General features: G+C 41.3%; 109 protein-coding genes, 1 tRNA gene, 1 riboswitch and 2 other annotated features (1 of these 113 only partly in view). Of the genes, 25 read left to right on the plus strand and 85 right to left on the minus strand.

Translation table 11 applies throughout. From position 1 onward, the window contains the following. The 3 genes from ACNO7B_RS12790 to ACNO7B_RS12800 all read left to right on the plus strand — a co-directional run. The coding region (locus ACNO7B_RS12790) for a hypothetical protein (RefSeq protein WP_417901582.1) at nucleotides 1-307 on the plus strand (307 nt) is incomplete at its 5' end. A 16-nt stretch (nucleotides 308-323) separates the two neighbouring features. Next, nucleotides 324-761, plus strand: a complete 438-nt coding sequence (locus ACNO7B_RS12795) for a hypothetical protein (RefSeq protein WP_417901583.1) — start codon at nucleotides 324-326, stop codon at nucleotides 759-761. 293 nt (nucleotides 762-1,054) lie between these two features. After that, complete coding sequence (locus tag ACNO7B_RS12800; protein WP_417901584.1) at nucleotides 1,055-1,444, plus strand: immunity 50 family protein; 390 nt, start codon at nucleotides 1,055-1,057, stop codon at nucleotides 1,442-1,444. 210 nt (nucleotides 1,445-1,654) lie between these two features. Here ACNO7B_RS12800 and ACNO7B_RS12805 read toward each other — a convergent pair whose 3' ends face one another. The 3 genes from ACNO7B_RS12805 to hsdR form a co-directional block, all read right to left on the minus strand. Then, nucleotides 1,655-3,124, minus strand: a complete 1,470-nt coding sequence (locus tag ACNO7B_RS12805) for a restriction endonuclease subunit S (protein ID WP_417901585.1) — start codon at nucleotides 3,122-3,124, stop codon at nucleotides 1,655-1,657. After that, nucleotides 3,121-4,551, minus strand: a complete 1,431-nt coding sequence (locus ACNO7B_RS12810) for an N-6 DNA methylase (protein WP_268358279.1) — start codon at nucleotides 4,549-4,551, stop codon at nucleotides 3,121-3,123. The genes ACNO7B_RS12805 and ACNO7B_RS12810 overlap by 4 nt, the downstream gene beginning before the upstream one ends. Nucleotides 4,552-4,665: 114 nt before the next feature. Beyond that, nucleotides 4,666-7,872 (minus strand): type I restriction-modification system endonuclease, encoded by a 3,207-nt coding sequence (gene hsdR, locus ACNO7B_RS12815; RefSeq protein ID WP_417901586.1) that lies wholly within the window; start codon nucleotides 7,870-7,872, stop codon nucleotides 4,666-4,668. 564 nt (nucleotides 7,873-8,436) lie between these two features. Between hsdR and ACNO7B_RS12820 the strand changes: the two genes are divergently transcribed. After that, nucleotides 8,437-9,999, plus strand: a complete 1,563-nt coding sequence (locus ACNO7B_RS12820) for a T7SS effector LXG polymorphic toxin (RefSeq protein WP_417901587.1) — start codon at nucleotides 8,437-8,439, stop codon at nucleotides 9,997-9,999. Between the two features lie 16 nt (nucleotides 10,000-10,015). Then, on the plus strand, nucleotides 10,016-10,354 hold the full coding sequence (locus ACNO7B_RS12825) for a hypothetical protein (protein ID WP_017367747.1): 339 nt from the start codon (nucleotides 10,016-10,018) through the stop codon (nucleotides 10,352-10,354). Between the two features lie 336 nt (nucleotides 10,355-10,690). Here ACNO7B_RS12825 and ACNO7B_RS12830 read toward each other — a convergent pair. The 10 genes from ACNO7B_RS12830 to ACNO7B_RS12875 all read right to left on the minus strand — a co-directional run bounded on the left by ACNO7B_RS12830 (nucleotide 10,691) and on the right by ACNO7B_RS12875 (nucleotide 18,259). After that, nucleotides 10,691-10,764 (minus strand) — tRNA-Arg (locus tag ACNO7B_RS12830). Between the two features lie 120 nt (nucleotides 10,765-10,884). After that, entirely contained in the window at nucleotides 10,885-11,409 is a 525-nt protein-coding gene (locus ACNO7B_RS12835; protein ID WP_417901588.1) for a YfcE family phosphodiesterase, read from the minus strand. Between the two features lie 14 nt (nucleotides 11,410-11,423). Further along, the gene (locus ACNO7B_RS12840) at nucleotides 11,424-12,026 is read right to left on the minus strand and encodes an XTP/dITP diphosphatase (RefSeq protein ID WP_212046995.1); all 603 of its coding nucleotides are present in this window, start codon (nucleotides 12,024-12,026) and stop codon (nucleotides 11,424-11,426) included. A gap of 10 nt (nucleotides 12,027-12,036) precedes the next feature. Next, on the minus strand, nucleotides 12,037-12,765 hold the full coding sequence (gene rph, locus ACNO7B_RS12845) for a ribonuclease PH (protein ID WP_007501599.1): 729 nt from the start codon (nucleotides 12,763-12,765) through the stop codon (nucleotides 12,037-12,039). A gap of 151 nt (nucleotides 12,766-12,916) precedes the next feature. Further along, nucleotides 12,917-13,978: a GerMN domain-containing protein gene (locus tag ACNO7B_RS12850; RefSeq protein WP_048003339.1), complete on the minus strand. Its 1,062-nt coding sequence runs from the start codon at nucleotides 13,976-13,978 to the stop codon at nucleotides 12,917-12,919. Nucleotides 13,979-14,079: 101 nt separating this feature from the next. Then, complete coding sequence (gene racE / locus ACNO7B_RS12855; protein WP_417901589.1) at nucleotides 14,080-14,898, minus strand: glutamate racemase; 819 nt, start codon at nucleotides 14,896-14,898, stop codon at nucleotides 14,080-14,082. 7 nt (nucleotides 14,899-14,905) lie between these two features. Beyond that, nucleotides 14,906-15,346, minus strand: a complete 441-nt coding sequence (locus tag ACNO7B_RS12860) for a MarR family winged helix-turn-helix transcriptional regulator (RefSeq protein WP_007501606.1) — start codon at nucleotides 15,344-15,346, stop codon at nucleotides 14,906-14,908. A gap of 149 nt (nucleotides 15,347-15,495) precedes the next feature. Continuing rightward, on the minus strand, nucleotides 15,496-15,720 hold the full coding sequence (gene gerE, locus ACNO7B_RS12865) for a spore germination transcription factor GerE (RefSeq protein WP_003184172.1): 225 nt from the start codon (nucleotides 15,718-15,720) through the stop codon (nucleotides 15,496-15,498). Nucleotides 15,721-15,926: 206 nt separating this feature from the next. Further along, nucleotides 15,927-17,243, minus strand: coding sequence for a CitMHS family transporter (locus ACNO7B_RS12870; RefSeq protein ID WP_024718630.1), 1,317 nt, complete (start codon nucleotides 17,241-17,243; stop codon nucleotides 15,927-15,929). A 155-nt stretch (nucleotides 17,244-17,398) separates the two neighbouring features. Further along, nucleotides 17,399-18,259 carry a LysR family transcriptional regulator gene (locus ACNO7B_RS12875; RefSeq protein ID WP_007501609.1) on the minus strand — a complete coding sequence of 287 codons (861 nt, stop codon included), beginning with the start codon at nucleotides 18,257-18,259 and terminating at the stop codon, nucleotides 17,399-17,401. Nucleotides 18,260-18,394: 135 nt separating this feature from the next. Here ACNO7B_RS12875 and ACNO7B_RS12880 point away from each other — a divergent pair, with 135 nt between their 5' ends. Beyond that, entirely contained in the window at nucleotides 18,395-19,525 is a 1,131-nt protein-coding gene (locus ACNO7B_RS12880) for a 2-methylaconitate cis-trans isomerase PrpF family protein (protein ID WP_417901590.1), read from the plus strand. A 142-nt stretch (nucleotides 19,526-19,667) separates the two neighbouring features. On the opposite strand, the gene ACNO7B_RS12885 is transcribed toward ACNO7B_RS12880, so the two are convergent. The 5 genes from ACNO7B_RS12885 to ACNO7B_RS12905 form a co-directional block, all read right to left on the minus strand. After that, nucleotides 19,668-20,384 carry a biotin--[acetyl-CoA-carboxylase] ligase gene (locus ACNO7B_RS12885; protein ID WP_417901591.1) on the minus strand — a complete coding sequence of 239 codons (717 nt, stop codon included), beginning with the start codon at nucleotides 20,382-20,384 and terminating at the stop codon, nucleotides 19,668-19,670. Between the two features lie 72 nt (nucleotides 20,385-20,456). After that, the gene (locus ACNO7B_RS12890; protein WP_007501614.1) at nucleotides 20,457-20,915 is read right to left on the minus strand and encodes an acyl-CoA thioesterase; all 459 of its coding nucleotides are present in this window, start codon (nucleotides 20,913-20,915) and stop codon (nucleotides 20,457-20,459) included. A gap of 122 nt (nucleotides 20,916-21,037) precedes the next feature. Next, nucleotides 21,038-21,802, minus strand: a complete 765-nt coding sequence (sdhB, locus tag ACNO7B_RS12895) for a succinate dehydrogenase iron-sulfur subunit (RefSeq protein ID WP_008345969.1) — start codon at nucleotides 21,800-21,802, stop codon at nucleotides 21,038-21,040. Nucleotide 21,803: 1 nt separating this feature from the next. Next, a complete protein-coding gene (gene sdhA / locus ACNO7B_RS12900) occupies nucleotides 21,804-23,564 on the minus strand; it encodes a succinate dehydrogenase flavoprotein subunit (RefSeq protein ID WP_008345971.1) in 1,761 nt (586 codons plus the stop codon). A 37-nt stretch (nucleotides 23,565-23,601) separates the two neighbouring features. Then, the gene (locus ACNO7B_RS12905; RefSeq protein WP_007501622.1) at nucleotides 23,602-24,210 is read right to left on the minus strand and encodes a succinate dehydrogenase cytochrome b558 subunit; all 609 of its coding nucleotides are present in this window, start codon (nucleotides 24,208-24,210) and stop codon (nucleotides 23,602-23,604) included. A 283-nt stretch (nucleotides 24,211-24,493) separates the two neighbouring features. Between ACNO7B_RS12905 and ACNO7B_RS12910 the strand changes: the two genes are divergently transcribed. Beyond that, nucleotides 24,494-24,937: a YslB family protein gene (locus ACNO7B_RS12910; RefSeq protein ID WP_008345974.1), complete on the plus strand. Its 444-nt coding sequence runs from the start codon at nucleotides 24,494-24,496 to the stop codon at nucleotides 24,935-24,937. A 374-nt stretch (nucleotides 24,938-25,311) separates the two neighbouring features. On the opposite strand, the gene ACNO7B_RS12915 is transcribed toward ACNO7B_RS12910, so the two are convergent. From ACNO7B_RS12915 to zapA, 15 genes are all read right to left on the minus strand, one after another. After that, nucleotides 25,312-26,547 carry an aspartate kinase gene (locus ACNO7B_RS12915; RefSeq protein ID WP_047945317.1) on the minus strand — a complete coding sequence of 412 codons (1,236 nt, stop codon included), beginning with the start codon at nucleotides 26,545-26,547 and terminating at the stop codon, nucleotides 25,312-25,314. 128 nt (nucleotides 26,548-26,675) lie between these two features. Continuing rightward, nucleotides 26,676-26,853, minus strand: a riboswitch (Lysine riboswitch). Nucleotides 26,854-26,914: 61 nt separating this feature from the next. Continuing rightward, nucleotides 26,915-28,687, minus strand: a complete 1,773-nt coding sequence (gene uvrC, locus ACNO7B_RS12920) for an excinuclease ABC subunit UvrC (protein WP_007501627.1) — start codon at nucleotides 28,685-28,687, stop codon at nucleotides 26,915-26,917. 140 nt (nucleotides 28,688-28,827) lie between these two features. After that, the gene (trxA, locus tag ACNO7B_RS12925) at nucleotides 28,828-29,142 is read right to left on the minus strand and encodes a thioredoxin (RefSeq protein ID WP_007501629.1); all 315 of its coding nucleotides are present in this window, start codon (nucleotides 29,140-29,142) and stop codon (nucleotides 28,828-28,830) included. A gap of 246 nt (nucleotides 29,143-29,388) precedes the next feature. Then, entirely contained in the window at nucleotides 29,389-30,867 is a 1,479-nt protein-coding gene (locus tag ACNO7B_RS12930; RefSeq protein WP_212046998.1) for an alpha-N-arabinofuranosidase, read from the minus strand. A gap of 75 nt (nucleotides 30,868-30,942) precedes the next feature. Next, a complete protein-coding gene (locus ACNO7B_RS12935) occupies nucleotides 30,943-31,920 on the minus strand; it encodes an electron transfer flavoprotein subunit alpha/FixB family protein (RefSeq protein WP_007501631.1) in 978 nt (325 codons plus the stop codon). Nucleotides 31,921-31,964: 44 nt separating this feature from the next. Then, nucleotides 31,965-32,738 (minus strand): electron transfer flavoprotein subunit beta/FixA family protein, encoded by a 774-nt coding sequence (locus ACNO7B_RS12940; protein WP_417901592.1) that lies wholly within the window; start codon nucleotides 32,736-32,738, stop codon nucleotides 31,965-31,967. Between the two features lie 31 nt (nucleotides 32,739-32,769). Further along, nucleotides 32,770-33,549 (minus strand): enoyl-CoA hydratase, encoded by a 780-nt coding sequence (locus ACNO7B_RS12945; protein WP_017358245.1) that lies wholly within the window; start codon nucleotides 33,547-33,549, stop codon nucleotides 32,770-32,772. A gap of 25 nt (nucleotides 33,550-33,574) precedes the next feature. After that, nucleotides 33,575-34,159: a TetR/AcrR family transcriptional regulator gene (locus ACNO7B_RS12950; RefSeq protein WP_017367816.1), complete on the minus strand. Its 585-nt coding sequence runs from the start codon at nucleotides 34,157-34,159 to the stop codon at nucleotides 33,575-33,577. A gap of 174 nt (nucleotides 34,160-34,333) precedes the next feature. Further along, the gene (locus tag ACNO7B_RS12955) at nucleotides 34,334-36,043 is read right to left on the minus strand and encodes an AMP-binding protein (protein ID WP_417901593.1); all 1,710 of its coding nucleotides are present in this window, start codon (nucleotides 36,041-36,043) and stop codon (nucleotides 34,334-34,336) included. 100 nt (nucleotides 36,044-36,143) lie between these two features. Then, nucleotides 36,144-36,599, minus strand: coding sequence for an Imm63 family immunity protein (locus ACNO7B_RS12960; protein WP_138826230.1), 456 nt, complete (start codon nucleotides 36,597-36,599; stop codon nucleotides 36,144-36,146). A 162-nt stretch (nucleotides 36,600-36,761) separates the two neighbouring features. Then, complete coding sequence (locus tag ACNO7B_RS12965) at nucleotides 36,762-37,166, minus strand: DUF350 domain-containing protein (RefSeq protein WP_007501637.1); 405 nt, start codon at nucleotides 37,164-37,166, stop codon at nucleotides 36,762-36,764. Between the two features lie 14 nt (nucleotides 37,167-37,180). Continuing rightward, the gene (locus ACNO7B_RS12970) at nucleotides 37,181-39,538 is read right to left on the minus strand and encodes an endonuclease MutS2 (protein ID WP_138826853.1); all 2,358 of its coding nucleotides are present in this window, start codon (nucleotides 39,536-39,538) and stop codon (nucleotides 37,181-37,183) included. 21 nt (nucleotides 39,539-39,559) lie between these two features. Then, the gene (polX, locus tag ACNO7B_RS12975; RefSeq protein ID WP_268448788.1) at nucleotides 39,560-41,272 is read right to left on the minus strand and encodes a DNA polymerase/3'-5' exonuclease PolX; all 1,713 of its coding nucleotides are present in this window, start codon (nucleotides 41,270-41,272) and stop codon (nucleotides 39,560-39,562) included. Nucleotides 41,273-41,386: 114 nt separating this feature from the next. Further along, nucleotides 41,387-41,920 carry a CvpA family protein gene (locus ACNO7B_RS12980; protein ID WP_417901594.1) on the minus strand — a complete coding sequence of 178 codons (534 nt, stop codon included), beginning with the start codon at nucleotides 41,918-41,920 and terminating at the stop codon, nucleotides 41,387-41,389. Between the two features lie 7 nt (nucleotides 41,921-41,927). Further along, nucleotides 41,928-42,185: a cell division protein ZapA gene (zapA, locus tag ACNO7B_RS12985; protein ID WP_008345998.1), complete on the minus strand. Its 258-nt coding sequence runs from the start codon at nucleotides 42,183-42,185 to the stop codon at nucleotides 41,928-41,930. Between the two features lie 134 nt (nucleotides 42,186-42,319). Here zapA and rnhC point away from each other — a divergent pair, with 134 nt between their 5' ends. Further along, complete coding sequence (gene rnhC / locus ACNO7B_RS12990; protein ID WP_035391180.1) at nucleotides 42,320-43,243, plus strand: ribonuclease HIII; 924 nt, start codon at nucleotides 42,320-42,322, stop codon at nucleotides 43,241-43,243. A 246-nt stretch (nucleotides 43,244-43,489) separates the two neighbouring features. Here the strand turns inward: rnhC and pheT are convergent, their stop codons facing one another. The 3 genes from pheT to ACNO7B_RS13005 all read right to left on the minus strand — a co-directional run bounded on the left by pheT (nucleotide 43,490) and on the right by ACNO7B_RS13005 (nucleotide 48,074). Beyond that, on the minus strand, nucleotides 43,490-45,904 hold the full coding sequence (gene pheT / locus ACNO7B_RS12995) for a phenylalanine--tRNA ligase subunit beta (protein WP_417901595.1): 2,415 nt from the start codon (nucleotides 45,902-45,904) through the stop codon (nucleotides 43,490-43,492). A 15-nt stretch (nucleotides 45,905-45,919) separates the two neighbouring features. Further along, on the minus strand, nucleotides 45,920-46,954 hold the full coding sequence (gene pheS / locus ACNO7B_RS13000) for a phenylalanine--tRNA ligase subunit alpha (protein WP_099496663.1): 1,035 nt from the start codon (nucleotides 46,952-46,954) through the stop codon (nucleotides 45,920-45,922). Between the two features lie 376 nt (nucleotides 46,955-47,330). Beyond that, complete coding sequence (locus ACNO7B_RS13005) at nucleotides 47,331-48,074, minus strand: TrmH family RNA methyltransferase (protein ID WP_007501648.1); 744 nt, start codon at nucleotides 48,072-48,074, stop codon at nucleotides 47,331-47,333. A gap of 113 nt (nucleotides 48,075-48,187) precedes the next feature. Here ACNO7B_RS13005 and sspI point away from each other — a divergent pair, with 113 nt between their 5' ends. Continuing rightward, nucleotides 48,188-48,409: a small acid-soluble spore protein SspI gene (gene sspI, locus ACNO7B_RS13010; protein ID WP_008346010.1), complete on the plus strand. Its 222-nt coding sequence runs from the start codon at nucleotides 48,188-48,190 to the stop codon at nucleotides 48,407-48,409. Between the two features lie 45 nt (nucleotides 48,410-48,454). Here the strand turns inward: sspI and cstA are convergent, their stop codons facing one another. Together cstA and ACNO7B_RS13020 are read right to left on the minus strand one after the other, a co-directional pair. Further along, a complete protein-coding gene (gene cstA / locus ACNO7B_RS13015; protein WP_008346013.1) occupies nucleotides 48,455-50,251 on the minus strand; it encodes a carbon starvation protein CstA in 1,797 nt (598 codons plus the stop codon). Nucleotides 50,252-50,601: 350 nt separating this feature from the next. Then, complete coding sequence (locus ACNO7B_RS13020) at nucleotides 50,602-51,690, minus strand: M42 family metallopeptidase (RefSeq protein WP_417901596.1); 1,089 nt, start codon at nucleotides 51,688-51,690, stop codon at nucleotides 50,602-50,604. A gap of 178 nt (nucleotides 51,691-51,868) precedes the next feature. On the opposite strand from ACNO7B_RS13020, the gene ACNO7B_RS13025 reads away from it, so the two are divergent. After that, nucleotides 51,869-52,273 carry a hypothetical protein gene (locus ACNO7B_RS13025; protein ID WP_008346017.1) on the plus strand — a complete coding sequence of 135 codons (405 nt, stop codon included), beginning with the start codon at nucleotides 51,869-51,871 and terminating at the stop codon, nucleotides 52,271-52,273. 16 nt (nucleotides 52,274-52,289) lie between these two features. Here the strand turns inward: ACNO7B_RS13025 and ACNO7B_RS13030 are convergent, their stop codons facing one another. From ACNO7B_RS13030 to infC, 4 genes are all read right to left on the minus strand, one after another. Next, complete coding sequence (locus ACNO7B_RS13030; RefSeq protein WP_017358256.1) at nucleotides 52,290-52,556, minus strand: DUF1294 domain-containing protein; 267 nt, start codon at nucleotides 52,554-52,556, stop codon at nucleotides 52,290-52,292. A gap of 63 nt (nucleotides 52,557-52,619) precedes the next feature. Continuing rightward, entirely contained in the window at nucleotides 52,620-52,979 is a 360-nt protein-coding gene (gene rplT, locus ACNO7B_RS13035; RefSeq protein WP_007501659.1) for a 50S ribosomal protein L20, read from the minus strand. Nucleotides 52,980-53,010: 31 nt separating this feature from the next. Further along, a complete protein-coding gene (gene rpmI, locus ACNO7B_RS13040; RefSeq protein WP_003216324.1) occupies nucleotides 53,011-53,211 on the minus strand; it encodes a 50S ribosomal protein L35 in 201 nt (66 codons plus the stop codon). Nucleotides 53,212-53,236: 25 nt separating this feature from the next. Next, complete coding sequence (infC, locus tag ACNO7B_RS13045) at nucleotides 53,237-53,752, minus strand: translation initiation factor IF-3 (protein WP_024718649.1); 516 nt, start codon at nucleotides 53,750-53,752, stop codon at nucleotides 53,237-53,239. A 71-nt stretch (nucleotides 53,753-53,823) separates the two neighbouring features. Beyond that, nucleotides 53,824-53,955 (minus strand) — a sequence feature (ribosomal protein L20 leader region). A gap of 336 nt (nucleotides 53,956-54,291) precedes the next feature. Here infC and ACNO7B_RS13050 point away from each other — a divergent pair. Continuing rightward, nucleotides 54,292-54,867 (plus strand): DUF4352 domain-containing protein, encoded by a 576-nt coding sequence (locus tag ACNO7B_RS13050; protein WP_017358258.1) that lies wholly within the window; start codon nucleotides 54,292-54,294, stop codon nucleotides 54,865-54,867. Nucleotides 54,868-55,003: 136 nt separating this feature from the next. Then, nucleotides 55,004-55,783, plus strand: coding sequence for an HAD family hydrolase (locus tag ACNO7B_RS13055; protein WP_017358259.1), 780 nt, complete (start codon nucleotides 55,004-55,006; stop codon nucleotides 55,781-55,783). A gap of 55 nt (nucleotides 55,784-55,838) precedes the next feature. Here ACNO7B_RS13055 and ACNO7B_RS13060 read toward each other — a convergent pair whose 3' ends face one another. The 20 genes from ACNO7B_RS13060 to ACNO7B_RS13155 all read right to left on the minus strand — a co-directional run bounded on the left by ACNO7B_RS13060 (nucleotide 55,839) and on the right by ACNO7B_RS13155 (nucleotide 78,308). After that, nucleotides 55,839-56,759, minus strand: a complete 921-nt coding sequence (locus ACNO7B_RS13060) for a methyl-accepting chemotaxis protein (protein WP_008346027.1) — start codon at nucleotides 56,757-56,759, stop codon at nucleotides 55,839-55,841. 171 nt (nucleotides 56,760-56,930) lie between these two features. Continuing rightward, nucleotides 56,931-58,871: a threonine--tRNA ligase gene (gene thrS, locus ACNO7B_RS13065; protein ID WP_007501674.1), complete on the minus strand. Its 1,941-nt coding sequence runs from the start codon at nucleotides 58,869-58,871 to the stop codon at nucleotides 56,931-56,933. 45 nt (nucleotides 58,872-58,916) lie between these two features. Beyond that, nucleotides 58,917-59,164: a binding site (T-box leader), on the minus strand. A gap of 43 nt (nucleotides 59,165-59,207) precedes the next feature. Continuing rightward, on the minus strand, nucleotides 59,208-60,077 hold the full coding sequence (gene ytxC, locus ACNO7B_RS13070; protein WP_008346029.1) for a putative sporulation protein YtxC: 870 nt from the start codon (nucleotides 60,075-60,077) through the stop codon (nucleotides 59,208-59,210). Nucleotides 60,078-60,137: 60 nt separating this feature from the next. Continuing rightward, nucleotides 60,138-60,776, minus strand: coding sequence for a TVP38/TMEM64 family protein (locus ACNO7B_RS13075; protein ID WP_007501676.1), 639 nt, complete (start codon nucleotides 60,774-60,776; stop codon nucleotides 60,138-60,140). A 32-nt stretch (nucleotides 60,777-60,808) separates the two neighbouring features. Further along, complete coding sequence (gene dnaI / locus ACNO7B_RS13080) at nucleotides 60,809-61,738, minus strand: primosomal protein DnaI (protein ID WP_008346034.1); 930 nt, start codon at nucleotides 61,736-61,738, stop codon at nucleotides 60,809-60,811. A gap of 17 nt (nucleotides 61,739-61,755) precedes the next feature. Continuing rightward, on the minus strand, nucleotides 61,756-63,177 hold the full coding sequence (locus ACNO7B_RS13085) for a replication initiation and membrane attachment family protein (RefSeq protein WP_250026752.1): 1,422 nt from the start codon (nucleotides 63,175-63,177) through the stop codon (nucleotides 61,756-61,758). 99 nt (nucleotides 63,178-63,276) lie between these two features. Next, nucleotides 63,277-63,735 (minus strand): transcriptional regulator NrdR, encoded by a 459-nt coding sequence (nrdR, locus tag ACNO7B_RS13090; RefSeq protein WP_003216720.1) that lies wholly within the window; start codon nucleotides 63,733-63,735, stop codon nucleotides 63,277-63,279. A 4-nt stretch (nucleotides 63,736-63,739) separates the two neighbouring features. Next, the gene (locus ACNO7B_RS13095; protein ID WP_008346039.1) at nucleotides 63,740-64,126 is read right to left on the minus strand and encodes a hypothetical protein; all 387 of its coding nucleotides are present in this window, start codon (nucleotides 64,124-64,126) and stop codon (nucleotides 63,740-63,742) included. Between the two features lie 185 nt (nucleotides 64,127-64,311). After that, nucleotides 64,312-64,692: an adenosylmethionine decarboxylase gene (gene speD / locus ACNO7B_RS13100; protein WP_003216492.1), complete on the minus strand. Its 381-nt coding sequence runs from the start codon at nucleotides 64,690-64,692 to the stop codon at nucleotides 64,312-64,314. Between the two features lie 235 nt (nucleotides 64,693-64,927). Next, nucleotides 64,928-65,950 carry a glyceraldehyde-3-phosphate dehydrogenase gene (locus ACNO7B_RS13105; protein ID WP_224563898.1) on the minus strand — a complete coding sequence of 341 codons (1,023 nt, stop codon included), beginning with the start codon at nucleotides 65,948-65,950 and terminating at the stop codon, nucleotides 64,928-64,930. Nucleotides 65,951-66,122: 172 nt separating this feature from the next. Further along, nucleotides 66,123-66,728 carry a dephospho-CoA kinase gene (gene coaE, locus ACNO7B_RS13110; RefSeq protein ID WP_224563900.1) on the minus strand — a complete coding sequence of 202 codons (606 nt, stop codon included), beginning with the start codon at nucleotides 66,726-66,728 and terminating at the stop codon, nucleotides 66,123-66,125. 13 nt (nucleotides 66,729-66,741) lie between these two features. After that, nucleotides 66,742-67,374, minus strand: a complete 633-nt coding sequence (ytaF, locus tag ACNO7B_RS13115; RefSeq protein WP_007501684.1) for a sporulation membrane protein YtaF — start codon at nucleotides 67,372-67,374, stop codon at nucleotides 66,742-66,744. A gap of 174 nt (nucleotides 67,375-67,548) precedes the next feature. Continuing rightward, on the minus strand, nucleotides 67,549-68,382 hold the full coding sequence (mutM, locus tag ACNO7B_RS13120; RefSeq protein ID WP_417901597.1) for a DNA-formamidopyrimidine glycosylase: 834 nt from the start codon (nucleotides 68,380-68,382) through the stop codon (nucleotides 67,549-67,551). A 31-nt stretch (nucleotides 68,383-68,413) separates the two neighbouring features. Next, nucleotides 68,414-71,053: a DNA polymerase I gene (polA, locus tag ACNO7B_RS13125; protein ID WP_035701972.1), complete on the minus strand. Its 2,640-nt coding sequence runs from the start codon at nucleotides 71,051-71,053 to the stop codon at nucleotides 68,414-68,416. Between the two features lie 254 nt (nucleotides 71,054-71,307). Then, nucleotides 71,308-73,050, minus strand: a complete 1,743-nt coding sequence (gene pnpS / locus ACNO7B_RS13130) for a two-component system histidine kinase PnpS (RefSeq protein ID WP_191218941.1) — start codon at nucleotides 73,048-73,050, stop codon at nucleotides 71,308-71,310. Next, a complete protein-coding gene (locus ACNO7B_RS13135; protein ID WP_035391157.1) occupies nucleotides 73,043-73,771 on the minus strand; it encodes a response regulator transcription factor in 729 nt (242 codons plus the stop codon). The genes pnpS and ACNO7B_RS13135 overlap by 8 nt, the downstream gene beginning before the upstream one ends. 187 nt (nucleotides 73,772-73,958) lie before the next feature. Next, nucleotides 73,959-74,897, minus strand: coding sequence for a malate dehydrogenase (gene mdh / locus ACNO7B_RS13140; RefSeq protein WP_007501693.1), 939 nt, complete (start codon nucleotides 74,895-74,897; stop codon nucleotides 73,959-73,961). A 34-nt stretch (nucleotides 74,898-74,931) separates the two neighbouring features. Beyond that, the gene (icd, locus tag ACNO7B_RS13145) at nucleotides 74,932-76,203 is read right to left on the minus strand and encodes an NADP-dependent isocitrate dehydrogenase (RefSeq protein ID WP_008346060.1); all 1,272 of its coding nucleotides are present in this window, start codon (nucleotides 76,201-76,203) and stop codon (nucleotides 74,932-74,934) included. 146 nt (nucleotides 76,204-76,349) lie between these two features. Continuing rightward, complete coding sequence (gene citZ, locus ACNO7B_RS13150) at nucleotides 76,350-77,468, minus strand: citrate synthase (protein WP_008346063.1); 1,119 nt, start codon at nucleotides 77,466-77,468, stop codon at nucleotides 76,350-76,352. A gap of 375 nt (nucleotides 77,469-77,843) precedes the next feature. Further along, nucleotides 77,844-78,308 (minus strand): DUF441 domain-containing protein, encoded by a 465-nt coding sequence (locus ACNO7B_RS13155; RefSeq protein WP_079920398.1) that lies wholly within the window; start codon nucleotides 78,306-78,308, stop codon nucleotides 77,844-77,846. A 100-nt stretch (nucleotides 78,309-78,408) separates the two neighbouring features. Between ACNO7B_RS13155 and ytvI the strand changes: the two genes are divergently transcribed. Next, nucleotides 78,409-79,527: a sporulation integral membrane protein YtvI gene (ytvI, locus tag ACNO7B_RS13160; RefSeq protein ID WP_417901598.1), complete on the plus strand. Its 1,119-nt coding sequence runs from the start codon at nucleotides 78,409-78,411 to the stop codon at nucleotides 79,525-79,527. A 24-nt stretch (nucleotides 79,528-79,551) separates the two neighbouring features. Here the strand turns inward: ytvI and ACNO7B_RS13165 are convergent, their stop codons facing one another. The 7 genes from ACNO7B_RS13165 to dnaE all read right to left on the minus strand — a co-directional run bounded on the left by ACNO7B_RS13165 (nucleotide 79,552) and on the right by dnaE (nucleotide 89,982). Then, the gene (locus ACNO7B_RS13165; RefSeq protein ID WP_007501703.1) at nucleotides 79,552-79,941 is read right to left on the minus strand and encodes an FxsA family protein; all 390 of its coding nucleotides are present in this window, start codon (nucleotides 79,939-79,941) and stop codon (nucleotides 79,552-79,554) included. A gap of 100 nt (nucleotides 79,942-80,041) precedes the next feature. Beyond that, on the minus strand, nucleotides 80,042-81,802 hold the full coding sequence (gene pyk / locus ACNO7B_RS13170) for a pyruvate kinase (RefSeq protein WP_008346071.1): 1,761 nt from the start codon (nucleotides 81,800-81,802) through the stop codon (nucleotides 80,042-80,044). Nucleotides 81,803-81,829: 27 nt separating this feature from the next. Then, on the minus strand, nucleotides 81,830-82,789 hold the full coding sequence (gene pfkA, locus ACNO7B_RS13175) for a 6-phosphofructokinase (protein WP_017358271.1): 960 nt from the start codon (nucleotides 82,787-82,789) through the stop codon (nucleotides 81,830-81,832). 339 nt (nucleotides 82,790-83,128) lie between these two features. After that, nucleotides 83,129-84,106: an acetyl-CoA carboxylase carboxyl transferase subunit alpha gene (accA, locus tag ACNO7B_RS13180; protein ID WP_017358272.1), complete on the minus strand. Its 978-nt coding sequence runs from the start codon at nucleotides 84,104-84,106 to the stop codon at nucleotides 83,129-83,131. Next, nucleotides 84,091-84,966, minus strand: a complete 876-nt coding sequence (gene accD, locus ACNO7B_RS13185; protein WP_008346077.1) for an acetyl-CoA carboxylase, carboxyltransferase subunit beta — start codon at nucleotides 84,964-84,966, stop codon at nucleotides 84,091-84,093. Before accD ends, accA begins: the two co-directional genes overlap by 16 nt. Nucleotides 84,967-85,272: 306 nt before the next feature. Then, nucleotides 85,273-86,505 carry an NAD(P)-dependent malic enzyme gene (locus ACNO7B_RS13190; protein ID WP_007501712.1) on the minus strand — a complete coding sequence of 411 codons (1,233 nt, stop codon included), beginning with the start codon at nucleotides 86,503-86,505 and terminating at the stop codon, nucleotides 85,273-85,275. 141 nt (nucleotides 86,506-86,646) lie between these two features. Then, a complete protein-coding gene (gene dnaE, locus ACNO7B_RS13195; RefSeq protein ID WP_417901599.1) occupies nucleotides 86,647-89,982 on the minus strand; it encodes a DNA polymerase III subunit alpha in 3,336 nt (1,111 codons plus the stop codon). Between the two features lie 137 nt (nucleotides 89,983-90,119). On the opposite strand from dnaE, the gene ACNO7B_RS13200 reads away from it, so the two are divergent. The 3 genes from ACNO7B_RS13200 to ACNO7B_RS13210 all read left to right on the plus strand — a co-directional run bounded on the left by ACNO7B_RS13200 (nucleotide 90,120) and on the right by ACNO7B_RS13210 (nucleotide 91,256). Next, nucleotides 90,120-90,461: a YtrH family sporulation protein gene (locus ACNO7B_RS13200; RefSeq protein ID WP_007501717.1), complete on the plus strand. Its 342-nt coding sequence runs from the start codon at nucleotides 90,120-90,122 to the stop codon at nucleotides 90,459-90,461. Further along, the gene (gene ytrI, locus ACNO7B_RS13205; RefSeq protein WP_007501718.1) at nucleotides 90,458-90,961 is read left to right on the plus strand and encodes a sporulation membrane protein YtrI; all 504 of its coding nucleotides are present in this window, start codon (nucleotides 90,458-90,460) and stop codon (nucleotides 90,959-90,961) included. The genes ACNO7B_RS13200 and ytrI overlap by 4 nt, the downstream gene beginning before the upstream one ends. A 109-nt stretch (nucleotides 90,962-91,070) precedes the next feature. After that, nucleotides 91,071-91,256, plus strand: coding sequence for a hypothetical protein (locus ACNO7B_RS13210; RefSeq protein WP_008346082.1), 186 nt, complete (start codon nucleotides 91,071-91,073; stop codon nucleotides 91,254-91,256). A gap of 48 nt (nucleotides 91,257-91,304) precedes the next feature. Here the strand turns inward: ACNO7B_RS13210 and ACNO7B_RS13215 are convergent, their stop codons facing one another. Then, nucleotides 91,305-92,246: a DHH family phosphoesterase gene (locus ACNO7B_RS13215; protein ID WP_007501719.1), complete on the minus strand. Its 942-nt coding sequence runs from the start codon at nucleotides 92,244-92,246 to the stop codon at nucleotides 91,305-91,307. A gap of 147 nt (nucleotides 92,247-92,393) precedes the next feature. Here ACNO7B_RS13215 and ACNO7B_RS13220 point away from each other — a divergent pair, with 147 nt between their 5' ends. Further along, nucleotides 92,394-92,696 carry a YtpI family protein gene (locus tag ACNO7B_RS13220; protein ID WP_008343164.1) on the plus strand — a complete coding sequence of 101 codons (303 nt, stop codon included), beginning with the start codon at nucleotides 92,394-92,396 and terminating at the stop codon, nucleotides 92,694-92,696. A gap of 201 nt (nucleotides 92,697-92,897) precedes the next feature. Here ACNO7B_RS13220 and ACNO7B_RS13225 read toward each other — a convergent pair whose 3' ends face one another. From ACNO7B_RS13225 to sppA, 14 genes are all read right to left on the minus strand, one after another. Further along, complete coding sequence (locus ACNO7B_RS13225; protein ID WP_007501721.1) at nucleotides 92,898-94,220, minus strand: CBS domain-containing protein; 1,323 nt, start codon at nucleotides 94,218-94,220, stop codon at nucleotides 92,898-92,900. Between the two features lie 144 nt (nucleotides 94,221-94,364). Further along, a complete protein-coding gene (locus tag ACNO7B_RS13230; RefSeq protein WP_417901600.1) occupies nucleotides 94,365-95,048 on the minus strand; it encodes a metal-dependent hydrolase in 684 nt (227 codons plus the stop codon). A gap of 66 nt (nucleotides 95,049-95,114) precedes the next feature. After that, the gene (locus tag ACNO7B_RS13235; protein WP_417901601.1) at nucleotides 95,115-95,870 is read right to left on the minus strand and encodes an SDR family oxidoreductase; all 756 of its coding nucleotides are present in this window, start codon (nucleotides 95,868-95,870) and stop codon (nucleotides 95,115-95,117) included. Between the two features lie 95 nt (nucleotides 95,871-95,965). Continuing rightward, nucleotides 95,966-96,871, minus strand: a complete 906-nt coding sequence (locus ACNO7B_RS13240) for a phosphotransferase (RefSeq protein ID WP_417901602.1) — start codon at nucleotides 96,869-96,871, stop codon at nucleotides 95,966-95,968. Nucleotides 96,872-96,989: 118 nt separating this feature from the next. Next, nucleotides 96,990-98,363, minus strand: a complete 1,374-nt coding sequence (gene argH / locus ACNO7B_RS13245) for an argininosuccinate lyase (RefSeq protein WP_008343150.1) — start codon at nucleotides 98,361-98,363, stop codon at nucleotides 96,990-96,992. After that, entirely contained in the window at nucleotides 98,360-99,571 is a 1,212-nt protein-coding gene (locus ACNO7B_RS13250) for an argininosuccinate synthase (RefSeq protein ID WP_008343148.1), read from the minus strand. The genes argH and ACNO7B_RS13250 overlap by 4 nt, the downstream gene beginning before the upstream one ends. Nucleotides 99,572-99,744: 173 nt before the next feature. Next, on the minus strand, nucleotides 99,745-100,260 hold the full coding sequence (locus ACNO7B_RS13255; RefSeq protein WP_046526486.1) for a MogA/MoaB family molybdenum cofactor biosynthesis protein: 516 nt from the start codon (nucleotides 100,258-100,260) through the stop codon (nucleotides 99,745-99,747). A gap of 99 nt (nucleotides 100,261-100,359) precedes the next feature. Continuing rightward, complete coding sequence (locus ACNO7B_RS13260) at nucleotides 100,360-101,544, minus strand: acetate kinase (RefSeq protein ID WP_024718669.1); 1,185 nt, start codon at nucleotides 101,542-101,544, stop codon at nucleotides 100,360-100,362. 229 nt (nucleotides 101,545-101,773) lie between these two features. Further along, nucleotides 101,774-102,748: a class I SAM-dependent methyltransferase gene (locus ACNO7B_RS13265; protein WP_007501729.1), complete on the minus strand. Its 975-nt coding sequence runs from the start codon at nucleotides 102,746-102,748 to the stop codon at nucleotides 101,774-101,776. A gap of 88 nt (nucleotides 102,749-102,836) precedes the next feature. Next, a complete protein-coding gene (tpx, locus tag ACNO7B_RS13270; RefSeq protein ID WP_417901603.1) occupies nucleotides 102,837-103,337 on the minus strand; it encodes a thiol peroxidase in 501 nt (166 codons plus the stop codon). 112 nt (nucleotides 103,338-103,449) lie between these two features. After that, complete coding sequence (ytfJ, locus tag ACNO7B_RS13275; protein ID WP_007501733.1) at nucleotides 103,450-103,902, minus strand: GerW family sporulation protein; 453 nt, start codon at nucleotides 103,900-103,902, stop codon at nucleotides 103,450-103,452. 14 nt (nucleotides 103,903-103,916) lie between these two features. Continuing rightward, a complete protein-coding gene (locus tag ACNO7B_RS13280; protein WP_008343138.1) occupies nucleotides 103,917-104,624 on the minus strand; it encodes a DUF2953 domain-containing protein in 708 nt (235 codons plus the stop codon). Between the two features lie 101 nt (nucleotides 104,625-104,725). After that, entirely contained in the window at nucleotides 104,726-105,250 is a 525-nt protein-coding gene (locus ACNO7B_RS13285; protein ID WP_008343136.1) for an RDD family protein, read from the minus strand. A 14-nt stretch (nucleotides 105,251-105,264) separates the two neighbouring features. Next, nucleotides 105,265-106,266, minus strand: a complete 1,002-nt coding sequence (gene sppA / locus ACNO7B_RS13290) for a signal peptide peptidase SppA (protein ID WP_340967825.1) — start codon at nucleotides 106,264-106,266, stop codon at nucleotides 105,265-105,267. A 447-nt stretch (nucleotides 106,267-106,713) separates the two neighbouring features. Between sppA and ACNO7B_RS13295 the strand changes: the two genes are divergently transcribed. From ACNO7B_RS13295 to ACNO7B_RS13330, 8 genes are all read left to right on the plus strand, one after another. Then, on the plus strand, nucleotides 106,714-107,517 hold the full coding sequence (locus ACNO7B_RS13295; RefSeq protein ID WP_017358281.1) for an NAD kinase: 804 nt from the start codon (nucleotides 106,714-106,716) through the stop codon (nucleotides 107,515-107,517). A 116-nt stretch (nucleotides 107,518-107,633) separates the two neighbouring features. Then, nucleotides 107,634-109,076 (plus strand): DEAD/DEAH box helicase, encoded by a 1,443-nt coding sequence (locus tag ACNO7B_RS13300; RefSeq protein ID WP_417901604.1) that lies wholly within the window; start codon nucleotides 107,634-107,636, stop codon nucleotides 109,074-109,076. Between the two features lie 189 nt (nucleotides 109,077-109,265). Beyond that, nucleotides 109,266-110,321, plus strand: a complete 1,056-nt coding sequence (locus ACNO7B_RS13305) for a fatty acid desaturase (RefSeq protein ID WP_072367439.1) — start codon at nucleotides 109,266-109,268, stop codon at nucleotides 110,319-110,321. 117 nt (nucleotides 110,322-110,438) lie between these two features. After that, entirely contained in the window at nucleotides 110,439-111,575 is a 1,137-nt protein-coding gene (locus tag ACNO7B_RS13310; protein WP_056705528.1) for a sensor histidine kinase, read from the plus strand. Then, on the plus strand, nucleotides 111,572-112,171 hold the full coding sequence (locus ACNO7B_RS13315) for a response regulator transcription factor (protein ID WP_007501749.1): 600 nt from the start codon (nucleotides 111,572-111,574) through the stop codon (nucleotides 112,169-112,171). The genes ACNO7B_RS13310 and ACNO7B_RS13315 overlap by 4 nt, the downstream gene beginning before the upstream one ends. A gap of 191 nt (nucleotides 112,172-112,362) precedes the next feature. Next, nucleotides 112,363-113,283, plus strand: a complete 921-nt coding sequence (locus tag ACNO7B_RS13320; protein ID WP_417901605.1) for an iron-hydroxamate ABC transporter substrate-binding protein — start codon at nucleotides 112,363-112,365, stop codon at nucleotides 113,281-113,283. A 109-nt stretch (nucleotides 113,284-113,392) separates the two neighbouring features. Next, nucleotides 113,393-114,082, plus strand: coding sequence for a response regulator transcription factor (locus tag ACNO7B_RS13325; RefSeq protein WP_017358287.1), 690 nt, complete (start codon nucleotides 113,393-113,395; stop codon nucleotides 114,080-114,082). Further along, a complete protein-coding gene (locus ACNO7B_RS13330; RefSeq protein ID WP_417901606.1) occupies nucleotides 114,082-115,086 on the plus strand; it encodes a sensor histidine kinase in 1,005 nt (334 codons plus the stop codon). Before ACNO7B_RS13325 ends, ACNO7B_RS13330 begins: the two co-directional genes overlap by 1 nt. Before the next feature lie 74 nt (nucleotides 115,087-115,160). Here ACNO7B_RS13330 and ACNO7B_RS13335 read toward each other — a convergent pair whose 3' ends face one another. Next, nucleotides 115,161-115,343, minus strand: partial view of an FtsW/RodA/SpoVE family cell cycle protein gene (locus tag ACNO7B_RS13335; RefSeq protein WP_417901607.1) — the end only. The gene runs 1,062 nt beyond the window's last position; 183 of the gene's 1,245 nt are visible here — the last part of the coding sequence; its start codon lies off the right edge, out of view — the gene reads right to left on this strand; its stop codon occupies nucleotides 115,161-115,163.

Genomic DNA, 115,343 nt, shown 5'->3' on the forward strand with positions numbered 1-115,343 from the left:
GAAGATAGGAATTAAAAATACTGGTAAATCTACAAAGAATACCACAACATTATGGGATATTAAAATTACAGCAGATAAAACAATAAAATACAAATTTAACGGTGATACAGTTACTGCTTACCGAGATCCAAAAACAGGTTTATGGTGGGCTAAAGATACAACTGGTCATGGAAATTCCGCTTTTAAAGTATTCAAGGAAGCAAAAGGTGGAAAAGAACTTCATTGGGTTGCTGATAGTGATAAATATGGAAATTACATGATCAATAAACATAAAAGTTCAACCGGAACTGTCATCAAAATAAAATAACAAAAGGTGATTATACATGTCTTTAACAAAAATTGAAGCTGAAAAACTATTTAAGTTAGGATTTAAAAGGCCTGAGTATGCTGATGAAGTGTACCCACAAGATATTTACGAATACAAAGATGCCACTTGGGCGATTGGCGGAAGAATTGTTCCATCAACAACTCTATTATGTAAGGAAGAAGTATTTAAAGAAGGAATATGGATTCCGTCAATGACGGATTTATTTACTTGGTTAGAAGAGATGGATTGTGAATTTCAACTATCATATGATGGGTTAAGCTATAAGGTTGAGGTTTCTACTAGCGATGAGCAGAGATTCAAAGGAAAAGGCACCTCCGTTGAAATGAGTTTATTTAAAGTTATTTGCAAAATACTTCAAACATTTGGAGGTGCACCGGTACAAAAAAATTATGAAATTATTGAAGTAGATATTATAGAGAAAGATGAACTTTAGGCTCTCATTAAGAAATATAAAAAACTTTTACAAAATCAGGGTGAAGAAATGTAGCCCCATATAGATAATATAAGAATAAAAGGATAAGATGAGCTTTCAGTAAATATTAGCTCATCTTTTTTCTATACAAATTTATTTTAAATATAAGATTTTACGAGTTGTATAAGTAAAAATAACGTATACATTTAAAATTTGACTAAAAACAATGCCCATATTGGTAAAGTTGAAGGTGTAGAAGATCATTATTATTTTGAAAGAAGAAACAATAAATAACCCAAACAAGGAGTTTCCAAATGATTAGAGAAGAAAAGTTTATGAACCCACAAGCGATGACTCAAATTTTTGGGGAGATCCCACAATTTAAAAATGCAGAGATCATGAATATTGATTTAAACAGAGATGGTCCTACCCTATTTATAAGACTAATGACAAAGGACTCCGTGAAGAATAAACCTAAACGTTGGGGGAATTTTGATGTTGTCTACGTTGAATTATCATTCATTGGTGTAACGGATTTAAAAATTAATCACTTAGGAAATAATAATATAATTGATCATTTTGAGATTAGCACAACAGAGGATCAAGGGTTATTAAAAATAAACTGTAAAAATCAAATGCAAATTGAAACCATATTTGATTGGGCAAGAATTGAACAAATTTCGCCGGGACTAATTGGTTCTTAGAGGAGATGGTGCTTGAAGAGCATTTCATATACAGCACATTTTCTATTGTTAGAAATACTTTCGTATCGTGTGTCATAATTATACTGAATACCATATTACTAATCTTTCTAAACTGATAATCATTCATATAAGTTTAAAAAATTGATTGATGTAAAGTTGTTACATTGAAAAAGCATCCAACAAAGTTGAATGCTAAGTACGATCTTAATACTATTTCACTTGCTCTTGTAAAATAGCTTTTAATAATTCGATAGAATTTTCCTCACTTGGATTATTTGTACCTAGTTCACCTCGAAAAGCTTTAGAGAGAATCGATTGTTTTATTAATTCTAGTTTGCTTTCAATGTGTAGACTTTGTTCCACAAAATGATCTTTAGAGAAAATTTCAGATAAAGTTCTTACGATAACATCTTGTTCTTCTTTTGGGGGTAATGGCAAAGGATAATTGATTAAGAACTCTTTTGGAACCCTTTGTTGTCCAACTGCTCCTGTCATTTCTCTTTTAGCCTCTAGTCTGAATTTCTTTGAACGAACAAAATAATGAATGTATGTTTCATTTATACATTCTGAAGTTCTTAGTACATGGAATTCTGTAGAACCAAAACCAAATCCATTTTTTAGATTTTTAGCAATTGCAGCTTTACCATTCTCCATACAAGGGGTAATCTTAGCAAATAAAACATCTTTTTCCTCAAAAAATGTATACCCCTTTTTTACTTTTGAGTATTCTCTTTCTTCAGGCTGTTCAATTTCTCCAGTTTTATCACTCACTGCTGGCATAGGTATAAATGTACAAATTTGTTCCCCAGGAACATCCTCTAGTTTTTTCTTTTTAGGATTTATTTGTACTACTTCTCCCATTTTAACCACTTTCCAAGTAGCGGGAATTTCTTTTTCATTTATAACTTCAATACTTTTATCTTTTAGTTCACTAATGATTTTCTTCTGTAATAAAAAACCACTTTCAACATTAGGGTTTTGTTCTCTCCACTTCTTCGTCAACTCCCCACGAAATGCCTTATCCAAAATAGCCGCTCGACGAAGTTCAAACGTTTCCTTCGCTTCCTCAATCAACTGCTTTGCTTCTTCAATTTTGCTTAAGAGAAACTTCGCTTTCTGAACAATTCTGTTTTGCTCATTGAGAGGGGGAAGAGGTAACTCTAAATCTGCAATGCGGAATAACGCTAGTTTAGGTTGGGATGTAGATACCACTGACTGCATAATTTGGTTTTTTAACTCATCTGTAATTAATGCAAAATATATAAAAATGTTAGAAGTACCTTTGATATCAGTTATTTTCGCAGCATTCTCTGTCAAATTTGCACCACTTAAGTGTTTAGGTACTATTCCAGTTTTTCCAATAGTGCCAGCAATAGATATATATACATCTTCATGACTTACCACATACTTAGTTATTTTACTTGCCGTTACTTCAGAAATATACTTTATATCTTTCTCGTCAATTGTACCCTCTGTAAAATCTGCAACCCTAAGATATGGATATGGCGTAGGTTCGCTCAACAAAGCATGTCCTTTCGGGAGGCGTTTCCCGCCTTTTACATTTCCTATCCCTTTAACTCTAACCCAAATCCAATTATCCGGTACTTCATACCGTTGCTCTTCCTCTGGCACTAGAACTTCTTCCAACAATTCATCAACAGTCTTTTTTCTCTTACTCACTTTTTTACCACCTCATCCTCTTCAACAGCACGTAACTCCTCAACCACTTCATTTAATAAATTCATTGCCTGCTGAAGTTTTGCAATTGCTTCTTCTGCTGATTCAATTGGATCTGGTAAGTTGTCATAGGAAGATAATGATTCATCTGCAATCAAACCGATATCTAAACTATCCCCTTTTTTTGCAATGTCCTCTCTTGTAAACACATTCCAACGTTCATCCTCTACTTTAGAGCGATCTTCTGCTACATATGCTTTCATAAAGTTTTCAAAATGAGCCATTGTTAGCTGATTACGTTTTCCGAATGACGTCATATTGGTGCGGAGATCATATACCCAAACATCCTTTGTATTATCTTGGTCTGTTGTTCCTCTTGTGAAAAATAAGACGTTTGTTTTCACACCTTGGGCATAGAAAATCCCCGTTGGTAAGCGTAAGATTGTATGCAGATTGCATTTATTCATTAAATCGCGTCGAATCTGTGCACCAACCCCGCTTTCAAACAAGACATTATCAGGTAATACAACTGCTGCGCGTGCATGACCATCGTCTTTTAAAGCGTTATAAATTAACTGTAGAAAATTAAGCTGTTTATTGGAAGTTGCAAACGTCAGGTCATCACGGGAAACACTCTCTCCACCTTTTTTCGTCCCAAATGGTGGATTGGTTAAAATGACATCAAAGTTTTTCATCCACTTTCCATTACTAGATAACGAATCCCCTTGTTCCAGTCGCCCTTCGATATCATGAAGTAATGCATTCATTAGAGCGAGACGGTGAGTCCCTGTGACGAGTTCCATGCCAGTAAACGCTTCTTTCTTTTGGAAAACGCCCAGTTTTGGATCTAAATCATAATAGTTATCTGTCTTATTTTTCAAATATTGGTCTGCCGCAATCATAAAACCAAATGTACCAGCTGCAGGGTCATTGCATCTTTCTCCAGGTTTAGGGTCAATCAGCTGCACCATTACATCAATTAATACACGCGGTGTAAAGTATTGACCAGCACCTGATTTTGTTTCGCTTGCGTTTTTTTCTAACAAGCCTTCATATAAATTACCTAAACCTTCTTCTTTTGCGTTGTACCAATCAAGGCCATCAATGGTCTTCAGAATTTTCTCTAGATTCTTTGGTTCAGTAATACTTGTAGCAGCATCCGTGTAAATCTGACGCAATTGAGCATTCTCGCTATTACCCAGCTTAATTAAAAGATGTTGATAAAATGTTTTGAGTTCTACCCCTTCTTTTTCTAGCAAATCATCCCATCTATATCCTTCGGGTATTACATTTTCTGTTTGCTGTTCTTTCATCATTTTTAAAAATAAAATATAGGTTAACTCCGTGACATATTGTTGATATGTAATACCATCATCACGAAGTACATTGCATAAATTCCATAATTTTTGAACGATTTCTTGGTTATTCATCTTTTTTCCTCCTGAAAAGCTTCTAATCTATTAAATCACATTTGATGATTTTTAGTTGAAAGCGAACCTTTTCATTATAACCCAAAAAAGTGCCTCAATGAAGAGGCACAGTCGTTAGCTGATATAAAGGTTCTCATTGATCGTATTCACAATTTGATCAATTTCATCACCGAACTCACGTTTCAGTAATTTGTAGCCACCAGACGTTCTAAAAGGTTCTTCCGAGAATGCCTCTTCTGCGGTAGGCGCAAGAACAGGCACTTGAAGTAATTGCTTTTCTATTCTCTCTAACCACTTCTTTTGCCTTGGCGTCCAATCATGCAGTGAATACACTTTGTGCATTGCCTGTTTAATACGTGCTTCATGGTCAATGAGTGCTTCACCTAATGCAGCTTGGCGAATAAAACTAATAATATCTGCTGCAATGTCTTCATTTTTTGTCTGTTTCCAGGCTGTTTGTAAATGTGATTGTTTAAAACCTTTTGTTTCTAAAATCGTCATTAGTTCTCGTAAATCTTGTCTTGTTAGATCTTTTGGTCGTGTACAAATCAGATGTAAAGCGGGAATTTCATTGATATTTTCTTGGATAAATCGAACAAAACCATCCAGATAATCTTCTGGTCGCTTGTTTCCTTCACCATACCCACGAATGACGTCTGTTACTTCATCTTCCTTATCAGATATATAGCGTTTTTCACGTGTCACTTGGTACGTTTCCATGTATTCAAATAGGATATTATGCTGTGTGGCTTCTTGCGGTGAGTATGTTTGAATTTCTTTCACCCATTCATCCACATGTTTTCCATTTGATAATTCTTCAAACTTTCCCATGCCTTCTTCATCAAATCTTTGTTTGCGACGCTGAATTTTCGCTACTAATTGATCACGATAAAATGAAGCTTCCTCATTAGTCGTCGCATTTATAAGAGAATCATACAACTCACCAATACTATAGTTTTGTTTCTTCACGACTGGTTTCATTTCTGTATAATGTTGCAACTTGTCATATATTCCAACGGCATCGTAGATGTTAAAGTGTGTTTTCCCAATCTCTGGGCAGAGACGAGTCGCACGGCCAAGCATTTGATCATAGAGAATACGAGATTGTATTCTTCTTAAAAACACCAAATTTGTGATCGGCGGCACGTCAATACCTGTTGTGAGTAGATCAACTGTAACAACGACATTAGGTAGTCGCTCATTTTTAAACCGTGTAATGGCTTCTAATGGCTTGTAGATATATCCAGTAATTTTCATAATGGCATCATCTTCAATTTCATCGCCACGTTCTTTAAAGGCTTCTTTTAACAAGCGAACAACAAGATCTGCGTGTTGATCAGTAGCTGCAAAGATGAGCGTTTTTTCTTTACCTGCAGGGTCAATATAATCAACTAATTTATTTAAAACTGCACGGTTAAACGGTTCTGTAATGACTTTTTTATTAAACTGCTCCACTTCAAAGTGCACAGTATCTTCTAACTTTTCTAGTTGAATCTCCCCTTTATCAACATCATACACTTCTACTTCCTCATCTTTTTCAAAGGTGATGCCCACTTGTGAAAGTTCTGTTTTAAACAAATATGGGGGCTCATGGTCCACTAGATATCCGTCCAACACTGCTTCGCTATATGAATATTTAAAAATTGGCATACCGAAAATGTCTGTTGTATGTAGTGCAGGTGTTGCGGTAAGCCCTAAACATGCCGCATCAAAATAATCGATAACGCGCCGATATTGACTAATATAATCATTCTGATCACGGAACTCTAATTCTTCCTCTGTCATTTCTCTATCACTTGTATAGCCTCGGTGCGCCTCATCTACAATGATGAAATCATATTGCCCGACGCTTGGAAGCTTTTCGCTATCGCTATAAAAAAGTCTGCGAACCATTCCCTGCACCGTTGCAATCTGCACCTTCGTTTCAACTTCCGGTGTGAGATCGCCTAATGACTTCACATCATATATATCAGCAAACGAGTAACCTTCAATTTTCGTATCTTTCAGTGAATCCTCTGTTTGTTTACCGAGTGAATTACGATCGACAAGAAAAAGAATGCGGCGACACTTTTTAGACTTAATTAAGCGATACATAAGCGCAATAGCGGTACGAGTTTTTCCAGTTCCTGTAGCCATTGCAATAAGCATTCTTCTGTTTCCTTCTTTTAACGACTTTTCTGCAGCCAGAACCGCATTCTGCTGATAGTGACGCAATCCAAACTTCGTTATATCCTCTTCTTCTAGACGCTTATCCGCATCCTTATCATCTTGGCTAAGAAGAAGCTGTAAATCTTCAGGAGAATGCCACCCTTCAAGCGGACGTGCATGTTCAAATGGTTTGCGTGAATCCCAGAACCAAATACCCGATTCCTCTTGAAGCTGTCTTAAATAAGGGCGGCCATTCGTTGCATATAAGAATGGGATTTGATAATCACCAGTTGTTGGTGTAATCTGTTCATCTTCTATTTGCACGACATTTTTCGCGTACACTTTTGTTTGACTATCTAATGCCCCAGGAATCGTTTTCTTTTCTGCTTTTGCTTCAATGAAACCAACAAGCTTGAGTCCAATAAACAATGCATAATCAACCCAGCCGCCATCGACCTTCCACTCAGCAATGGCCATATGTTTGTTTTTCTCTGGTAGCGTCCTGTTTTTTTTATAGTTTAGTAAATTCGTGTCTACTTCCCATCCAGCAGCACGTAACTTCTGATCAATGATGATACGTGTTTCATCTTCAGTCAGCTGCTGCCTACGCATGAAGTTTTTGGACGCTTTTCTACGTTTCATTTTCTCATCTGCTTGCTCTAATTCAGCTTGATGGCGAATTGCCTCTAATTCCTCTTCAAGCTGCCTCACTTTCACTTCATACTCTTGTTGGAGCTGTCGTGTATCTATTCCTGTTTGTTTATTTGGCTCTATGTACTCTGGAGCTTGAAAATTCCAATCACCGTATACCTCCATAAACCAAGTCGACAAACGAAAAGCCAAATGCAATAAAGATTTCGCTTCTTCTGTTTTTTGATAACCTGCTTCATGCATGGCCACATTCCCTTTGCGACGAAGCGTTTCAACGATATCTATTAACTCTGGTTCAAGTATTCCTTCTCGACGTAATATATTGATGCGCTCAACTTGTTTCGTGCCATATGCTTCCTTAATATTTTCAGCGGCTAGAATAAATTTTGTTAATGTTTCGGCAAATAACCGTAGTTTCATTACTGTTGTATGTGGGTCATGATATACATTTTTCTCAGCTGTTTCTCCTAAATTGGAAAGTACTGCCCACTTCCCTTGAAAAAATGAAAAATTGCTATTCATCATTATCACCGTTTCCCAAAAGGTTTTATATGTTTATTATACTATATTTATACAAAAATTAGGTAGTCTTAATCCACAAACGACAAAGTTAAGTTAATTGGTGTTTGTTTAACAAATTTCATATCATTCTTTTTGTGCTTTAATCTTTTTATCGGCAAGAACAATATTGTTTCGAATAGCCAGCTCACTGATAAAGTATCTTCTTTAAAATAACCTTTCTACTTGAAGGGTTATTTAAGCTTATCTTTGAACGTACATTCCTTCCAGAAAAATTTCTTGTGACTAATCTCGAAAGAAAACTATATAAGATCATCAATAATATGATTAGATTCAGAAAGAATACAACAGTGGTAAAATCCTAATGATACGGGTGGTTGTTCTTCTGTCTTTATTATTTGAACACACACATTCTCAAACTGTTCCACACTCGTTCTTCAACATCTAGTCATTATCACCTATGTAAATCGTTTCATTTTCACGGAATTTCAGTATTTATTCCCCAATACCCCTCCTAATAATGGTAAACTCTCTATTGATTGAGACCAAGCTTTAAAGGAGAATGCCATGAAAACGTTAGATGTTCAGGCTTTGCATCATGCAATTGATCAAACACTGACACATTTAAAACAACAATCACTACATATCAAAGCCCTTGAAAGTCAAATCAATCGAATCATTTCATTGGATGGCTCACTAAAGGGGGAAGCTGGAGAAGCGATTCGAGCGTTTTACGCAGAGTGCCATATCCCTTTCTTGCAATTCTTTCAAGTCACAATTAGAGAATACAGCACCGCACTCCAAAAGGTTCAGAAAGCACTTCATTCATTTGAATCAAATGAAAATGGCTTTATCTCTCAATCATTTCTTGAGCATGAGCTTGATCAAGGTTTAAAAAATGCCGAACGAGTCGTATCTGATATCGTGTCAGATGTGAGCAGCGCCATCGGCAAAGTCAGCCATATCATTCATTTACCAAGTGTGGACGAGTCTGCTTTTCAAGTCAGTTACCAAAAAGCCTGGATGAACATCTCAAAAACCATCGGTACGCTCCATGCCTTTGACAGGGAACAAGCCAGTGCTTTGAATGAAACCAAGAACTCCATACAAACAATGAAGGAATACATAGACACTCTAGGCACAATGTTCACTGGTGCGAAAATCGGGATCACCACCTATCAAAAAGGATCCATTCTCAAAGATAAGGAAGACAAAAAGATCAGCAGTAACCTAAACGAATTGAATAAAAAAATAGACAGTCCCGATGGAAATCCAATGACGATCATGCTTAATAAGCTGAATGATAAAGAGCGATCGAATGTGGATACGGTTGTAAATAGGAAATCCTCTAATAAAATTAATCAAGACGCCGTGTTCGTAAATGGAAAAGTATATAATATAAATGAAAAGATTGACTTCGCAAATGCCAAAACAGTTGACGTTATTCGAGATGGAATGCTCTATCGGCTACGAATAACGGACCAAAACAAAGTGAATATTGAAAGCATTACAAAGATTTCTGATGTGAAAGCGGAAGAACAACCCTCAAATATCTTAAATACGGCGGTTGAATTTACAGGAATAAATGATGCAATTCGAGTCATCACAGGGAGAGACCCTGTAACAGGTGAAAAAGTTACTGACATGGATCGTCTAGTGTCAAGCTTGCACATGATACCCGTAGCTAAAATCGCTAAAGTTGGAAAATACGCATTCAAAATCATGAAAGGAGAGAAAGTAGCCAAGAAGATTGTCAAAACACCTTCCTTTGGCAAACATTCCGTACCAAAAGGTCCGTATCGTGAAGTAAATGGTTTCCCTGCAAAAGTAAAACCAGGCGCTCAAGAGAAACATATTCCTGATGCACCTAACTATAAGCAAGAAGTTGCGAATGGCCGTCCAAATAAAAGCATTTTCAATGGAGATAATAAAATAGCACAAGAATTGCTAGATAAGTTCGCTGGGAAAGGTACAAAAATAGGTGAGCACAAAGAAAGAGTAGACTTTGGCCAAGTGATTGGAAAATACTATGATAAAGATACCGGTAAGTATGTAGAGACTACTAGAGGCTTAATACATTACAGCAAAAACGGCGCTCATATAGTACCATCAGAGCCTTTAAAACCATAAATTAAGGAGAATTCGAATGGGATATGATCCATTAATTTCAGCATTACGAAAATATAAACATAACGATTTGATAATAGAATGGAAAAACGGTTTAAAAGTTATTGGGGAATCTGACACGCTTTATGAAACAGATAACGGATTGGAAGATGACGATGTCAATTATACAGAATATGACGCAGTCGCATTTCAAGTTAATAACATCTTATCGCCCCCCGCTAATAACGACTGTGATATATACGATTGGTTAAAGCAAGAAAAAAGTCCCTTAATTGAAATTTCACTTTATAAAGATACACCAAATGCAGTGTATTTAGCAGACGGTCAAAAATTATGGGAATTGGACAGTGATGATTAACAAAGGAAAGCCCTCTCTAAATTAGAGAGGCTTTTCATTTGTTTCTGTTTTAAATATATTTAGTCGCTACTTTCAAAAATAACTCTATTTTTCAATTTATACATTTTTGATTTTGATCCATTTACGTTCATAGTCATTGAAGCAACTGAACAAAAATCAACCACCCATTTGATAGGTTCTTTGATACAAAGACAGGGAACGGAAACACTTGAAAATAAATCAGCTACCAATCCGCTCCCAAAACCTTAATTTGAAGCGATAAACAACCTTATGTTCCAAGAAACAAAAAAGTCTGAAATCCTTTCATATCAAGGATTTCAGACTTTTAATTTAGTACGTCCCAGGAGAGATTCGAACTCCCGACCGACGGCTTAGAAGGCCGTTGCTCTATCCTGCTGAGCTACTGGGACATGTTGTTATGTAGTGTGCTGTGGTGTATTACCTCAGCGACAAGATTTATTATATTACTATTGTTCTTTAAAGTCAACGGTTTTTCGAAAGTTTTTTCATAAGGGGCAAATGCTGCACCCTTATGAAATACCTTCCAATGTGACAGTGTTTTCGAGGTCTTGTATGACGTGACCTTCGTCCGTGAAAAACTGTACGTTTGCTTCGCTTCCATCTAGTGTCAGTATAGCATAGCTGCGCTCTTTGCGCACTCTTGGCAGGTGTACGCTGCCTGGGTTAATGAGCAGTTTTCCTCTTAGCAGCTCACTGCCAGGGATGTGCGAGTGGCCAAAGCAGATAATGTCTGCGCCTAGCTCTTCTGCACGGTAGTAGACTTGGAGCAAGGATTGTTTGATGCCATGCAGATGTCCGTGAGTGAGAAATAGTTTTCCGCCTCCGTCGAGTGGGAGCAGGAGCTCTTCTTCAAAATCGCCCATAAAGTCACAATTTCCTTTGACGACTTTGTATCCTTCGAGTGCTGGGTGGTTCGTTTCGAGTTCTGAATCTCCGCAGTGAATCATCATGTCCACTTCATTCGCATGCCGTTTGGCAATGGCTTGAAGTTCGTCTGTGAGTCCATGACTGTCACTAATGATGAGTATCTTCATGGCTTCATTCCCCCTTATTCATTTGCGTCTAGCAGTGATGAAAGCTTTTGAAGCGCGACCGCTCGATGGCTGATCTTGTTTTTTTCCTCTGGTGATAACTCGGCCATCGTCTGGTCTTTGTCTTTGACGATGAAAATTGGGTCGTATCCGAAGCCGTTTTCGCCGATCGGTTCTTCTGCGATAAAGCCTTCTACTGATCCTTCTACCGTTTTTGTTTCTTTCCCCGGTATACTGACAGCCAGGGCACATCTGAATCTAGCAGTGCGGTCTTCTTTTTCAATGCCTCGCAGCTCACTTAGCACCTTTTCCACGTTCTCGGCATCGTCTTTATGCTCGCCCGCGTACCTCGCTGAATAGACGCCAGGCTTTCCGCCAAGGTAATCAATCGACAGACCCGAGTCGTCTGCAATCACCATTTCACCTGCTTTGGCTTGAATGGCCTCGGCTTTGATGATCGCATTTTCTTCAAAGGTATGTCCTGTTTCTTCAATCTCTTCCGTAAATCCGATGTCCGCTAGTGTTTTGACCGTGAATCCTTTTGGCTCAAGAATGGCTTTGAATTCTTTCGCTTTGCCCGCATTGTGCGTTGCGATGATGGCAGTTTTCATCCTGATCAAACCCTTCTCTTTATTCGATAACTTCTCCTGTCACTGCTTTTTGCTTTTCAATTAATTCTTTGATACCTTTTTCGGCTAAATCAAGCAGTCCGTTTAGTTGTTCTCTTGAGAATGTCGCTTCTTCGCCAGTGCCTTGAAGTTCAACAAAGCGTCCAGCGCCTGTCATAATGACATTCATATCCACTTCAGCTGAAGAATCTTCTTCATAATTTAAATCTAACAGAAGTCCCTGTTTAGAATCAATTCCGACGGATATCGCAGCTAAATAATCAGTGATCGGATTTTCTTTCAAAACGCCTTCTGATTGAAGCTTTTGAATCGCTAGTGTCATGGCCACAAATGCACCTGTAATAGAAGCTGTGCGTGTTCCGCCGTCTGCTTGAATAACATCACAATCAATCCAAATGGTGCGTTCACCAAGCTTTTCTAAATCAACGACTGCACGTAGAGCTCGTCCAATTAAACGCTGGATCTCCATTGTACGTCCTGTGACTTTTCCTTTAGATGATTCTCTTATCGTTCTTTGAGCCGTTGCTCTAGGAAGCATGCTATATTCTGCTGTAATCCAGCCTTTTCCTTCTCCTCTTAAAAAAGGAGGTACGCGGTCCTCGATAGATGCGTTACAAATCACCTTCGTATTTCCCGCTGAGATTAAGACAGAGCCTTCTGGGTGCGTAATGTAGCCTGCCTGTATTTCAATTTTTCTTAATTCGTCGTATTGTCTTTCATCTAATCTCATGTTTTACCTCCGTTACAATATACATTCCGCGCGGGTGTCAGCGGGGTTCTCCTATTAACTTTGACAACCTCGATCCGTTCTAATCGCTTGGAATAAAAAAGAGGCAGCGAATGTGCATGCCTCTTTTTCTCCATTATATCAATGTGTGACGTTAAAAACTACCTGTATTCACTTGTTCTGGTCTTGAAACTGGCTTTGTGAGTTCTGTTCCTTTTTCATTCACAAGCTCTGCCTTTCCGTTTACCTTGACAGACACGCTTTTCACATCTGGCAGCTCTGTTAATGTCAGCACAATGCTATCAAGAACTTTTTGTGAAATGACTTTTTTCTTTTCATCTGCACTGCCAAAAATGGATTCATTGAAATCAAGTGTCACATGACCGTCTTTTACTTTCGGGACATCATTGAGCTTCACATCTTGATCAAAGTCTGTCAGCAATTGGCTTGTTTTGCTTGGCCCAGAGACGAGCTCATCAATGGCTGCTGTAATTGGATCATCCTCGTCTTTTGGTGCTCTTTTGGTAACCGGGACATAGTACGTCTGTTCATCAGATTCAGCTAAATAGTAGACGGTCACAGGCTTTGTCGATGTCATATCAGCCGCAGCCTCGTGCTGAATATTAATGCCGTCCTCTCTGCTTAAATCATCTGAAATCGGCGTCCCATTCACAGGCATCTCTTTTAATTCATGGCCATTCATCTTTAATTTGACTTTCGCTACTGAATCAAACTGCGTTAATGTCCAAGTGACCGATTGCAAAATGCGCTGTTCGTCTTCTTTTTTATAGTTTTTGAATTCATTTGAGAAATCCACAACCGCAGTGCCATCTTTAATATCGACAGATACGCTCGTGTCCGCCGGCAGCACGGCTCTGAATCCATTTGGCATCAGGTTAGAAATCGGTCCCCCGTCTACGAGGTATTCAAGTGTTTGTTTCGCACTTCCTTCGTTTTTCGGCAGCGGAATGGATTGAGACACAACATATCCATTTTTATCAATTAAATATAATTCTCTCATGACGGTATCTGCTTGCTTCTCTTCTTTTCCTTCTTTCGCTGTTTGTTTCTCTTCTTTATTTTCTTTCACAAACGTGACATTTTGTGGTGGATCAATCTCTGTTTTCGCTTGGTCTGTTTGAAACAATCCGCATCCTGATAAAAGCATGGCTGACGCAATACACGTAACAGCTGCTGTAGTTCCTTTTTTCAGCATACTTCACCCTCCTCTAGTGGTTTGTACTAGTATGTATACGAGCTCCCTCAGAGGATTAGACCCTTTTCATAAAAAAATAACCCACTTCTATGAGAAGTAGGTTATTGCTGATATACATGTTCAAGCGAAACCGTTTCGACCTTTCCTGGCAGGTAGCCGAACCAGTCTTGAGCGATATTTTGAAAGTTTTGCTGCTCCCCTGTTGTATAAAAGGTATGAACAGGCTCTTCCTGCGAATCATTTAACAGCCCTTTATATGAAAGAATTGTGCTCGCTTCTCTCGCTGTTTCGTCTCCTGAAGAAATGATGTTGACGCCACTGCCCATAAAGCGCTGAATCGGTTCTTTTAAAATCGGGTAGTGCGTGCAACCAAGAATGAGCGTATCAATGCCTGTTTCTTTCATCGGTTCAAGAGAAGCTTTTACGACTTCATCTGCTGCATGATCTAAAAACGTACCACTTTCCACAAATGGCACAAGCAATGGACATGCCAAACTTTGAACAGTTAGTCCTGCTTTTAAAGAAAGCAGTGCTTCTTTATAGGCCTCACTTTTGATCGTATTGACTGTGCCGATGACGCCAATATGCTGATTGTTTGTGACCTTGATCGCTGTGCGGGCTCCGGGCTGGATTACGCCAATGACCGGGATATCAAGTGTTGCTTTAATTTCATCAAGTGCTATCGCCGTCGCAGTGTTACACGCAATGACAAGCATTTTAATATGGTGGTGTCTTAATAGGTAGTGCGCCATTTCCCATGTATATTGAAGAACCTCTTCTTCTGCTCGAGGGCCGTATGGACATCGTTTTGTGTCGCCTACATAAATAATTTTTTCTTTTGGCAGTTGTCTTATGATTTCCTTCGCAACGGTTAAACCGCCTACGCCGGAATCAATCACGCCGATTGGTTGATCCAACAAAATCGCCTCATTTTCTTTTCATTTGCTGCTGTAGTTTCGTTAAAGATTGGTTGAAAACGATGGCTTCTTCTTCTGAGAAAGCCCCTAGAAGTTCACTGACGTATTCTTGGCGTTTGACAATCACTTCTTGAATGATCCGCTCACCTTCAGGCAATAAATGAATGCGAACCACGCGGCGGTCAGACGGATCTTTCACCCGTTCAACAAGTTCACTTTTTTCCATTCGGTCAATTAAATCGGTTGTCGTGCTGCAAGCCAAATACATCTTTTGTGATAGCTCACCTATTGTCATATCTCCGAATTCATAAAGCCACTGGAGCCCTACAAATTGAGGAGGTGTAATCGTATATTGATTCAGAATTTCTCTACCTTTTTGCTTAATGATTGCAGCAATATGGCGCAATGATTTTTCAATTTCTGCAACATGGCCTGACTCATTCGTTTCCATTTCATTGATACCTCACTATAGCATCTCACTTTGATTAAAACGTACATTCCTATTTTCCTCGTTTTTCAATGAAATTGCAAGAAGAGACTCATGGAAACCATATAGAAATAACCGGCTCCTCCCTGGTGCGGAAGGAAAACCGGCTGACGTTAGAGCTCTAGCTCACCCATACGCAGAAGCTCGACTACGGCCTGTGAACGACCTTTGACTCCTAGCTTTTGCATGGCATTCGAAATATGATTTCGAACAGTCTTTTCGCTAATAAAAAGCTCGCTTGCAATTTCTTTTGTTGTTTTATCTTGGACGAGCAATTCGAATACTTCTCTTTCTCTTTTGGTTAATAGCGGCTTGGATTGAAACTCTTTCTCCTTCAAGTATTGTAACCCTCCTTGCTAAGGTGAGAGCTCTAGTCTCTATAGAATGGGATTCTGTATAGTCGAGATATCATATGCCGGGTACTTCAGGTAGGTGACGTTAAAATCGAGAATTCCCGCAGATCAGCGTCCAATTTCCTCGTCTTCAAACCGCACAAAAAAGGACGAGTCCCCTATAGAGACATCGTCCTTGATCAAACATGCTTTTAAAATATCGAAATGGCTCCTGTTAAAAGAGCAATTAGTGTTGTAAACAGGGCTGTGAGTACGGTCCATAGCAGTGCGTACTTTTGCAAATCACCAATATCTTTATTCAACATACTCACAAGCAGTAATGTGGAAGCGACAAGCGGACTCAGTAAATGGACAGGCTGTCCGATAATAGAGGCGCGCGCAATTTCTACTGGATCAATTCCGTAAGCAGCACCCGCTTCAGCCAAGATCGGAAGCACCCCGAAATAATACGCATCATTTGAAAGAACAAATGTAAATGGCATACTCGTCAAAGCGACAATGAGTGGAAAAAATGAGCTGTATGAATCTGGAATCATGTAAATGACCAAGTTAGCAATGGACTCCACCATTTTTGTTCCCGAAAAAATGCCTGTGAAAATTCCTGCTGCAAACACAAGGGTAATGACCGTTAAAGCATTTCCTGCATGCGATAAAATCCGCTCACGCTGATCTTCCACTTTTGGATAGTTGATCATAAGCGCAATGACAAAGCCAATGAGAAAGAGTACAGGAATCGGTACGATATCCAATACAAGTGTAGCCATGACAGCAATCGTCAGGAAGAAGTTGACCCAAATCAGGTTTGGTCTCTTCATATCTGCAACGCCATCTTCAATTGATGCCGCCAATTCAGGAGAGATCGAGACCTCTTCTTTATACTGAATCTCGGCAACCCCAATGCGCTTCCGTTCTTTTTTTCCAAGAACATACGCTGTAAAAAGGATAAAAAGACCGCCCCCTATCATCGTCGGGAGTAATGGAATGAAGAATTCCGCTGCATCTAAACCAAGTGCAGCAATCGCACGAGTAGCTGGACCGCCCCAAGGCGTCATTCCACTCATAATGCCTAGTGATAATAATGAAATCGTCCCTAAAATCAGTGGGTTCATCCCAATTCTTAAGAAAAGTGGCAACATAGCTGATACGGTAATCATGTACGTTGTCGTTCCATCACCATCTAATGCAACAAGCATAGACAAAATCGCTACCCCAAAAGCAATTTTGACCGGATCGCCTTTCACAAGGCGTAAAATCAGTTTGATCAATGGGTCAAACAATCCAGCATCCAGCATGACACCGAAGAATAAGATGGCAAATAACAATAAAGCAGCAGATGGTGCAACGGTCTTGAGTCCATCAAGCATCATGTCCCCTAATCCGCTGTAAAATCCACCGATTAATGCAAAGATGATTGGCACAACGGTTAGAGCCACCACCGGATGCATACGTTTTGTCATAATAAGAAATGTAAAAGTCACGACCATCAAGATCCCTAAAATAGCTAGCACTTCATATCCCTCCATCCTCTTCTTTACACGATCCACAAGCGCCCCTTTTGCACTTGCGGCCCGAAATGTTAGCGCTTTCTATTTCAAGGATATAATAGCTTTTTTTATAATGAAAATATCGATTTTTTCGTCTATTCAATAAATTTTTTTTATAATTAGCCTTGCTGACTTCTTAAAAACTCAATGAATGCTTTCACAACAGACAAATGAAGGGAATCCGGCTGGTACATGAGCCATGTATCTCTTAGAACAGGCTGTCCATCTTTATACGAAAGACCTTTTACAAATAGCTCATCACTTGGTCTGAGGCAAATTTCCGGGACAATGGCATAACCTAAACCATGCTTCACCATCTCTTTTGATGTATCTTGCCTGTCTGTCTCCATTGTCACAAGCGGAGGCATCGTGAATGTCTCCTGCCACCATCTGTTAATCAATCGTTTTAATGAACTATCCGTGTGATAGTCAATGAGCGGCAGTTTTGGTAGGTCCTTTAGCTGTATTTCTGATTTTGAAATGATACAAAGGCGTTCTTTATCAAGCAAAAATCGCTCTCCATTCCAGTCGTAATCTCCTCTTAAAATCCCTAAATGTACACTTGATGTCCCTAATAAATCCATGACTTTTGTGCTCCAACCTGTGTTCACCATAAATTGAACATGTGGATACTGCTTAGAAAACTCTCTTAAAATTTCCGGCAGTTTATATTGAGCAAAATTACTCGACACCCCTAACCTGATCGTTCCTTTGACCTTTTTTTGCATATTGAGCATGCCATCTTTCGTTTGCTGGAGCTGCTTGAGCATGTCATTTGCGTATTTAGCCAAGTATTCGCCCTCTGATGTAAATTCAATGCCTCGTTTTCTTTTAAAGAAAAGCTTCATGTCAAATTCCTCTTCAAGTTGTTTCAATCGATAACTTAAGGCAGGCTGCGAGACAAATAATTTTTCTGCCGCTTTTGTGATGTTCTTCTCTTCATATAGCACCTTTAAAAACCGCCAGTCTTTCTCATCCATTGTGTGCCCTCCTTTTGACCTTGTTATAAAAATATTTTATCAATTTCTCTTAAAATAATGTATTTAACTTATTTCTCATTATACTTTACCATTTTGATTAGATAAATAGTAACTAAACAATTGAGGGTGAGAGCAATGAGAAAAGTTCCAATCACAATCATGCGAGGCGGTACAAGCAAAGGGGTCTTCATTCAAGCCAATGATGCACCTTACGAACACGATGAGCTCGAAGCATTTCTATTAGACATTATGGGCAGCCCTGACCGGCTGCAAGTTGATGGAATCGGGGGCGGTAATTCTTTAACAAGTAAGGTGGCCATTATCGACAAAGCCACTCGTCCAGATGTGGATGTGAACTATACGTTTGCACAAGTCAGCATCAATGAAAGATTTGTCGACTTTAAAGGAAACTGTGGGAATATCTCATCAGCAGTTGGACCGTATGCCATCATTAAAGGACTTGTCCAAGCAGTTGAGCCTGTCACAACAGTACGTATTCTGAATACCAACACGAATAAAATCATTGTGGCAGAGGTAGAAGTCGAGAACGGAGAAGTAAAATTTGAAGGACAGGCAGAAATTCCAGGAGTGAAAGGAACAGGTTCTCCCATTTATTTATCCTTTGAGAAACCTGAAGGCGCTGTCACAGGTAAAACCTTTCCGACTGGAAACAAAATGGATACGATCCAGACAAAGTTTGGAGAGATTCCGATCTCAATCGTTGACATTGCAAATCCAATCGCCTTTGTCCGTGCCAAAGATATTCAATTAAAAGGAACTGAATTGCCTGAGGAGTTTACAGACGAATTGCTGGATGATTTAGAAGAGATTCGTTCCATCGCTGCTGAAATGTGCCATTTTGCACCAAAAGAACTAGCCACATTACAGTCTCCAGCTGTTCCAAAGCTTGCGATCATCAGCGAGCCTGCTGATTATGTAGATACAAATGGAATATTGAGAAGAGCAGCAGATATGGACATCATCGTTCGGATGCTATCGATGCAAAGACCGCACCAAGCACTTGCCATTACCGGATCTGTCTGTGTGTCAGCCAGCTGTTTCATGGATCAAACGCTTCCGGCACAGCTGTTTCAAGGAAAAGATGACACCCTCCGTATTGGGCATCCTGCTGGTATTATGCAAACTGAAATTGATATCTCACAAAATAGAGTGAAAGTCATTCGAACCGCAAGAGAAATTCTAGATGGAGTGGTCTTTACAAAAAAAGACTACATGGTTCAACCTCAAATAAAAAAAGAAGCATAAATGAGACGTCATCTTGTCGACAAAGAGCTAAAATGAACTGATTTTAGCTCTTTGTCTTTTTTTCAGTGTAAAGATCTTAAAGCACTCCGTTCTAACATCGAATGCAACGGTTTGTCTACACACTCATCGAACGAGAAATTGTCTACTTGGGCGGTGCATCAATATCTCCTGCTGAATGGGCTTTTATATGTCCTTGATCATCTTTTAACTGAAGATGACCATAACGGTTCACACCACAGCAGATCCCTTCCTGCCATGTTTGCTTTTCACGATCTAATGAAATACGAAGCGGTTGATTCAGCCGATATAATCGTTTGTTATAAAGGGCAGTGAGGGCTTCAAATCCTTCCATTTGCCAGCGTGCATGGTATTTTTCAAAGGCCGCTACCAAATCTTTCACTAGCTGGTCCGCTTTCACCTCAGTCAGTTCTGATAGGCAAACGGTTTTATACGGAACGTGCTCCGGCTTTGTCTCTACATTGATGCCCACACCGATGTAAATGGCGCTGCGGTCTGCTTCAATTAATGTGCCAGATACTTTCGCTTCATTAATCAATAGATCATTTGGCCATTTGATTGCCAGTTTATCCTCTGCTCTCATGAGTGGTTTGAGTACATCATAAATGGCAAGTGCCGTCAGCGGGGCAATCGTTGATTGGGTGGAGATATCTACTGGCGGTTTTACTGTCATCGTGACAGCTACATTCCCTGTAGGCGTTTCCCACGGTCTGCCAAGCCTGCCTCTCCCTGCTGTCTGCTGCCGGGCATATACAGCAAATGAAGGGGTTTCTCCTTGCTGAATAAGCCTTTTCGCTTCATTATTTGTACTATCAATGGTGTCGTATTGAAAAATCTTCATGTGCTCTCCTTTTGTTTCTTCTTCATTATGATTCTTTTATTATAACAAAATGAAACATGTGACCGTGATTCTTTAATGTCGCTGGGCCTGAAAAGTCTCTTTTTCCTCTTCTGTAAACGGTACAGGGGCACCGGTGTCTTTACTTATTTGCACCATCGTGACTGAGCCTGTAAAACACGGTTCTTGCTGTTCATTCTCTCCTAAATAATGAAGGATGAGAGAGCTTGATCCAACCTTTTCTGGCTTTACATACACACGCAGCCTCTCACCGATTTCCACTTGCTTGATGTAATCACATTGAAGGTTTGCCACGACCGTAATCGTCTCTCTCGCTCGCTTCATTCGTTTATCTACAATTCCCGTTTTTTGAAAGAAGGCAATCCGCGCCTCTTCAAAATACACAAACGGGGTGACATTGTTCATGTGACCAAACATATCCGTTTCTGAAAAACGGACGGTTGTTTCCACATAAAATCGAAACGATGCCCTCCACTCTTCAAACGGTTCTTCAATATATGACGGCAGCCTCATTTGATCCACTCCTTATTCGCAAACAAACGCCTCTCCCGTATTGGAAGAGGCGTTTGTTATGTTTTTGCATCCAGCCTCTTGTAAACACTCATCATGATTGGCAAGGAGGACTGAATGTGATGTTATTCTGCGTGATCGCTTCCGAAGAAGTTACGGAAAGCTTGTAATGTTGTATCTCGGTTAAGTGCTGCAATTGATGTTGTGAGCGGGATTCCTTTCGGACAAGCCTGCACACAGTTTTGAGAGTTCCCGCAGTTTGCAAGACCGCCATCACCCATAATTTCTTCTAAACGGTCAGACTTATTCATTGCACCTGTCGGATGTGCGTTAAATAGACGAACTTGTGAAAGCGGTGCAGGGCCCATAAAGGAAGACTTATCATTCACGTTTGGACAAGCTTCAAGGCAGACACCACATGTCATACACTTTGAAAGCTCATACGCCCATTGACGCTTTTTCTCAGGCATTCTTGGTCCAGGTCCAAGATCATATGTGCCATCGATCGGCACCCATGCTTTGACTTTTTTCAATGAATTGAACATACGGCTTCGATCAACCTGCAAGTCTCTCACAACCGGGAACGTTTTCATCGGCTGAAGACGGATCGGCTGCTCTAACTTGTCAATCAGTGCAGTACATGATTGGCGAGGCGTTCCATTAATGACCATGGAACAAGCGCCGCATACTTCTTCAAGACAGTTCATGTCCCAGTTGATCGCCGTTGTTTTTTCACCTTTTTTATTGACCGGATTACGTCTGATTTCCATGAGTGCAGAAATGACGTTCATATTCGGACGGTAAGGGATTTCGAATTCCTCATCATAAGGCTTGCCATCTGCTGTATCTTGACGTGTGATAATAAATTGAATCGTGTTTTTTTCACTCATCTTATTTCTCCACCTTTTTCTTCGAGTAATCTCGTTTACGAGGTGCAATTAACGATACATCGACGTCCTCATAGTGGAATGCAGGTTTTTGGTTCTTCCCTTTGAACGTAGCCATCGTTGTTTTTAGGAATTCTTCATCGTTTCTTTCTGGGAATTCCGGTTTATAGTGTGCGCCTCGGCTTTCATTCCGGTTGTAAGCCCCAATCGTAATGACGCGTGCCAGCTGAAGCATGTTGTCAAGCTGACGCGTGAAGGCAGCGCCTTGGTTGCTCCATGAAGCTGTATCGTTGATGTTAATATGCTTATAGCGCTCCATCAGTTCTTCAATCTTCTGATCTGTTTTTAAGAGCTTCTCATTGTAACGAACCACTGTCACGTTGTCCGTCATCCATTCTCCAAGCTCTTTATGAAGCACATATGCATTTTCTGTGCCATCCATGCTAAGGATGTTGTCCCATTTCTCCTGCTCTTTCTTCACGGCACTGTCGAATGTTGCAGATGATAAATCTTCTGCAGACTTTTCAAGACCGCTAATGTATTTCACAGCATTTGGTCCAGCAACCATTCCGCCGTAAATCGCAGAAAGCAATGAGTTTGCACCAAGTCTGTTTCCGCCGTGCATAGAGTAATCACATTCTCCGGCAGCAAACAAGCCTTTGATATTCGTCATTTGATCATAATCAACCCATAATCCGCCCATTGAATAATGAACAGCCGGGAAAATTTTCATCGGAAGCTTACGCGGGTCATCACCCATGAATTTTTCATAGATTTCAATGATTCCACCAAGCTTAATATCAAGCTCTTTTGGATCTTTGTGAGAAAGATCTAGGTACACCATGTTCTCTCCGTTGATGCCAAGCTTTTGCTCCACACATACGTCGAAAATTTCACGCGTTGCAATGTCACGCGGTACAAGGTTCCCGTATGCTGGGTACTTTTCTTCAAGGAAGTACCAAGGCTTTCCGTCTTTATATGTCCAAACACGTCCACCTTCACCACGAGCTGATTCACTCATGAGACGCAACTTGTCATCTCCTGGGATCGCTGTTGGGTGAATTTGAATGAATTCTCCATTGGCATAATGAGCACCTTGCTGATAAACGATCGATGCAGCTGATCCGGTATTAATCATGGAGTTCGTTGATTTACCGAATACGATACCAGGGCCGCCAGTTGCCATGATGACAGCATCTGAACGGAAGGATTCGATTTCCATTGTCGTCAAGTTCTGTGCGACAATGCCTCGGCATACTTCCTCGTCATCTAAGACAGCACCAAGGAATTCCCAGCCTTCATATTTCGTCACAAGCCCTGCTACTTCATAGCGGCGAACCTGCTCATCTAGTGCATATAATAACTGCTGACCTGTTGTCGCACCAGCAAATGCTGTACGGTGGTGCTGTGTTCCCCCGAAACGGCGGAAGTCCAGTAATCCTTCTGGTGTTCTGTTAAACATTACACCCATACGATCAAGTAAGTGGATAATGGACGGCGCTGCTTCACACATTGCCTTTACTGGCGGCTGATTAGCTAAAAAGTCTCCGCCATATACCGTGTCATCAAAATGCTCATAAGGTGAATCTCCTTCACCTTTTGTATTGACCGCTCCGTTAATTCCGCCCTGTGCACAAACAGAATGCGAACGTTTCACAGGTACGATTGAAAATAGTTTAACAGCTGTTCCCGCTTCTGCTGCTTTGATAGTTGCCATGAGACCAGCTAAGCCGCCTCCGACAACGATGATGCTAGAATTACTCATTGTAGCCCCTCTCCCTCTTCTACTAATCTATTTCCTCTTAAACAAAAGCGAAAATTGCTCTTAGCCCTACATATGAAAGCGCTATAAATATACCTAATGTCACATATGTGGAGATTCTTTGTGAGCGTGGTGAAACTGTAATTCCCCAGCTGACAGCAAATGACCACAAGCCATTAGCAAAGTGGAAAATAGTAGATAAAACGCCGACAATATAGAAACCTAGCATAAATGGAGAGCTTAAAATATTCGCCATCATGTCATAGTTTACTTCAGCTCCAAGCTGCGCTTGAATGCGTGTTTCCCATACGTGCCAAGTGACAAAAATCAATGTGATGATACCTGTAATTCGTTGCAGTCTGAACAACCAGTTCCTTAAGTAACTGAAGCGAGACGTGTTGTTTTGTGCCGTAAAGGCTATGTACACCCCATAAACAGCATGATAGATCAGTGGTAAGAAAATCACGAACAGCTCAAGTGCATATCTGAATGGAAGCTGTTCCATAAAGTGTGCAGCTTTGTTAAACGCCTCTGGTCCATTCGTCGCAAAGTGGTTAATCACTAAGTGCTGTACTAAAAATAGACCGACCGGAATGACGCCAAGCAAAGAATGCAATCTCCGATAAAAAAATTCTTTGTTCCCCGACATTACTTTACCCCCTAGTAAAAAAAGTGCAATTGCTTGAAAATTGTCTTACCCCCGCTTCTTTCAATTGTAAGCACTTTATTCAAATTTATTGACAATTTCATTTTACTCCTATGTCAAAAAAGCGTCAAGAAACCGCGTACATAAATTAAAATTTTCGGAAATTTAAAAGTTTTAAATCAAAATTCGTTTTACTACAATAAGAATTTCTTAGACTTCAGGGAAAACTCTGTCATCATATGCCCACATAAGCTATAATAAATTGTTGAAAGAGGGGAGCCATACAATGAATAAATTCGAATCTAACTTAGAACAGCTAAAAGAAATTGAAGTCAATGGATTTGCCTACGAGCTGATACGCGAAGTTCTGCTGCCTGACATTCTTGGTCAGGATCATTCATCTATGATGTATTTTGCGGGTAAACTGCTTGCTCGTAAATTTCCTCAAGAGTCATGGGAAAAGATCCCCGAATTTTTCCATGATGCCGGATGGGGAACTCTCACGATGGTCCATTCTAAAAAACAGGAAATTGAGTTTGAGCTCGAAGGTCCACTTGTATCGAATCGACTCAGCTATCAAAAGGAGCCATGCTTTCAAATGGAAGCAGGTTTTATCGCTGAACAGATTCAGCTTCTCAATGAGCACGTGGCTGAATCCTATGAACAAGTAAAAAAGCGTGCTGATAAAGTCATTTTAACCGTTAAATGGGATTTAAGAGACCCTAGCTAACACTGCTTATGAAAGGCGAGGACTTTGTGTCACGCCTTTTTTATATACCCTTCTATCATAGCATAGTTGACGTACCGGTTTACGCATGTTTTTCTTTCTTCATATGCTGATGATTTCCAATATAAAAAAGAGGTGTATCTTTTTATGGGATACACCTTTCAGATTGTTGACAAAGGGCTAAAATGAACTTGATTTTAGCCCTTTGTCTTCTTTTCAGCGTGATAGAAAACCTTTGCAGTCTAGGAAAGACGAGTACTGGCGCGGAGCGAATTTGACATTCGTGAGCACCAGCACGCAGGACTGACAAAGAATGCGAGGGTTTGTCTACACGCTGAGAGGTGTATCCTTTCATGGGATACACCTCTTTTGAAGATTTATGAATGAGCAGCGGCGCTCACCTTTGATAATTCAAACGCATCATGAAGGGCTTCTACAGCTTTCACCATATCTTCACGATCAACGACTGTTGAGACTTTGATCTCAGACGTACTGACCATTTTCACTTGAATGTCTTTTTGAGCTAACACAGCGAACATTTCAGCCGCAACGCCTGGGTTTGAGACCATACCAGAGCCAACGATGGATACTTTGGCTAATTTGCTTTCTGTCTCAATCTGCTCATAACCAAGCGCACCTTTGTATTCTTCTAATACTTCAACTGTTTTAGACAAATCATCCGTTTTCACAGAGAAAGAGATGGAGGTCTGATTGGTGCTTGTGACAGACTGAATGATGATATCGACATTGATATTTTGCTTTGCAAGTGTCGTAAAAATCGTCGATAGCGTTGTTAAACCGCTTGAAAGGCCGCATACCGTCACGCGTGTCATCTGATCTTCAAATGCAATACCTCTTACAACTAAATTTTGTTCCATGGATGATTCCTCCTCAATTAACGTACCCGATTCATTTTCAATACTAGAACGGACTTCTAGTGGGATTTGATAATTTTTCGCAAATTCGACCGCTCTCGGATGCAGCACACCTGCTCCTAAATTGGCTAACTCAAGCATTTCATCGTATGAAATTCCTGCAAGTTTTCGCGCAGACGGCACATAACGAGGATCTGTTGTAAACACACCTGGTACGTCCGTATAAATATCACATTTGTCCGCTTTGAGTGCCGCAGCTAGTGCCACTGCTGTCGTATCTGATCCACCACGTCCAAGTGTTGTAATATGTAGATCATCCGCAATTCCTTGGAAACCTGCTACAACGACGACTTTTCCCGCACTCAGTTCTTCTTGGATTCTTGCTTCATCGATGTCCACGATTCTTGCATTTCCGTGCACCTTCTCTGTTTTCATCCCAGCTTGCCAGCCTGTAAAGGAAATGGCATCATAACCTTTTGCTTGCAGTGCCATCGCTAATAATGAAATGGTCACCTGCTCACCAGTTGTCAGTAGCATATCCATTTCTCTTTTGCTTGGATCATCTGTGAGTTCTTTCGCTAGGTCTACTAGAACATCCGTTGATTTGCCCATCGCAGACACAACCACGACCACATCATTTCCTGCCTCGCGTTCAGCGATGACTCTCTCTGCGACATTGCGAATTTTTTCTGTCGATCCAACAGATGTTCCACCAAATTTTTGTACAATTAGTCCCATGTCTACCACCCTTTTTCAAAAGATCACGTGTGAGAGAAGAGGCTGCGGAGACTGCTCTCTGCACTGCAAATAAAAAAGCAATGAGAGAACAAATCTCCCATTGCTTTAAAATCATCAAATGATGCAAACAATGAGATAGCCCTCCAAGAAATACATTCTTGACAGCCCTACATTTCTTCAATGTACAGCCAGCGAATAAAATGAGTGGATTTTATTCACTTCGGCGACGCTCCCCTTTCAGCCCTCTTCCTAGATCCCCTCGATCTCTGAAGGCTTACTCTTGAAGTTCGCACCTCTATCTTCAACAAACAACACGTTCATTTATTAAATTAGTCACATCTTAACAGACTTTTGGAAAAAGTACAATCTATTTTTTTAATGCCTCCATTAAAAGTTCAGCCGTTTGTTTCGGAATACCAGCGTCCTGAAAATCCTGGATAGAGGCTTCTTTCATCTTTTTCACAGAGCCAAAATGTTTAAGTAACTGCTTTTTGCGCTTTTCCCCGATACCTGGGACATCGTCTAGAATAGACTGGAATGCATTCTTCCCGCGCAGCTGCCGGTGAAAACTAATCGCAAATCGGTGCACTTCATCTTGAATACGCTGCAATAAATAAAAGGCCTGACTATTTCGTTCGAGCGCAACAATTTCAAGCGTATCACCCATCATCAGATTCGATGTCCTGTGTTTTTCATCTTTCACTAGACCTGCCACAGGAACAGACAGATTTAATTCATTTTCGAGCACATCTATGGCTGCGTTGATCTGTCCTTTTCCTCCATCGATTAAAATTAAGTCAGGAAGCGGCAGTTCATCTTTTAACACACGGGTATACCGCCTTCTAATGACTTCACGCATGGAAGCATAATCATCGGGCCCCTCAACGGTTTTAATTTTGTATTTTCGGTATTCCTTTTTATACGGCTTCCCGTCTTGGAAGACAACCATAGCGGATACGGGGTCTGCTCCTTGGATATTGGAGTTATCAAATGCCTCAATCCGGTATGGCATATAAATATTAAGTGCATCACCAAGCTGCTTCACTGCACCAATTGTCCGTTCTTCATCGCGCTCTATGAGCGAGAACTTTTCTTTGAGAGCAATTTTGGCATTTTGGTGGGCAAGTAAAAGCAAATCCTTCTTCTTTCCTTTTTTCGGCTGATGAACATTCGTTTCAAGCAATTGCTCAATCATCTCTTGATCGACGCTGTCTGGCACCAAAATTTCCTTCGGCAAAAAGTGGTTGTTCTTTTCATAAAACTGCCCCATAAACGTGAGAAATTCCTCCTCAGGGTCTTGATACATCGGAAATAGGCTGACATCACGTTCGATTAATTTCCCCTGTCTGATGAAGAAGACTTGGACACACATCCAGCCCTTATCATAAGCATAGGCAAATACATCGCGATCGGATAAGTCACTCATCGTCATCTTTTGCTTTTCCATCGTTGAATCGATATAAGCAATTTGATCTCTCAGTTCTTTTGCCCGCTCAAATTCTAATTGTTCGGCCGCTTCTTGCATTTTCTCTGTTAATTCTTTCTTGATTTGCTGATGACCTCCGTTTAGAAATCTTGTGATTTCATCGACGAGCTGTTTATTCGTTTCTTCAGAAATGTCATACACACACGGAGCAAGACATTGTCCAAGATGATAATAAAGACAGACTCGGTCAGGGAGTGTTGCACATTTTCTAAGTGGGTATAAACGATCGAGCAGCTTTTTCGTTTCTCTTGCTGCTTGTACGTTCGGATATGGACCGAAGTATTTCCCTTTATCCTTTTTCACATTGCGGGTGACAATCAGCTTAGGGTGACGTTCATTCGTAATTTTAATAAAAGGGTACGTTTTGTCATCCTTGAGCATGACATTGTATTTCGGGTCATATTTTTTGATTAAATTCAGCTCTAAAATAAGTGCCTCAATATTTGAAGAGGTGACAATGTATTCAAAGTCTTCGATTTCACTGACAAGCCGCTGCGTTTTGGCATCATGAGATCCTGTAAAATAAGAGCGGACCCTATTTTTTAATACCTTTGCCTTTCCCACATAAATGATCGTATTTTGTCTATCTTTCATTAAGTAACAGCCTGGTTGATCAGGTAAGACTGACAGCTTTTCTTTGATCAATTTGTTCATATTTTCATCCGTCCTTGTTTTCCGCTTTCACTCCTTCTAGTGTATCACGAACATTTGTTTTATACCACGATGAAAGAAAAGCGGCTCTCGACTATACGAGAACCGCTTTTTGAGATCATGCCACGCGGGCATAGATCGGTTTATAGATGTTTGTTTACAAGCTCAGCTAGTGCTTCTTTTGGTTTGAAACCAACAGACGTTTCGACGACTTCACCGTCTTTTAAAACAAGAAGTGTTGGGATACTCATAACGCCATATTTACCAGCAGTTTCTTGGTTATCATCCACATCAATTTTTACAATTTTCATTTTATCGCCCATTTCTTGATCAAGTTCTTCAAGAACTGGAGCAATCATTTTACAAGGTCCGCACCAAGGTGCCCAAAAATCTGCAAGAACAACACCTTCTGCAGTTTCTTGTGAAAATGTTGCGTCAGTAGCTTTTACGATTGCCATTATTCATTCCTCCAATGTAAATTATGCTTTTTAGTATAGCATCTACCAATGTGACTTGCGAATGAAATGCTTACGAATCATTTTTTATGAAATGAATTAAAAAACAAACCGTATAATCGCACCAATAACAACAATCGCACCAATGATCATCAGAATGGTTCTAAGCATATGACATAACTCCCTTTCCGCTTCATTTACAATGTATGATGCCCCAACATTCTTCTCATCAAACATTGAAATATGCGATCAAGCCAGATCGACGGTCAACATGACAACCGACATAGGCGGCAGATCAATAGTCAGCTCGCCGTGCTTAACAGCAAATTGTCGAAAGTCCGCAGGCTGAACAGAATGAGGATCATCGAACGTGTTGTGTGCATTCATCCGATCAGCAGTCAGCACACGGCCAGTGACCTTCGTTTTTGCATCGATTCCCTCTATCGCAAGAGATACGTCTGCTTTTTCATGGGGATTCACATGACAGAAACTAATATGCATCTTGTCAGATGACCGCGAGGCTGACACACTGACTTGAGGAATTTTTTCACCCCGGCGTTCATACGAAGGCGCATTCAATTCTACTTCAAGCGCTTCTTCATCTTGATGCACTTGAAACATGTGAAATACATGATAGGTAGGTGTCAGGAGCATCTTTTCGTCCTGCGTTAACACCATCGCTTGCAGCACATTGACGGTCTGGGCAATATTCGCCATATGAATCCGCTGGCAATGGCGATGAAAAATATGAAAATGCAAGGCACAGACTAGAGCATCTCTTAATGTGTTTTGCTGATACAAAAACCCTGGATTTGTCCCCGGTTCTGGATCATACCATGTCCCCCATTCATCAATAATCATCCCGATTCGCTTGTCTGGATCATAACGATCCATGATTTTTCCGTGTTCCACGACAAGCCGCTCCATTTCAGACGCCTTTTTCAGCGTTGTAAACCACTCATCCTCATCAAAATCGGTCGCAGACCCTTTTTTCTCCCATGTTCCTGGGACCGTATAGTAATGCAAACTGAGCCCATCCATCCAAGGCGCTGCACGCTCCATTAATACTTTTGTCCAATTCACATCATTTGAATTCGCACCGCATGCAATTTTGTAAATGCGCTGACCAGCAAATTCTCTCACATACGTTTGGTAGCGTTTATATAAGTCTGCATAATACTCTGGCGTCATATTTCCACCACATCCCCAGCTTTCATTACCTACACCAACATACGTCAGCTCCCACGGTTCTTGTTTTCCATTTTGAATGCGCCAATCCGACATAGGTGTCCCTTTAGGAAATGTGATATATTCAATCCATTCTGCTAATTCTTGTACAGAGCCGCTTCCAACGTTTCCACAAATATAAGGCTCACATTCAAGTAATTCACACAGTCTCATAAATTCATGTGTACCAAACGCATTTGATTCAACGGTGCCACCCCAATGAGTATTCACCATCGGCTTTCGTTCACTCAGATCACCGACGCCGTTTGCCCAATGATACTCGTCTGCAAAACAGCCGCCCGGCCACCTCAGCACTGGGATATGTAAGGCTTGAAGTGCCTTTAGTACATCGGTACGAATCCCTTCAACATGATCAATCTCTGAATCTTCCCCTACCCAAATGCCGTCATAAATTCCTCTTCCTAAATGCTCTTGAAAGTGTCCATAGATGTGTTTAGAAATGCGTCCAATCACTTCATTGACTTTTACTGTCCCATTCACTTATAAACCGCTCCTTTGTTTCGTGATAACATACAAAAAAACCCAGAATACCTAGGCATTCTGAGTGTATGAGCGTTAAGAATGGATATTCATGTTTTTTAACTCTTCATTTAAAAGCGGAACGACTTCGAATAAGTCACCAACTATTCCGTAATCAGCGATTTTGAAGATTTCAGCTTCTGGGTCTTTGTTGATCGCAACAATGACTTTACTGTTGGACATACCGGCTAAATGCTGAATAGCTCCTGAAATCCCGCAGGCAATGTAAAGGTCAGGTGTGACGACTTTACCGGTTTGACCAATTTGCAGGGCATAATCGCAGTAGTCAGCGTCACATGCACCACGCGAGGCACCGACTGCTGCGCCAAGCGTTTGGGCAAGTTCTTTCAGCGGTTCAAAGCCTTCTTTGCTCTTGACCCCCCTGCCTCCTGCGACAATGACCTTCGCTTCAGATAAATCTACACCTTCTGATGTTTTTTTAATGACTTCCTTCACGATTGTTCTTAGGTTTTGAATATCGACAGAAACTGGCGTCACTTCTCCGCTGCGTGACGCATCACGCTCCAGCGGTGCCACGTTGTTTGGACGGATAGTAGCCAAAAGCAGACGATCTGTTGAAATGACTTTTTCAAAAGCTTTTCCTGAATAAATCGGTCTAGTGAAAACAAGATGTTCACCGGTAACGCTTACATCTATTGCATCTGAAATTAAGCCAGTTTGCAGGCGTGCAGCTATTTTTGGTGACAAGTCTTTTCCGATCGATGTATGACCGAAGAGCACTGCATCAGGATTGACTTGATCTAATATTGCCTGAAGCGCCTGCGCAAAACCATCAGACGTATAATAAGAAAGATGCGGGTGCTCGACGATCATCACATGATCCGCTCCATAATAAAGCAGCTCATCCGCTTGGTCTTTGACGTGATCCCCTATTAAAACGCCAATCACTTCACCGCCATCAGCCACCTCGTGAGCGGCAGCAATCGCTTCAAATGTCACATTTCTTAATTTACCGTCACGACTTTCTCCAAGTACAACAACTTTTTTACTCATCCTATAAGCTCCCCCTTGTTCTCGTGATATCGTAAAGTGGATGTTTAGATGACTTTTGCTTCATTTCTTAGCAGGTCTGTCAGTTCCTTGACCTGATCCTGAAGCTCTCCGCTCAACACCTTGCCACCCTCTTTTTTCTCCGGTAAGAAACGTTCGATTGTTTTGATTTTAAATGGCACATCGTCTTCATCTAGATCTAGATCGTCTAATTCCAGTTCTTCTAAAGGCTTTTTCTTTGCCTTCATGATGCCTGGTAACGATGGATAACGAGGCTCATTGAGACCTTGCTGCGCGGTGACCACTAGCGGGAGCTCGGCAGAAATCACTTCCACATCACCCTCTGCATCTCGCTCAATTGAAGCTGAGCCGCCGTCGATTTGAATACTTGTAATGGTTGTGACATATGGAAAACCGAGTAATTCAGCAAGACGCGGGGCCACCTGTCCAGACCCGCCGTCAATCGCTACATTCCCTGCTAAGATCAAGGAAGCTTTTTTATCCTTGAGATAGTGATATAGAATCGTAGAAGCGGAAAACTGATCCCACTCCTCCAAATCATCTTCAACATTTAATAAAACGGCTTGATCGCAGCCCATTGCAAGTGCTGTTCTAAGCTGTTTCTCCGCATCTTCATTGCCAACTGTCACGACCGTTACTTCTCCCCCGTGCTCATCCCGAAGCTGAATCGCTTCTTCAATTGCGTACTCATCATAAGGATTAATAATGAACTCTGCCCCATCTTCTTGAATAGCACCAGACTGAATAGAGATTTTCTCTTCCGTGTCAAACGTACGCTTCATTAAAACAAAAATATTCATTCATTTCTCCCCCTTGTGTCGTACTAATCCCTTATTCCCCTTTAAAATTCGGTTTACGCTTTTCAATAAAAGCTTGGATGCCTTCTTTGGCATCATTAGACTGGAACACTTCAGCAAACTTTTTGGCTTCCAGCTTCATTCCGCCATCATATGAGTACACTTTTGTCGCATTCAATAACTCAAGCACATACTCAAGCGTTTTAGGGCTTTTCGCTGCAAATTTCGCCGCCAATGTTTTCGCTGTTTCCAGCGCTTCTTCCTCTGTTTCCGCAAGTTTTGAAACAAGTCCGCAGGCAAATGCTTCTTCTCCTGTAATTGGCTCAGCTGTTCCCATCATTTCAAGTGCTTTAGCTGATCCAACATAGCGAGGCAGGCGCTGCGTTCCGCCGAATCCTGGGATAATACCGAGATTTAATTCCGGCAGTCCCAGCTTTGCATCTTTTGTTGCGATTCGAATATCACACGACATCGCCAGCTCAAGCCCGCCGCCTAATGCTGCCCCGTGAATGGAAGCAATCACCGGTTTTGGACATTGTTCAATTCGTTCAAACACTTGCTGTCCTCTGTCTGCAAGGCTGGCATAATCAGACTCTTCCTGCAAGGTCGTAAATTCTTTAATATCAGCACCTGCTGAGAAAAATCTACCTTCTCCATGAATGACAATAGCTCTCACTTCACTGTTTTGTTCAAGCTGATCAAACATGTCATTGAGTTCAGTGAGAAGCTGAGAGGATAAGGCATTTGCAGGTGGGTGTTGAATCGTGATGAGTGCTGTCTGTTCGTCTTGGTGTAAGCTAAGTATTTTTTCCATGTCAATCATCCTTTTTCAATTGTCTTTAAGATTGATGTATTCCGTTTAAGAGAAGATCATGTACACTTTCTGCGAGTGCAGGCAGGTCATACTTTTGATCATTCATGACCCATGTTGTAGCGGTTTCATCAATCGTCCCAAATACCATTTGTCTCGCTAAGCGGACATCTAGATTTTGTCTAAATTCTCCGGTCTTCTTTCCTTCGGTTAAAATGGAGTCGAGCATATTTAAATACCCTTTCAGCACCTCATTGATTTTTTGGCGCAGTTCAAGGTTTGACTGCCTGAGTTCAAGCTGTGTCACAAGGGCCAAATGGTGGTCTTGCGATAGCAGGCGAAAGTGTTCTCGAATAAGGAGAAGAAGCTTTTCTTTCGCAGACGGTTTCTTTTGAATATCGTTTTCCATCCGTTCGATGAATTGTCCCATTTTTTCTTTGAACAACGAGATCAAAATGTCCTCTTTGTTTTTGAAATAGAGATAAATGGTTCCGTCTGCTACTCCTGCTTGTTTGGCAATCTTTGAAACTTGTGATTGATGGTAGCCGTTCTCTGCAATCACCACAACGGCTGCATCAATAATTTGCATGTACTTCGGTCTTTTCTGCTTCAATTTGCTTCGTCCCTTTCTAAATTGAATGAGCATTCATTCATAACTTTATGTTAAAAAGAAACGAGTGATTTGTCAAGTGATGTTCTTCTTTCTTTTCAACCTTTAGCATACCAGAGCATACACGTACAATTCAAATCATCCGGCCGCTTGACCGGATGATGCTGGTTCATTCTCTCATTGATCGACTGGTTCTTCTGTTGAAGATGATTGCTTTCTTTTTTCTTCTTCAATTAACACTCTGCGCAAGATTTTCCCTACAGCCGTTTTAGGCAGTGATTCCTTAAATTCGTAGACACGCGGCACTTTAAATGAGGCAATTCTTGTTCTAACAAAACGATCCAGTTCATCCTCTGTTACATAGGCATCCTTTTTCGGGACAACAAAGGCTTTTACTGTTTCCCCTCTATACGGATCTGGAATACCCGCCACAACAACTTCTTGTACAAGCTCATGCTCATAAAGGGCTTCTTCAACCTCTCTTGGGTAAATATTATAGCCGCTCGCGATGATGACATCCTTTTTCCGGTCTACGATATAGAAAAAACCATCCTCATCCATATACCCAATGTCTCCTGTGAAAAACCAGCCGTCTCTTAACACTGCCGCAGTCTCCTCCGGCTGATTCCAGTATCCTTTCATGATTTGAGGACCTTTGACGATAATCTCTCCGTGCTCATATGGCGCTTTGAGTCCACCCGTTTCTTCACAATAAATACCGGCATCTGTATTCGGCCAAGGGCACCCGATACTTCCTATTTTGTTCGCTCCCCATAAGAAATTGGCATGAGTGACAGGAGAAGTTTCTGAAAGTCCATACCCCTCCACCAGCCTTCCTCCTGTTAGTTTTTCAAAACTCTGTTTGACTTCAACAGGAAGAGCGGCCGATCCGCTTAAGCATGCGGTGATGGATGATAGGTCATACTTTTCAATATTCGGATGATGAAGCAGGGCAATATACATCGTTGGTGCTCCTGGGAACAGCGTCGGTTTCTGTTTTTCAATGGTCTTCAAGGTATCCGCTGCATCAAAACGCGGAAGAAGAATCATTTGATGACCTTCTTTGACTGCAAGGTTTAGCACGGTCGTCATGCCGTATACATGAAAGAACGGAATGATTCCAAGAATCCGCTCTTTTCCGCGGTTCGTTTTATACATCCAGGAGGCACACATTTCTGTATTGGCTAATATATTTTCGTGTGTGAGCATGACCCCTTTTGGTAAACCGGTCGTTCCGCCTGTATATTGCAAAACTGCGACATCCTCTTTCGGTTGAAAGGATATTTGCGGAATCCGTTCTCCTGACGATTCTTTCATGATCTGTGAGAAATGATGAATGGTCTCACTCTTCTCCACTTGGATGACCATGTTGTTTTTTCTTCGCTGGACAATCGGAAACAATATGTTTTTCGGAAATGGCAAGTAATCTTGTAATTTTGTGATGATCAAATGTTCCATACTTGTCAGCGCTTTCATTTTATAGGCCTTCGGATACAGTAGATCGAGAGTGATCAGCACCTTAGAGCCGCTGTCCTCCATTTGATATTCCAGTTCTTTCTCCGTATAAAGCGGATTGGTTTGAACGACAATGCCGCCTGCTATTAAAACCGCATAATAAGAAATCACCGATTGCGGGCAGTTTGGCAGCATAATCGCTACTCTGTCGCCTTTTTTGACACCGATGTCAATCAAGTGACTGGCTAATTTCAGTGCATCTTCTTGTAACTGCTGGTAGGTGATGTTTTTTCCTAAAAAATGAATGGCTGTATGCTCAGGTGCTGCCTCTGCGGAGCTGAATAAGTAAGATTGCAACGTTTCATTTGGGATGGTGAGTTCGTGGGGAATTTGATTCGGGTAATGCAGAAGCCAACGTTTATCTGACTGCATAAAAACCCTCCTTCCTGAACTTTCGTACTATTTTATTATAGCAAACTTTTCCTTATGGCTGTTTGCTTTTTTCAAATCGAGCTCGTTCCATGACACATCTTCATTTTTTCGCCGGTGTTTCTATAGAGGCTCTTTTCCCTTCATGATGCCACTTTTCGTATAATCCACCGATCGCACGAAATGACTCATGGACTCTCTCCACAATCTGTTTATGGATACTAGGGTCATTAGGTAAATGTGTGTGGATGTTGTCCACTTGATATTGTCTCATCATGTCTAGATACACAGTTAGAAAGATGGTGTCTTCTAAAATCCAATAAACGACTTCATCCGCCTCTTTTGTTCTTTTATGAAGCACTTTAATCCCTCGTTCATATTGAATAAGAATATAGCCGACTGGATCAATTTCAATATAGGGGCTCAAATCATCAAAAAAACCAGTCGTTTGAAAAGGACGTGCAATATACGGTTCATATATGTCTTGGGGAAGAGATGTCTTTTTGAGACAAGTGTCAATGCGCTTTATGAGTTCGTCTTTTTGCAAGATTTGATTCATTCTGATTCGCCGCCTTTGATGAGTGAAAAGCTGTCAAGGTTTTCCCTGACAGCTTTCTAGAATGTATTCTTCATTTTACAGGAACATGTAAACGGCACCAATAACCGCAAAAGTGCAGGCAACTACAATTAATACTTTGGCTAGTTTTTCCATGTCGTCTCCTTAAATGCCGGCTGCTACTACATAAGACAGCCCAACAGAAATAATGAGTGAAATAAACCCGACCGCTCTATTATCATTCTCAATCTCTTTGTCTACTTTAAATCGTGGTGTTAAAAATTCAAAAATGAAATAGCTGACGAGCAGCATCACAAAGCCGTATACGCCCCATCCGACCATTTGAAGAAGCGAGTTGTGCTGGGCGATGGAATGCTGAAAGACATTGGCAATCCCAAAAATCTTCCCGCCGGTTGCCATAGCAACAGCTAAGTTACCCCGCTGAATCTCTTCCCAGTTTTTATAGGAGGTCACGAGTTCAAATATGGTCAGAAATAAGACAAGACATAGAACGGCCACGCTGTAATAGGCGGCAATTTCCACAAGTTCATTTTCCCAAAAGGCTTTCATGCGTTTTCTCCTTTTTACTTTAATTCGACGATGGTGACGCCTGATCCTCCCTCGCCTTGTTCTCCAAAACGAGCATTTTTTACACTACGGTGCTGTTTTAATAATTCCTGGACCCCTTTTCTCAAGGCGCCAGTGCCTTTACCGTGAATGATCGACACACGCGGATAGCCAGCTAAGACGGCATCATCTAAGTATTTCTCGACTCTGCTTAAGGCATTCTCATAACGCTCTCCTCTTAAATCAAGCTCAAGTGATACATGATAGTCTTTTCCTTTGACCGCCGTGATGGCTTTCTCTTGTTTAAATTCCGGTGCTGATTTGATAAATTCCATATCTTTTTCTTTTACTTTCATTTTCAGAATGCCCATTTGGACACTCCATTCTTTGTTACCCGTTTGTTCGATGAGCGTTCCTTTTTGGCCAAACGTCAACACTTTGACTTCATCGCCTGGCTTTAGCTGTCTTGCTGCTTTTTTCACTGGCTCTGATTTTTTCTTACGGTCAAACTCAGGGACAGCTTCTTCAAGACGCTTTCTCGCATCAATGAGTTCATGTTCTTTGAATGAACGATGCTCACTTTTAATGGACCGAAGCTCTTGAATAATCTCTTCTGCTTCTTTTGTTGCTTGTTCAATCTTTTCTGCCGCTTTTTGTTCAGCTTCTTCCAGCAGTTTGTCCTTTTGTTCATTCCATTCAAGGATTTGTTTTTGCAATTCTTTATGGAGCTTCTCTGCTTCTTTTCTATAGAATTCCGTCTCATGCAGTTCTTCTTCTGCTTGTTTTTTGCTGTCTTCTAATGAAGCAATCATCTGATCGACTTCATTATGTTCTGCGTGCATATCTGCTTTTGCACGGTCAATTAAATGATGAGGCAATCCTAGACGTTTGGAAATTTCAAATGCATTACTTCGTCCCGGCACCCCGATGAGCAAGCGATATGTGGGGGATAAGGTTTCAATATCAAACTCTACACTCGCATTTGTGACGCCTTCTCGGTTATATCCGTATGCCTTCAGCTCAGGATAGTGAGTCGTTGCGATGACGCGCGCATTTGTTTGATGAACTTCATCTAAAATGCTCATCGCAAGTGCTGCACCTTCAGCAGGATCTGTCCCCGCACCTAATTCATCAAATAACACGAGTGAATTAGACGTCAAATGCTTTAAGATATCCACAATATTGACCATATGAGATGAGAATGTACTCAAGCTCTGTTCAATAGACTGCTCGTCTCCAATATCAGCAAAGACTTGATCGAATACAGCCACTTCTGATCCTTCTTCGACTGGAATATGAAGACCTGCCTGCGTCATCAGCGTAAGAAGTCCAAGTGTTTTTAAAGTGACGGTCTTACCGCCTGTATTTGGCCCCGTGATGACGATCGTAGAAAAATCTTTGCCTAGCTCAATATCATTTGCCACAACCTGGTCTCGGGGCAATAGGGGATGTCTTGCCCGTTTTAAATAAATCTCCCCTTGGTTATTCACAGTAGGTTTTGTGGCTTTTTCTGCTTTTGCATATTTGGCTTTGGCGAAAATAAAATCTAATGTCTGAAGTTCATTCACATTATGAAGCAATTCATCAATGTGCTCTGACACACTCGCTGTCAGCATTTGCAAAATCTTTTCAATCTCTTGCTTTTCTTTTAGGCGAGTTTGCTGCAAGGTGTTATTTAAATCCACGACCACTTGCGGCTCAATAAAAAGAGTTGCGCCTGAAGAAGATTGATCGTGAACAATCCCCCCATAATTCGAGCGGTACTCTTGTTTTACGGGAATGACAAACCGATCATTACGAATGGTCACAATGGTGTCTGACAGCATTTTCGAGGCAGATTGTGAACGAATCATTGATTCTAATTTATCTCGTACTTTTGATTCTAGTGATCGTAACTGCGTTCGTATGGTGCGGAGTGTAGGCGTTGCGTGATCAAGCACTTCTCCATTGTCACCAATACAGCTTTCGATTTCTTTTCTCACGTCTGGCAGTAAAATCAGCGATTCTGCATATGTATGAAGACGGGGTATCTCTACTCCGTCCTCATACATAGAGGTGAGAAAGTGCTTCATGTTTTTTGTGGTATATAACAGCGCCGCAATTTCCATCAGCTCAGAAGGGCTTAATATACTACCTATTTCTGCTCGTTTGACTCCTCGTCTAATATCCGTTAACCCGCCAAATGGCGCAGATCCTTTTAAACGAATCACATCTTGCGCTTCTGCTACCTCTTCTAGCAGATGCTGAATGCTCTCGATATCTGTGAGTGGTATTAAGTCCTGCGCTTTTTCTTTCCCTAAAGTCGAAGCAGTATAGGACATGACTTTTTCTTTTACTTTATGAAATTCTAATGATGCTAACACTTTTTGTTGCAGCATGGTCCAGCCTCCTAACGACTACCTGTCACGCGTTAAAAACTTTTTCATCTCATTGAGTGAAAATGTATTCACGACATTTGCTTTTGGTGTCCAGCCCTTTCTTGCAGCTGTGACACCGACGTCCATATGATCGAGCATAGCGATGTTGTGCGCATCTGTATTGATCATGATGTTCACACCCGCTTCGTTTGCTTTCATTAAATGCTCTGTTTTTAAATCAAGTCTTGACGGGTTGCTATTGAGTTCCAGTGCAGTGCCCGTTTTTTTCGCAAGCTCTATGAGCTGATCAATATTTAAGGCATAGCCATCTCGTCTACCAATCAAACGGCCTGTTGGATGGGCAATTAAATCCACATGCTGATTATTCAAGGCATTTTCTAGGCGCTCCATAATGACTTCCTCCGGCTGAGAGAAGCTAGAATGAATAGACGCAATGACAAAATCCATGTCTGCTAGAAAGTCATCATCATAATCTAACGATCCATCCGGCAGAATATCCATTTCGACCCCTTTGAAAATGTGAAAATGCTCGAATTCTTGATTCAGCTTGTCAATTTCTTTTGCTTGCAAACGCAAACGTTCTTTTGTTAAACCGTTTGCTACTTTTAAATATTGTGAGTGGTCTGTGATCGCCATGTATTCATAGCCTTTTGCGATACATGCCTCTGCCATTTCGCGAATAGAAAAGGCGCCATCACTCCATGTCGAGTGCATATGAAGATCGCCTTTGATATCTTTTCGTTCTACAAATTGCATACTTTCTTTATACGTATCAATCTCTGCTCCGGTTTCACGAATTTCTGGCGGAATGAGCGGAAGTTGGAAATGGGCATAAAAAGCGCTTTCGTCTTCAAATGTTTTCACATCCCCAGTTTCGATCGTTTCAACCCCATATTCACTAATACGCTCACCGCGTTCCTTCGCAAGCTGTCTCATACGAATGTTATGATCTTTTGAGCCAGTGAAATGGTGCAGCGTTGTTGCAAATTGGTCTGTTGTCACAAGCCGGAAATCTACACTGATTTCAAAATCAAGTGCAAGCATGACCGATACCTTCGTATCACCGCTCGCAATGACATCTTTGACATCATCAAGAGCAACAAGCTGCTTTCTCACTTGTTCAGGGTTATCAGTCGCAATGATGTAATCTAAATCTTTAACCGTTTCACGCGCACGTCTTAAACTGCCCGCTCTTGAAAAACGGATGATTCCCTCCATCTGTTCCAGCGCATCATCAATTCGCTCTGCCACATCTAATGCAAAGCCAATTGGCAGTCGTTCTGGCTGCTTCCCTGCCTCCTCAAGAGCGGCAAGAATCTTTTCTTCTGTTTTTTTGCCAAACCCAGCAAGCGTTTGTACTTTTTCCGCTTCACATGCTTCTTTTAACGACTGTGCATCGTGAACACCAAGCTCTTGGTAGAGCTTAGCAATCTTCTTCCCGCCGAGTCCTTGCAATTTTAAGAGCGGGACAAGTCCTTCAGGCACTTCTTTTTTTAATTGTTCGAGTGTTTCAGACTGTCCTTTTTCGATATACTCTGTGATCACAGCAAAGGTTCCTTTTCCAATGCCGGGTAATGCTAATAGGTCATCTATTTGAGAAAGACTGCGGTCATCTTGTTCAAGTGCCGCAGCTGCTTTACGAAAGGCAGAAATTTTAAAAGGATTATCTCCTTTTAGCTCCATATAAACTGCAATTGTTTCAAGAAGTTTGATAATATCTTTTTTATTCATCTCTCATCCTCCAGCCGCTTTGGCATCTTCCTATATAAATATACAAACTTTCCCTTCATCCGACAACTTTCTGTCATGGAATGAGAAAAAACTTCTCCAAGAAAGGAGAAGTTCTTAAACTCCATACGTCGAACAGAGGTCTTTGACAAGACCGGACAGGTAAGGGGTGCTATTTACGATCACATCTGCTAACATTGATTTGCTCATCATGGTTTGAAGCGCATCGACTGGAAGTAATGCGGCCACAAACAATAGAATAAACACAAATAGATAGGTTTCAAGAAATCCTAAAACAGCGCCAAGCAGTTTGTTGACCTGTTTAATCACAGGGATACTTGCAATGGTTGTGAGCAATCCGCCGATGATAGCGAGCAGGATTTTGGTCAAGATAAACAGAATGATAAACGCAATGGTATTATAATAAGCTGTTTCTAGATTCCCACTAAAGAAAGCAAGCTGCGCTTGACCGCCGCTAAAATTAGGTGCTGGAATCCACGTAAGCTGTGGTGCAAGTGACTGATAAAACAGAGAAGCCACTAAAATAGAAACAACAAAGCTAATCAATTTAATAAATTGAAGAATAAACCCGCGTTTTAGACCGACAAGCGTTCCCATAAGAAGCAAAAACAAAATGATGATATCGATCACGGTAATTTCATTCCTTTTCTTTTAGATGAAGCTCTAGTTTTTCGTATTGCTCTTTTAATTTCAAGTAGTCGTGGACGACATTGACTGCTGTCAGTACAGCTAATTTGTTTATATCAAGGTATGGATTTTTTTCATTGATTTCTCTCATTTTATCATCAACAATTGAAGCAACATGTCGCATATGCATCTTCGTTTCTTGACCGATGATCGTATAGGACTGTCCGTAAATCTCAACTGTTGTTTTCGTTTTACCGCCGTCAGACAACGTTTCTCCTCCATTCCACGAGAATCCTAGTCTCTATCATAACATGTTTAGACATTGAATGGAAAGACGAGCCCTTCCCTGTTATGGTACACTTTAGAAATCAATGATATCAAGGTAAAAAGGAGTTATCCACTGTGCCCCAATCCGTCTTAAAAGCAACATCAGAAGACATGAAAAAAATGAAGAGCGTGTACGCTCAGCATTTAACTGACACTTTGCCGCCAGGCGCTCTATTTCAAGCAAAGGTTCCCGGCTGTACGATTACAGCCTACAAATCTGGAAAAGTACTGTTCCAAGGACAAAAGGCAGAAGCTGAAGCAAGTCAGTTCAACCATTTACAAGCAGCTGAAACAAAAAGCAAAAAAACACCATCCATCACACAGTACAGCCCACCACCCGGCATTGCTTCCATGTCGGTTATTGGCTCAGATGAGGTCGGTACTGGCGATTATTTTGGACCCATTACGGTCTGTGCGGCTTATGTTGATTCCAGTCAGCTTGCTCTCATGAAAGAGCTCGGGGTGAAAGACTCAAAAGGGCTAAAAGATCCGCAGATTATCAACATTGCCAAAGACTTGATCAAAACCATCCCGTTCAGCCTTCTCGTGCTTCGGAATGAAAAATACAATGCGATGCAAGAAAAGGGCATGAGCCAAGGGAAAATGAAGGCACTGCTTCATAACCAAGTCATCACCTCCGTGCTAGAAAAACTGGATGGCAAGAAACCAGAAGCCATTCTCATTGACCAATTTGCCGAACCAGGCATTTATTTCAGGCACCTTGCGGGGAAAAAGATCATTCGGGAGCGTACATATTTTAGTACGAAAGCAGAAGGCATCCACTTATCGGTTGCTGCAGCTTCTATTATTGCAAGGTATGCTTTTTTAATTGAAATGGATAAATTATCAAAAGCAGCGGGCTTTGACATTCCAAAAGGGGCCGGTCCGCATGTTGACAAAGCGGCAGCAAAGCTGATGAAACAGCACGGCGAAGAGGCTTTACGCCAATTTACAAAACTTCATTTTGCCAACACCCAAAAAGCGAAAAAATGGTTATAATCAAAAAAGAGCTATCGCCAATAAGGTGATAGCTCTCAGATTGTTGACAAAGGGCTAAAATGAACTTGATTTTAGCCCTTTGTCTTCTTTTCAGCGTGATAGAAAACCTTTGCAGCCCTAGGAAGGACGAGCATTGGCACAGAGCGAATTTGACATTCGTGAGTACCAGCGCGCAGGACTGACAAAGAATGCGAGGGTTTGTCTACACGCTAAGAGCTATCGCCCATAAAGCGATAGCTCTTTTGATTATCCGCGTAAGACGGCTTGATACGTATCTTCTAATGCTTTCAAGACGTTTGTATGAACAGCCGTGACTTCTTCCTCGGTCAACGTTTGTTCTGGGTTTAAATATTGCAGAGAGAATGCAACAGATTTCTTACCTTCTTCCATATGCTCACCCTCATACACATCAAAGACGGAAAGATCTGTGAGCAATTGGCCGCCAGCTTCATAAATGACTTGCTCCAGCTGTCCGCTTGAAATATGCTGATCGACGACAAGTGCGATGTCTCTTGTCACTGCTGGGAATCTTGGAATAGCCGTATATTTCATATCCTCTGTTTCAGACGTCATCACATCTGTTAAATCAAATTCAAATACATACGTTTCTTTTAAATCTAATTCCTTTTCCACTACTGGATGAAGTGCAGCTACAAAGCCAATCACTTTTCCATTTAAATGAACATCGGCTGTACGTCCTGGGTGAAGACCCTCACGCTCTGCTTGAACATACGTGATCTCTCCTGATACACCAAGCTTTTCAAACAGCCCTTCTGCAATACCCTTCGCTACATAAAAATCGACAGCTTTTTTCTCGCCCTGCCAAAGATTTTTATGCCATAAGCCTGTCAGCGCACCTGCGACATGTTCTTTCTCTACTGGTTTTGCGCCTTCCGTTTCCGCTAAGAAAACAGAACCCGTTTCGTAAAAGGCAAAAGAATCAGCTTGTCTTGCTAAGTTATATGCAACAGAATCAAGTAAGTTTGGCAGAAGGCTTTGTCTCAGCACACTTCGTTCCTCACTCATCGGCAAGGAAAGTCTTGTTTGATAAGCTGGATTTAAAGCAAAGGCTGTGGACTTATGCTGATTCGTTAATGAATACGTAATCGCTTGAGAAAGCCCTGCGCCCTCTAAGAAACGTCTCACCTTTCTGCGCTTCACTTGGTATGGCGTGAGACCGCCAACGGTACCAGCTGTCGCAGGCAGTGTAGATGGAATATTGTCGTAGCCGTATAATCTCGCGACTTCTTCAATGAGGTCCTCTTCAATCGTAATATCCATTCTACGGGAAGGAACCGTTACAACAAGCACATCATTTGATTCGCCCACAGTAAAGCCTAGTTTGTTGAAAATCTGAATCATATCTTCTTTTGAAATGCTCATGCCAAGCACCTTGTTCACACGCTCAGTTGATACGTGGATGACATTCATACTTGTTTCAAGGTGGTTTTCCTCAACTGTACCGCTTAGTACTTCACCGCCTGCATAGGTGCTGATCAATTGAGCTGCTCTTTCGGCTGCTGATTTCGTCCGCTGCGGATCGAGCCCTTTTTCAAATCGTGTGCTTGATTCACTGCGAAGCCCTAAGTCTCTAGATGCTTGACGGACGGTTTGACCGTTGAAATATGCCGCTTCTAAAAGAATCGTTGTCGTCTCATCACGCACCTCTGATTCAATACCGCCCATGACACCTGCAACAGCATGCGCTTTTGTGCCATTTGTAATGACAAGATGCTTCGAAGACAATGTACGTTCTTGTTCATCCAGAGTTTGAATCATTTCATTTTCAGCCGCTTTACGTACAACCACCTGCTTTGAACCAAAGCGGTCATAATCAAAGGCGTGTAGAGGTTGACCGTATTCAAGTAAGACAAAATTCGTAATATCCACGACGTTGTTAATTGGGCGGATACCTGCATTCATCAATCTTGTTTGTATCCAAAGTGGTGCTGGCCCAATCTTTACATTTTTAATGATCTTCGCTGCATAAAGTGGATTCGCTTCTGGATCCTCAATTTTAACAGAAATATAGTCTGCTGCTTTTTCAGAAGAAGTGTCATGCGCTGTATCAGGAAGCTTGATGTCTCTCCCTAAAATGGCGGCAACCTCATAAGCCACTCCTAGCATATTAAGGGCATCGGCACGGTTTGGTGTTAAGCCAAGTTCAAGTACCGCGTCATCTAATTGAAGCGCTTGAAGGGCATCATCTCCTGGTTTCACGTCATTCGGGAAAACAAAGATACCTTCTGCATATTCTTTTGGTACGAGCTTGCTCTCTACGCCTAATTCTTGCAGAGAACAAATCATGCCATGAGACTCTTCACCGCGCAGTTTTGCTTTTTTAATTTTAAAGTTTCCAGGAAGGACTGCACCAACCGTTGCAACGGCCACATGCTGTCCTTTATCCACATTTGGAGCCCCGCATATAATTTGCACCGGTGCGTCTTCGCCGATATCAACAAGACATTTGTTTAATTTATCCGCATTCGGATGCTGTTCACGTTCAATGACGTGTCCAACGACAACGCCTTTGATGCCTTCGCCTTTATACTCAACGGCTTCCACTTCAATTCCGCTTCTTGTGATTTTCTCTGCTAATTCATCCGGCTGAATGCCTTCTAAATCGACATAGTCCTCTAACCATTTATATGAAACAAACATGTTGATTTCCTCCTCTTAGTCCTGCTTAAATTGCTTCGTGAATCTAATATCATTTGTGTAGAAATGACGAATATCATCTATGCCGTATTTCAGCATCGCAATACGTTCAACACCCATTCCAAAAGCAAAGCCTTGATAAGTATCTGGATCAAATCCGCTCATTTTTAATACATTCGGGTGAACCATTCCTGCACCTAAGATTTCAATCCAGCCTGTTCCTTTACATACAGAACAGCCTTTCCCGCCGCATTTAAAGCATGACACATCAACTTCAACGGAAGGTTCTGTGAATGGGAAAAAGCTTGGGCGCAGTCTAATTTCACGATCCTCACCAAACATTTTTCTTGCGACTGTCTCAAGCGTTCCTTTGAGGTCACTCATGCTAATATTGTGATCGACCACAAGTCCTTCAATTTGCATGAATTGATGGGAGTGAGTGGCATCATCGCTGTCACGTCTATATACCTTACCAGGGCAGATGATTTTCACAGGGCCTTGGCCTTTATATTTCTCAAGTGTACGTGCTTGAACGGGTGATGTTTGCGTTCTCATGAGTGTGTCTTCAGTAATATAGAAGCTGTCCTGCATATCACGTGCCGGATGTTCTTTTGGAAGATTGAGCGCTTCAAAGTTATAGTAATCTGTTTCCACCTCTGGGCCCTCTTCAACGGTATAGCCCATGCCGATAAATAAATCTTCAATATCTTCTACGACAATCGTTAATGGATGTCTTGCCCCGATTTTGATCGGACTTGCTGGTAATGTGACATCAATGGTTTGAGAAGCCAGTTTCTTTTTCACTTCTTCTGCTTCTAGCTGCTCATTTTTTTCAGCAATGGCACCAGCAATCTGCTCTCTCACTTCATTTGCAAGTGCGCCCATTTTTGGTCTTTCTTCAGCGGAAAGCTTGCCCATTCCGCGCAGCACTTCTGTAATCGGACCTTTTTTCCCTAAATATTGAACACGAATATCATTGACTTCTTTGAGCGAGCTGGCTGCTTCAACCTTTGCTATCGCTTCTGCTTCAAGCTGTTTTAACGTTTCTTGCATGAGTGTGATCCTCCTTTTAATATACAAAACCGTCTGAATAAACGGGTGTTTGATTGTTTGAAGACAATAAAAAAACCCGCCCCTCCAAAAAAGAAGGGACGAGTTGTGGTCGCGGTACCACCCTTGTTAAGCACAAATATATGTGCGAATAAGCTTCATTGACATAACGGAATCAAACGAATCCGGTCCACCTTTACGCAAAACCTGCGGTCCCGGTGACAACTCCAGAGGTGAATTCCTGTTTCAGCATTCCTTAAATGCACTTTCAGTCTACGATGCATTCTCCCTAATAGGACGCTTCGTGAAACAATCTTCCTCTATCATGGTTTTTAAAATATTAGTTTCATTATAGTGAAAAATAGGACGTGATGCAACACTATCCGCGCAAATGATAGACAAGAACTGCTGCTGCCACAGCCACATTTAATGATTCCGCTTGTCCGTACATTGGAACATATAAATTTTGATCTGTCATTTGAAGAATCTCTGGATCAATACCTGCTCCCTCGTTGCCTACAATTAGCGCAAATGGACCTTCTGATGCTATGTGTCTATACTCTTTCGCATCTTTCAACGCACTGCCATATACAGATATGCCTTGCGCCTTTAATGCTGGAATTGTCTGTTGTAGCGTTTGTTTTAAGATAGGCAGGTGAAAATGAGACCCTTGTGCTGAACGGAGCGTTTTTCCGTTAAACGCATCAACGGTTCCATCCCCTAGAATCACAGCATCAAGCCCCGCTGCATCTGCTGTCCGAATGAGTGTGCCTAAATTTCCCGGATCCTGCACTGCATCTAACAGAAGCATTCGTTCATACTTTTTCTCCTCAAATACAGGAATGGTACAAACCGCTGCGATTTGCTGTGGTGTTTCCGTTTCCGTCATCGCAGTAAAAGCCTCTTCACTTAATTCATACAGCTCAATGTCAGGCTCGATGTCAGCAGGGAGCATGTCAGGTGTTGTGATCATTAACTCTTTCACAACCCCGCTTTTTAATGCTTCTTCTACTAAGTGTTTTCCTTCAACAAGGAATAGCCCTGTTTTCGTTCGTTCTTTTTTTGTATGGAGCTTTTTCCATTGTTTAATGTGTGCGTTTTTAGCTGATTCTATATATTTCAAGCGACTTTAACTCCTTTAAATATCATAAATTTATTATATCTCAAGCACACTACATAATAAACCTGTCTTTGAGACAGAATAGGGCTATCACCATCAAAAAAGGAGTGTGGGCAATGGATTTTAATTTAAGAGGCGCAGTGATTCAAAACATTACTGGCCATAATCAAGAGCAGCTTGAGCATACGATTTTAGATGCGATTCAAAGTGGCGAGGAAAAAATGCTGCCAGGTCTTGGCGTTTTGTTTGAGGTGTTATGGCAAGAGGCATCAGAAGATGAAAAGAATGAAATTCTTGAAACATTAGAGCAGGGCTTAAAGCCTGAACATCAGCAATAACAAGAAGCCGGCTTGCTTATAAATAAGCAAGCCGGCTTTGTTCATTTAGCCAGTGATTGGCGTCTCCATTCGAAGAGCTGGATCGCGCCAAATCTCGATCCATTTTTTAATAGCGAACACGATAATGACAAAACCTAAAATCAGCATAATCATCGAAAGCACGGCGTTCAGTACACTGTAGCCAGATGCTTCTGGATTGAGATAGACATTCGCAACCATCCAATAACCCGCATAATTCACTGTCACATATAAGTAAGCAAGTGGAATTAAACAAGTCAACATATACCGCCTTTTATCCGCAATTTTCAACACAACCGTCGCCCCAATGATTAATCCGACCGAGGCCATTAGCTGGTTTGACACGCCAAAGAGTGCCCAAATGGACCCAATGTCTCCAGAGTAAAGCAAGTATCCCCACATAAAACAAGCAAGTGCACTTGCAAAGACTGACCCTGGTACCCAGTCATTTCGTTTTAGCGGTTTATATGCTTCTCCAAAGAAGTCTTGGATCAAATATCGCGCGACACGGGTTCCTGCGTCAATTGCCGTTAAAATAAAGACGGCTTCAAACATAATCACGAATTGGAAGAAATAAGAGGCCAAATGACTAAAGAACGGAATACCCGTAAAGATGTACGCCATCCCTACAGCTAATGTAACAGCTCCACCTGTTCTTCCTTCTAAGTCAAGACCGATTTCTTTGCTTAGTTGAGGAAGATTCTCGACACTCATACCAAGCGTACGGAACACTTCAGGTGTACTATTAATTGCAAAATAATCTCCCGGATGAAGCGCAGTAGCGGCAATTAACGCCATGATTCCCACTAAACATTCTACGAGCATCGCGCCAAACGCCACCGGCTTCATATCACTCCAACGATCTAGCATTTTTGGCGTTGTGCCAGAGCCAACAAATGCATGAAAACCAGAAATCGCACCACAAGCAATGGTAATCGAAATAAAAGGCCATACAGGTCCAGCTAAGACAGGTCCTCCGCCACTCACAAACTCCGTAAACGCCGGAAATTGGATGGTTGGATTAACCACAAAGATTCCCGCAATGAGCGCAATGAAAACACCAATTTTCATAAAACTGCTTAAATAGTCTCTTGGTGCCAAAAGCAGCCAAACCGGCAGGGCCGCAGCAAAAAAAGCATAGATTGGCAGGGCAAGGGCAAGCGTTTTTGTATCAAGTGTTAACAAATCTCCAAGTGCTGTTCCTTGAATATTCGGTCCAAGGAATACCCCCAACATCAATAATATGAATCCCGCAGATGTCGCCAGCTTTAAATTGCCAGTCTTTTTATAATAAAGGCCGACTCCCATCGCTATTGGAATGGTAATACCAACTGCAAAGGTTCCCCAAGGATTTCGTTCTAAAGCATGAAGCACAACCATGGACAGTCCTGCCATTGTAATTGTAATAATAAATAACATGGCGAGCCCTGTGCAAAATCCTGCCACAGGACCAAGCTCCTCTTTCGCTACCTCGGATAGTGATTTCCCCTTTTTTCGCATCGAAGCAAACAAGACCACAAGATCATGAACAGCTCCGCCAATCACCGCTCCAATTAAGAGCCAAAGGAGACCAGGTAAATACCCAAATTGTGCGGCTAAAATCGGACCAACTAATGGACCAGCAGCGGCAATTGCAGCAAAGTGATGCCCAAATGTGACCCATTTGTTTGTTGGCACATAATCTTTCCCATCCTCGAGTGCATGAGCCGGTGTAGGATGATCATCTGTGACCTTTAGTACCTTCACCATCATAAACGTACCATAGAGGCGATAGGCAATCGCTAAAATACACATCGATCCTATCACAATTGAAACCGCATTCATTTAACCATCCCCTTTGCATAAACAATTTGTTACAAATATAACATAAATTGAGTAATTTTTCTTTCTTTTAAAACCAAGTTGACAAATAGGAATAATTGATTTAATCTAGAATAAGCTTCACCTACTTCCATAAACTCTCTTTTGACAGAGCAAGTTTGAGGCTCTGTCCTTTTTATTGATTTCATCTTACATAAATACAAGATGGATCACATGTGCCTTCCTCACTAGAAAAATATCACTTCATTTACTGAAAACAGTTCTTTTGACACAACTTACATTCCAAAGTTCATTTCCTGGGAAATTCAACGCAATTAAAAAACCTTTCCCCATACTGAGGAAAGGTTTCATCATTAAGAACCGTACGTAATTTGTTCGACCGTTTTTTGATCAAGTCTTTTGATGACTTCTGTTAAAAGCTTCACCGCATTTTCATAATCATCTCGATGAATCATGGCTGCATGGGTATGAATATATCTGCTTGGAATCCCGATGGATAGTGTTGGAACACCATGACCTGTTAAGTGTATACCTCCAGCATCTGTTCCTCCACCTGGCATGGAATCATATTGATAAGGAATGTTTAGTTCATCCGCAGTTTGGACAACAAAATCGCGAAGCCCTTTATGAGAAACCATGGAAGCGTCGAATACGACAATCGTTGGTCCTTTGCCAAGTTTGCTTGTTGCTTCTTTTTCAGTAATACCTGGTGTATCACCTGCTACTCCAACATCAATAGCAAATCCAATATCAGGCTGGATGGTAGCTGCAGCTGTTTTAGCTCCGCGCAAGCCAACTTCCTCTTGGACAGTTGCTACACTGTATGCAATATTTTCATGCTGAGTATCCTTTAAATTCTTCATGACGTCAATCGCTACTGCACAGCCGATACGGTTGTCCCAGGCTTTTGCAAGAAGCATTTTTTCGTCATTCATTACCGTAAACTCAAAGTAAGGTACGATTTGATCTCCAGGGAGGACGCCCCATTCCATTGCCTGTTCTTTGCTCGAAGCCCCAATATCAATGAACATATCTGTGATTTCGATTGATTTCTTTCGTGCTTCTGGTGACAAGACATGTGGCGGTTTAGAACCAATCACACCTGTAATGTCTCCTTTTTTCGTCACAATGGTGACACGCTGCGCCAGCATAACTTGTGACCACCAGCCACCGACCGTTTGAAAACGAATATAGCCTTTGTCATCGATTTTTGTCACCATGAATCCTACTTCATCTAAGTGACCAGCAAGCATCACTTTAGGCCCATTTGCATTTCCTTCCTTCTTAGCAATTAAGCTGCCAAGGCGGTCTGTAGAGACTTCATCCGAATATGTTTCTATGTATGACTGCATGACTTTTTTTACATCACGTTCATTTCCTGGAATCCCTTTTGCATCCGTTAGGTCTTTCAGCATAGTTAATGTTTGATCTAGTTTTGTCATTCTGTGTATCCTCCTTTTTCTTCATGGTGCATTCTTATTATACAAAACCTCTTTCGTTCAATACGATCTTTTTATGAATATTTTTTCGTTAATCGAAATATTTTTTAAAAAAAGTTGAAACCTTTTGTCTTTCTCATTCGTAGTACATCAGATAACGGTATTGGAGGTGCATCCTGTCATGTTTGTCATCCTCATTAGACTTGCTCTTGTTGCATTGCTTGTCTATATTTTCTACATGGCGGTAAAATTCTTCTCAAACCCGAGAAGAAAGCTGAAACAAGCACAATTAAAAGAAGGCTTTTATTTTATGGACGAACAGCAAAATGCCCGTAAAAATTTTAATTTCGTCTATAAAGGTGTCTTGTTTGAAGGGGAGAAGCATGTTCCTTCTAAGGATCATCCTCTGTTTGTCCACTCCATTTACGTTTGGACGGAGTCACCTGAGAAGCTAAATGAATTCACATTAGAAGACTTTGAAAAACTTGAGGAAAACATCATTGAACGGTATCCTCAAACAAAAATTGATTGGGATCAGCCCATCAAAAAAATCAAACAAAAAAAGGGAGCAGATACGCCGACTTAACGGCGTCTGCTCCTTTTCAGATGAGATTGAGATAGACCAATATCACCAATTGGACAACAATTAAAGCAGGCATACCCATTTGAAAGGCAGGATGCTTCGTTTTATGACGGAAATACTGCATGCCAAGAAATGACCCAGCAGCACCAAAAAGTACTGCGGCACTCCATAAGTGCGCTTCTGATATTCTCCATTTGTGTGCTTTCGCCCGGCGTTTATCCTCTCCCATGAGACAAAACCCATAGACATTGACCAAGACGAGCAGCACGATCAGAGCGATATTCATTGATTTCACCTCACATGATGAGAAAAAAAGATCACTCCTTGGCGGAATGATCTTTTATATGACTTACTTGTCTAGTTGTGCTTTTGCAGCATCAGCAAGCTGGTTGAATGCGTTTAGGTCATTCACAGCAAGATCAGCAAGCATTTTGCGGTTTACTTCGATACCAGAAAGCTTTAAGCCATGCATTAAACGGCTGTAAGAAAGACCGTTCATACGAGCTGCAGCATTGATACGAGTGATCCATAGTTTACGGAAGTCACGTTTTTTCTGACGACGGTCACGGAAAGCGTAGTTTCCAGATTTCATCACCTGTTGGTTTGCTACTTTATATAATCTATGTTTTGAACCGAAATAACCTTTTGCTAATTTAAGAACCTTTTTACGACGCTGACGCGACACAGTTCCGCCTTTTACTCTTGGCATTGTAATTCCCTCCTATGTTTCCTATTCCAGATTACTTGATGTTTGCAAGTTGTTGTTTGATACGTTTGAAATCTCCAGCACTTACGATTGCGCTCTTACGCAATTTACGTTTTTGCTTTGTAGATTTGTTAGCGAACAAGTGACTTGTGTACGCATGAGAACGTTTAAGTTTACCAGAACCTGTTTTTTTGAAACGTTTAGCAGATCCGCGGTGAGTTTTCATTTTTGGCATTGGATGTTTCCTCCCTCTGTTACTTTTACTTTTCGACTTTTGGTGCAAGCATGAGGAACATGCTGCGTCCGTCCATCTTAGGTTTTGTTTCTACTGTTGCTACTTCAGCGCAAGCTTCAGAGAAACGGTCTAACACGCGCTGTCCGATTTCTTTATGCGTAATTGCACGGCCTTTAAAGCGGATAGAAGCTTTCACTTTATCTCCCTTTTCAAGGAATTTGATTGCATTACGGAGCTTCGTGTTAAAATCATGTTCATCGATTGTCGGGCTCAACCGAACTTCTTTTAAGCTAATGATTTTTTGATTCTTACGTGCCTCTTTTTCCTTCTTCTGTTGTTCGAATCGGAACTTACCATAGTCCATGATTCGGCAAACAGGTGGTTTTGCATTTGCAGCAACTAACACAAGGTCAAGATTGGCTTTCGTAGCAATTTCCAGAGCTTCCTGGCGGGTTTTAATCCCAAGCTGATCGCCATTTTGTCCGATCAAACGAACTTCACGCGCACGAATACCTTCATTAACTAATTGATCTTTGCTAATAGTGAGCCACCTCCATGAGATTTTGAATTGAGTTCACAATTCATTTTGACCATTTCGTTGTATGTTTTACAGGCAAACAAAAAGTGTGGGCATATAAAACACCCACACTGCGAACATTTGCATGAAAAAATAAATGTACGGTCAACCTGTCAACTACAAACATGTGTCAATCAGGTGAGAAGCGGGTGCTTCTGCTTGTGATATCTATTCAATTCGTTAACTATTCTACACAATTTTCATTTGTCCGTCAAGTAACCGAACTCTTGAAACAACTTTTTCATTTTAGCATGACGAAACGATTTGGGCAAGCCTTATTTAAAAAGAAATAAAGTCTCTTCAAATCCTTCAATTTTTCATTATCACACCGATATAAATCAAGTTGTATACATAAATAAACAAAAATATAAATCATATTCCATATAAAAAAGGATTATATATCTATTTTTTCAAAAAAATGATTGATTTTATAATTCTTTAGACTTATCATTGGAGAAGTATTCAAATTCATTTAATAAATTAAGGAAAAGTAGGGGATTTATTTGAAAAAGTTTTTTAAGATTGGGTGTCTTAGTATCATTATTCTCATTTTGATTATTATCTTTGTATCTTGTATGGCTGGGGGCGGCAGCAAAAAAGATAATACATCAAATACTGGTTCTAAAAATGCAGTAACGAGTAGCGAAAAGAAAAATGATAAAGAAAAAACGCATAAAATTGGAGATAAAGTAGCAGTCGAAGATTTTACTTATCAAGTAAACAGCGTAACAGAAGCGAAATCTTTACAAAAACAGTATATGAGCGATGTAACGACAGACGGCAAATTTGTGATTGTTGAAGTAACGGTCAAAAATACAGGTAAAAAAGGCAGAATGGTAGATACTGAGATGTTCAGGTTAATTGGCAAAGACGGCACAGAATACAAATCACTTGCAACAAATAATATGTATGTAAATGATACCGATTCAAGTTTCTTCTTAAAACAAATAAATCCTAAATTATCTAAAAAAGGCAGAATTGCTTTTGAAGTTCCAAACGAAAAGAAATTCTCGCTTCAAGTCTCATCAGGATTAGGATGGACTGGCGGTAAGTATAAGACCATTGATTTATCAAAATAATGTAAGAGTGCACATTTTTGTGCACTTTTTTTATTACTAAATAATCTATTTAAACTCTAAAACTTCTATTGTAAAATGAACATGAGCCTGTCACATGCAATTGAGGGTAACTACATACATAACAAGGGAGAAGATCATGAAAGCCGTATTTTTCGATTTAGATGATACTTTGCTTTGGGATGAAAAAAGCATTCATACCACTTTTCAGGAAACATGCAGGGAAGCGGAAAAGAAATATGGACTTGATCCAGAATCGTTTGAACAGATTGTGCGTGAAGAAGCAAGAAAGCTGTACTCTTCTTATGAAACATATGATTATACTGTCATGATTGGCATTAATCCTTTTGAAGGACTGTGGTCCAATTTTAGTGAGCCGATTAGCGAAGGCTTTCAAAAGCTGAACGCCCTTGCACCAGAGTATCGCAAAAACGCTTGGACAAACGGCTTAAAAGAGGCAGGAATTGACGATGAAGCATTTGGTCAATACTTAGCAGATTTCTTTGCAGCAGAGCGCAGAAAACGCCCGTATGTCTATGAAGAAACGTATCCTGTTTTAGAGCGCCTGAAGGGCAACTATGAATTACTTCTTTTAACAAATGGAGATCCTAGTCTGCAAAAAGAAAAACTTGCAGGTGTTCCGGAACTTGCCCCTTACTTTAATGAAATTGTGATTTCAGGAGATTACGGGAAAGGAAAGCCTGATCCTGGCATCTTTGAGCACTGCCTTCAGCTGTTAAATCTCACAAAAGATGATGTCATCATGGTAGGAGATAATCCAAAAACAGATATTCTCGGCGCTTCTCGCGCTGGCATCCAAACCGTTTGGATCAATCGTCATGGCAAGAAAAATGAAACAGATGTGACACCAGATTATGAAATTAAAGACTTACACGAATTGTTTGATATTTTAAAATAAACCATAGGAAAAACACCCTTCTCCTGATCGAGATTGGGTGTTTTTTCGTTTTCGGCTATACAATTGCTGCTAAACTTTGTGCTTGACGATCTAAGCCGCGTGCTGCTTCTCCTACATTCATGAATTCCTCGCTTGCCTGCTTGACAAGATCCCGGTTTGTAAACACACTTGTCTTTGCACGGCTTGTTCCGTTGCTGACCTTTTCAACTTCTAAATGGATCGCCTTCACATAACGATCCACCTTTACGATCGCTTCCTTTGAATCTGTCGCAAGCTTACGGATTTCTGCCGCGACGACACTAAAGCCATTTCCATAGGAACCCGCATGCGCAGCTTCTATGGCCGCGTTCAATGCGAGCAGCTGCGTTTGGGAAGCGATACTGTTAATCGTTGTAGCAATTGAGCTGATCGACTCCACCTGCTCTGTTAACCCTTCTAGCAAACTCATATTTTGATCCGTTTCATTCGCGATATGTTCAAAAGAAGCATTTACACTTTGACTATGCTGGATGCCGATTTCCGCTCGCTCCATTAATTTTGCAGACATATCCTTTAGGTCTTCTACTACCTGCTTCATTGTGTTTTCTCTCTCCGTAATATCTGTTGCCACTTTCACGACAGCCACTACATTCCCCTCTTCATTGAGCACTGGTGTATACGTCGCTTCAAGCCATAAGGTGTCACCGTACTTCGTGATCCGCTGCACCTTTTCCTGAAACACTTGACCATTCTTCAAACGCTTCCAAAACATTTGATAACTTGCGTCTTCTGCAATATGCGGAGGACAAAACTGTCTATGCTTTAAACCAATCATTTCTTCCTTTGAATATCTCATGGCTTTTGCAAAAATATCATTGACCCATAGGACCTTACCTGTGACATCAAATTCAATCATCGCCAGTGAGTGCTCTAGCGCACGAAGCACAGCTGATTGCTCCAATACTTGTGTTGATGAAGTGTTTGTTGTTTGAATCATCGCTTTCATTCCCCCAATTTGCCTCTCTCTAATAGTACATACTTACCCATACTTTCGTACTATCTAAACGTATCATTTGCGCAAATGGATCACTAGTGGAGAATTTTTTTCCATAAGAAAAAAGCCAGCAACCTCAATAGATGAGATCACTGACTGTTTCGTGCGCCTTCATTATTTTTTTGCTTCTGCGACTGCATGTTTCACAAAAGCTTCGAGGTCCATTGTTTCTGAATCTTGTTCCCCATATTTTCTTACATTGACCGCGCCATTTTCTGCTTCTTGATCACCGACAACCAGCATGTACGGAATCTTTTGCATTTGCGCTTCTCTAATTTTGTATCCTATTTTTTCATCACGACTGTCTAGTTCTACACGCAGTCCTTCAAGCTGCAAACGTTCTTGCACTTTTTTTGCATAGTCTAAATGGACAGATGGTGAAACCGGGATGACTTGGAATTGTACAGGTGCCAGCCATGTTGGAAGAGCTCCTTTGTATTCTTCAATTAAGAAGGCAACGAAGCGTTCCATTGTGGACACAACTCCTCTATGAATGACAACTGGACGATGATGTTTTCCATCTTCTCCGATATATGTGAGATCGAAACGCTCTGGAAGTAAGAAGTCTAGCTGTACAGTAGACAAAGTCTCTTCTTTTCCAAGAGCTGTCTTTACTTGGACGTCAAGCTTCGGACCATAAAATGCCGCTTCGCCTTCTGCTTCATAGTAGTCATGTCCAAGCTCGTCCATTGCATCTTTCAGCATAGACTGCGCTTTATTCCACATCGCATCATCGTCGAAATACTTCTCAGTATCTTCTGGATCACGGTAAGATAAGCGGAATGTGTAGTCATTCAAGCCAAAGTCTTGATACACTTCTTCAATTAGGCGAACTGTACGAATGAATTCGTCTTTGATTTGATCTGGACGAACAAAGATATGGGCATCGTTTAATGTCATCCCGCGAACACGTTGAAGACCGGATAAAGCACCTGACATTTCATAGCGGTGCATTGTACCAAGCTCTGCAATCCGAATTGGCAATTCGCGATAGCTATGCGGCTCGTTTTTGTAAATCATCATATGGTGCGGGCAGTTCATTGGACGGAGGACAAGATCTTCGTTGTCCATTTCCATGACTGGGAACATATCTTCTTGATAATGCGCCCAGTGGCCTGATGTTTTATACAATTCTACACTCGCAAGAACGGGTGTATACACATGCTCATAACCAAGGCGTACTTCTTTATCAACAATATAACGCTCAATGACGCGGCGGATTGTTGCCCCTTTTGGCAGCCAGAGCGGAAGACCTTGACCCACCTTTTGAGAGTTCGCAAACAGTTTCAATTCCTTGCCTAGTTTACGGTGATCACGCTCTTTTGCTTCTTCAAGCAGACGTAAATGCTCGTTTAATTCTTCTTTGCTGAAGAAAGCTGTTCCGTAAATACGCTGAAGCATTTGGTTGTTACTGTCGCCTCTCCAGTAAGCACCTGCAAGGCTTAACAGCTTGAACTCTTTGATTTTCCCTGTAGATGGCAAGTGAATACCGCGGCATAGATCGAAGAATTCACCCTGTTCATAAATTGTGACGGCTTCTCCTTCTGGGATTGCCTCTAACAGCTCGAGCTTCAATTCATCGCCAATTGCTTCAAAGCGTGCTTTCGCTTCTTCTCTTGAAACTTCAATGCGCTCAATCGGCAAATTGCTGTTAATGATTTTTTTCATTTCTTTTTCAATCTTTGGTAAATCTTCAGGTGTAATCGCTACATCGATGTCGACATCATAGTAAAAGCCATTTTCGATGACAGGGCCTACGCCAAACTGGACGTGATGCTCTTTTCCATAAATGCGTTTGATTGCCTGTGCTAGTAAATGCGCTGTGCTGTGGCGCATAATATCGAGCGCTTCTTCACTCTTATCTGTGATGATCTCAATTGTTCCACTTTCTAACAGCGGCGTACGCAGATCTATTTCTTTGCCGTTCAATTTACCGGCAAGCGCTTTTTTCTTTAGGCCTGGGCTGATTGATGCCGCGATGTCTTCTGTTGTAGCTGTTTTGTCAAACTCCTTGACTGCTCCATCGGGAAATGTAAGTTGAATTTGTTCTGACATCTCTAGTCACTCCTTTTTTTGGCAATATAAAAACCCCGCCCCCTGGAAAGGGACGAGGTTGAATAAACGGAATCGTGGTTCCACCCTTTTTCCCGTATTTGCAGCTTGCTTTGTCAAAAGCAAATACGGCTTGTGGTTCAATAACGGGAATTCCCGTCAGCTATTACTAAACAGTTCACAGCTGATGTTCAAAGGTGGTAAAGCAAATGGTCCTCTGCTAGGAAGCTTTCAGCCGCGGCTTCCCTCTCTTTAAGCGGGTGTTCATTTGTTCATGTCCTTATCAATACGGTCTCTGTATGAAGTTACACCGTATTATAAAACGTTTTTTCGTGAAAATCAAGAAAGCTTTTCACTTTTCTTTTCCAAATGGCTAGGAACAAATTGTACATGCTGTTCTTGAAACGAATGAGGCGGGAATACCTCAACTCTTTCTTGAAAAATATTTTGAATGGTTTGCACCATCGAGTGACCTGTATCATCTGTAAATAGGTCAATTTTTTGTGGCGCAATGGATACAAGCGGTGCAATCAACTGCGAATCAATATACATTGGATGCTCTCTTACAAACTGTCTGTCTATGTATTGTTTTTGATCACGCTCAGAAGCGTACCGAAATTCCCAAATCATCAGGCGGTCCTGATGCACAACATGTACTTTTTCAAGCTTAGGTTCTCTTGACATCACATAGTCTCGAAGGGATTGAATAAAGTTTTGATATTCTTGTTCCATTTTATATTCTTCGATGGATACTTCAACATAGTTCTTCAGCCTTCTGTCATACGCTGAGAGCCTAAATGTCATAAATGAACCAATGGAAAAAACACCTTTCTGTAAAGAAATCGTCTCAAGCTCTTTTTTTAACAGATCCTCCCTCGGCGGGTCTTGATGAATTCCAGGGATATCATCTAGATCCCCTTTCATGATGCTATGGGCGATTGAAAGAATTTGGTGCTGCTCTTCTGGATCTTTAAATAAGTATGTGTTTTCAAGGATGCTGCGCATGCGTTCATTTTCTTTGCATTCCAAAAAAAAGTGAATCAGCAATGTCCGCACAATGTGCTCTATGGCTTCTCCTGATTTCTTCGCTTCTATGAGAAGCCGGTCTTTCCCTTGTTGAATCGAAATGTGATGCCGACTGTCCAAGTGTTCAGCAAGATGTAAAAAAGCGGCGGTATCATATTCATCTTCAAAGATTATTTCAAGCATGTTTGTCCCCCCTAACGACATCTGTTACATATATATGGGGGGAACATAAAAAATAGACGCCTAAAATAAATCAGGCATCTTTCTTTTTAAAATCAGTGGCACTGAGATAAAGATCAAATAAATCAAACAAACAATCGCTAAGGCGGCATAATTTCCGCTTACAAAGCTTGATCCAAGGACATTTAACGCCACAGTACCAGGTATTAACCCTAAAAAAGTCGCTGCCGCAAATGCACGATAATTCGCACGTGAAGCTGCTGCGGCATAACTGACAAAATCAAAGTGAATGGGTGCAATGCGTAATAAGAGGATATAAAGAAATCCATGCTCTTGAATACGGGACGTCACCGCTTTTAGCTTCCGATTGCTTGATTCGGTTTCCTGCTTGTTTGAACGGAAGGTTGAGGCAAGCAGGAAAGATCCTGTTGCACCTGCTGTTGCACCTGCTAAGGCATAAATGGTCCCAAGGACACTGCCGAATGCCAAACCCGCTGCTAGCGAAAAGACGGTGAGAGGGACAAGCACAAATGGACGAAAAAGTGATAAGAAAAGAAAGACAAAGGGAGCCAGCATCCCAAATTGAAGAATCCAATTCTTCACATCTTTCGGCGACAGTTGAAGATGTTGTTTGTTGAGCCACCATAACACAGCAGCTAGAACCCCAATCACGAGGAAAAGCAGCCATTTTCTTTTATTCATTTCATCCGCTCCCCTTCACGTGACCTATCTTTTTATAAATGACGGCGATTTTCCCCTTCAAGCAGAACTGGTTCAGCTAGGTAGAGAATACGTTCCATTAATCGAGCTGCCTTCACCTCTTCTTTTTCCCCGCGCTGTGAGTACGTAAAGTGATGCTTTAACTCATTCGGTGAGAAATTAGAAGAGAAAAAAGTCGGCAGCTGCTCTGCCATGCGGTATTGCAAGATTGTTCCTAAAAGTTCATCTCGTACCCAGCTTGTCATCGACTCTGCTCCAATATCATCAAGCATTAAAATTGGTGTTGATTTGACCATATTCAGCTTCTCTTCGAGTGTATGATCGGCTAACGAATTTTTTAACTCTCTCACAAATTCAGGTACGTATACAAGGAGAGATGGATACTCTTTTACCGCTAACTGCTGCGCAATTGCTGCCAGAATAAATGTTTTTCCGACCCCAAACTTCCCATGTAAATAGAGGCCTTTGCCCTTACCTGTTTCATCATAACTTTGCAGGAATTGACCTACTTTTTGAATGACTTCTTGTCTTCCAACCACATTTAAATCAGCAAACGTCGCTTGAAGAACATTCTGCGGAATGTACATGCTTTTCATGAGTTCTTGCTGTTTTTTCTGTCTATCAAGCCGCAGTTTGACAGGACAAGGGGAATATTCAATATCAATGCTCTGACCTTTGATCACAAGCTTCGGGTGATACCCGTCTAAAATGACATTTACATTCTCTTCCTCTAAGCAGTAAGAACAGCCCTTTGATTGTTGTACATATTCAAAGAGCCTGTTCAAGCTGCGATTGATCATGTCTTCTTGGATGTCCTCTTGATGCTCCTTTAAAAAAGCTTTTACATCTTCATCAGCTAGGACACTTTCTTTAATCTGATTGTATCTCACGCGAAAATCTACCCGCCCTTTTAGCTGATCAAATGAACGACCGATCGGTTTCATCTCCATCTCACCTCACATTAATGTGCATTGTACTTTTTCATATTATTAAACTGATCTAACAATTTTTCTTTTTCTCGTTCGAGGTCCTCTGTAGACAAGTTATCTGTCTGTTCTTTTGGCTGTTCTTTCGTTTCAGCTTCTTTCATCCAGTCAGGCAGCTTCTCCTCGCGGATCACTTTTCCTGATCCATATGATTGACGCTTATTTTTTTGCTGCGCCCATTCTGTCATTTGCCTATTCTCTTCTTTGGCAATTTTCATAGCAGCTGCCACGGTTTTAATTTTCTTTCGCACCCAGTGGGCGGCAATTTTCTGCATATATGTTTTGGACAGCTTCATATCCGTTTTTAGCAGTGTATAGTAGATCAAGACATTCATGACCCCAGGCTCTAGCTGCTGCTCAAGCATAATATCTTCAACAATTCTTAAGTCTGCATACGTCGGCTCAATGCCATCTGCCATATCTTTTAGAAGCTCTCTAGGCGAAATATGATCAAGCTTTTCAATCAATTTCGCATCAGGTGCATCTGCACTTGAATTCTGCGTGACATTGTGACGTAAATGTCTTGGCTGTTTTTGATCAATCAGCTTCGGCTGTTCGCCTCTGTATTCAATTTGATACCAGTCTCTCGCTGCTTTTCGCAGATCCTCAGTTGATATCATCTGATCTGAGCCACAGGCACCTGCGACAATATTTTGCATTTGCAGCGGGGTGATGCCATAGACGACAGCTAACTTCTTAATTGTCTCTTTCACTTGCTTTGTCAAAGCTTTTCTTGGAATCATCATGTCCGACATGCCTGCTAACAGGAGATCAAAATCAAAAGATTCATCTGAAAGCGGTGCAGGCTGACTTGAGCCAACTGTCACATATTCGTAGCCCTCGTCAAGCGATGACGCCTGATTAATTTCCTCTGTCATCTTGCGCTCTCCTGGCTGCAAGACGTGAAACACTTCTTCAAACGATCGGGAGATGTTCTTTGCATCAGCAGGAACTCCTGGATAAGAAAAATAATCACGAAGCTGCATATATTTTGCTTTCTCTACCCGATGATACAAAAGGACATTCAGCATACCGTCTTGGAAAAATTCATCCGGTCTCAGCGGCGGCACGAGCTCATATGTAAACAGTCTGCCTTCTTCCGTTTCCTGTTCATATGTGCGAAGTAATCCGATCGCTTCAAGCTTTAAGCGCTCCTCAAAAATATCATTTAAATTCGTTTGCAGCATCACCATCAGCTGACGGTGAGGTGCGGGTTTCCCCCACATTCGATTTTGTTCCAGCTCTCCCCACAGCGTCATGTATAAACTGAAAGCGGACATGCCAATAAGCGGCTGATATAAAAGAGTAATAAGCTGTCTATCGATGTCACCGAGCAATGAAGCGCTTTTGACGACATACGGATCGACGGCTAGCACTTCCTTCCAATGCTCTGTCATATGCTGATCCTCCCTTAATACGGTTGTCTTCATTGTACACTCTTTTTGTGTTTTACGCTTTACGCAGGAAAAAGAGCATGAAGAATCTTCAGCTCTTTTTTAGCGTTCTTTCTTTAATAAATCTTTTAATTCATCAATAAACACATTGATATCTTTAAACTGACGGTAAACCGAGGCAAACCTGACATAAGACACTTCATCAATTTTCGCCAGCTCGTCCATCACCATTTCCCCAACAAGCTCGCTTTTCACCTCTGACATGCCTTGGTTACGCAATTCCTTCTCGATGTTAAAACAGACATCCTCAAGCTGTTTTAAAGCGACAGGACGTTTTTCACACGCTTTGATGAGGCCTCTCAGCATCTTTTCCCGGCTGAATTCTTCTCGAATTCCTTCTTTTTTCACCACAATCAATGGCAATTCTTCTAATTTTTCAAACGTCGTGAAGCGATATTGACAGCTTTCACACTCTCTTCTCCGACGGATGGACTTCCCTTCATCTACTGGTCTTGAATCAAGCACCCTTGTGCCAAGGTGCTGACATGTGGGACATTTCATTTCATCAGCTCCGATCTCTTCTTGGAAGTTGTTTGTCTAGTTCTTTATAAAGGGACAAAACAGCCTTTTGACTGTAGCCAAAGTCTGTTGGCAGTGCTGTTTCTGTTGTCACATTAAAATCGACAGCTGTTTCAAAAGGACGAATTGAAATGACAGTCGCCACGAGAAAAGCTTTTTTCGGCGTTCGTATGTTTGCGCTGATTTCACCTCGTTCTGCTGAAACAGATGTCACTTGATAGGAATCGTTTCTTGAAAGAACAGCTTCTACCGCTTGAAAAGCTTGAGTTTGTGTCGATTTGTAGTAATGGCTTTTCAGCTCTGACACTGGATGATGGTCAGATGTTTCTGTATGATTTGAAATGAATCGTTTGAGCTTTTGTCCTAAAGTCATACACGTATCCCCTTTGTCATAAACCCTCTTCTTTATTTTATAAAAAAAACCTTTGTTTTCCTAGAACAAAAGTATAGACAGGTTGGATCATGCTGGATGCCCGTGTATGGAACAAATATAAAAAGGAGCATAACACAAAGGCATTTAATGCTTTTGGCCAGCTCCCATTGCAATCTTTTTTATGTTTACAGTGCTTTGGCTTGCGCCTGTTTCACTTGTACAGGTCCCATGCCTCGAGGAATTTCGATGTTTTCTCTTGTTTCAGCACCTAGTTCATCTCCGATATGATCTGCTGCAATATTCGGATCTAGATCGCCGCAAGTATAAACATCTATGCTCGCATAACCATGTTCAGGAAAGCTGTGAATTGTCAGATGAGATTCAGAAATAATGACAACTCCACTTACTCCTTGAGGTGCAAATTTGTGAAAAGCAACCTCTCTTACTTCAGCTCCTGATTTCAAAGCTGCATTTACAAACGTTTTTTCAATAAAATCCATGTCGTTCAGTTTATCACAGTCGCATCCCCATAACTCGGAGATAACGTGACGTCCGATTGTTTCCATCATGGACCCCCCTTAAACAAGAATGAAAGAGTGAAGTTCTAAGCAGCCGGACCGGACATATACCACGGGGGAAAGTTAGTCCAAAGAGGTCCTAACCCTTTAAGTATACCCGAATGAGTCTGCGAACAAGAAGTTCACGAAAAATAGTATACTTTGTTTAGACCCATTTTGCAAGCTGTGTTTTTAGTGGGATTTTCTCTCATTTCTTGAAAAGGGACGTTCAGTCTTCTTCATTTCAAACAGCTGAAAGCTCTTTCATCTGGGAACCAACAAACTTTACAAGATCAACCACTCTGCAAGAATAGCCCCATTCATTGTCATACCATGCAAGAACTTTTACTTTTCTGCCTTCCATCACCATCGTTGTAAGTCCATCAACGACAGCAGAATAAGGGTTTGTGTTAAAGTCTGTGGAGACAAGTGGTTCATCTGTGTAGTCTAATATGCCAGCAAGAGATGTTTTTGAAGCCGTTGCAAAGGCAGCATTGACCTCTTCTGCTGTGACATCTTTTTTCAAGTCGACCACAAGATCAACCATCGATACATTAGAAACTGGCACTCGAAGTGCAAGTCCATGTAATTTCCCTTTCATGTGCGGCAGCACTAAAGAAAGCGCTTTAGCGGCACCCGTCGTCGTTGGAATGATGGACTGGGCACATGCTCTTGCCCGGCGCAAATCCTTGTGGGGGTTGTCGATATTTTTTTGATCATTTGTATAAGCATGAACCGTTGTCATTAAACCGTTGTCGATGCCAAATTCATCATCTAACAATTTGACAACTGGTGCTAAACAGTTTGTTGTACATGATGCGTTTGAAATAACGATGTGCTTTTCAGGATCAAGATCATCCTCATTGACACCCATTACAATTGTAACGTCTTCATTTTTACCTGGAGCTGTAAGTACGACCTTTTTCGCTCCGGCATCTATATGGCCCATCGCTTGATCTTTTGAATTAAATTTCCCTGTTGCTTCGATCACGATATCAATCCCAAGCTCTCCCCATGGAAGCTGCTTTGGGTCTCTATTATTGAGCAAAAGCACTCTTTTGCCATTGACAATCAACGCGTCATCTTCTGCTGTCACATCGCATTCGTAACGTCCATGATTTGTGTCATATTTAATTAAATGTGCTAGCGTTTCGGCAGGATAGCTTGCGTTCACCGCTACAATTTGAATTTGATCATCAAGCATTGCTTTTCTGAAGACCATGCGTCCAATTCTGCCAAACCCATTGATCGCTGCTTTTACCTTCATGAACAGGTCACTCCTCTATTATGTGTTATACTCAATAAATTTATTTATGAAATTAGTATATCACATTAGAATGTAATTGCCAGTATATAAACGTATATTTTCAAAAAAGGGCTGTTCTTTGCAATGAAATTGACGAAAAAAGCATAAAAAAAGAAGAGTACTGTATGTACTCTTACTTATCTGTATGTTCCCATTCGTTTAATATGTTCTCTAATTGCTTTCTCATAAAAGCAAGATCTTTTGTGTTTTCTATCACGCGGTCTGCTTTTTGGCATTTTTCCTCAAGAGACTGCTGGGAGTGAATGCGATTCAGTGCTTCTTCCTCGCTCAGGTCGTTTCGATTCATGAGCCGCGACAGCTGCAATTCAGGCGTCGTGTACACAACGATGATGCGGTCGACTAGCCCTTCCAGCTTGCTCTCGAATAGGAGCGGGATATCAAGCACAACAAATGTTTCATTGTTGCTCACCCCTTCATCACGCTGCTCGAGCATTTCCTTTCTGACTTCAGGATGAACGATGGCATTGAGCTTTTTTCTTTTCTCTTCATCAGAAAAAATGATCGCTCCAAGCTGCTGCCGGTTCAGTTCACCATTTGGCAGAAGAACCTCTTCACCAAAAGTTTGAACGATTTGATGAAGGGCAGCCGATCCTTTAGAAACCGCTTCTTTTGCAATGATATCAGCATCCACCACCCGAATGCCTTTCTCTTTTATCATCTGCGAGACTGTGCTTTTTCCGCTAGCAATCCCGCCTGTTAATCCAATGACGAGCGTCAATTCGTTTCCTCCTTTACAGCTTCCACACCCCAATTAAAATGAGCAACAGCCCTGGTAAGCATGCGAGTTTATCGATCCAGCGCCAATTGGCCAAATAATGACCTGCACGCAGTCCGATGCATACAAAAAGAGAACTCATCACAGCGACCGTGATGCTCATGACAATTGGAGAAAAACCAAGAATCGCTGCACCAATCCCTGCACCAAATGCATCGATGGATAAAGCAATTCCAAGAAGCACCGCTTCCATTCCATTAATGGTGCCAGAGCGGTCAATATCTGCACTTGTAGGCTTTCGCAAAATATGAATGACAAGCCCAAGAGACTGCACTTCTACATTGAGAAGTGTTTTTTCATGAAGGAGCAAATCACGCTCTTTCGCTGGTTTATAAAATTGATACAGAACCCAAAGTCCGATGGCAATTAAAATGCCTCCACCCAGTTTATCTGTCACTGAGACAGGGAGGAATGTTGTGAGCAGGCTGCCAATCAGCATGGAAATGAGCAACACAATTCCTGAACAGCAAGCAATAATAACGATGGCTTTAAATGGAATCCTCATCTTGCGAAGACCATACGTAAAACCTACAGAAAAGCTGTCAATGCTGACGGCAATAGCTAAAAACAGAAGCGAAAACGAAATCATACCTGTACTCTTCCTTTCTGTTCATGCAACGATGATCAAGAGTCTCTAGGCGTCCTTAGACTCTTCTTCACTATATGAAGAGCAGGTGGGCTGTGTGTCAGTCTACACCTTGCTGAAAAAAGAATGTTTTTTATCGTATGCATGGCAAAAAGGAAGCATGCTGACGGCTTACCTTTATGAAGGGCGTTTTTGGCAGGTCACACAAAAATGAGTGCCGCGCCCTCCCACCACTGTTTTCTCTATGATACTGCCGCACGTCTGGCAAGGTTCTCCCCGCCGGTCATATACAAGAAGCTGTAATTGAAAAGTCCCAATATCACCTTGTGAATTGATGTAGGAACGAATGGTGCTACCTCCTGCATCAACAGCCACTTGAAGCGTGTCAATAATATGTTTGTGGAGCACCTTGCAAGATGCAAGACTTAGCTGATTCGCTTTTGTTTCTGGATGAATGCCTGATTTAAACAGCACTTCATCTACATAAATGTTACCGAGGCCAACCACAATCTTTTGATCAAGTAAAGCCGTTTTGACCACGCGGGAGGTTTTCTTTAATTGCTCCCATAAATATTCTGGTGTAAATGAGTCTGAAAAAGGTTCATATCCCAGCTGTGATAGCGGAAGTTCTTTTTTTTCTTCGCCTGGCTGAAATAGATGCATCGTCCCAAATTTACGGACATCATGGTACCGAAGTTCGGTACCATCTGTGAACGTAAAGACGACGTGTACATGTTTATCATAAGGCTCACCAGTTTCATGTACACGGTATTTCCCTTCCATTCTTAAATGGGAGACCATCACATAGTGGTCTAAATGAAAGAGTAGAAACTTCCCTCTTCTTTCAATGGTTTGAATGGTTTCTCCTACCATCCTTCTAGCGAACTCTTCCGGTTCCCCAGGACGTTTGATGATATTTGGCCATTTGATATCGACCGTTTCAATCGTTTTTCCTTTGACTAACCGCTGAAGAGTGCGCCGGACGGTCTCAACCTCTGGTAATTCCGGCATGCTCCTCGCTCCTTTTTTCTCTCTTTATTCTTTATTTTGCGTCGTACCAAGATGGACCTGAAGCGAAATCGACTTTTAGCGGCACATCGAGCTGAAGTGCATTTTCCATGACTTCAGGGACGATTTTTTCTAATATGGCGATTTCTTCTTTTGGCGCTTCAAAGATCAATTCATCGTGCACTTGCAATAACAGATTTGTCTGCAGGTTCTCTTCTTTTAACTTTCGTGCCATATCAATCATCGCTTTTTTGATGATATCGGCGGCACTGCCTTGGATCGGTGTGTTCATTGCCGTTCTTTCCGCAAAGCTTTTCACATTAAAATTGCGACTTGTAATATCTGGAATATATCGTCTACGTTTAAGAAGCGTGGTCACATACCCTTTTTGTTTTGCTTCCTGCACGATGTCCTCCATATAGGTTTTCACGCCTTTAAAGCTTGTTAAATAACGTTCAATGAAGGCCGCTGCTTCTTTTCTTGTGATCCCAAGGTTTTGAGACAGTCCATAATCACTAATTCCATACACGATTCCGAAGTTGACAGCTTTGGCCTGTCTTCTCATAGAGGAAGTCACTTCTTCTTCTGAGACATGGAACACATCCATTGCTGTTTTCGTGTGAATATCCATATCTTGCGTAAAGGCTTCAATCAAGTTCTCATCTTGAGAAATGTGCGCGAGTACACGCAGCTCAATTTGAGAATAATCAGCCGCAAACATGAGCCAGCCTTCTTTTGACGGGACGAACGCTTGACGAATCTTTCGGCCTTCTTCTAAACGAATCGGGATGTTTTGAAGGTTTGGGTCTGTTGAGCTTAGTCTTCCTGTTTGTGTAAGTGCCTGATTAAATCTTGTGTGCACTTTATGCGTATCTTTGCGCGTCACTTTCATTAAGCCTTCCACATAAGTGGATTGCAGCTTTCCTATTTGACGGTAATGCAGAATGGACCGAATAATTTCGTGCTTGTCTTCAAGCTTTTCAAGGACATCCGCAGACGTAGAGTAGCCTGTTTTGGTCTTTTTGATAATAGGTAGTCCTAATTTTTCAAATAAAATCACACCAAGTTGCTTCGGTGAATTGATGTTAAATGTTTCTCCTGCTAACCGATGAATGGTTTCTTCATATTCCTTCAGCTTCTTCGTGAGTTCTTCACCCATTTTCTGAAGACGTTCAACATCCACTTTTACCCCAAGAGATTCCATTTCACCTAAGATGAGGGCAAGTGGCAGCTCTAAATCTTCATACAGCTCATGCTGATCATTTTTTTCTAACGCTTCAAGGGTCAAATCATGCAGCGCAGAGATCGCTGCTGCTTTTCTTCCAAGATGGTCTTTTAGCTCTTCTTCAGGTGGAATCGCCTGTTTCGCTCCTTTGCCGTAAACTTTTTCATCGGAAAGGGCTATGTTCAGGCCATATTCCTTCGCCACACTTGCAACGTCCTCATAGGATTTCTGCGGATTGACCACATAGGAAGCGAGCAGGACATCGTTATCGACACCTTTAAGATCAACATCATGCCATCTGAGCGCAACAACCGCTCTTTTGGAATCAAAGACCCATTTCTTCTTCGTTTCATCCTGTACCCATTGTTTAAACGCTTCAGATTGAAGAGCATCTTCTTTTGTCATAAAAAATGCACCGTTCTCATTATGGATCGCAAACCCTATCAAATCGGCTTCGTGATAATTGTCTCCTAGCTGTTCTACCACAAGTGCAGCGTGATCTGTCAGCATGTCCTCCGTGACATCTGTCATTTTCTTCACGTCTAGTTCGTCTATTTCTACCGGTTCATCTGATTCTGGCGCTTCTCCTAAACGCTCTAGCAGCGTTTGAAAGCCCAGTTCTTTATAAAGCGAGATGACCTGCTCCATGTGAGGACCTTCATAGGCGAGCTCTTTGCTTGACACATCTATTGGTGCTTCTACGAGAATCGTCGCCAGCTTTTTACTCATCACCGCTTGTTCTTTATATTCTTCAAGCTTTTCTTTTAGCTTTTTCCCGCTGACTTCGTCAATATGATCAAGCAGATTTTCAACCGTTTCAAACTGCTTTAGTAATTTGATCGCTGTTTTTTCACCGACACCAGGCACGCCAGGGATATTGTCTGATGAGTCTCCCATCAGCCCTTTCATGTCGATGATTTGATCTGGTCTGAGGCCGTATTTCTCTTCAATATGGGCCGGTGTGTAATATTCTACTTCTGTGATACCTTTTTTCGTAATGGCTACTGTTGTATGGTCTGTTGAAAGCTGCGTTAAGTCTTTATCTCCTGAGAAGATTTTGACCTCAAAGCCGTCCTTTTCTGCCTCTACAGCCAGTGTGCCGATAATGTCATCTGCCTCGTATTGCGGAAGCTCGTACCTTTTCACTTGATAAGCATCTAATAGCTCACGGATGAACGGCATTTGTTCTGATAGTTCTGGCGGAGTTTTTTGTCTTCCGCCTTTATATTCCTTAAAGGTCTCGTGACGGAAGGTGGTTTTACCCGCATCAAATGCTACGAGCATATGAGTCGGCTTCTCGTCTTCCAGCATCTTCATTAAGATCATCGCAAAGCCATAAATGGCATTTGTATGTACGCCTTTATCATTGGATAATAGCGGCAAAGCAAAAAAGGCTCGATAAGCGAGACTGTTTCCATCCACAAGTACTAATTTCTTTTGATCTGTCATCTTTTAATCCTCCATCGACTGAGCCGGCTCAGCCGTCTCTTTCGCACATTGTATGTTCATTTTATCAAAGTTTATTTTGAAAAGAAAATAGACGAGCCTGCATAAAAAAGGGACGAAAACAACAAGTGTTTTCGTCCTTCCAAAATTGGCTCCTTGGATGAAGGGGTTCCTATTCATCCTACCAATGATTGATTAACAAAACATGAATTCATTGTAAAGATCATGTAAATTTTAACGCCACTTTCCATTCTTCTCTATTTTGACTTTAAACTAACGGTAAACGTCGTCCCTTTGCCTTGTTTGCTATGAACAGAAATCGTTCCTTCATGTGCTTCGACAAGGTGTTTGACAATGGCAAGACCAAGCCCTGTACCGCCTGAGTTTCTACTTCGATCTTTATCAATTCGATAAAACCTCTCGAATATTCTTGGAATCTCACTCTTTTTCATACCGATCCCTGTATCTGCTACATCAAATTCATAGCTGTCTTTCCTCTGTCTTGCTGTGATCGTGACACTTCCTCCCTCTGGTGTATAGGTGAGGGCATTATTGATCAGGTTGAGGAAAATTTGTTTTAATCTCAGCGGATCTGCCATGACATAGACCGGCTCTTTCGGGACACGCACTTGTAGGTCAATGCCTTTTTCAGCAGCCTTTTGTTTTAGCAGTACTTCAATCTCTTGAATGATTTCTGTCGCATTGGCTTCTTGAATATTCAGCTTAAAATGCTGCTGTTCAATTTTCGAGAGATCAAGTAAGTCTTGGATGAGCGTTTCTAAACGAATACTCTCTTTTAGGATGATGGACAAAAATTGTGTCAGCGCTTCTTTATCGTCAATGGCACCATCCAGAAGTGTTTCAGAAAAGCCTTTAATTGATGTGATCGGTGTCTTTAATTCATGTGACACGTTAGCGACAAAGTCTTTTCGCATCTGTTCTAGCTGCTTTGTTTCTGTCACATCATGAAAGACAAGAACAATTCCTTTCCATTCATCGTCCGTACTTAAGATCGGAACACCATCGACTTGGAAATAACGGCGCTCGATGTCAACAGCGAGACGTAAAAACTTTCGGACCTTGGTTTCTGTCATGAAAATTTCGTCTATTAACTCAATAATCTCTTCATGGGTAAAGGCTTCATGATACAGCTTGTGCATGTAAATATGTTTTTGCACTTTGAATTGCTTGCGGAATGTTCGATTGACTAAGTGAATATAGCCCATTTTATCAATCAAAATAATCCCCGCTCCAATGTTTTCAATGACTGTTTGCAGACGATCTCGCTGCATTTCGCCAGCGCTTGTCATGTCTTGAAGACTTTCTGCCAGACGCTTCATTGATGTATTGAGTTCACTTGTTTCAATGATCAGCTCTTCATAGTTATTTGTATCATAGTTCCCTCGTTCAAGCTGTTTGGCCACCTTTGTGGCATAATCAATCGGCTTTACATACTTCATCGACATGCGATAGCCAAAAAAGACGATGATAATAATGGCTGAACCAAGACAAAAGGCTAATGCAAGCCAGAGCTGACCATCAATCTCATTCAAAGGCTGGAATGAAGCATGAAGAAATAAATATCCCGCCGGTTCGTTTTGTTTCATCATTGGGACTGCATAATGAAACAGCGAATCCTTCTCATCCTCAATGAACGTTCCTTTTGTTTGGAGCTGCTCACTTTTCAGTGTGTTTAAAATGACAGCCCTTTGTTCTGCTTGACCCGTTGTATGTATGATATTCCCCTTCACGTCCACAATCGACGCATTCATATCGAGATGTTGCTTTGCTTGATTGAGAATCTTCTTGTTTTGCTCCGCATTCAAATCTTCAACATTCATAGAAGAAAGGAGAAAACTCGATTCCTTTTCCATTCGTTCGGTTAATTTTGTTTCATAGAAAATATGAAACATATGATCCAAGAAAAGACCAAGCGCAACAAACACAATAAACAAGAGAAAAATGAGCCCAGAAAAAAGGCGGGTTCTCACTTTACTCATTTGGCTTTGGCTCCTCCAATTTGTAGCCTAAGCCTCGAATGGTTTTAATATATGTTGGTTTTTTCGTGTTCTTTTCAATTTTGTCCCGCAAGTGGCTGATATGCACATCCACAATACGAGTATCACCTGCAAAGTCATAATTCCAAACCGCACTTAACAATAGATCACGCGTAAGGACACGGCCTTTATGCTTAGCCAAATAAAGAAGCAGTTCAAATTCCTTTGGCGTAAGCTCTAGACGTTCTTCTTGGAAATAGACTTCGTAATGTTCAGGTAAAATGCGCAGGTCTCCAATTTTGATTTGGTCTGCAATGATCTCTTCCTTCTCTTCTTGCACTGGAGTCGGCTGAGATTGCTGTGCTCTTCTCAAAATGGCTTTTACCCGAGCACCCACTTCTCTAGGACTGAAAGGTTTTGTCATGTAATCATCGGCCCCAAGTTCAAGACCGAGCACCTTATCAAATTCATCGTCCTTTGCTGTCAGCATTAAAATAGGGAACATCATTTTTTGAATTCTCAGTTGTTTGCACACTTCAATGCCGTCCATTTTCGGAAGCATTAAATCAAGCACAATCAGATCAGGCTGTTCACTTGCTGCTTTTTCAAGCGCTTCTTCTCCGTCTCTTGCTGTGACGACATCGTAGCCCGCCCTTTCAAGGTTATAGCTTAGAAGTGTTACAATTGATTCTTCATCATCCACAACTAATATTTTTTTATTCATGTTGTGCCTCCAATTAGTGATTTCCCCTGCATCCGGTTTTTTGTATCTTATGTGAAAAGCGAGAAGTCATGCTTTCTCTTTCATTTTAACGAAAGCTTAACAAGAGAACAATTTAAAATTTCGACAAGATTGGCTTTGTAAACAAAAAGAAGACTCCTCATACGAGAAGCCTTCTTTTTTATTCATATTAAGACAATACTTTCATGACGTTCTTTACAGATTCAACAGAACGGTCAAGCTGACTTCTTTCTTCTTCTGTCAGCTCAAGCTCGATGATCTGCTCAAGGCCGTTTCCACCTACGATTGTTGGAACGCCAAGGTAAATGCCTTCGTAGCCATATTCACCTTCAAGGTATGCAATCGTCGGCATGACGCGGCGTTGATCTTTTAAGATCGCCTCAACCATTTCAACGAGTGAAGCAGCAGGTGCATAATACGCACTACCGTTACCTAATAGGTTGACGATTTCACCGCCGCCTTTTCTTGTTCTTTCAACAATTGCATCAATTCGCTCTTTAGGAATTAATGTTTCCAGCGGGATACCGCCTGCATAAGAGTAACGTACAAGAGGAACCATGTCGTCCCCATGTCCCCCAAGAACAAAGCCCGTCACATCTTTCACAGATAGGTTTAATTCTTGAGCAACGAACGTACGGAAACGTGCTGTATCAAGAATTCCTGATTGTCCGATGACTTTTTCTTTTGGTAATCCTGATTCTTTATAAACTGCATATGTCATTGCATCAACAGGGTTTGTTAACACAACAATGATCGCTTCTGGAGAATATTTAACGATTTCACGTGTCACACTGCGCATGATTTTTTCATTTGTTGACACGAGGTCGTCACGGCTCATTCCCGGCTTTCTTGCAATTCCTGCCGTAATGACCACGACATCAGAACCGGCTGTATCTTCGTAGTTAGAAGTTCCTGTAATATTCGCATCGAAGCCTTGAACAGGACTTGCTTCCAGCATGTCAAGTGCTTTCCCTTTTGTCGGGTTCTCAAGCTGAGGGATATCCACTAATACGACATCCGCTAATTCTTTTTGAGCTGTTAGAAATGCTGTAGTTGCTCCAGTAAAGCCTGCTCCGATGACAGATACTTTTTTACGCTTGTTTGCCATTTCCTTTTTCCCCTTTAACTTTAAAGTTTAAGAATCAAGACAAGTTTTTGATGAGCTCGTCAGCAAACTCAGAACATTTCACTTCTGTTGCACCGTCCATTAATCTAGCAAAATCGTACGTGACGACTTTAGATGCAATTGTTTTTTCAACAGATTGAATCACTAGATCAGCAGCTTCTTGCCATCCAAGGTGCTCAAGTAAAAGCACGCCTGATAGAAGAACAGAAGATGGATTCACTTTATCAAGACCAGCATATTTCGGTGCTGTTCCGTGAGTCGCTTCAAAAATAGCGTGTCCTGTTTCGTAGTTGATATTTGCACCAGGTGCGATACCAATTCCACCAACTTGTGCTGCAAGTGCATCAGAGATGTAGTCTCCGTTTAAGTTCATTGTTGCGACAACATCGAACTCAGCTGGACGAGTTAAAATTTGTTGAAGGAAAATATCTGCAATGCTGTCTTTGACAATGATTTTGCCAGCAGCTTCTGCTTCACTTTGCGCTTTGTTTGCCGCATCTTTTCCATCTTGTTCTACAATACGATCATATTGTGCCCATGTAAAGACTTTGTCGCCGAACTCTTTTTCAGCCACTTCGTAGCCCCAGTTTTTGAAGGCTCCTTCTGTAAATTTCATGATGTTTCCTTTGTGAACAAGTGTCACAGATTTACGGCCTTGGTCAATCGCATATTGGATCGCTGCTCTGACAAGACGAGATGTTCCTTCTTCAGAAACTGGTTTGATTCCGATACCTGATGTTTCTGGGAAACGGATTTTATTCACACCTAATTCGTTTTTCAAGAAGTCGATTAACTTCTTCACTTCGTCTGATCCTTTTGCATACTCAATTCCTGCATAGATGTCTTCAGTGTTTTCACGGAAGATGACCATGTCTGTGTCTTCTGGACGTTTCACAGGAGATGGTACGCCTTGGAACCAGCGAACTGGACGTAAGCATGTGAATAAATCAAGCTCTTGTCTTAGTGCCACGTTCAATGAACGGATTCCTCCGCCAATTGGTGTTGTCAGTGGTCCTTTGATCGCGATTAAATATTCACGAATGTCTTCAAGTGTTTGCTCTGGAAGCCACTCGCCCGTTTTATTATAAGCTTTTTCACCTGCATATACTTCTTTCCAAGTGATTTGCTTTTCACCTTTATATGCTTTTTCTACAGCTGCTTCAAGAACTCTTGATGCTGCTTTCCAAATGTCAGGACCGATTCCGTCCCCTTCGATAAACGGGATAATTGGATTATTTGGTACATTCAATACGCCGCCAGTAACTGTAATTTTTTCGCCTTGTGACAATGATATTACCTCCCAGGTTATGTAGTGAATATTTGAAACTTCCAAGCTTGATGTCTGCAAGCCAAGAAGTTTTTCACGTGATTCGTTTTTTGTTGATATGGAGGCTGATTGGTTTAGATGGATCAGCCTCCGCTATTCTATAAACATTAGTCTCTTTCACTGATCGGAACAAACGTTTGAAGATCAGGTCCAATATAGTCAGCTCTTGGACGGATCAGACGGTTGTTGTCATATTGCTCTAAAATGTGAGCAATCCATCCAGAGAATCGGCTGATCACGAAAATTGGTGTAAACAAGTCATGATCAATCCCAAGACTGTGATAGACAGAAGCAGAATAAAAATCAACATTTGGTGGAAGATTTTTCTCTGATGTCACGATTTCCTCTGCGCGTACAGACATTTCATACCATTTTGGCTCGCCTGTGAGATTTGTTAAGCGCTGGCTCATTTCTTTTAAATGTTTTGCACGCGGGTCACCCTGGCGGTAAACGCGGTGGCCAAAGCCCATAATTTTCTCTTTCTTCTCTAGCTTACCATGAATATAGGAATCTACGTTTTCAACTTCGCCAATTTCTGACAGCATCTTCATTACGCCTTCATTCGCGCCGCCATGAAGTGGTCCTTTCAATGCGCCGATAGCCGCTGTTACACCAGAGTAGATATCTGATAGTGTAGCAACACATACGCGTGCTGTAAATGTCGATGCGTTTAATTCGTGATCCGCATGTAGAATAAGCGCTTTATCAATCGCTTCAATTTCTACTGGTGAAGGCTCTTCGCCGTTTAGCATATATAAGAAGTTTGCAGCATAGCTGTATTCTTCTTTTGGCTGTACAGGCTCAAGTCCCTTTCGAATACGTGAGAATGCAGCGACAAGTCCAGAAATTTTCGCTTGTAAGCGAATGGCTTTTCTGTAATTCGCTTCTTTGTCCATAATCTCTGATTCGTCATCAAGTAAACCTAATAAGGATACCGCTGTACGAATCGCAGACATTGGATGAACCCCATCCAGCGAATAAGATTTAAAGTGCTCAATGATCTCTTGCGGAATATGAGCATTTTCATTGAGCTGCTGCTTTAACTCGCTTAGCTCCTGCTCATTCGGCAGCTTTAAGTGCCATAACAGGTAGACAATTTCTTCGAAAGTCGCTTTTTCAGTTAAATCATCGATATTGTACCCTACATAAGTAAGAGTATCATCAATAATTGAGCTTACGGATGAAGTTGTTGCCACGATACCTTCAAGACCTCTTGTTGCTGTCATGTTCAATCTCCCCTTTTTAAAAAGATTCCCCTTCGTTGCAAAATTCTCGCTTTTTGAAAGCGCTATCCAACCAAAATAGGCTGGCAGGTTTAGAAAAGAAAATGCTTACATTTACCTATACGGTTAGAGCGCTTTTAGCCTCATATCTCGTGTTTGATCAATGAGTTCAAAATTAAGCCTATTCCCATTATAAACAATAATCAGACATTTGTTAAATGTTTAACTATAATTTTTTTTGATATTTTTTTTTCCAGCCTTCCGGTTCGGGCATGGAATAAAGGGATTTTGCTTCTTTTAATATATTTAATTATGTTTTTTTGCAAAAGCTCACGTCAGAAAAAATATCAAAAGAAAGTGGCATGAGCCACTCTCTTTTTAACCGCTGAAAAATTTCACTGCTTGCATCGCTAAATAGGCAATTCCAGCACCAATCAGCGGGCCAACAGCCACACCTTTGAATAAGCTGACTGCCAAAATCGTACCGAATACAAGTGCTGCTGTGATATGCGGATCGTTTTCGAGTAGCACAATGCCGTTTTTTGCAATTAATGCTACTAATATACCCGCTCCAAGAGCTATCCAAGCATAGGAAGATTTCATCGCTTCTCCAAGCTGTTTAAATCCAATGTCCCCTGTTGCGATCGGTACAAGCACAGCGATCGTGATGACCGTCACACCCCAATTGATACCTTTTGATTGCAGAACCGGGAATATTTTTTGATCCAGGCCAATCAGCTTAATGGCAATCAGCACAGAGACCGCTAAAATTAAGGAATTGTTTTTTGCAATAAGTGCAATAACGAGTAAAAGAAACAAAAACAAATTTGCTTGAGTAAACATACGCCGCTCCTTTCTTTCTTTTTATTGCGACCTTTTCATATTACTAATCTTTTTGAATAAAATGAAGTATCGGACATGCTTGTTTTTTGGAGGGGATTGTGTGAATCACACTTATGTGGGCATTTTTTTGCGAAGTTTGATGATTTTCAGCATCGCCGTTTGTGCGGTTGTTTTTTTATATCAGTCTTTTCCGTTTTTATATCCATTTTGGATTGCATTTGCCGTGTCGTGTTTGATTCATCCAGCCGTATGCAAAATCGAAAACATGACCGGGATGCCAAGAGGTTTTGTTGTCATCATTGTGCTATTACTCTTTTTAGTGGTAGCAGCCGGATTCATGACACTTTTAGTGGCTGAAATCATTTCAGGAAGTGCTTATTTAGCAAAGGTAATGCCAGGTCATCTTGATCAACTGATTGGGATCGTGGAACGTTTTTTTACAGATCAGATTTTGCCTTTATATCATGATTTGACTGCTCAATTTAATACACTTCAAGCAGGTCAAAAGGAATCGATTTTAGGACAAATCCAAGCACTTGGTGACGAAGCAGCGGCAAAAATCGGGACTTTCCTTTCAAAAACTCTTGAATTCATTCCAGCTTTTTTAGGTCTTTTGCCTGATGCAGCAGCGACACTTTTATTTTCCGCACTAGCGACTTTTTTTATCACAAAAGATTGGTTTACGTTAAAAAAATATGGTTCTCGTATCTTTCCCGCCAAATGGATGCTTCATACACGTGCCATTTTATCTGAAATCAAAAAAGCCATTTCTGGCTTTATGAAGGCCCAGCTTCTCCTTGTTGCCATGACCATTGGGATCGTGCTGATTGGACTTTTCATCTTAAAGGTCGAACATGCGATTGTGATTGCTCTATGTATTGGTCTAGTTGATTTACTTCCTTACATCGGGAGTGGCACGGTTTTTCTTCCGTGGATCATTTACTCCGCCATGACAGGAAATCTTTCACTCGCCATTGGACTGGGCATTTTGTATATTGTGGTGCTCATTCAAAGACAAATATCAGAGCCAAAAGTCTTAAGTAAATCAATCGGTCTTAATCCTTTAGCAACACTTGTGGCGCTGTTTGTCGGGTTAAAATGCTTTGGTTTTCTTGGACTTGCACTCGGTCCCGCTTCTCTTGTCGTTTGGCAGGCGTTTCGTAATGCAGGGGTTTTCAGAGACCTTTATCAGTACATTCGGTATGGTGCGCAAAAGTAAAAGAGACCTGATGCGAAGGTCTCTTTAGCGAATAATCGTATAGCGTTTGCGATTAGACATATTTCTAAGCCAGCGCTCAAAGAGCGGTTTGATTCGTTTTCTTGTCATGGGAATGAGCAGCACAGCCCCAATCAGATCTGAAAGGAATCCAGGAATGAGCAGCAGTAACCCGCCAATCAGAATGCAGAATCCATCGACAATGGTGGCCCCTGGCATTTTGCCATACTGTAAATCTCGCTGCACTTTCTGAAATGCTTCTATTCCTTGTTTCCTTGCAAAGTAAGCACCTAGTGCACTTGTCAGCACAATGACTAGCATCGTTGGTAAAATACCAATGATGTTACTTGAGATTAAAAATAAACTAATTTCAACTGCTGGGAACAGAATCAATAATAGTAGAAAATATTTTTTCAAGCCATATCACCTCATGGGGTCTCTTTCATCGAAAGCTGTTTACTTTTTTTAGTGTAACATAAAAAAAGAGAGGAGTCAGATAACTCCCCTCGTGTGTGATTTAAAGGACGCTTGCACGGCCTTTGTAGATCGCTCCGCGTGCTGGATCTACTGTAATCTCTTCGCCTTCTTTTAGAAGTGTTGTGGCACTGTCAAGGCCAACAATCACTGGAATGCCAAGGCTAAGCCCAACGACTGCTGCATGGCTTGTTAAACCGCCTTCTTCCGTGATAAGGGCAGATGCTTTTTCTAAAGCACCCATCATATCACGATCTGTGCAGTTTGCGACAAGTATCGCACCATCGTACATTTTTTCCTCTGCTTCTTTTCCGCTTTGTGCAATAACAACCGGTCCAAATGCAGATTTGCGGCCAATTCCTTGACCCTTCGCAATGATGTCACCGACAACATACACTTTCATTAAGTTGGTTGTACCTGTTTCACCAACTGGCACACCAGCTGTAATCACGATTAAATCACCATGTCTTACATAGCCTGTTTCAATTGACTTTTCTACTGCATTCTCAAGCATTTCATCAGTAGATGTCGTTTTTGAACCGCTCTTTGCAAATACACCGAATACGAGTGAAAGTTTTCTTGCCACTGATTCGTTTGCTGTGACTGCTACGATTGGTGCTTTTGGTCTATATTTTGAAATCATTCTCGCTGTATGACCGCTCTCAGTAGGTGTCACAATTGCCGCCACATCAAGCTTCATAGCTGTGTGCGCAACAGATTGACCGATCGCATCTGTAATGCTGACTTCTACTTCTTCGCTTCTGCGAGAAAGGATCGCTTTATAGTTAAGTGCTTCCTCTGAACGTGAGGCAATGTTGTGCATCGTTTGCACAGCTTCAACTGGATATGTTCCTGCTGCTGTTTCACCAGATAGCATGATCGCATCTGTACCATCAAAAATAGCATTTGCCACATCACTTGCTTCTGCACGAGTTGGACGCGGGTTACGCTGCATGCTATCCAGCATTTGAGTTGCTGTGATGACAGGCTTGCCTAAACGGTTGCATTTTTTGATTAGCATTTTTTGAACAAGTGGTACTTCTTCTGCCGGAATCTCTACACCAAGATCTCCACGCGCGACCATCAGTCCATCTGATACCTCAAGGATTTCATCGATGTTATCAACGCCCTCTTGGTTTTCAATCTTCGGAATGATTTGAATGTCAGCTGCGTTGTTCTTTTCAAGCAGCTCACGAATCTCAAGAACATCAGAAGCTCGTCTTACAAAAGAAGCTGCGATGAAATCGACACCTTGTTCAATTCCAAACAGAATATCATTGGCATCCTTTTCTGTAATACCCGGCAAGTTCACACTCACACCTGGTACGTTGACACCTTTTTTGTTTTTCAGTGTACCTGTATTCATCACTTTTGTGACGATTTCTTTTCGGTCCTTATTTAATTCTTTTACTTCTAGACCAATCAGACCATCATCTAATAAAATGGTTGAGCCCACTTCTACATCATGAATTAAATCTTCGTACGTCACACTGATTTTTTCAGTGTTTCCCACAATGTCTTCCATACTCACGATAAGATCAGCACCAGCAACTAACTCAATTGAGCCGTTTTCAACTGTACGTGTACGGATCTCTGGACCTTTTGTATCAAGAAGGATCGCAATGTCCTTGCCTAAAGTTTTACCTGCTTTGCGAATGTTTTCAATACGTGCACCATGCTCTTCAAAATCTCCATGAGAGAAGTTTAGTCTGGCTACATTCATTCCTGCTTCAATCAATTCAGTCAGCTTTTCAATGCTTTCACTTGCTGGACCGATTGTACAAACGATTTTTGTCTTTCTCATTACTGTTCCTCCTAAGGTCTTCTCGTTTTATATAGAGAGCTCTTGTGAAAGTCGGTACATATTTTGATCGACTGTATGCTTTTTATCTAAGATGTCTAAAATATCGTGATGAACGAGTTCGTTGCTTTGAATGCCTACACAGCGTCCGCCTCTTCCTTCAAGAAGAAGTTCTACTGCATACGCTCCTAAGCGACTTGCGAGCACTCGGTCAAACGCACTTGGAGAACCTCCACGCTGAATATGTCCTAAGACAGATACACGCGTTTCAAGGCTTGTCTCCTCTTCAATTCTCTTACCAAATTCGACACCGCTGCCTACGCCTTCTGCGACGATGATGATACTGTGTTTCTTGCCGCGCTCATGTCCTCTTCTCAATCTGGCAATAATTTCGTCCATGTCATAGTCTGCTTCAGGAATCAAAATCGATTCAGCTCCGCCTGCAAGACCTGACCAAAGGGCAATATCCCCTGCATGTCTTCCCATTACTTCCACTACGTATGTACGTTCATGAGATGTGGCTGTATCACGAATTTTATCAATGGCATCAATGACTGTATTTAGTGCTGTATCAAAGCCAATAGTGAAATCAGTACCAGGAATGTCATTGTCAATCGTGCCAGGGACACCTACACATGGAAAACCGAGCTCTGTTAATTTCTTCGCTCCCATGAATGAGCCATCTCCACCGATGACAACAAGTCCTTCAATACCGAATTTTTTTAAGTTCTCAATCCCTTTTTCACGACCTTCAACTGTCTTGAATTCAGGACATCTTGCCGTGTAAAGTTTTGTTCCCCCGCGATGAATGATATCGCCTACTGAACCTATTTCGAGTTTCTCAATTTTACCGTTAATTAGACCTGAATATCCATTATAAATACCGTAAACTTCTACATTATGGTAAATTGCTTTCCTTACAACTGCGCGCACAGCTGCATTCATTCCTGGGGAATCCCCACCGCTCGTTAAAACTCCTATACGCTTCATCTTTTTCACCTCAGAGACCATATATGAATTAAACATACCATTTCCACTGCTTGAAAACAATCATGAGCAAAACCGGATGTTTTCAATACGAATTTCTAAAACCGTACTTATTATACAATTAAATAAAATGTTTTTAAACAAAAGTTAAGAAAGTCATGAAAGCACTTTGTTCAAAAAACAGTTGATTCAAGTGCTCTAAACCTTGTGAAATCAACGTTTTCAGACGTTTCAAATTTTATGAAAACAAAAGAAAATTATTTTCAAATAGCGCTTACATCAGATCGTTTTGATGAAAAAAGACGAAAAAAATAAACGCCAGCCAAAAGGCTGTACGTTTATTTAGTTTACCCCAATATATTGATTTTCAATCGATACTTTGCCGATTGCTTTGTATTTTTGATATCTTTGTTCGACTAATTCTTCAGGCGATTGTTTGAGCAAAGATGTAAGTGACTGTTTTAATGTTTTTTCAATGTAGGCTGCTTGTTGTTTCACGTCTCGGTGTGCTCCACCTTGCACTTCTTTAATAACATCATCTATAATATCTAATTCTTTTAGGTCTGGAGCGGTAATTTTCATTGATTCTGCAGCTTTTTTTGCAAGTGATGAGTCCTTCCAGAGCAGTGCTGCTGCACCTTCAGGTGAAATCACTGAATATGTTGAGTTCTCTAGCATAAATAGGTGGTTTCCTACGCCTAAGCCTAGTGCTCCGCCACTTCCGCCTTCTCCAATGACAATACAGACAACCGGTACACGAAGTCCTGCCATTTCGAAAAGGTTTTTCGCAATTGCTTCACTTTGCCCGCGTTCTTCAGCTGCTTTACCAGGATAAGCTCCTTTTGTATCAATAAAGCAAATGATTGGACGATTAAATTTATCTGCTTGTTTCATCAAGCGCAATGCTTTACGGTAACCTTCTGGATGCGGCATCCCGAAATTACGGCGCAAGTTTTCTTTTGTGTCTTTTCCGCGCTGATGACCAATGACTGTGACAGGAAGTCCTTTAAACGTGGCAATTCCTCCAACGATGGCTTCATCGTCGCCATAAAAACGATCACCGTGACATTCGAAAAAGTGATCAAACAGCTCTTGAATGTAATCGAGAGTTGTTGGGCGCATCGCATGACGAGCAATTTGTACTCTGTCCCACGGCTTTAAATTTGTATAAATGTCTGTTTCAAGCTTACTCAGACGCGTTTCAAGGCGCTCAATTTCCGCACTTAAATCCATCTCTGAGTTTTGTGTGAACTTTTTCAATTCATCAATTTTCGCTCGAAGTTCAATGACAGGTTTTTCAAATTCTAGTTCTCCAGCCACTCTCGTTCACCTCCTGTGCTGTGTAATGCTAAGATTTGGCCTAATGTTTCTTTCATTTCTGCACGGTGAATCACAGCATCTAGCTGACCATGCTTCATTAAAAATTCAGCCGTTTGGAAGTCCTCTGGTAGGTCTTCACGAATGGTTTGTTCAATGATTCTGCGACCAGCAAAACCAATTAATGCACCAGGCTCTGCAAAGTTGTAATCACCGAGAGACGCGAAACTAGCTGATACACCGCCAGTTGTCGGATTGGTCATCACAGAGATAATCAGACCTTGATCCTCGCTGAACAGCTTTAATGCTGAACTTGTTTTTGCCATCTGCATTAGACTAAGAATCCCCTCTTGCATTCTTGCTCCTCCAGATGCAGTGAAGATGATAAATGGCACCTTGTCCGCTTTTGCTTTCTCAATAGCTAATGTAATCTTTTCACCAACGACTGAGCCCATGCTGCCCATACGGAACGTGGCATCCATGACAGCAATGACAGCACTTTGACCTTTAATTTCACCTTTTCCTGTTACGATGGCTTCATTCAAAGATGTTTTTTCTCTGTCTTTCTGAAGCTTTTCTTCGTAGCCTGGGAAACCGAGCGGGTTCTCAGAAATGAGGTGACCGTTAAATTCTTCAAATGTGCCTTCGTCTACAAGGCTTTCAATACGTTGTTTTGCATTCATTTGCAAATGTCTGCCGCAATTCATGCAAACACGTAAATTTTTATCTAGTTCTTTGGTGAGCATTATTTTTTTACATTGCGGACATTTGGTCATAATGCCTTCAGGCACATCTTGACTTGCCTGTTCAGAGGGTACAGATGCATATTTTTTCTTTTTACTGAAAATATTCTTGATTGACAAATGACTACCTCCCTTTTTGAAGGGTTTTTTCTTTACACGCACATCCACTATTATAGGACATGTCATAACTGTACCGAAACTATTGTACTTTTTTTGTCAAACGCTGTCATCCTTCATTCAATTTTTTCAGTGGGGAATTGATGAGAAATGAGTATAGGTTTGGGGCGCTGAGTAGTTGGTATATGTGAATTGTGAACGTCTACAAAAAAAATCTCATTTAGGATGAAAAAAATTTCGTGTAAGAGAGGAAATGGTGCACGTTCTTCCTCCAAATTCAGAAAGAACGTGCACACTTTTCCAATTCGATTACTCGCCGATAATCGTTAATTTTCTTGTTTTTTCTGCAACAGCTTCTGGGTCTACTTTTATTCTTGAAACGCCCGTTTCCATTGCTGCTTTTGCCACTGCTTTGGCTACCGCTGGCGCTACTCGTGCATCAAATGGTGCAGGGATAACGTATTCCGCTGACAATTCTTCATCTGATACAAGGGAAGCAATCGCTTCAACAGCTGCAATTTTCATTTCTTCGTTAATGTGTGTCGCACGTACATCAAGCGCTCCGCGGAAAATTCCTGGGAATGCAAGGACGTTGTTCACTTGGTTCGGGAAGTCAGAACGGCCAGTTCCTACAACACTTGCTCCTGCTGCATGTGCATCTTCTGGCATGATCTCTGGGTTTGGATTAGCCATTGCGAAGATGACAGGATCTTTTGCCATTTTTCCAACCATTTCTTTTGTTAAAGCGCCTGCTACTGAAACGCCAATAAAGACATCTGCGCCTTCAATCACTTCTTCTAAAGAACCTTCTTTACGATCTTGGTTCGTGAATTTAGCTACTTCATTTTTCACTGCATTCATACCATTCGGACGGCCTTCATAAATAGCGCCTTTTGTATCACACATGATGATATCACGTACACCGAAATGATAAAGAAGTTTGATAATCGCAATTCCTGCTGCTCCAGCGCCGTTAGCAACCACTTTAATTGAAGACATTGATTTTCCAGACAGCTTCAGTGCATTCACAAGTCCTGCTACTGTTACAATCGCTGTCCCGTGCTGATCATCGTGGAAAACAGGAATGTTTGTCTCTTTTTTCAAACGTTCTTCAATGATAAAGCAGTTTGGTGCTGCAATATCTTCAAGGTTCACGCCGCCAAATGTCGGCTCAAGAAGCTTCACTGTTTCAACGATTTTGTCTACATCGTTTGTTGCAAGTGCGATTGGGAATGCATCAACACCTGCAAAGCTTTTGAATAAGACAGCTTTTCCTTCCATTACTGGAAGAGATGCTTCTGCCCCAATGTTTCCAAGCCCTAACACAGCACTTCCGTCTGTGACAACAGCAACCATATTGCCTTTCATTGTATAATCATACACTTTGCTTGTATCGTCATAAATATCTTTACATGGCTCTGCCACACCTGGTGAGTAAGCCAAGCTCAAGTCTTTCGCATTTTTCACTTGTACCTTTGATTTTGATTCGAGTTTGCCTTGATTCTCTTTGTGCATATGTAATGCTTCTTCTCTTAATGACATGTGATGAACACTCCTTCAAGTGGAAAATGATTTAATGAATTGCTAAGTTGATAAGCACATACTTGGCAGTTTAAATACACAGAATCTTTAAAATGATAACACAATAGGTGAAATTGTAAAACATATTCAGACGATTTGTCATCATTTAATCACAACGTTTTGTTCACCTAGCAGCTCTTTTAACTGGAAAATGACCGCATGATCTGCATGAACTTTGTATGCATCTGGAAGTCTCATCGTCTTTTTTTGCTTTTCATAATGCAAATAGACATCTGCTTCTCCGCTGTGCATGGAGATCACTCGTTTCACTTGTTCTAGCATCTCCTGCGTATGGTTCTCTTCTTTGACTCGAATGTAGACAGATTCTTTTCTTTTAGAGCCCATCTCTTCCAGTAGAACAGCTTCTTGTACGATGATTTGACTGCTCTCATTTCTGACATCTATTCTGCCTTCAACATAAAGCATTGCGCCCTCCTCAAGTAAGGGGGACAGCTTTCTAAATTGCTCTGGAAAGACGACACCTTCCATTTCTCCCGTTTCATCCCCGAATGTGACAAATGCCATCGATTGTCCATTTTTTGTCCGAATCGATTTCACCTTTGTCAAAAGACCACCCATTGAGATCTTTCGCTTTATATAGGAAGAAAGTCTGATGATTTCCACCGCACCATTCTCTCTTAAGCGATCTCGATACGCTTGTACAGGGTGATTTGATAAATATAACCCGAGTGCCTCTTTTTCAAATTGCAGGAGATCAACAAGCGGCAGTTCGTCTATCTCTGCATATTTTGGCTTAATGGAGAACGTTGTATCCCCAAGAAAGTCCAGCTGATCCTCAGGTGTTAAAAATGACACATGGTCTAACGCAATATCTATCGATGCTAATAACGAAGCACGATTTGGATGAAGCTCATCCATTGCCCCTGAGAAAATGAGGGCTTCAATCGTTTTTCGGTTGACACTCTTTGTTGATACCCTTGCGCAAAAATCAAATAAATCTTCAAATGGCTTTTCCTGTCTTGCTCTGTATATATCCTTTACAGCTGACACTCCGACATTTTTGATCGCTCTTAAGCTGTAGCGGATCTCCCCTTTTTCAACCGTGAATGGAAATTCGCTCTTATTAATAGAAGGCTTCAACACAGATATCCCTTTTTCCTTTGCCTCATAGAAATATTGAGCCACTTTGTCTTCATTTCCAATCACACTCGTTAAAAGACCGCACATAAAATATAACGGATAATGCGCTTTTAAATAAGCAAGCTGAAAGCCGATCATGCTATATGCAACAGCATGGCTTCTATTAAAACCATAGTTTGCAAATTTGACGATTAGGTCATAAACGTCATTTGCAATGTTAACAGGATACTCCTTTTTTAGGCATCCTTCAACAAAATGGCTTCGCTCTTCATCAAGCACCTTTTTATCCTTCTTTGAAACGGCTCTTCTTAGTAGATCGGCTTCGCCCAGCTTAAAGCCTGCCATCTTTGCTGCAATCAGCATGATTTGCTCCTGATAGACGATGACCCCATATGTATCCTTTAAGATGTCATACAAATCTGGATGCGGGTAGGAGACTTTCACTCTGCTATGCTTTCGGTCGATAAAGAGCGGGATATTCTCCATCGGACCCGGGCGGTATAAGGCATTGACAGCCACGATATCTTCTAGACTAGAAGGTTTCAGTCGTCTCAGCACCTGACGCATACCTTGTGACTCCAGCTGAAAAATCCCCGTTGTATCTCCCGCTGATAACAAATCAAACGTTTTCTGATCTTCATATGAAATGTCACTAAAGTTAATGTGGACGTTTTCCTGTCTTTCAATCTGGTTTTTAATGGATTCAATTAATGTTAAGTTTCTCAAACCTAAAAAATCCATTTTCAAAAGACCGAGATCTTCTAAATAATTCATCGCATATTGCGTCAAATACACTCCATCATGGCCTTCTTGAATAGGCACGACTTGTGTGAGCGGCTCCTCACTTAGGACAACGCCGGCTGCATGTGTTGACGTATGTCTTGGTAATCCTTCTACCTTTAAAGCGGTTTGAAACACTCTTTGCAGCTCTTCAGATTGCTGGAGCAGTGTTTTTAATTCTGAGGAGACTGTCACCGCTTCTTTCAGTGTCGTCCCTGGCTTTGATGGGATGAGCTTTGCAAGCCGGTCTGCTGCTTTTGAATCAATTCCCATTACACGTCCGACATCTCTTAAAGCAGCCTTTGCGGCAAGTGTTCCAAACGTGACAATTTGCGCCACATGCATATCGCCATATTTGTCTTTTACATATGAAATGATTTCATCTCTTCTCGTGTCAGGAAAATCGATATCTATATCTGGCATGCTGATTCGTTCAGGATTTAAAAAACGCTCAAATAAAAGCCCGTGACGGATCGGATCGACATCTGTAATAAACAGAACATACGCAACTAAAGAGCCTGCTGCTGATCCCCGGCCAGGACCTGTGACAATACCATGATCATGAGCATACTTCATAAAATCCCACACAATGAGGAAATAATCACTGAAATTCATTTTTTGAATGATGCTCAGCTCATACTCAAGCCTTTTGATATATGTGTCATTTGAAGCAACCTGTCTTCGTTTCATGCCTTCTTGGCACACTCTTCGTAAAAACTGATCAGCTGTTGATTGATCAGGCGTCGGATAAGTTGGCAGTTTCGTCTGACCAAGATTTAAATCGACCTCGCAGCGGTTTGCAATCTCAACCGTTCTTGCCAGCAATTCTGGATCATCACCATACCACTTCATCATTTCTTCGATCGATCTGAAATGCTTGTCTGCTTGGTCTTCCTCTATTTCTGATAACTGCTGGCCTGCTTTAATGGCTTTTAAACATGTATATGCGGTTTTGTCCTCTTGATGGATATAGTGGACGTCACCTGTTGCCACAAGCGGGATGTTCGCCCTTTTTGAGAGTTCCCTGAGCTTATGAGACAGCTCTTCGTCCTGCTGAAACGGCTGAACGGCTAAATACACATGTTCCTCACCAAAAAGATCTTTTAAATGGCTAGCCGCATCCCTTGCTTCATCTAGCTGATCATGTTGCAGCAGCGTTTCAATATAGCCGGATACGCCTGGTGTGATGGCAATAAGGCCATGATGATAGGCTTTCAGCCATTTCTCTTTCAGGCCGGTTTTTGACTTTGATTTCAAGACACTGCTAATTTTGATCAAGTTTTGATAGCCTTCATTGTTTTTGGCAAGGAGGATCAAAGGATAAGCCTCTGTCTCTTGTTCATCTATGAAGACAGAAGCTGTTAAACCGATAATCGGCTTGATGCCATGTGTTTTACATTCCTTATAAAATTCAACCGTTCCATACATCACATGGTCATCGGTAAGAGCAAGCGCTTGATAGCCAAGTTCTTTCGCCTTTAATACGAGCTCCTTGACCTTCGCTGCACTGCTCAATAAGCTGTATCCACTGTGGACCTGAAGATGAACATAGGACATGCTTAATCCACTCCTTTCGTCTAAATTCATTCTTTCATTATAAATCGCGATGCGGTGAGAAACAAATGTTCTTTCTTTTCCGCTCGTTCATACTTGTCCAGCATTCGCCATATATTGAATAGAGTGAGGTGGGAAAAATGGATGTGAAGGAAGCCTTTATTCCAAACTTTATTAGCTGTTATTTTATCGCACTAGGGGTTATTTTGGGCGGTGCCATTATAGGCGGGGTAGGTGCCTATTTATCTGGTCAGCCACCGCTATCAATTATTTCAAGTCTTGCCAACCGCTTAAAAATTTGGGCACTTGTTGCGGCAATCGGTGGAACTTTTGATGCGGTCTATAGTTTTGAAAGAGGGATTTTCGAAGGGAACACACGTGATATTTTCAAGCAGATCTTGCTCATTATCTCTGCTATGGGCGGTGCGCAAACGGGGTATCTCCTGATTACGTGGCTCACTCAGGAGCATGTATCATCATGAGGGTGCCTGAGCTGTATAAACGTCCAGGCTGGCAGCGTTTTTTTGCTGGGATGATGTTCGGCGCAATTATCAGCTGGCTGATTTTTCTCTTTACGTATGGCACCTTTCAGGAGAAGCAGGTGACACTGCTCAGAAGCCAGCAGCACCATATGGACAGTCTGAAAGAACAAATCACACTCTATCGGGAAGATTTGCATAAATTAAATGAAGACAATAAGCAGCGTCTGCTTATTCAGAGCGTAGACGTTCACCTCGTCAACCGTGAGCAGTACAAAATCCCGGAGCCAGATACCTTGAAATTTGAAGATCAGGTGAAAGAGGATATCTCAGAGGTGATCACAAAGGATATTGAAAGTGTCTATAAAACAAAAGAGCTCTTAAAACGGACCGTGGAAAATAAAGAATATACGATTAGAGAAAAGGCATACCGCGCCAAAGTCACCGAACTGACCATCTATACAAAGCTTTCGCTTGAAGTGCGTATTTCCTTCGCTGAATAATAGATGATGTGGAATTTTTATGAATTTCAGCACTCAATGATCGCTTTTCACTTGTTATTTTTATACACTAAAAGAAGAACGAGATGATTATAAGAAAGAGGTGAGAACAATGGAGGTTTACAGCTATCGTCAAATGGCACGAGACAAAGCAAGCCGGATTAAAGACGGCATGTGTGCTTATGCTGAGACAGAAATGATGGCCCATTTAATTAAAAAAGAATTAAAGCATCAAAATCTCCAAGCCTATGAAGATTCAACTGACATCGGCTGCTGGTTTATCCCTGTATCCAAGTAACCCTTTTCTCAAAGCTCAAAAAAGAGAGGGGGACTTGAAGCCCCTCTCTCACGATGATGATTTACATACTTCTTCTAAATCACGCAAAATCTCATCTGCAACTGCCCAATCATATATGGACGCACCGGCTGCAAGCGGGTGACCTCCGCCATGATATTTTTTAGCAATGGTGTTAATGACGACGCCTTTTGAGCGGAATCTCACACGAATCTGATCGTTCTCTTCCACAAAAAAGACCCATGCCTTAATCCCTGCAATATTTCCAAGTGTCCCAACAAGCTGTGAGGCTTGCTGCGCTGTTGTTTGGAACGACTCCAAAATGTCACGTTTAATAAAAACAGAAGCTACGCCATTCTCTGATAAAGAGATATGTTGAAAAATATAGCCATTTAATTTCACGACATTCAAATCTGTCTCATACAATTGATTGAAAAGGTCTGATGATGAAAACGGATATTCGATGAGTTCACCCGCATATTTGAGTGTCTTTTTCGTTGTGTTTGGGAAAAGGAAACGGCCTGTGTCTCCTACAATGCCGGCATAAATGAGTTCTGCCGCCTTTGTATTCAGCTGATATCCTTCTTCTTTCCCCTCTAAATACAGCTCATAAATCATTTCACTAACAGAGCTTGCTTCTGTATCAACCCAAAGCAAATCACCATACGGATCTTCATTCGGATGATGATCAATTTTCATCAGCTTATCGCCCATTGAATAGCGCTGATCATCAATTCTTGCTTGATTCGCAGTGTCACAGACAATGACAAGGGCACCTTTGTACACTTCATCTGGCACCTCATCTAATTCATATAAAAATGAAAGGGATGGCTCAGGGGTTCCTGTCGCATAAATATTTTTTTCTGGATAGGTGGCACGCAAGATTTCCGTAAGGCCGCACTGTGATCCATATGCGTCTGGATCAGGTCTTACATGTCTATGAATGATGATGGTGTCATATAATGATATGGTTCTAATCAGTTCTTTTTTCATAAATACTCCTTCTTATGCGATACTCTTTTTATTATTAAATCATAATCTACCCAGACAGAAAAGTGAGGAATAGACAATTTATTCTAGTAAGCAAGCCTATTTACGTTTAAAATAGGGTTGTAACCACTTACAATGGAGGCTTGGCACATGCTTGTTTTGATTGTGTTTATTATTTGTTCTGCCATGTTTTATTTATACTACAAAGCAAAGAATGTCCGTACGAACCGGCCGGTCGAAAAGAAATTCTGGTCTGCTAAATCAAGTATGGCACTTGGCTGCTTTGTCCTGCTCTTCGGTGTGAATCAATTATTTTTAAACCGCTCGTCACTGGCATTTGTCATTGGGTTTGTTTTTGTTGCAGTTGGTATCGGCAGTACATGGGCCGGATATAAAGCCTATAAGCACTATCTTCCGCTCTTTTTAAAGGAAGGCGAAAAAGACCACGCATAATAGAGAAAGGGCTAAAATGAACTTGATTTTAGCCCTTTTTCTTCTTTTCAGCGTGATAGAAAACCTTAGCAGACTAGGAAGGACGAGTACTGGCGCGGAGCGAATTTGACATTCGTGAGCACCAGCACGCAGGACTGCGGGCGAATGCGAGGGTTTGGCTACACGCTGAAAGGGCGCATTCATGCCGCCCTTTTTTGCCATTTATCCTCTCTCCATCAGCTGCACCATCAGCATCGCTTTTCCTACAATATTTGACTGGTGGTAAACTTCCACTTCCAGCTTTCCAAACTTGCGCCCAACTTCTAAAATATTCGGTTTGATCTGTATCGTGGATTCCATTTGAACCGGTTTTAAGAAATAGACAGAAAGACTTTCTACAATTAGTTCGCCTTTTTTATGAGACTTTAAGAAGCGGTTGGCTGATTCGATTAAAATTTGTGTAAACACACCGTACGAAATATTGCCGAGTTGATTTGTCATTTGTGGTGAGACTTCATATTGGTACACCGCATCTGTTTTTGGTTTTTCTGTATCGGCTTCCTTAAATCCTCTAGACACGACATCATCCAGCTTTTCACCGACTTGCGGCTGCTTTTGAATCATTTGCAGCGCCTTCAGCACGTCCTGACGGCTAATCATCCCAATCAGCTTCGCATGATCATTTACAACTGGCAGTACCTCAATACCTTCCCACACCATCATTTGTGCAGCTGAAGCGACAGATGTTTTGCCAATAACGGTCAGTGGATTTTTTGTCATCACCTTTTCAATCGGTGTAGAACGGTCATGGCCTGCAATATCCTTTGAGGTCAAAATGCCGTGAATTTTCATTTGATCGTCTGCTACTGGGAACCGGCCGTGCCCTGTTTCATAATTCTTTTCATACCATTTCTCAAGTTTGTCTTCTGGCGATAAATAGACGGTCCGTTCTATCGGCGTTAAAATATCCTCCACAAGCACAATTTCTTTTTTAATCAACTGGTCATAAATGGCCCGGTTAATGAGAGCCGCTACGGTAAATGTATCGTAGCTTGTTGATAAAATGGGCAGCTCAAGCTCATCTGCGAGCTGAATAATTTCATCATCTGTTGAGAATCCGCCCGTGACCAGCACAGCCGCTCCCGCCTCTAATGCTTGCCGGTGAGCATTGATTCGGTTTCCGACGATCAACAGGTTGCCTGCTGCTGTGTATCGCATCATCGCATCCAGTTCCATTGCACCGATGACAAATTTATTTAACGTTTTATGTAAGCCGGCTCGTCCGCCAAGCACCTGACCATCAATGACATTGACTACTTCCGCATATGTCAGCTTTTCAATATTTTCTTTTTTCTTCTGTTCAATTCGAATGGTACCGACTCGTTCAATGGTGCTCACGAACCCTTTATTTTCAGCATCCTTAATAGCCCGGTAAGCCGTGCCCTCACTGACTTTCATTTCTTTCGCTATACGCCGGACAGAAATTTTCTCTCCGACATCCAATGAATCAATATACGATAAAATTTGCTCATGCTTTGTCGCCAATCCCGTTCACCCTTTTTGTTTTCAGCGTTTTCATCTATATTTCATTATAAAGGCAGGAGGCTTTTAATAGCAATTTGTCTTTTACACGAGCACGATACAGGCAAATAAAAAAGCCGGTAGGGTGCCGGCTTTTGTTTATCATGATTATATATCGATGGATTCTCCGCTGTTTAATACGTGACCCACGCCGCCATGCAAGCTGTCTGCAAACGCATGAGGATCTTGTTCAATCGGCGGGAATGTACTGTAATGAATCGGTACGACTTGTTTCGCACGAAGCCACTCTGCTGCGATTCTCGCATCGTCTGGTCCCATTGTGAAGTTATCTCCTATTGGCAGGAAGGCGAGCTCAATATGATTCAGCTCCCCAATGAGTTTCATATCCGAGAAGAGAGCCGTGTCTCCAGCATGATAAATTGTTTTGCCTTCAGCAGTAAATAAAATACCGGATGGCATCCCTGTATACGTAATCGTTTTGGATTCTTCATCAATGACCGCTGAGCCATGGAACGCTTGCGTCAGCTTGACTTTACCAAATTCAAATTCACGTCCGCCACCAATAGAAAGCGGGTGTGTTTTCACCCCTTGCCAGCCTAAATAAGTGGCAAGTTCGAATGGCGCAATCACGAGTGCGTCATTGTTTTTAGCGATTTCAAGCGTGTCTCCGACGTGATCTCCATGCCCGTGCGTGAGCAAAATGACATCGGCTTTGACATCTTGTGGTTTGATTTCCGTGTGCTTATTTCCATTTAAAAATGGATCAATCCAAATATGGTATCCGTTTGTTTCAATGTGTACGACTGAATGTCCATGATATGTAGCTTTCATGTAAATATATCCACCTTTCGAATTTGATCTCATTTTGTCTATTCCCTCTATAAAAAGCTGAAAAACTTAGTGCCTATGAATTACATTAAGACCACCTGTTGCTTCAATGACGGTTCCTGTAATGAGGTCTGAACGGTCATCACATAGAAATGAAATGATACGACCGATATCCTCACCTGTCCCAGACCGACCAATCGGTGTTTCATCGTCTTTTATCTGACGTGCTTCCTCTATCGTCGATTCTTTCATGTCTCCAACGATTTTGCCTGGACACACCATATTAGCGGTAATGCCGTTTTCGGCTTCTTCAATCGCAATGGTTTTCGTCAATGACGCAAGGCCCACTTTTGCCGCTCCGAAGGCCGATCTGTGCATCCAGCCTGGCGCATGGTCTGCTCCTTGGAAGCCATATGTGATAATCCGGCCAAAGCCTTGTTTTCTCATCATAGGGATCACCATTCGGAACAAATGGAACACTGCGGATAGGTTGCCTTCCATCATTTGATACCATTCGTCTTCAGAGTAATCCGCGAGTTTTTTTCGTTCAAAAATATAAGGTCCAGCATTATTGATCAAGGCATCAATCCGCCCAAATCGCTCTGATGCCAGCTCGACCATGTTTTTTAAATCTTCTTTGTTTGTTACATCGCCTTGGACAAATTGAAGCTTTTCTTCGTATTCTTGCAGTTCTTCTTTCATCTGCCGGACAGCTTCATCATCACTTCGATAATTCACTGTCACAGAATACCCCATATTCAGTAAAGACTCGGTGACTTTCCTGCCAAGTCCTTTAGAACCCGCTGTTATTAATGCGTGTCGCACACAATCTCCTCCTAAAGCAAAGGTTGCAAGTTCATGTGTTTCTTTTGTTATCTTTACTTTACTATAAACCGGCTCCCTTCGCACTTTTGAACCCTTTAACAATGAGGGGAAAACCGTATAGGGTGATTCATCCACTTTTTCATATCCCATGAACCATGGATATCGAGAAGCAGCGAAACAAACCGATAGCATTCTCTCACCTCATGAAGCTGGCGAGGAAGCGGACAAATCTCTTCATATCCTAATTGAACCGCTTGTGCAGCTTCTTTCGTCAAAAGGTATTCGAGTGCAATCAAATCAAACGCAGCTGGTCCAAATAAGACATATTCCGTATCAACTAGACTCGTTACTTGATCATCGTCTTCAATATATTGCGATGGGTCTAAATCAATTAAAATGAGACTGGCTGCATCAGGAGGACTTAGCGTTTCAAGCTTTTGCTGCACCTTTTCTGCATAATTCTGATATTCAGGCTGATCAGCGTAATAGCGGCTGATGAGCTTGGAGACTGCCTTTTTTAACAGCGCATGGAATTCTCTCAAATGTCTCTTTTCTCCCCCGTATACTGCTCCGAAAAAGTTTGTTTGATATGAATGAAGATGCGCTAGTTTCCTCCCGTAATCCCTATAGAATTGTGCTGAACGGCCCTCAAAAGATGTTAAAGGGATTCCTTCTACTTTTTCCATGACATAAAAGTGTTTCCCCGCCTTCTTCACTTTACGAACAACTTTCGGAATATGAAAGGAATTCGTATGAGCCAGCTTTTTATTGATTTCATCAAGATGCTCTTGTACAGTACGGGCATCTACTCCATAAATCATGTTGATCCCATACACAAATTCACTTTCTTCTCTTGCAGTTTTTGGAGATTTCACTACATACTCCGTTTGGTCTTGTAAGGAAATCAGCCACACATCATTAGCCCTGCCGTCGTATGGTTCTCCTAACGTTTTCACTGATACGATAGGCTGATCAAACAAAGCCTGAAGCGTTTTCTTCATGAACTGTTGTCACTCCTTATTCAGCTTGACACTGGTATGCTTTCATTTTCTCCAGTGAAGATCAATCTCCTTTTTCCCATGAAAAAAACCATCCGTATAAACGAATGGTTTTGGCGAATTATGCTAGGCAGGCTTTTGCTTTTTCTAAAGCGAGCTGAATTTGTTTAAATCCAGTTCCACCTGCACTTGTTCTTTTTTCAACAGCAACATACGGATCAAGAACAGTGTAAATGTCTTGTTCAAAGAGGCCGCTTGCTTCTGTAAATGTTTCAAATGGAAGGTCACTTAAATAGATGCCTTTTTGAATGCATGTATACACAAGCTTCCCAACGATTTCGTGTGCTTCACGGAATGGCATACCTTTTTTCGCAAGGTAGTCTGCCACTTCGGTCGCATTTGAAAAATCTTCTTTTGTTGCTTTTTTCATGACATCTTCGTTCACTGTCATTGTTTGAATCATGCCTGTGAAGATTTGCAGGCTGCCAGCGATCGTTTTCACCGTATCAAACATGCCTTCTTTATCTTCTTGCAAGTCTTTGTTATACGTAAGCGGCAAGCCTTTCATAATGGTGAGCAGCCCCATCAGGTTGCCATATACTCGCCCTGTTTTTCCGCGGATCAATTCAGCCATATCTGGGTTTTTCTTTTGCGGCATCATGCTGCTGCCTGTTGCGTACGTGTCATCGAGCTCAATGAATTTGAATTCTTGAGAACACCATAAAATGATTTCTTCACAAAGACGTGAGAGGTGCATCATCACAAGGCTGCTATTGGACAAGAACTCTAAAATGAAATCACGATCACTCACGCCATCAAGGCTGTTCTCGTAAATATGGTCAAAGCCAAGAAGCTCTGCTGTATATTCACGATCAATTGGGAATGTCGTTCCTGCTAACGCCCCGCATCCAAGTGGTGACACATTAATCCGCTTCAATGAATCTTGAAAACGCGCTTTGTCCCGCTCAAGCATCCAAAAGTAGGCGAGCATATGATGAGCGAAGGAGATAGGCTGTGCACGCTGTAAGTGCGTATATCCTGGAAAAATTGTTTCAACGTGCTGTTCAGCTTTTTCTACAAGCACTGTTTGAAAAGAAGAGATCAGCTCAATGATATGCTCTACTTGGTTATTCAAATATAAATGCATATCGGTTGCGACCTGATCATTCCGGCTTCTCGCTGTGTGCAATTTGCCGCCAAGCGGACCAATCTCATCAATGAGCATTTTTTCAAGGTTTAAATGAATGTCCTCATAATCTACTGAGAAATCGAGTTCATCCGCCTCTGCCTTTTTCATGAGCGTATTCAGTCCGTCTTTGATTGCAGCGGCCTCCTCATCACCGATGATACCGCATTTATTCAGCATACTTGCATGGGCAAGGGAGCCGGTCAGATCTTCTTTGACTAATTGTTTGTCGAAATGAATGGATGCACCAAACTCATCGACCCATTTTTCTGGTGTTTTTTGAAATCGGCCTCCCCAAAGCTTTTTCATGCTTTAACCTGCTCCTTTTTGTTCACGATGCTGTTTACTTTTGTTGGTAAACCCCAAAGGTTAATAAATCCTACAGCTGCATCATGATCGAATTCATCTGCTTTTGTGTAAGTTGCTAGATTTTCATCATAAAGTGAATATGGTGATTTACGTCCTTCTACAATGGCATGGCCTTTAAATAGTTTCACACGTACAACACCTGTTACGTTCTTTTGCGTTTCTTGTAAGAATGCATCTAGTGCTGATTTAAGTGGTGAGAACCATAAGCCGTTGTATATTAATTCAGCCATTTTTTGTTCAACGATTGGCTTAAAGTGTGCTACTTCTTTAACAAGCGTTAAGTCTTCAAGTTCTTTGTGTGCTTTTAATAGGGTAACTGCACCTGGGCACTCATACACTTCACGAGATTTGATTCCAACAAGACGGTTTTCAACATGATCGATTCTGCCTACACCATGCTGGCCAGCAACTTCATTTAAATGAAGGATGAGATCAGATAATGAATACTGGATTCCGTCAATGGCTGTTGGTTTTCCTTTTTCAAACGTGATTTCAATGATTTCAGGTGTGTCAGGTGTTTTTTCAAGTGGATTTGTCAGATCATAAGCACCTTCTGGCGGCGCTGCCCAAGGATCTTCTAAAATACCACATTCGTTACTTCTGCCCCAAAGGTTTTGGTCAATTGAATATGGGCTGTCTAAGTTAATCGGAATTGGAATACCGTGCTTTTGTGCATAGTCGATTTCTTCATCACGAGACCATTTCCATTCACGCACTGGTGCAAGAACTTCTAGGTCTGGATTCAATGCTTTGATTGATACTTCAAAACGAACTTGGTCGTTTCCTTTACCTGTACATCCGTGTGCAACAGCTACGGCATTTTCTTTCTCTGCGACTTCCACTAATTTTTTGGCAATGAGCGGACGAGATAGTGCAGACACGAGTGGGTATTTCCCTTCATACATCGTGTGTGCTTGCAGTGCAGCAAGTGCAAATTCTTCAGCAAACTCTTCTTTTGCGTCGATCATGTAAGATTGAACAGCTCCGACTTGAAGTGCTTTTTGCTGAACGAATGCTAAATCTTTTCCTTCACCTACGTCCAGGCAGCAAGCAACAACTTCGTAACCTTGCTCCTGTAACCATTTAACTGCAACAGAGGTATCAAGACCTCCGGAATATGCTAATACGACTTTTTTATTTTGTGACATGTTTGAAAAGCTCCTCTCGCTTGTTTTGATTCTGTGAATGTTTTTTGCATAAAAATAAGTTTTAATTTATAAACATGCATTTAGTATGTATACACTGTAACAAGGAAAAATTGTTTTTTCAACCCCTTTATGAAAAAAACTCTGCCAAATTTTCTTGGCAGAGTCATTTTGGGCTATTTTTGATCTTTTTCAAGCTCTCGCAACACATGAGGAAGCTCTGGAATAATGAGTTTGGTCATGGCTAACCGAACTGCTCCGGTAGAGCCTGGTGTGGCAAAAACGGCTTTTTGGTTAATCACCCCTGCCGTCGCTCTAGATAAGATAGCGGCTGATCCAATATCTTCTGTATAGCTCAGCATGCGAAAAATTTCTCCAAAGCCCGGCAGCTCTTTTGAGAAAAGAGGTGTAATGGATTCAATCGTGACGTCCCTTGCTGCAATACCAGTTCCCCCGTTTAACAAGACGGCATCAATCTTCGCTTCACTTGTTCCTTCTAAAACGGCGTCTTGAATCGCTCCAATGTGATCTTTTACAATATCGTATGCAAGAATAAGGTGCCCTTGTTCTTTGAGCAAATCAATCATCAGACGGCCGCTTTTATCTGTTTCTTTTGTCCTTGTATCACTGACGGTAATGACTTTTACATGAAGCCTCGTTTTCGCTTCGCGTTTATGTTCTTGGGCGCTCATCTCTTCACACCGCTCCTTTCATATTGCCTCACATTATAGCATGCTGATTTCAATAGAAAAAAGCCCTTTTCCGCTGAGGAAAAGAGCTTCAAAAGGATGTTACGCTAAACGCATAACGTCTCTTGCAATCATAACTTCTTCGTTCGTTGGAATCACGATGACTTTTACAGGAGAGTGAGGGTAGCTGATGAATGCTTCTTCGCCTCTCATGTTGTTAAGAGATGGATCCCAATATACGCCCATGAATTCTAGACCACGAAGTACACGTGCTCTCACTTCTGAGCTGTTTTCACCGATTCCAGCTGTGAAGATGATGGCATCTACACCATTCATTCTTGCTGCATAAGAACCGATGTATTTATGAATACGGCTTGCAAAAATATCTAGTGCTACTTCTGCACGGTCGTTTCCTTCTTCTGTCGCTTCTTCGATATCACGAAGATCACTTGAAAGACCAGACACACCTAAAAGACCACTCTTCTTATTCAAAGTAGAAAGCACTTCTTCCGCTGTATGTCCTGTTTTCTCCATAATAAATGGAATAAGGGCAGGGTCAATGTTACCTGAACGTGTTCCCATTGCAACACCCGCAAGTGGTGTGAAGCCCATTGACGTATCGATTGATTTTCCGCCTTCAACTGCTGCGATACTTGCACCATTTCCAAGGTGGCAAGAAATCAAACGAAGCTCTTCAAGAGGACGGCCTAATAGCTCTGCTGCACGCTCTGTTACGAACTTATGGCTTGTCCCGTGGAATCCGTATTTACGAATACCAAAGTTTTTGTAGTAGTCGTACGGAAGGCTGTATAGGTAAGACTGCTCTGGCATTGTTTGGTGGAACGCTGTATCGAACACAGCAATCGCTGGTACGTCAGGCAGAATTTGTTTGAATGCTTTGATTCCTACAACGTTTGCAGGGTTGTGAAGTGGTGCAAGCTCTGAAAGCTGATCAATGTCTTTGATGACTTCATCTGTTAAAACAACAGAATCGCTGAATTTTTCTCCGCCGTGAACGACGCGGTGTCCTACGCCATCAATTTCATTAAAATCTTTGATGATGTTAAATTCAATTAGTTTTTCAAGCAGCATTTTAACCGCTACTGCATGATCTGGAATATCTGTGACTTCTGTTTTCTTTTCTCCATCTACAGAAATCGTGAAGATACTGTTGTCCATTCCGATTCTTTCAACAAGACCTTTTGTTAAAACGGTTTCTTCTGGCATGTCGAACAATTGGAATTTAAGAGATGAGCTTCCTGCGTTGATTGCAATAATTTTGGACATTACTGTCGCTCCTTTTACTCAGTTGTTATATAAGGTTTCACGTTTTTTCGGTGCTATATTCAACCTGTTTGAACGGGTCTTTTATAGTTTAACGATAAGTCCGAAAAATATCTGACTTTTTCATTTAAACATTGAAAACTTTGCATTTCAAGTACACCTTCGAACTGTTACCGCTTACATCAATAAGTCGTTATTTTCTGAATAATAAAATAGCCAGACATCACTCTGGCTATTCTTTCGTTTCTTTTTCTTCTATAAACCATTGGTCTAATTTTCTCATGACGCCAACCATTGCTTCTTTCTGTGAGAAAGATGGCAGATTGGCAAATAGCATACGTTTCGGTGCTTCGAGCCCCTCTTTTTTCTTTTGCATCACAAATAAGCTTTTTGCATGCTTTTTGTCTTTGAACATAGAGACTGGCAGCTGAATTAACGCATTCATATATGCATGTTCTTTGATGAAATCCTTTAATTGTACGCTTTCTTTTCCTTCAAACAAATCGTTTGGAATGATGAAGAATAAGAAGCCGCCTTCTTTCGTGTAACGAAGACTTTGCTCAATGAATAAATAATGCGCAAAGGAATGACCTTCTTTTGCCTTTAATTCATAGTCTTTAGCGCGCTCATCGTTTGGATAAAACCCGACAGGAAGACTACATACAGCAACATCTGCTGGTGAGATAAGAAGCGGCTCAAGGCTGTCCTGGTGGAAAAGCTCTACTTCTTTTTCTTCTAAGTTCGCTTGTGCCCACGCAATTTTAATGAGCACGTCATCAATTTCAGAGGCAAAACCGCGTGTTGTTTCTGCTGTTACATTGTTGAGGACCGCAAGCAGTAAATTCCCTGTTCCCGCTGCTGGATCAAAGACAACCAGCTCTTTTTGTCCTTCTAAAAATTTATTGACCAAATAGCTGACAAACAGACCAATTGTATCAGGTGTCATCTGCCGGTTTGGATGTGAAATATCCTTTTGTCCTTTTAATACGGCGAGCTGAAACGCTTTACGAATCTGCTCATGATCATAAGAGGCGAAATCTGCTTTCTCTATTAAATCTTTTAATAAACCGTTTCGATCATTTGCCTGGAAAAAGGCTTCTCCTGCTTCTGCCAATGCTTCAATATAGGAAATGTTCTGTTCCTTTTTTAAACGAATTGAAGCTGTATCGAGCAGCTCAAAAATCGTACTCACTTGATCTTTCTGCAATGCTTTTCTCTCCTCGCTTTGTTAAGAGCTATATGTTCTCATTGAAAAGAGCCCCAGTATGAAGCCGGAGCTCTTGTCGATGCTGCTTTTATAACAGTGATTTCGCAGCCTCAATGGCTTTTTCATAATTTGGATGATTGGTTGCTTCGCTTACGTACTCAGTGTAAACCACTTTTCCGCTTGGGTCTAATACGAAGACCGCACGCGCCAATAAACGCAATTCTTTCATATATAAACCAAACGCTTCACCAAATGACATATCTCTATGATCAGATAATGTTTCAACATTTTCAATTCCGTTTGCTCCGCACCAGCGTGCTTGTGCAAATGGTAGGTCTGCACTAATGGTATAGATATTGACCGGACCTAAACCGGCTGCCTCTTCATTGAAACGTCTTGTTTGTGCGTCACACACACCTGTATCAATAGAAGGAATCACTGAGATAATCGTCACTTTTCCTGTTAAATCAGAAAGTGAAACTTCCCCTAGTGAGTTCGTTAATACCATGAAATCTGGAGCCTGCTCGCCTACTTTCACTTCATTTCCTACAAGCGTTACTGGGCTCCCTTTAAATGTGATCGATGCCAAAACAATTCCTCCCTTATCAAATGTATGGTTCTATCATAGTAGAGAAAGCAAAAAACTGCAAAGCCTAATCGTCCATTTTGAAAAAAAAGTTAACTGCAGGGCAGCTAACTTTTTAAAGGTCTATGTCATCTAGTTTTCGTTCTTTGTGACGATGCTCCCGTTCATCCTTCTTAAACATGTGCTGAAGACGTTCAATTGCTTGAGGAGCAGAATCCAATATTTTATCGAGCAGATGTGTGTGTTCATCCAAATGAAGCATTCGTACGCCATTTGTTCCCACAATTAAAAAGGCGATTGGTGTAATCGATACTCCCCCACCGCTTCCGCCTCCAAATGGGAGTCTCGGTTCTTTTCGTTCTTGTTCATCAGACCGTTTTTCTTTCTTTTGGTTACCGTTGAATTCACTGCCGCCGGCTGCAAATCCAAAACCAACCTTTGACACAGTGAGAATGACACTGCCGTCAGGGGTTTCGACTGGATCGCCGATGATCGTGTTCACATCAATCATTTCTTTTAAGTTTTCCATCGCTGTCTTCATCAGACCTTGGATTGGATGATCTGCCATTTTCGGGTTCCTCCTTAAACAGATGATTCATTCTTCGTTGCTTGAAGAGAGGCATTTTTTCTCGCCTTTCTCCCTTTTAACCAATGGACAAGTAATCGAATGGCTGCAAGCATAGCATGTCCAATCCGAAAATAAGCTATACATGCAAAGTGTGTCTGTGACACATTGTGCTGAAAAGCGGGAATCACTTCATAGACTGGTTTGTGCTTAAAGGTGAGATGCTCCTGCATAAAGGCAAGAAGTGCTCCCTTGACTGACCACACACCGCCGGCTGCTACACCTGTTAAAGCTGCGTCATGAAAACCAATCCAGGTGGACCAGTGAAATGAGACGATTTTTATATGAATGAAGAACTTTCGCATGATCCGGTTTAGATCGACAATCTCTTTTGTAATACGCTCCATTTGATGAAGGATTTCCTTTACATCACGTTTTCCCACTTTTTTATGCATGGTTTCTTTTTCTTGATTAGGCGTTTTGGTGCTGGCCATTTTCTTTTCACGAATATCAATCGTTTGATCTTCCGTATTCACTTTCACCATCGGAATGTCTTTCTTCAGTCTGACGATTCCATATAAGGTGATGATCTTCACCGCAATATGGTCATTGTCATTTGCATGTGAATAGTCCAGTGAAATGGTCACTTTCATAAAGATCAATAAGATCACAAGGAACAAAAAAGCGGCGATCCAAACGTACAGCACTGTGCTCACTTCCTCCATAACAAATGATGCTTCCTCTACGATTATGGCTCTCCTTCTGGATTTTATACCCAATCACCCAAAAAAAGAGTTTGACCGGTACCCGGCCAAACTCTCTTTGATTATGCGTTTGATTCTGTTTTTTCATATAAATGTTCATGAACAACCACTGTATCTGCAAAGTAGTCATGAACCCCTTGCTTTTTCGGCGTGAACCCAACCACAGCATAGAGAACAAAAAGCGTATTAATATATCGCCCCACAATTTCTCTAAAGAAAATGACATCCCATGGCAGCTTCTTCTCCGGCTGAAGTGAGACGACTTTGATTCCAAACACCATCTTTCCAAGTGTTTGTTGGAAAATCTTCGTCATGATCGCAAAATAAAGCAGAAAGACAATTGTGGTTGTGACGGAAAATGGGGAAAACCACCCTCCACCTTTTGACCAGCCAAAGAGACTAAAGATTGGAGAAACCGTCAAATGGTTAACACCCCATACGACGAGCCAATCTAGGATAAATGCCCAAAATCTAATCCAGAAACCTGCAAAAGCCTGCGCTTCAATTGAAGTGCGCTTCGCAAGAGTCGGCCTTGATTCTCCCTCTTGGCTGCGACTTTCCGTTACTTCATCGAATGTAGAATCCATCTATGATCCCTCCTTTATTTTGAATAGAGATACATCGGTTTAGACCCATTTGAGCCAGCCAGTGTTTCTTTTAAGTTCAGAAAATCAATTTCGCTTTTAAAGAGCTTGCTTGCACTCATATTGAAAAGAGAGTTCCAGCCAAAGCTTTGTGAATAGCTGATCACCTTTGCTCCTTTTAGGCCTTTTTCATTTTTCTTCATTGCTTTTAGTGCATCTTCATAGTACCCAAGCTCATCCACTAATCCGTTCGATTTCGCCTGTGTTCCGTCATATACCCGGCCGTCAGCAATTTTCTTGACGTCCTGCTTAGACATGCCGCGTCCTTCTGAGATGACTTTCACAAAACCTTCATAAGAGTTGTCAACCATGCTTTGCATGATGTCGCGCTCATCTTTTGTCATATCACGATTTGGTGACATGATGTCTTTGAATTTTCCACTTTTAATGGTTTCATATTTAATGCCTAAATTATCTGCCAGCTTTGCATAATTCAAACTTTGCATGATGACCCCGAGAGAGCCTGTTAACGTTTCAGGTGAAGCAAAGATTTTTTTCGCTGGAGTGGATACATAATAGCCACCAGAAGCCGCCATTGAACCCATAGAAACATAAATTGGCTTCTTCGCTTTCTTTACTTCTTCTAATTTTTTATGTATTTCAGCACTTTCATAGACACCGCCGCCAGGAGAGTTAACGCGCAGCAAGACACCTTTCACAGACGCATCGTCTTTTGCTTTATCTAATTCTTTTAAGAACGCACGATGATCATATGCTTCCCCGCCTAGAAGGCTGGATGCACCGCCGTTATCTTGAATCGTGCCATTAATCTCAAGTACAGCAATTTTACTCGCTCCGCTGCCATCCTCTAGTACCTTTTCTTCGATTTCGTCCCCGAATTGATAGCTCATCTTATTATCATTGAAGCTTTCAAACAAGGCCGTCGTGATACTAATCACAATCGAAAAGCCGAAAACACCAAGTGCAATGATTAAGGCTACCCATCTTTTCGCATTCATTTCTTTCTCCTCCTTTTTGTCTCACTTCGTTCATACGAATACACACATGAAATGTTTCACAGGAACTGTGGTTTTTTTACATTTCATTTCAACATATGATAGCACCGATGTGAAATGACGATCAACTTTACATCTTCTATCATTTGCTCATCATGACGAAAAATTGGTTATTTTATCCTCTCCCTATATCTAATAGCTCAGACCATCTTCACAACGAAACGCCCAGACCTCTCTTTCTTCCAAAATGAGCTATTAAATTATGCTCAAAGTCAGCGTCGTCTAATCACTTACAATGACTCATTTCTTAAATGGAAGCCTCTATCATGATGAAGCGTCTTTCTAATATTTTTACTTTCATATGAAAAAAGTGTAAAATGTGAACAAGGGTTTTTATGTAAGCCCTTTACTACTCGAAATCTATTTTTGACAACAAAGGGGAGAACGTCAATGACAGACAATCGTCGCAATGTATTTTTCTTTTACAAAAAAGATCATGAATTGGATGGACACATTTCTTCTCTGGAGAAGCTCGCTACCGATCAAGGCTTTCACGTCGTAAAGCGTGCAGAAGATGCCCATATCATTGCTTCAATTGGTGGAGATGGTACATTTCTTCAAGCGGTTCGCAAAACGAACTTCCGGGATGACTGCTTGTATGTAGGGGTATCAAAAACAGAGAATTCGCACCTATACTGCGATTTTTCGTTAGAACATTTTGATCAAATGATTGATGCCATGAACACTGAACAAATTGAAGTGAGAAAATATCCGATCATCGATGTAAGCGTTGACAGTACAAACCAGTTCCATTGCTTAAACGAACTGTCGATCCGCTCTAGCATCATTAAAACATTTGTCATCGATGTGTATATAGATGATTTCCATTTTGAAACCTTTAGAGGCGACGGGATGATTATTTCCACTCCAACCGGTTCAACGGCCTACAATAAATCTGTCAACGGCGCCGTGGTGGATCCGATGCTTCCGTGTATGCAAGTAACCGAGCTGGCATCGCTGAATAACAACTCATACCGTACACTTGGAGCTCCTTTCATTTTAAGCAGTGACCGCAAGCTGACACTAAAGGTTGTTCAGGACGGTAACGACCATCCGATTATCGGTCTTGATAACGAAGCGCTAGGTACAAAACATGTCAAACAAATTGATATTGGCCTTTCTGGTAAAGTGATCAAAACGGTCAAATTAAAAGATAACTCCTATTGGGAAAAAGTAAAACGCAGATTCCTTTAATCATTGAAAAGCTCCTTTATGGGGCTTTTTTTCATGCCTTTTCATTCAAGGTCATGGTGTCTTTGAAAAGATATGGTATGATGTCACAAGTATACATGTACGAAAAGGAGAACACGATGCCATTACAACATTTTGATCAATATCCATTAAGCGATGAATTGAAACAAGCGCTAGAAGCGCTTCATTTCCATACACCTACACCCGTCCAGCACGAGACATTATCCGTTGCTTTTTCAAAGCAGGACCTCATTGTCAAATCTCAGACAGGCAGTGGCAAAACAGCAGCCTACGGTCTGCCAATTTGTGAAATGGTGGATTGGGCTGAGAATAAACCTCAAGCCCTCATCCTCGTCCCAACAAGAGAACTTGCCATGCAGGTCAAACAGGATCTGACCAGCCTCGGACGATTTAAACGAATCAAAGCGGCCGCCATTTACGGGAAAGCTCCATTTCAAGCACAAAAAATAGAGCTTGCACAAAAGAACCACATTGTGTGCGGAACGCCAGGACGAATATTGGATCACCTTGAAAAAAGGACACTTTCTTTAGACAATCTGTCATTTTTCGTGTTAGATGAAGCAGACGAAATGCTGAACATGGGATTTATTGATCAAGTCTCTTCTATTATTCAACACCTGCCGCCAAAGCGGATGTCGATGTTATTTTCAGCGACGATGTCTGATGAAATGAAGGATTTGAGTGAGCAGTTTTTACAATCGCCAAAAGTGATAGAGATTGCTCGGGAGGAAACGACGAAGCAGCAAATCACCCACACGTTGATTGAAACCGAGGAAGAAGGCAAGTTTTCATTACTTCAACGAACGATTGTCATTGAAAATCCAGATAGCTGTATCATTTTTTGCAATACGCAGGAGCGAGTGAATGAGCTGACGATGAAGCTGGATGAGTGGGATGTTCCTTGCGATAAGATTCATGGCGGGATGAGGCAAGAAGATCGCTTTGCTGTCATGGATGAATTCAAAAACGGGGAATTCCGTTATTTGATCGCAACAGATATTGCAGCCCGAGGAATTGATGTCAGTGATATGACACATGTCATTCATTACGACTTGCCATATGAAAAAGAACGCTATATTCACCGGACCGGAAGAACTGGCAGAGCGGGTAAAAGCGGAAAAACGATTGCGTTTATGACAAGGCACGGGCAGCCGCTTATTGAAGAATTAAAAGAGGAAGCTGGTATTCATTTTCAAATTCAACCTTATCCTACAAAAGAAGAAGCAGAACAGCATGTGGCAAGCTTTGAAGAAAAAATTGAAACACCGATTCAAAAGGAAAATAAGCAGGCTGGCGTTGAAAAGGATATTATGAAGCTTTATTTTAACGGCGGGAAGAAAAAGAAGCTGCGGGCTGTTGATTTCGTTGGGACCATTGCCAAAATAGAAGGTGTTGCGTTTGATGACATTGGGATTATTACCATTCAAGATACGAAAACATACGTCGATATTTTAAACGGCAAAGGCCCTCTTGTGCTAAAAGCCATGCGCCACACAACCATTAAAGGCAAGCAGTTAAAAGTACATGAAGCACGTGCATAAAAAGTGAAGGCTAAGCGCCTTTACTTTTTTTATTTAAAATAAAATAAGCTTACAACCCTTGAACCATCAGCCTTTCCCGCGTCCAACATGACAAATGTCATATTGAATACATGATGGGTGCTACTATGAGCATGACACCTTTCCTTCTATACTTTGAAGTAGAAAGAAACGGAAAGGACTTGAACGTTCATGACGACTTCAACCAACACACAGCAGCAAGCCACTTTAAGAAAACAAGTTGGCCAATTCTCTGGTGCTAATTCGAAAAAAAGTATCATTCAACTCTTTAATACATTCATTCCATTTTTGGGGCTTTGGTTTCTTGCCTATTATAGCCTGAACATCTCCTACCTTTTAACCCTCTTCTTTGCGGTTATTGCAGCTGGTTTTTTAGTACGTGTCTTTATTATTTTTCACGACTGCTGCCATCAATCCTTTTTTAAACAAAAGCCGCTGAATCACCTGTTCGGTTTTGTAACGGGCGTACTCACCCTTTTCCCTTATCTTCAATGGCAAAGAGATCATTCAATTCACCATGCCACAAGCAGTAATCTAGACAAACGAGGTACTGGCGACATTTGGCTCCTGACAGTCAAAGAATATCAAGAAGCATCAGCTTGGACGAAGTTTCGCTACAGATTTTACCGTAATCCTTTTGTGATGTTTATTTTAGGACCGATCTTTGTTTTTCTCTTAAAAAACCGTTTCAACGTCAAAAATGCTCGTAAAAAAGAGCGCTGGAACACGTATTTCACAAACGTGAGCATCATTGCGCTAGCAACTGCAACGTGTCTTCTTTTTGGATGGCAGGAGTTCCTGCTTGTCCAAGGTCCAATCTTCCTGATCTCAGGATCAATCGGCGTATGGCTGTTTTACGTACAGCATACATTTGAAGATTCTTACTTTGAAGCAGATGAACATTGGAATTATGTGCAGGCAGCTGTAGAAGGCAGTTCTTTTTACAAATTGCCAAAGCTTCTTCAATGGTTAACAGGCAATATCGGCTATCACCATGTTCATCATTTAAGTCCGAGGGTACCGAATTATCACTTGGAGCATGCACATGATCATAGTGAGCCGCTTCAAAATGTGCCAACCATCACTTTAAAAACAAGTATCGAATCAATGAAATTTAGACTTTGGGATGAAGAAACGAAAGCATTTGTTACCTTTAAAGAAGCACGGCAATCTAAGAAGGTGCCCGCACCTGTTATAAAAGGAGACATTCTGAAGAAAAATGCATAATTGGCGCAAGCTCTTTCTTACAATAGAAGGAGCTTGTTGTATTTGCAGGATGCGCTCATCTGTTCAATTTGATAAAGTAGTGAAAAAGACTGAAAAAATGAAAAAGGTGAATCACGGATGAAAAAACAACTTAAAATTCAAAAACTGCATGGGATTTCCCCATATATTTGGGCGATTTTTTTCATCCTGCCCTTTTATTTTATCTTTAAGACCCCTTCGACTTTAGGCATTGTGATCGGCATTATTTTAAACGTCGTTTTTTTTGCGGTCTACCGTTTTGCCTTTGTCTCAAAGGGCTGGTCGTTATATGTATTCGGCCTTCTATTAATCGCCATTTCGACTGGTTATGTGATGCTCTATAGCTACATTTATTTTGCTTTTTGTATCGCCTATTTCAACGGGCATATCAAAAGAAAAGTCCCTTTCTATATCTTATACTATATTCATCTAGGGAGCGCCGCCGTAGCAGTGAACTTTAGCTTGATTTTAAAAAAGGGATGGTTTCTCACACAAATTCCTTTTGTTGTGATCACACTTATTAGTGCCATTCTGCTCCCTCTCAGCATTCGAAGCAGGAAGGAACGTGAACGGCTAGAAGAGAAATTAGAATATGCCAATGAACGGATCGCCGATCTTGTCAAAATTGAAGAGAGACAGCGCATTGCTCGTGACCTGCATGATACACTTGGACAAAAACTCTCTCTTATCGGTTTAAAGAGTGACCTTGCCCGTAAACTCGTGTATAAAGACCCTGAACAGGCACGCGCCGAATTAAAAAGCGTCCAACAGACAGCTAGAACGTCTCTTAATGAAGTGCGGAAAATTGTTTCTTCCATGAAAGGCATTCGGATCAAAGATGAAATATTGAATATCAAGCAAATCCTTGAAGCCGCCGATATTGACATGATTTATGATGAAAAGGAAGCGCCGAAACACATCTCTCTTCTGAACGAAAACATTGTGAGCATGTGCATCAAAGAAGCCGTAACGAATGTCGTCAAACATAGCGACGCCACTGTCTGTCAAATCACGATTCATCAAAAGTCAAAGGAAGCTGTCATTACAGTTGAGGATAACGGCACATTTAAAGGCGGTGATCCATCCTCTCAAACGAAGGGACATGGCCTTTTAGGGATTAGAGAAAGATTGGAATTTGCAAATGGACGCCTGCACATTGAAACAAAAGACGGGACGAAGCTGATCATGAGCATTCCAAATGATTCAGCAGCGAAAGATAAGGAGGAAATAAAATGATTAACATCTTTATCGCAGAGGATCAGCAAATGCTGCTTGGTGCTCTTGGGTCGCTTCTTGATTTAGAAGACGATATGACGGTTGTTGGAAAAGGCACAAACGGCCAGGACGCGATTGATTTTGCTCAAAAACATCCTGTCGACATTTGTTTAATGGATATTGAAATGCCAGGAAAATCTGGGCTCGATGCCGCTGAAGAACTTAAAAAGTCTGATGTGAAGATCATCATTTTAACAACCTTTGCTCGTTCTGGCTATTTTCAAAGAGCACTGAAAGCTGGCGTTAGCGGCTACATGCTGAAGGACAGCCCAAGCGAGGATTTGGCAAGTGCCATCCGCAGCGTGATGAAAGGGAAAAAGGTGTACGCCCCTGAATTAATGGAAGACTTGTACAGCGACGAAAATCCTTTAACTGAACGAGAAAAGTCGGTTCTAGAACTCGTCGCAGACGGAAAAAACACAAAAGAAATCGCCAAGGAACTCAGCATTAAAAGCGGCACTGTCCGAAACTACATATCCGTTATTTTAGATAAACTAGAAGTCAAAAACCGAATTGAGGCCATTACTCGTTCCAAAGAAAAAGGCTGGTTTAAATAAGAAAAAAGATCAGGTCATACCACTGCCTTGATCTTTTTTTCTTTTTATCAGAATTCCTCTATCCACTGCTAAAATATCATTGACAACAAACCTCACTTCTATGGTATGATATCTGAGTGATAATAATTATCATTATCACTCATACAACCAAATACACGGCTGATGTGCCGATTTCAAAGGAGTTTACATTCATGAAGAAAATATTGTTCCCTCTGATGCTCATCTTCGTACTTGCATTGAGCGCATGTGGCAATAGCAGCAACTCTTCCTCAAATAAAGGAAAGCAATCAACGTCATCGGACACGATTACATATCAATCTGAAAATGGACCTGTGAAGCTGCCAGCAAATCCAAAACGTGTTGTTGTTCTCGCCTCTTATACAGGAAATGTCTTGTCACTTGGTGTGAACCTTGTGGGTGTTGACTCTTGGTCAAAAAAGAATCCACGTTTCAAAAAGAAATTAAAAAATGTGGAAGAAGTATCCGATGAAAATGTAGAAAAAATCATGAAGCTAAAGCCTGATGTCATCATCGGTTTAAGCGGTGCAAAAAATGTAGAAAAACTGAAAAAAATCGCCCCTACCGTTTTATTCACGTATAACAAAGTCGATTACCTTCAGCAGCATATTGAAATTGGAAAAGTCTTAAACAAAGAAAAAGAAGCAGAAGCATGGGTCAAGGATTTCAAAAAGCGCGCAGCTGAAGCTGGCAAAGAAATCAAAGCAAAAATCGGTGAAGATGCAACCGTATCTGTCTTTGAAAGCGGCACAAAAGATCTTTACGTCTTTGGAGATGCATGGGGACGCGGAACAGAAATCCTCTACCAAGCAATGAAACTAAAAATGCCGGAAAAAGTAAAAGAAAAAGCATTAAAAGCTGGTTATTATGCGGTGTCACAAGAGGTCATCCCTGAATTTGCCGGAGACTATATGATCATTAGCAAAAACAGCGAGATGGACAATTCCTATCAAAACAGTAAAATCTATAAGTCCATTCCTGCTGTGAAAAAACATCGTGTGTATGAAGCAAATGCGGAAGAGTTTTACTTTAATGACCCGCTCACACTTGAATATCAATTATCATTCTTTAAAAAGCACTTTTTAGGTAAATAAACCGAAGCAAGGGATCTCTTCCCTTGCTTTTTTGCTGTCTGCTTCTAGCGGGAGTGCCTGTTTTCCGCTACAATGATGTACAAGTAATTCAAAAAGTGTGGTGCTCGTTTTGTTTAAAATTTTGCTGATTGAGGATGATACAACCCTCTTCCAAGAAATCAAAGAACGTTTAGTCAACTGGTCTTATGATGTGTATGGGATCAACAATTTTCAACAGGTCATGCAGGAGTTCACTTCCATCCAGCCTGATTTAGTCATTATTGATATTCAGCTACCAAAGTACGATGGCTTTCATTGGTGCCGGATGATTCGGCATCATTCTAATGTGCCCATCATCTTTCTTTCCTCTCGTGATCATCCTGCTGATATGGTCATGTCGATGCAGCTTGGAGCTGATGATTTTGTACAAAAGCCCTTTCACTTTGACGTTCTCATCGCCAAAGTAAGTGCTGTTCTTCGACGAGTCCATGATTATAATGCGGAACCAGCCAACCTAAAAGTCTGGTGCGGCGCTACCCTTGACCTCGAAAATAATACAGTGACAAATGAAAACGGTGAGATTGAATTAACAAAAAATGAGTTTTTTATTCTCAAAGAATTGATACAGCATAAAAACCATATCGTCAAAAGGGAATCTCTCATCCAAGCTTTATGGGACGATGAACGATTCGTGAGTGACAATACACTCACTGTAAACGTCAACCGCCTTAGAAAAAAACTAGACGAAATCTCCCTTGGCACCTTCATTGAAACAAAGGTGGGTCAAGGTTATCTTGCAAAAGAAAAGGATGATCAATGATGCTGCAAGCATTTCTAAAAGAACGAAGAAGCTGGATCTTGTTCTTTCTTAGTTTGCAGCTTCTCATTCTCTTTGTTGCATATTTGGATACAACGATTCCACTCGCTTCTCTTTTTTATATCGTGCTTTTGTCTACATTACTCTTCATTGTTTTTCTTTTTTTTCGTTACCGGAAAGAAACTGCTTATTACATGCAACTGAAAGAATGGGATGAAAATATAGACCATCAAATGCGTCTCAAACCCTCTTCCCCCTTTGAACAAATTGTACAGGAGGCTGCGTCAGAGCAAATTGACCGATACCGCCAGATGACGGCTAAGCAAAAGACTGCGCTGGAAGAAGAAAAAGATGAACTGCTCTCATGGATACATGAGGTGAAAACGCCGCTCACGGCGATGCACTTAATGATTGACCGCATAACAGAACAGCCGCTCAAATCAAATATGACATATGAATGGCTTAGAATACATTTACTCCTTGATGCACAGCTGCATCAAAGCAGGATCCAACATATTGAAAATGATTTATTTATTGAAAAACTGGATCTCCAAAACATGCTAACGAAAGAAATCAGAGCGCTCCAATCGTGGTGTATGCAAAAAGGAATTGGCTTTGACCTTTTATTAGAAGAGCGAGATGTATTAAGTGATACAAAATGGTTATCCTTTATGATCAGACAAGTGCTGACAAACGCCGTCAAGTACAGCCAATCATCTGACATTATCATCGAAAGCAAACAAATGAACGAACAAGTGGTGCTCACCATCACAGATCAAGGCAGAGGAATTGACCCAAGAGACGTGTCCCGTATTTTTGACAAAGGCTTTACCTCCACAAGACATCACAATGACACGGCCTCCACAGGCATGGGGCTCTATTTAACAAAAAAGGGAGCTGACGCTCTTCATATCACGATCGAGGTCAACTCCACATTAGATCAAGGGACAACTTTCACCTTTATTTTTCCGAAAAAGAATGATTTTGTGCATATTGCAAGCATGTGAACATGCAGTTCAAGAAACCTAATCTCTTCATCCAACGATGCATTGAAGAGATTGGGTGATTTTATACAGCCATATCACGCTACTTCACGGCACATTTCTCCTAGCTGTTTCCTTCTATAAATACTCATTAGTAGCCCGACTGACATCATTTCTAGAAGAATATGAGATCCCCCATAGCTCATAAAAGGCATGGAAACTCCTGATATAGGCAATAATCCAAAGTTTGTGAAAATACTTAAGATAAATTTTGCTGCAAA

This window comes from Bacillus sp. AK25, from assembly GCF_048270685.1.
GTDB lineage: Bacteria > Bacillota > Bacilli > Bacillales > Bacillaceae > Bacillus > Bacillus altitudinis.

Bases quoted from the DNA above. Each gene is read 5' to 3' on its own strand.
- speD (WP_003216492.1), bottom strand. From the start codon at position 64,692: ATGGAAACAATCGGACGTCACGTTATCTCCGAGTTATGGGGATGCGAC.
- ACNO7B_RS12820 (WP_417901587.1), top strand. From the start codon at position 8,437: ATGAAAACGTTAGATGTTCAGGCTTTGCATCATGCAATTGATCAAACA.
- ACNO7B_RS13295 (WP_017358281.1), top strand. From the start codon at position 106,714: ATGACAGACAATCGTCGCAATGTATTTTTCTTTTACAAAAAAGATCAT.
- ACNO7B_RS13190 (WP_007501712.1), bottom strand. From the start codon at position 86,505: ATGTCATTAAGAGAAGAAGCATTACATATGCACAAAGAGAATCAAGGC.
- dnaI (WP_008346034.1), bottom strand. From the start codon at position 61,738: ATGAAACCGATCGGTCGTTCATTTGATCAGCTAAAAGGGCGGGTAGAT.
- ACNO7B_RS13030 (WP_017358256.1), bottom strand. From the start codon at position 52,556: ATGAATATCGCTCTGATCGTGCTGCTCGTCTTGGTCAATGTCTATGGG.
- ACNO7B_RS13215 (WP_007501719.1), bottom strand. From the start codon at position 92,246: ATGAAAAAAGAACTGATTAGAACCATATCATTATATGACACCATCATC.
- ACNO7B_RS13025 (WP_008346017.1), top strand. From the start codon at position 51,869: ATGTTTGTCATCCTCATTAGACTTGCTCTTGTTGCATTGCTTGTCTAT.
- ACNO7B_RS12860 (WP_007501606.1), bottom strand. From the start codon at position 15,346: ATGGAAACGAATGAGTCAGGCCATGTTGCAGAAATTGAAAAATCATTG.
- ACNO7B_RS12800 (WP_417901584.1), top strand. From the start codon at position 1,055: ATGATTAGAGAAGAAAAGTTTATGAACCCACAAGCGATGACTCAAATT.
- ytfJ (WP_007501733.1), bottom strand. From the start codon at position 103,902: ATGGCAGATCATCCAATCCAAGGTCTGATGAAGACAGCGATGGAAAAC.
- sdhA (WP_008345971.1), bottom strand. From the start codon at position 23,564: ATGAGTAATTCTAGCATCATCGTTGTCGGAGGCGGCTTAGCTGGTCTC.
- ytaF (WP_007501684.1), bottom strand. From the start codon at position 67,374: ATGATTTCGTTTTCGCTTCTGTTTTTAGCTATTGCCGTCAGCATTGAC.
- ACNO7B_RS13300 (WP_417901604.1), top strand. From the start codon at position 107,634: ATGCCATTACAACATTTTGATCAATATCCATTAAGCGATGAATTGAAA.
- ACNO7B_RS13135 (WP_035391157.1), bottom strand. From the start codon at position 73,771: ATGAATAAAAAAATATTAGTTGTGGATGATGAAGAATCAATTGTAACA.
- citZ (WP_008346063.1), bottom strand. From the start codon at position 77,468: ATGACAGCAACAAGAGGTCTTGAAGGTATCGTGGCAACAACTTCATCC.
- ACNO7B_RS12915 (WP_047945317.1), bottom strand. From the start codon at position 26,547: ATGGGACTAATTGTACAAAAATTTGGTGGAACATCTGTTGGATCGACA.
- ACNO7B_RS13220 (WP_008343164.1), top strand. From the start codon at position 92,394: ATGCTTGTTTTGATTGTGTTTATTATTTGTTCTGCCATGTTTTATTTA.
- ACNO7B_RS12940 (WP_417901592.1), bottom strand. From the start codon at position 32,738: ATGAATATTTTTGTTTTAATGAAGCGTACGTTTGACACGGAAGAGAAA.
- ACNO7B_RS12825 (WP_017367747.1), top strand. From the start codon at position 10,016: ATGGGATATGATCCATTAATTTCAGCATTACGAAAATATAAACATAAC.
- ACNO7B_RS12935 (WP_007501631.1), bottom strand. From the start codon at position 31,920: ATGAGTAAAAAAGTTGTTGTACTTGGAGAAAGTCGTGACGGTAAATTA.
- ACNO7B_RS13285 (WP_008343136.1), bottom strand. From the start codon at position 105,250: ATGGATTCTACATTCGATGAAGTAACGGAAAGTCGCAGCCAAGAGGGA.
- ACNO7B_RS13310 (WP_056705528.1), top strand. From the start codon at position 110,439: ATGAAAAAACAACTTAAAATTCAAAAACTGCATGGGATTTCCCCATAT.
- ytrI (WP_007501718.1), top strand. From the start codon at position 90,458: ATGAGGGTGCCTGAGCTGTATAAACGTCCAGGCTGGCAGCGTTTTTTT.
- ACNO7B_RS12880 (WP_417901590.1), top strand. From the start codon at position 18,395: ATGAGAAAAGTTCCAATCACAATCATGCGAGGCGGTACAAGCAAAGGG.
- polA (WP_035701972.1), bottom strand. From the start codon at position 71,053: ATGACAGATCAAAAGAAATTAGTACTTGTGGATGGAAACAGTCTCGCT.
- ACNO7B_RS13200 (WP_007501717.1), top strand. From the start codon at position 90,120: ATGGATGTGAAGGAAGCCTTTATTCCAAACTTTATTAGCTGTTATTTT.
- pfkA (WP_017358271.1), bottom strand. From the start codon at position 82,789: ATGAAGCGTATAGGAGTTTTAACGAGCGGTGGGGATTCCCCAGGAATG.
- ACNO7B_RS12835 (WP_417901588.1), bottom strand. From the start codon at position 11,409: ATGAAGATACTCATCATTAGTGACAGTCATGGACTCACAGACGAACTT.
- ACNO7B_RS13020 (WP_417901596.1), bottom strand. From the start codon at position 51,690: ATGACAAAACTAGATCAAACATTAACTATGCTGAAAGACCTAACGGAT.
- thrS (WP_007501674.1), bottom strand. From the start codon at position 58,871: ATGTCAGAACAAATTCAACTTACATTTCCCGATGGAGCAGTCAAGGAG.
- polX (WP_268448788.1), bottom strand. From the start codon at position 41,272: ATGAATAAAAAAGATATTATCAAACTTCTTGAAACAATTGCAGTTTAT.
- ACNO7B_RS13075 (WP_007501676.1), bottom strand. From the start codon at position 60,776: ATGAATAAAAGAAAATGGCTGCTTTTCCTCGTGATTGGGGTTCTAGCT.
- ACNO7B_RS13315 (WP_007501749.1), top strand. From the start codon at position 111,572: ATGATTAACATCTTTATCGCAGAGGATCAGCAAATGCTGCTTGGTGCT.
- ACNO7B_RS13230 (WP_417901600.1), bottom strand. From the start codon at position 95,048: ATGAAAGCTACATATCATGGACATTCAGTCGTACACATTGAAACAAAC.
- ACNO7B_RS13155 (WP_079920398.1), bottom strand. From the start codon at position 78,308: ATGTTTACTCAAGCAAATTTGTTTTTGTTTCTTTTACTCGTTATTGCA.
- ACNO7B_RS12850 (WP_048003339.1), bottom strand. From the start codon at position 13,978: ATGCTGAAAAAAGGAACTACAGCAGCTGTTACGTGTATTGCGTCAGCC.
- dnaE (WP_417901599.1), bottom strand. From the start codon at position 89,982: ATGTCCTATGTTCATCTTCAGGTCCACAGTGGATACAGCTTATTGAGC.
- cstA (WP_008346013.1), bottom strand. From the start codon at position 50,251: ATGAATGCGGTTTCAATTGTGATAGGATCGATGTGTATTTTAGCGATT.
- ACNO7B_RS12910 (WP_008345974.1), top strand. From the start codon at position 24,494: ATGAATAAATTCGAATCTAACTTAGAACAGCTAAAAGAAATTGAAGTC.
- ACNO7B_RS12875 (WP_007501609.1), bottom strand. From the start codon at position 18,259: ATGGATGAGAAAGACTGGCGGTTTTTAAAGGTGCTATATGAAGAGAAG.
- ACNO7B_RS12905 (WP_007501622.1), bottom strand. From the start codon at position 24,210: ATGTCGGGGAACAAAGAATTTTTTTATCGGAGATTGCATTCTTTGCTT.
- pheS (WP_099496663.1), bottom strand. From the start codon at position 46,954: ATGCAAGAAACGTTAAAACAGCTTGAAGCAGAAGCGATAGCAAAGGTT.
- sppA (WP_340967825.1), bottom strand. From the start codon at position 106,266: ATGAATGCGAAAAGATGGGTAGCCTTAATCATTGCACTTGGTGTTTTC.
- pheT (WP_417901595.1), bottom strand. From the start codon at position 45,904: ATGTTTGTTTCATATAAATGGTTAGAGGACTATGTCGATTTAGAAGGC.
- ACNO7B_RS13280 (WP_008343138.1), bottom strand. From the start codon at position 104,624: ATGGAGGAAGTGAGCACAGTGCTGTACGTTTGGATCGCCGCTTTTTTG.
- ACNO7B_RS12965 (WP_007501637.1), bottom strand. From the start codon at position 37,166: ATGAAAGCCTTTTGGGAAAATGAACTTGTGGAAATTGCCGCCTATTAC.
- ACNO7B_RS13320 (WP_417901605.1), top strand. From the start codon at position 112,363: ATGAAGAAAATATTGTTCCCTCTGATGCTCATCTTCGTACTTGCATTG.
- trxA (WP_007501629.1), bottom strand. From the start codon at position 29,142: ATGGCAATCGTAAAAGCTACTGACGCAACATTTTCACAAGAAACTGCA.
- ACNO7B_RS12955 (WP_417901593.1), bottom strand. From the start codon at position 36,043: ATGCAGTCAGATAAACGTTGGCTTCTGCATTACCCGAATCAAATTCCC.
- ACNO7B_RS13055 (WP_017358259.1), top strand. From the start codon at position 55,004: ATGAAAGCCGTATTTTTCGATTTAGATGATACTTTGCTTTGGGATGAA.
- sspI (WP_008346010.1), top strand. From the start codon at position 48,188: ATGGATTTTAATTTAAGAGGCGCAGTGATTCAAAACATTACTGGCCAT.
- ACNO7B_RS12795 (WP_417901583.1), top strand. From the start codon at position 324: ATGTCTTTAACAAAAATTGAAGCTGAAAAACTATTTAAGTTAGGATTT.
- sdhB (WP_008345969.1), bottom strand. From the start codon at position 21,802: ATGAGTGAAAAAAACACGATTCAATTTATTATCACACGTCAAGATACA.
- uvrC (WP_007501627.1), bottom strand. From the start codon at position 28,687: ATGAACAAATTGATCAAAGAAAAGCTGTCAGTCTTACCTGATCAACCA.
- ACNO7B_RS13105 (WP_224563898.1), bottom strand. From the start codon at position 65,950: ATGAAGGTAAAAGCAGCGATCAATGGGTTTGGCAGAATTGGACGCATG.
- ACNO7B_RS12960 (WP_138826230.1), bottom strand. From the start codon at position 36,599: ATGAATCAAATCTTGCAAAAAGACGAACTCATAAAGCGCATTGACACT.
- rpmI (WP_003216324.1), bottom strand. From the start codon at position 53,211: ATGCCAAAAATGAAAACTCACCGCGGATCTGCTAAACGTTTCAAAAAA.
- rph (WP_007501599.1), bottom strand. From the start codon at position 12,765: ATGAGATTAGATGAAAGACAATACGACGAATTAAGAAAAATTGAAATA.
- ACNO7B_RS13095 (WP_008346039.1), bottom strand. From the start codon at position 64,126: ATGACTTTAGGACAAAAGCTCAAACGATTCATTTCAAATCATACAGAA.
- ACNO7B_RS13210 (WP_008346082.1), top strand. From the start codon at position 91,071: ATGGAGGTTTACAGCTATCGTCAAATGGCACGAGACAAAGCAAGCCGG.
- ACNO7B_RS13250 (WP_008343148.1), bottom strand. From the start codon at position 99,571: ATGTCACAAAATAAAAAAGTCGTATTAGCATATTCCGGAGGTCTTGAT.
- ACNO7B_RS13255 (WP_046526486.1), bottom strand. From the start codon at position 100,260: ATGAGCGCCCAAGAACATAAACGCGAAGCGAAAACGAGGCTTCATGTA.
- ACNO7B_RS12810 (WP_268358279.1), bottom strand. From the start codon at position 4,551: ATGAATAACCAAGAAATCGTTCAAAAATTATGGAATTTATGCAATGTA.
- ACNO7B_RS13260 (WP_024718669.1), bottom strand. From the start codon at position 101,544: ATGTCCAAAATTATTGCAATCAACGCAGGAAGCTCATCTCTTAAATTC.
- mutM (WP_417901597.1), bottom strand. From the start codon at position 68,382: ATGCCGGAATTACCAGAGGTTGAGACCGTCCGGCGCACTCTTCAGCGG.
- mdh (WP_007501693.1), bottom strand. From the start codon at position 74,897: ATGGCAAACAAGCGTAAAAAAGTATCTGTCATCGGAGCAGGCTTTACT.
- argH (WP_008343150.1), bottom strand. From the start codon at position 98,363: ATGAAAAAGCTTTGGGGAGGCCGATTTCAAAAAACACCAGAAAAATGG.
- rplT (WP_007501659.1), bottom strand. From the start codon at position 52,979: ATGCCAAGAGTAAAAGGCGGAACTGTGTCGCGTCAGCGTCGTAAAAAG.
- nrdR (WP_003216720.1), bottom strand. From the start codon at position 63,735: ATGAAATGTCCCACATGTCAGCACCTTGGCACAAGGGTGCTTGATTCA.
- ACNO7B_RS13330 (WP_417901606.1), top strand. From the start codon at position 114,082: ATGCTGCAAGCATTTCTAAAAGAACGAAGAAGCTGGATCTTGTTCTTT.
- hsdR (WP_417901586.1), bottom strand. From the start codon at position 7,872: ATGAATAGCAATTTTTCATTTTTTCAAGGGAAGTGGGCAGTACTTTCC.
- ytxC (WP_008346029.1), bottom strand. From the start codon at position 60,077: ATGCTTGAAATAATCTTTGAAGATGAATATGATACCGCCGCTTTTTTA.
- ACNO7B_RS13085 (WP_250026752.1), bottom strand. From the start codon at position 63,177: ATGACAGAGCATTGGAAGGAAGTGCTAGCCGTCGATCCGTATGTCGTC.
- pyk (WP_008346071.1), bottom strand. From the start codon at position 81,802: ATGAGAAAGACAAAAATCGTTTGTACAATCGGTCCAGCAAGTGAAAGC.
- ACNO7B_RS12945 (WP_017358245.1), bottom strand. From the start codon at position 33,549: ATGGAAAAAATACTTAGCTTACACCAAGACGAACAGACAGCACTCATC.
- ACNO7B_RS12890 (WP_007501614.1), bottom strand. From the start codon at position 20,915: ATGAGGCTGCCGTCATATATTGAAGAACCGTTTGAAGAGTGGAGGGCA.
- ACNO7B_RS12885 (WP_417901591.1), bottom strand. From the start codon at position 20,384: ATGAAGATTTTTCAATACGACACCATTGATAGTACAAATAATGAAGCG.
- ACNO7B_RS13305 (WP_072367439.1), top strand. From the start codon at position 109,266: ATGACGACTTCAACCAACACACAGCAGCAAGCCACTTTAAGAAAACAA.
- ACNO7B_RS13240 (WP_417901602.1), bottom strand. From the start codon at position 96,871: ATGAAGAAAACGCTTCAGGCTTTGTTTGATCAGCCTATCGTATCAGTG.
- ACNO7B_RS13060 (WP_008346027.1), bottom strand. From the start codon at position 56,759: ATGATTCAAACAACAAACACTTCATCAACACAAGTATTGGAGCAATCA.
- pnpS (WP_191218941.1), bottom strand. From the start codon at position 73,050: ATGAGTAAAGTGAGAACCCGCCTTTTTTCTGGGCTCATTTTTCTCTTG.